Here is a 111,961-nt window from a genome sequence, read left to right on the forward strand (position 1 = left end):
GGTCGAGCACGAGATCCCTGATCGCGGTACGGACGTCGTCAGAGGTCATGTCATGACGCGGCCCCGGTGAGCTGGGCGTGAAGGCGCCTGCACTCGTGGACGAAGCGGATCGTCCGGCGGCTGCCCGCGAACTCGGCGACGACCGGAATCTCCCCGCGCGCGCCGGTCCAGCGGGCAACGTCGGCGGCGAAGGCGACGAGTTCGGTGTGGGTCACGGTGATCCGCCGCCCCTCGCCCGGCAGCATCCCGGGCAGCAGGGCGCGCAGGATGCGCCACACCTCGGTGGGCGAGCCGTACAGGTGGATCCGGCCCTTGACGAAGGGGATCCGCTGGTCGCCCTCGTGGGCCACCGCCCCGCCGGGGCCGTCGTCGCTGTTCCAGGTGATGAAGAAGGCGCGCAGCGGGGCGTCGTCGTCGAGGTAGCGGCCAGGCCGGTAGAAGCCGCCCACCATGATCCGCCGGGGCCCCGGCTCAGGGTCGGGGTCCCCGCCACGGGTGAGGGCGCGTACTCCCACGGAGTGGTTCGCGCTGTCCCAGAACTTCTCCGGTTCGATCGGCGGCACCTCCGACACGCTCCCGGGGGTGACGAGCTCGGCGGACAGCGCCGACTGCCAGTCGTCGGGGTCGAGGCGCACGTCCCTGGACCGCCAGTGACCCCGGTCCCGTTCGACGTGGGGCTTGAGCCTGCGGCGCAGTCCCGCCCGGTCGTCGGCGATCCCGGCGACGAAGGCCGCCAGCCAGCGCTCCTGGCCGATCCACCGCTCATGGTGGTCAGGGAAGATCGACGGTTCGGGGAACCGCCGTGCCTCCGGCGGCTCGGGCAGCGGCGGGAACTCCTTCCGCTCCAGCAGTTCCTCAACCGGGGTCTCCCCGCCGAAGCGCTCGGCCAGCTTCGCGCCCAGGTCGGCGGGGAGGTGGCGGACGGCGTCGAGGATCGCCTCGGTGTGGTCGGCGAACAGGCCGGCGTATTTCAGGGTCAGCTCGGTCGCGCGGTTGCGCACGTCGAAGGACTTGTGCGCGTACGCCGTGGTCAGCGCGGTCACGAAATCGACGGCCGTCTCGGGCGTGGCCCGGATCGCCTGGTCGAGCCAGCGCAGGCCGGTGGCGGCGAGCTTGGCCTCGTCCCGGAAGGTGAGCGCGTCGACCGCCTCGACCAGGTCGGCGTGGTCGAGCGGCATCGCCCCGCGCACCTGCCCGGCGGCCAGCTCGGCGACCGTGCCCGGAGCCGACGGCAACAGCCGCAGGTAGTCGCGCAGGCGGGGCGCGGACTCCGCGGGCGTGGGATCGAGGAGCATGTGCAACCGGACGAAGAACCGCAGGTCCTGCGCCTCGCCACCGCGCAGGAAACGGCTCACGCAACCGTCGAGCACCCGCTCCCTGGGCAGCTCGCGGGCGGCGGCGGCCAGCCAGCGGGTCGGCCGGGGCTCCAGCCGCTCGTCACGGAGGGCGCGGCCCGCGCCGTCGGCGTCGAAGACACGAGGCAGCAGCACGGGGGTCAGCGGGTCGTCGGCCACGCTCGGCGCGGCCAGCCAGGCGGCCACCAGCGGGTCGTGGTCGGGCGGCGCGGCGCCGGACTCACGCAGCAGCGCCACGGCCAGCGGCGCGATGCGGTCGGCGGGACGGCGCACCCGCCGGGCCAGCCGGACCGCGACGTCACGACGCCACTCCCGGGGGCGGGCGGCCGCCACCCGGCACACCTGGGCGACGTCGGGGTCCTCGGCCCAGCGGCGGTTGACGTCGCGGCCGGTCATCCACGTCACGGCGGCCGCCGGACCGGTGATGACGCCGACACCGGTCAGCAGCAGCGCGCCGGCCAACTCGTCGAGCAGGTCACCGACCTCCCAGGAGGCCATCTCCTCGAAGTCGTCGGGATGACGGGCGCGCACCCGCTCGGTGCGGGCACGGCGCAGCTCCTTGACGAGGCCGGGCAGCCGCCCGCTCAGCTCGGCGCGCTCCTCCTCGGTGAGCGTGACCAGCCGATCGGCCAGGCGGTGGACCTGGTTGCGAGCGACCAGGTCGCAGATCTCCGTCCAGAGGGTCATCGGGAGGTCTCCACGGCGGCGCGGGCGACGATCCGGGCGGCCAGCACGTGTTTGCACGGCCCCCGGGAGCCGCGATGGTCCCACCACCACTCGCAGGTGCAGGATCCGTCGGCCAGCGAGACCCGGCGCGCGCCGCCCGAGGTGTGGACGGTGGCCGACTCGCCTTCGAGGCGTACGGCGCCCGCGTCGACGAGTTTGCGCGCCTTGGCCAGCCGCGGGTTGAGCAGGATCACGTTGTCCTTGTCATAGGGCAGCTCACGGTGGAAGTGGGCGGCCTCCGACAGGTCGTAGCCGACCCGGCCGGCGACGCCGAGCTGTGTCAGCGCGGCCCGCACCCGGGCGGCGGGCATGCCCGCGCGGTCGGCCAGCAGGCCGATCTCGACCTCGGGCTCGAAGTTGAGCAGCATGCCCACCACGTCGGCGTCGTTCTCGGCCTCGTCGGTGGCCAGGTCGTCGAGCACCGCGCCCTCGCCGGAGAAACCGCGCCAGCGCTCGGGCGAGAGGGTGAGCGTGTAGCGCATGCCCGGCAGCTCCAGCTCCCAGGCGCTGGATGAGGCGTCGGCCGGGCCGTACACCCGGAGGGACTTCGCGAAGCGCAGCAGCGGCAGGAGGGTGCCGAGCCGGTTGGGGCCGGCGAGCTGGACCGAGTCCGGAACCTGGCGGTCGAAGACCTTCAGCTCCCGCCCCGCCTGCGCCACCCACACCGTGCCCTTTCTGGGCAGCCCGCGCAGGAACCGTACCGCCGCCATTCCGGCCAGCTCACCGCGCTGGTCCATGCCCGAGGCGATGACCTGTACCTCGGCGAAGCCGCGTAGCCAGCGCTCGGGCAACGGCACCTTCTTCTCCACCACCGCGCCGTCCATCGTGGTCACGACCAGCTCGTCGAGGCCCACTCCCAGGTGCAACGGGTCACGCGCGCCGATGCGCGCCAGCGCCTCCCGGAGCGGCGCGTTCACGTCGACGTTGGTGGTGCCCCGGTCGAACACCTCGCCGTCGAGCGCGCCGTTCAGCAGATCAAGCCGGGCGTACACGCCGCCGCAGGCCGAGAACGACTCGAACCGCAACCGGTCTCCGTTGCACGTCACCACCGGGTCGCGCACCCAGCCGGGCCGCGCCTGCGGCTGATGGTAGCGGGCCAGCGCCACATCGGCGACGCCGAGCAGGGCCGCCGCGGCGGGGGCCGCCTGGGTCACCACGCCGCTGAAGAACCGGGGGGCCACGGCCGGGCCGGACAGGGCCCGCCCACCGGAGGTCGCCAATCCGAGACGGCCGTCGACGAGGGAGGAGGGCGCGGCGTACGTGTACGCCTGCGTCGCTGAAGTCATGGCCGGGACGTTAGATCGACCCACCGACAAATCGGCGCCGTCTTCTGCATTCCCCGTGTGGGTGCGAGATGTTCTGCGACGAACACCGACCGCACCGGACTCGGCCGCTCATGCGCCGGGCCGCGCCGGAAAGACTCAACGGCCGGCCCGAACGGCGGCGGGCCGAATCATGCGCCGGGCCGCGCCGGAAAGACTCAACGGCCGGCCCGAAGGGCGGCGGGCCGAACCGGGCCGGACCGCCGCTTCCAGCGGCCGGCTAGCGCTGCTTGAGGCGCTGCGCCTCCTTGCGCACCTCGGCCTGAACCGACCGTTCGCGCTGCAGCCACTCGGGGTTCTCCGCCTTGATGGCGTCGATCTCGGCGGTGGTGAGCGGCCCGGTGATGCCGCCCCTGGCCAGGCCCGAGTTGGAGACGCCCAGCTTCACGGCGACGACCTGCCTGGGGTGCGGCCCGTTGCGCCGCAGATCGGCCAGCCACGCCGGCGGATCGGCCTGCAGCGCGTTCAGCTCATCCCTGGAGACGACCCCCTCCTGGAACTCGGCGGGAGTGGCCGAGAGGAGCACACCCAGCTTCTTGGCCGCGGTCGCGGGCTTCATCGTCTGAGTGGTCTTGAGCTTGGTCATGATGTCAAGGGTATGGCGTGAAGCCGCTTCCCCTGACACCGGTACCGTGAGGAGGTGACTGACAGGGAGTTCCGGCTGGCTTACGTGCCCGGGGTGACGCCCGCCAAATGGGCGGGTGTCTGGGCCGAGCGTGTGCCCGACGTGCCACTCACCCTGGTCCCCGTCGCCGCCGCCGAGGCGGTGACGTCCCTGCGCGACGGCGGCGCCGACGCCGGGCTCGTGCGGCTGCCCGTGGACCGCGAAGGGCTCAGCGTGATTCCTCTCTACGTCGAGACCACGGTGGTCGTGGTTCCGAAGGATCACCTGGTGACCGCCGCCGACGAGGTGACCGTCGCCGATCTCGCCGACGAAGAGGTGCTCCATCCGATGGACGACACCCTTGGGTGGGCGGCCCTGCCCGGACTGCCGGCTTTCACGCGCCCGGACACGACGGCGGAGGCGATCGAGCTGGTGGCGGCGGGGGCCGGGCTGCTGCTGGTCCCGCAGTCGCTGGCGCGCCTGTACCACCGCAAAGATCTGACCTACCGGCCGGTCGTGGAGACGCCGCAGTCGCAGATCGCGCTGGCCTGGCCCACGGAGGCGACGACCGAGCTGGTGGAGGACTTCATCGGCATCGTCCGCGGGCGTACGGTGAACAGCTCGCGGGGCCGTACCCCCGCGTCCGCCCCGGAGAAGGCGCGGAAGCAGCCGCGGAGTCCCGCTCCGGACCGGTCGGGCCGCCGGGGCGCGCAAACCGGCCGGGGCAGGAAAGGCCACCGTCCCCGCTGAACCGTGTACCGCTTCACAAGCGAACCGCGGCTCTGGGACGGATCATCGGTGGCGTCCGCGGAGCTCGGCGCGAGTGCGGCGATCAGCAGCGTGGTCAGGGCATGGAGGCGTTCGACGGCGGCAGATAGGGGAGGAAGTGGTCGGCCACGATGTCCGCCACGGCCTCCGCGTCGTCGAGCCCGTCAACCTCAAGGACGCGTATGCCCAGGTGACGAGCGGAGCGGACGGCCTCGTCGGCGACGAGGCGGTCTCGGGCGAGTCGGTTGCGCCGTGCTCGGTCAGGGTCGCTGACCGCGTGATCGACGGCGGCGGCACGGGGCAGTTCGCGGAGCTGGCGCTCACGGAACTCCTCGGTCGGCACCATCACGATCATTCGACGGGGTGAGTCGATGATGGGGGCGACCAGTTCGGGACGCAGCCCCCAGCCTTCGGCGATGACGGGTCGCCCCGACACCAGGCCGCGCAGGTCGTCCAAGGCCCACTCGAACCGCGTGGGGAAGCCGGCCAGGGTCTCGTGGGCCATCTCCTGAGGGCTGGTGTTCACCCAGACGCTGTCCGGGTCGGGGTCCGCGGTGGGCTCGCCGAGTCGCACTCGGCGTGCGATCCGACGGTCATTGTGCGCACGCGCGTCGTGATGGTCGTAGTGGTACGCGGTCAGCCCGTATCGGGTGGCCAGCAGCCTGGCGACGGTGGATTTGCCGGCCCACTGACCACCTCCGATCCACAGGGCGCCGTGCAAGGTGCCGAACGGATCCCAGATCTCACCACCTGTGGTGTTCACGGTCACAGCCTGACAGTTGTACAAGCCGAAGAACCAGTCTTGTTCCGCCTGCCCGGCCGGAAGATGATCGTAGAGAGGGGAGGCGGCACATCCTCCGCTCGTAACCCGTCGAACACCTCCGGCACCGTGGCATCTCCTGCCCCTCAAGGGCCCACCTGCGATCCGCCGGTTTCTCTCCAGGCGCAGGTCAGAGAGGATGACAAGATCCTCGGCACCCACACCACCCCGGCCGTCCCCTTGAGCGAACGCCCGCGCGCTGACCCGGTTACGACCTCGACCGGCGCGTACGGATGAACGTCACCAGGAACAGCACCTGGATGCCGCCCTCGACCAGGACGAGCAGCGCGGCGTCGAGCGCGGCGAGGACGGGGCCGCCGTGGAATCCGTCCCAGACGGCTGTGAGCGCGTGGGCCAGTCCGGTGATGACGATCGGGGCGCCGTAGAGGGCGAAGACCGTCAACGTGACGGAACTGCCCAGCGCGAGGGCGACGGCGTAGATCCTGACGGCGCGCCGCTCGTGCGGGTCCAGGTCGCCGGTGGGGTCGGTCACCGGTGAGCCCGGCTTCCTGAACAGAGCGACCGCCCTGTCGAACAGATACCGGACGTAGCGGAGCCCGTCGCCGAACAGATCCTTGCACCGGAGCAGGTCGCGGAGCACGAAGTAGAGGTCGGTCCGCATGTAGATCTGAGCCTGGAGGGGCAGGCACAGCAGCGTGGTCAGCATGAAGGCCCGGAGCAGCGCCTGGGCCGGGCCGGGCAGCGGCAGGTACGCGACGGCCAGCACCATCGTCGCGATGAGGAAGACGTCGGAGGCCATTCCGGCCAGGTACACGCGGTACCGGCGCCGCCGGGGAACCCCCCAGATGGCGGTGACGTCGGTCTGCACGACGAGGTAGTGCAGCCTGGTGCCGAACGCGATCCTCGCGGGCGCGCCCAGCGAACGCGCCGCCAGCAGGTGCATCATCTCGTGCACGCTCGCGACGACGGAGAAGAAGGCCGTGTTGACCAGCACCGAGAGCCCGGTGTACCCGCTCCAGAAGAAGTCCTGGTGCCGGGGGAACAGGCCGGGCCTGGTGAGGACGGTCAGCGCCGCGGCCGCGACGACGGCGAGCCAGAAGAGCTTCATGGGCCTGGCGAAGAGCCAGCGGACGTGCCGCTCGGTGATGCCCATGAAGTGGCCGTTCACCGGCTCGGACGCCGGGCCGGGCAGCGGGATCCCGTCGATCTCGGTCACGAAGGCGAGGTCGGCGAGGGATTCCACGAAGTCGGCCACGTCCAGCTCGACGTCGTGCTCGGCGGCGACGGCGGCTTCGACGTCGGCGACCGGACGCCCCTCGCCGAGCAGCCGGATCACGTCTCCGCACACCGCGGGCAGCTCGACGAACTCGCCGAGGTCCGGGCGGCCGACGATGATCGCGTCCGGGTCGTCGTCGTCGGGACGGACGACGAGCTGGTGGAAGCGTACGACGCTGTCCGTGCCGACCTCGATCGCCGGGGCGCTCACCGAGCCGTCGGCCCGCAGAGCGGGCAGTCGTCGTCACGCGGGACGTCGATGTAGTACTGGTGGTCCCAGACGGCCAGATTCCAGTGAAAGACCCTGCCGCGGGTCTGCGCCGGCAGGCCGCCGAGCTGGTACAGCACCTCCAGCGCGCACAGGTGGCCGCTGATGTTCGCGCTGGCCGCGACCACCGCGTTCGGCCGCGGCTCGGCGAGCAGCCGCCCGAGCTCCTTCTCCTTGCGCGCCTCCTCCCGCCGGTCCAGGCAGGCCCAGCAGCCGGTCTCACCCGGTACGAACGAGCCCACGACGACCATCGGCCCGGTGTACAGGCTCATGAACCACGGGGTGCCGGTTCGCAGGGCCGCCTCGTTGGTCCACTGGACTATCTCCGGATGCGGTTCGTCGGCGCACAGGACGAACAGGTCGCAGCCGGTCATCAGCTCCACGACGTCATCGGGGCCGGTCACCTTGGTGTTGCTCCCGGTCACCAGGACCGCGCCGTTCATCGCCCGGAGCCGCTCGATCGCCTGGTCGACCTTGGGCTTGCCCACGTCTGACTCGGCGTACAGGAGCTGGCGGGTCAGGTTCGACTCTTCGACACTGTCGAAATCGGCGATCCGCAGTGCCCCGATGCCGCTCGACACCAGCCCCGCCGCGACGGCCGATCCGGTACCGCCCACGCCGAGCAGGCTCACCCTGGCGTCCTTGATCTTGGACTGGACCTCGTGCGGTGACGTACGCGGCGACGTGTCGATCCAGCTGAAGAAGTGGCGTGCCGATTCGTGCCGGGCGACCTCCCGCTCGGTGAGGTTCGCCGGCACGGGCGCTTCGGCGTCCTCGACGAAGCCGCTCTCGACCAGGTCGGCGATGACGCCGCGCACACTCTCGTCGTCCACGCCGGGATGGGTCTTCGCGAAGTCGGCGCAGATCTCGTCGACGGTGCGGGTGCCGTCCATCAGGGCCACGATCGTGGCGATGCTGCCGTCCTCGTCGTCGGCTATCTCCGAGGCCACCCCGAACTGGGACAGTCCGATGACGATGCGATTTCCCGGCAACACGAACGGCTGGTGAACGCGTTTCACCCTGGGCAGAGGCACTCGGCCGCCCTCCCCTTCACACGGTAAAAAGCAGAACCGGTCGGACGACAGCCGACCGGTTCTGTGTGTCGGTGGATCAGCCGCTCTGTCCGCCGCGGTTGATGGTGGTCTCGATCTTCTCGAGCTTCCTGATCTTGACTTCGAGCTTCTTCTTCATCGACATCTCCTCGCTCCCGATCTCAAGCCGGGGAGACTCCCCGAGAATGGCCGGCGAAGGGCACCCGAACCAACGTGAGTTCCGCTCACCGCCTCTGCCAGCCAAGATCATTGCATTTGTGAAGCGCGGCGGTCAATGCCCGGCTCCGGCACGAGAGCTGCTCGCCTGAGCAGCCACTGCTCGACAGCCGCGCTCATCTTCCCGCCCGCCTCCAGCGCCGCCGCCTTGGCGGCGACCGGGTTGGTGCCCGCCGCCTGGCCGAGGATCACCCCGAGCACCAGGCGGCCCCGCACGCGGGAGGCCCACATCAGGTTGCCGCCCGCGGCGGTGCCGGAGCCGGTCTTGATGCCGATGACGTCGTGCCTGTTCAGCAGCGTGTTGGTGTTGGGCAGCTTTCTCGCGTCGCCGGGGACGGCGGTGTCCGCCTGCGCCACCACCTCGCGGAAGACCGGGTCGCGCATCGCCTCCTCGGCCAGCTTGAGCTGGTCGGCCGCGGTGCTGACGGTGCTGTCCTCGTTGCCGCTGGCACCCGTGTACCTGGTGTCGGACATGCCCAGACGGCGGGCGGTGGCGTTCATCCGCTCGACGAAGCGCTCCTGCGAACCCGCGTCCCAGCGGGCCAGGAGGCGGGCCACGTTGTTCCCCGACGGGACCATCATCAGCTCCAGCATGCGGCGCAGCGGTATTCGCCGGCCCTCCCTGACCGGGACGGTGGACTCCTGCGGCATGTAGGACTCGTCGGCGGCTGTGCGGTCCACCTTGATCAGCGGGCCGTCGTCGCCCGGCCGGAGCGGGTGGCGGCGCAGGATCACGTAGGCGGTCATGACCTTCGTCACGCTGGCGATGGGCACCGGGTTCGGCTCGCCGCTGACGCCCAGGCCGCCCATGCCCTCCACCTCGACCGCCGCCTGGCCCTCGGACGGCCACGGCAGGGGCATGCCGGAAACGGCGCCGGAGACGGGCGGTACCGCTCCACAGCCGAACAGGGCGCTCGCCAGCAGGAGGAACACCAAAGAACGTCGCATATCGGACACAGTGGGCCACCCATGTGTCCGTCCGGCCGTGGCCGTGTCTCCACCCGCGCTTGGTTGAGCATCACCTGCGTATCAGCCCGATGGCTGACGGGGGAGGCGGAGGGCGGCGACGGCTCCGTCGGGGGCGTTGGCCAGGGTCAGATCGGCGCCTATGACATGGGCCTGCCCCAGCGCGATCGTCAGCCCGAGGCCATGGCCGCGGCCACGTTCGGCGGCACCCGTGCGGAAGCGTTTCGGGCCGTCGGCGAGGAGCTCCGGAGGGAAGCCCGGCCCTCGGTCGCGGACCTCGATCACGTGGTCCCGGACCGTGATCTCCACGGGGGGCGCACCGTGGCGGTGGGCGTTGAGCACGAGGTTGGCGAGGATCCGGTCCAGACGGCGCGGGTCCGTCTCGGCCACCGGATTCCCCGAAGCCAGCACCCGCACCTCGACCCCCACCCGGGCCGCGGACTCCTCGGCCAACTCGGCCAGCGGCACCCGTACCCGTTCGGCGACCTCGGCGCCCGCGTCGAGCCTGGAGACCTCCAGCAGGTCCTCCACCAGCGAGCGCAGCACCCGCACCTGGCCGCGTACCAGATCGGTCGTCTCGCCCTCCTCCAGCAGTTCGACCACGGCGACCAGGCCCATCAGCGGGGTGCGCAGGTCATGGGCGACATCGGCGGTGAACCGCTGTTCGGCCAGCAGCCGGTGCTGCAGGCTCGCCGCCATGGAGTCCACGGCGGCGGAGATGTCGGCGATCTCGTCACGCCCGCCCCAGCGCGCCAGGCTGCCGCCCCGACGCGGGGGAGCCGGGGCGACGCGGGCGTCCAGGTCGCCGTTCGCGATCCTGCGGGCGGTGCGGGCGACCCGCCGCAGCCGCCGGTTGGCCGGCTCGGCCAGGAACACCGAGATCGGCACCACCACGACGAGCGCGGTCAGCGCGGCCCGGACCATGGCCCGGTCGAGGGCACGCAGCCGGATCATGTCGGACCCCACCTCCATCGTGGAGGTGGCCACGAGTCCTCCGTCCACCCGTTGCGCCGCCCACATCCACGGCTGGTCGGGCCTCCGGTCGTCGTACCAGGTGGCGGGCGACTCCACGGCCAGCCGTTCGCGTAGGGGCGAGGGCAGCTCATCCGGTCTCTTGATCGATTCGGTCCACGGGGCAGGCCCCTCGGGGGGAGTGCCCGCGCGGTACTCCTTGGCGACCATCGCGGCCCACTCCAGCGCCCGGTCTTCACCCTGCCGTATCGTGCGCTCAAGCGTCGTGCGGTGGACCAGGACCCCGACCACGGCCGCGACCGCGCAGCAGGCCAGTGTGATCAGCGCCGCCACCTTCCACCGCAGCGAGCCCACCATCATGACGTGCGCAACTTGTAGCCGAACCCGCGCACCGTCTCGATCCGGTCCGTGCCGATCTTCTTGCGCAGCCGCTGCACGCAGAGGTCGACGACGCGGCTGTCGCCGTCCCAGCCGTAGTCCCAGACGGTGCGCAGCAGCGTGGCACGTTCCAGCACGATGCCGGGGTGGGCGGCGAACTCCAGCAGCAGCCGCAGCTCGGTCGGGGTCAGCTCGACGCGTTGCCCGGCCCGCCGTACCTCCAGCGCGCCGGTGTCGATGCTCAGCTCGCCGAAGTCCAGTACGGCGAACGCGACGGCCTGCCCCGCCGTGGGTTCGGCGGGCACCGGCCGGGCGAAGGCGGCCCTGCGCAGCAGTGACCGGATCCTGGCCACCAGCACCGACAGGTCGACCGGTTTGACCACGTAGTCGTCGGCGCCGCCCTCCAGTCCTGCGACGACGTCCAGTCCGTCACCGCGGGCCGACATCATGAGGATCGGCACCTGACTGGTCTCCCGGATCCTGCGGCACAGGCTGATGCCGTCCAGGCCGGGCAGCATCACATCCAGCAGCAGGAGGTCGTGGCCGCCCGCCTGGGCCGCCTCCAGGCCGCTCAGCCCGTCAGCGGCGGTGGCGGTTCGGAAGCCGTAGCGTTCCAGGGCCAGGCTGACCGACGCGCGAATCACCGCGTCGTCCTCGACGAGCAGCAGAGATGTCATGAAAATGCACCATATCTACCGAAGTGCGTTGACAGGTTCCATGCGAGCGGCACGCAGGGCCGGGTACAGACCCGCGAGCAGCCCGACGACGGCACCGGCGGCAGGCGCCATGACGGCCAGCCGTACATCCAGGACCGGGGTCCACTGCTTGGCGGCGCAGACCGCGACGACCACGACGATCCCCACGGAAGCGCCGACGATGCCGCCGGTCAGCCCGGTGAGGGTGGACTCCAGCAGGAACTGTGCGGCGATGTGGCGGCGGGCGGCGCCCAGGGCGCGGCGCAGGCCGATCTCGGCGATGCGCTCCATCACGGTCACCAGGGTGACATTGGCGATGCCGACCGCGCCGACGACCAGGGAGACCAGCCCGAGGATCAGGAAGAGGGCGTTGACGTCGCCCTCCACCGCATCGCGCGCCCTGGTGGGGCTGGACGGCGAGATGACCTGGAGGAGGGCCTCGTTGCCGGGGCTGAGCGCGGCCGGCGCCTGCTCGGCGATCAGTTCGGCGGCGCCGAGGCCGGTGTTGACCAGGACCCGGGTCACGGTGCTCAGGCCGTAGCGCCTGCCGACGGCCGGCGGCAGCATGACGGCGCTCGCAAGGCTCTTTTCGCGTTTCAGGTCATCGAGCACACCGATGACGGTGTACGCCTGGGTCCCGATGAAGACGGCCGGAGCCCGTTCCAGCCGGGTGATGCCCAGCATGTCGGCCGCGTGCCGGCCCAGCACGACGACCTTGTCCCCGCGGGCGATGTGCCCGGCGTCGAAGTAACGGCCCTCGACCATCCTGCCTTTGACCGCGGCCGGCAGACCGGGGCCGCTGGCGACCACCGTGAGAGTCTGGTCGGTGACCCGGGTGGGGTCCACCATGTCGTTGGAACGGACGCTGAGGTTGGCGCTCTGGTCCGACTCGGCGAGGGCGGCGGCGGAGACCACCCCGCGCAGCCGGGTCACCCGGCCGACATCGGCCCAGTCGACCAAGGGGAACGGGTTCTCCGGGACTTCGACCGTGACGGAGGTGGCGGTCAGCTCGTCGAAACGGCCGACGATCTGGTTGCCCGCCGTCGCGGCGACGCCCAGGGTGACCACGAGGGTGGTGATGCCCAGCACGGTGCCCAGCGTGGTCAGCACCGAGCGCACCGGACGGGCCAGCAGGCCCGCCATGGCCTCGTTCAGCAGGTCGCGCGGGTGCACATCTACTCCTCGGCCAAGGTGCCGTCGGTGATGCGCACTCGGCGCGCGGCGCGCTCGCTCACCTCGTTCTCGTGGGTGATGACCACGATGGTCATGCCCTGGGCGCGCAGTTCGCCGAACAGGTCGAGCACGGCGTGGGTGTTCCTGCTGTCGAGGTTGCCGGTGGGCTCGTCGCACAGCAGCAGCGCGGGCTCGCCCATCAGGGCGCGGGCGATGGCGGCGCGCTGCCGCTCGCCGCCGGACATCCTGCCGGGCAGGAACTCCACCCGGTGTGACAGCCGTACCCGCTCCAGGGCCCGCAGCGCTCGCTCGCGCCGCCCCTTGCGCGACCCCCTGCCGTAGACCTCGGCCAGCATCACGTTCTCCAGCACGCTGCGGTGGGGCAGCAGGTGGAAGGACTGGAAGACGAAGCCGATACGGCTGCCGCGCACCGTGGTCCGCGCGCTGTCCTTCAGCATGGTGGTCTCGATGCCGTCGAGCCGGTAGCTGCCGCTGGTCGGCCGGTCGAGCAGGCCGAGCATGTTGAGCAGGGTGGACTTGCCGGACCCTGAGGGGCCGACTATGGCGACATAGTCCGATCTCTCGACTCTCAGGTTGACGGCGGAGAGCGCTCTGACGGGGGGATCGGTGGGGAACTCCTTGGTCAGGTCGTCGAGGAGGATGACCGGCTCAGGCACTGTTGATCACCACCATGTCGCCCGGCTTGAGGTCGCCGGTCACCTCCACGGCTCCGTCGGCGGACAGGCCGGTGCGTACCTCGACCTCCTTCGTCTGGTCGGGCGCGGTCTCCACCTGCACCCGCGCTTTGCCGTCCGCGGCGGTGACGACCGCCGCGGCGGGGACCACGAGCACCTCCTGGTCGGTGGCTCCGATGGTGACGCGAACCGTGACGGGCGCGCCGGCGAGCTTCTTGAGGCCCTTCATCGAGGCAGGAGTGATCGTCACCGGCACGGCGCCCTTCGCGTCGCGCCCGCCGAGGGAGGTCACCGTGCCGGTGACGATCTTTCCGGCCTCGGTTTCGATGCTCGCGTTCAGACCCGGTTTCAGCCGCTCGGCCTCAGCCACGTCCACCGAACCCGAGACCACGAAGGTGGAGCTGGTCACCGTGGCGATCGACGTGTCCACCAGCTCGCCCGCCCTGACGGTCGACCTGTGCAGCCGGGCGGGCAGCCTGGGCAGGAAGACGACCTCTCCCGGCGGGACGATGGTGCCGTAGGTACGGGAGAACTCGGCCAGCAGCGCCCGCGCCGCGGCCAGGTCACTTTGGGCGTTGGCCACCTTCAGCTTGACGGGCGAGAGCTGCCTGGCCTGCCTGAGCGCCTGCTCGGCGGTGACGACGGCCTCGCGAGCCACCCGGACGTTCTTCGTCAGCTCGGTCAGCCGCCCGGCCCGCGCGGTCTCGGCCTCTTCCAGTACGCGCTCCAGGGCCGACCTGGCGGCGGCCAGATCGGCTCTGGCGTTGATGACCCGGAGTTCGAGCAGACGGGTGTCGGCAGGCGGCCCGGCCGTGGCACCCGCGGTGGGCTCTGTGGTGGGGCCGGGGCCGAGGGTGTGCGCGGGGGCCGGCGTCGCGGTGGGCGTCACGGTGGGCGTCACGGTGGCCTGGGCGAGCTCCTGCCGAGCCGCCAGCAGCTTCTCCTCGGCCGCCCGTACGGCGCTCTCGGCGGCCTCGACCTCGGCCTCGTCCTCGGTGGTGTGGTCCTGTGCCCGCGCGCTCCTCAGCGCCTGTTCGGCCTCCCTCAGATCCTGCCGGGCGTTGGCGAGCCTGACTTTCAGCGGGAGCACGTCCTTGCCCTGGTCGAGGGCCTTACGCTCGGTCGCGAGCACTTCCTGCGCGGTCCGCACGGCCCGGCGCAGGTCGTCGTGCCTCTGCCGCAGTTCCAAGGTGGGTTGCTGCGCCTCATAGCCCTTCTCGGCGTAGAAGCGGGAAACCGCGGCGGCGGTCGCCTGGTCGAACACGCCGGTCACGGGTGCGCGGTGGCCGAGCCTGCGCAGCGCCTTCTGCAACTGCCGGACATCGGCCCCCTTGGCGCCGAAGACGATGCTGCGGTGCATCGGCACCGTGCCGGAGAAGACGAACACCGGGCGCCCGTTCACCTCCATCATCACCGCGCCCTCCGCGAGGGTGCCCCGCCGGGGAGCACGGGTGGCGCGCTGAGCGGTTTCGCTGCCGCCCACCACCCCGGCCAGCGACACCGGATACGGCGAGCCGTACTCCAGCGTGCCGCTGACCACGACGGTGGCGACCAGTTCGCGCCGCTCGACCGCGACGGTGACCAGCGACGGTTCGGGCGGCTTGCGCGCCGCCGCCTCGTCGGCCGGGGAGCGCAGCAGGGTGCCCACCCCCCAGCCGGTTCCCGCGACCACCAGGATCACGGCCAGCACGAGCAGCAGCTTGCCACGAGGGGTACGCATCACTGCTCTTGGAACCCGTACTTCACCCTGGCCTCGTTGGTGAGCCGCTTTTGCAGGGGGATGAAGGCGGCGTAGAAGTCCTTGCCGCACTCCAGGTCGACCAGCGCCGACCTGATCTCCTTGGCGAGGTACGGCCGGGCCGCCTCCGCCGTGACGGTGCCCGCCTTGCCGAGCCGGTCGGCCTGCCGGCCCCACACATCCATGCCGCGGGCGCTCAGCGCGAGCGGCTTCGCGGAGGTCACCCGCTCGCCTTCGGACTTCAGGCACTCGGCGAAGGGCGCGGCGAGCTCCAGGAGTTCGGAGTCGCCGTCGAGCTCCTTGTCGATGTTCTCGATCTCCGTGCTCATCTGGTCCTGATAGTCGGCGACCGAGGTGACCTTCAGGCCGTTCACCTGCCGGAGGGCGGTCACCCGGCACTCGTTCAGGGTCTTGAGGTAGGCGTCCCGTTCGGCGCCGGAGAGGCTGTCGATCGTCGCCTGGTTGGCGTCCGGCGCCCGCGTCCCCGGCGGCTTCGGATAGACGATGGCGGAGAAGACGCCGAAGCCGTTCTTGCTGCGGTCCGCCTTCATCGCCGCGTAGTCGGCGGGGTTCGCATCGGACTGCTTGGGCCGGCTGACCGAGGGGGTGTAGGAGAAACCCTTCTGCTTCATGCAGGTGGCGATGACGTTCTCCCGCTCGCGGGCCTTGTCCATCGAGGCGTTCCCACCGCCGGCCACGGGAACGGCGTTCGCACCGCACCCGGTCAGCACCGCGAGACCGAGCAGACAGCGCACCAGCACACGCATGGAGTACTCCTTCACCGTGACATGGGGAACCACGCCGCCCCTCGCGGCGCCGTGGCCACCTTGGCGGCCGTTTTCCTCCACTCGGTGTTGGCCGGGTATCCATACGCGCTCACCCGTGTATCCGCCGGGTATCAACGCCCGTTGCCGCGATCTCCGAGAAGACGTGCGCTCACCTGTCCGGCCCCGGTGGCCGATTCGATCAGGCGGCTGTTTCGATCAGGCGGCGAGTTCGAGTCGAGCGGGGTGGCCGGCGCGGGTCCGGTCCAGCGCGGTCGTGCGCCTGCCGTCTCAGGCCGGCCGGAGACGCCGCTTCGGCCGTCGCCGTGTGAGGCCGGTGCGCTGATGCGGCTCGGTTTCTCCGGTGATGCTCATGCGGGTTCTTCCAGCTTGCGGGCGATGTTCTCCAGGGCGGACAGGTCTGCGGGCGAGAGCCGGTCGATGACGTGGCGGCGGACCGATTCCAGGTGGATCGGGGCGGCGTCCTCGAGCGTTTCCAGGCCGTCCTCGGTGAGGACGAGATAACAGCCCCGGCCGTCGTCCGGGTCGGGTTCGCGCCGCACGAGACCGCGGGCCTCCATGCGGCTGGCGTGCCGCGACAGGCGGCTGCGCGACCAACCCATCTTGGCGGCCTGCTCGCGCAGCGTGCTGGCGCGGCCCGGGCGCTCGGAGAGCGTGCTGAGCACCTCGTAGTCGGGGTCGGACAGGCCGATCGCGGCCAGGTCGTGCGCGGTGCGCGACTGGATCGCGATCATCATCCGGCGCAGGGCGCGCCAGGCGCGTTCCTCGTCCGCGTCGAGCCAGCGCACCGCCTCAGAGGACCATTTCTTTGACATGTAAACAAGTTACCAGTTATGTTCGTTTCCATGTCAACGAAATCTGTGCGAGTCCTTGTCCTCGTGTGCAGCACCCGTCCCGGCGCTCTCGGCCCGGCGGTGGGCCGGTGGCTGATCGACGCGATCGCGCCACGGGCCGCGGAACTGGGCGTGGATCTCCTGCCGGTGACCCTCGGTGACCTCGCCCTGCCGTTCCTCGACGAGGAGGACGAGCCGGCCTCCGGCGTTCACCGGCACGAGCACACCAAGCGGTGGAGCGCGATGGTGGACGCGGCGGACGGCTTCATCGCGGTCACCCCCGAGTACAACTACGGCATGCCGGCGACGTTCAAGAACGCCCTCGACTACCTGGGCCGGGAATGGGCGTGGAAGCCGATGGGGTTCGTCAGCTACGGCAACACCTCGGCGGGCACCCGGTCGGTCCAGCACGCCAAGCAGGTGGTGACCACGCTGCGGCTGGTGCCGCTGGGTGCCACGGTCGCCCTGCGCATCGCCGACACGGTGGACAACGGGCGGCTCCGCCCGGACGCCGGCCGTGACAAGACCGCCATCGGGGTCCTGGACGAACTCGTCCGCCTCGCCCACGCCCTGCGGCCGATGCGCGAGCGAACCCGTTCGGGTTCGGGGGCGGTACCGCTGCCGGGGTCGTACGTGAGAGCGCTGACCCCGGACGACGCTCCAGAGGTTCTGGTGCTCCAGCGTTGCTGCTGGGTGGAGGAGGCACTGGCCAACGACACCCTGGCCATCCCCGCCCTGGAGGAGTCGCTGGAGCAGGTGCGCGCATGGCTGGCCACCTGGCAGGCCACGGGCCTGTGGCGGGACGGCCGGCTCCTGGGCATGGTGCGCACGCGCCGCGTGGAGGACGACTGGCACGTGGGCCGCCTCGGCGTCGTTCCCGATCTGCGCGGCCGGGGCGTGGGGCGCTGGCTGCTGCGCGAGGCCGAAGCCGCGGCCGACGCCGGCTGCCGCCGCATCGTGCTGTCCACCGGCGCCCGGAGCCGGCGCAACATCAGCCTTTACCGCGCCCAGGGTTACCGCGCGGAGTCGTCCGACGACGCGACGGCCTTCCTCACCAAGCCCGTGTCCGCGAATGCCGCCGTCGGGATTCCCGACGGAGAGCCGGCAGGGGCGGAATGACGGGACCGCTGCCCCCAGGCGAACCCCGCCAGGGCCGCGTTCGGCCACGTCGTCGCTGAGCCGACGTGGAACGTCCGGTGCCGCGGCCCTCGGCTCAGGCGCGTGGACCGGCGCCGTGCAGCAGGGTGTCGATGATGCGGGCGGCGAGGGCGTCCGGGTCGGCGCCGTCCGCGTCGCCGTGCAGGGACTCCCGGATGAGCGCGTAGTAGACCCGGCGCACCCAGTCGAGGTCGGCTGCTTCGTCGATGAGCTTGTCGGCTTGGGCCCGCTTCAGCACGGTGATGCAGCGGCCGGCGATGTCCCGCTGGAGGACGGCGGCCTCGCTGTCCGGGTCTGCCGGCAGCTCCAAGGCGAACGCCCAGGCGCTTTTGACCTGGAGCACGTTGGCTGTGATCCGGTGCATCGCCACCAGCGGCGGCGCGGTGTCCGGCCTGCCGTCCTCGACCGCCTGGGCGAGCTGGCGGGCCGCGGACGACGCCAGTGCCTCGATCAGCGCCTGCCGATTGGCGAACCGCCGGTGAATCGTCGTGCGGGCCACTCCCGCGGCTGCGGCGATCTGCTCCATGGAGGCACCGGGCTCTTCGACGAGCAGCCGCTCGGCCGCCTCCAGGATCGCGCGCACGCTGCGCTCCGCGTCCGCCCGCAACGATCGTGCCGCCGTCTCACCCATCACGCCTCCCCGCCAGACCACTCATCCAGAAACACAGTACATCCTTGATGCGCCCTAATCCTTATCTGAATCATACCTGTTGCAATTCGAGGAGTTGCTGATACATTCTCCCCTCAGTTGCTGTCGACCGAAGGAGAAACCCGTGCACAGCACCGCCCTCATCACCGGAGCGTCGTCCGGCCTCGGCGCGGAGTTCGCCGCCCAGCTCGCCGCCCACGGACACGATGTGATCCTGGTGGCGCGCTCCGGCGACCGGCTCGCCGCCCTCGCCGAGCGTCTGATCGCCGAGCACGGCGTGCGCGCTCACGTGCTGGTCCAGGACCTCGCCGAACCGGACGCGGCCCGCCGTATCGCCGACCAACTGACCGCCCGCGGTCTGAACGTCGACCTGCTGGTCAACAACGCCGGCTTCGGTACCTGCGGCCGCTTCGAGGAGATACCCGGGGCCCGCGACCACGACCAGCTGATGGTCAATGTCGTCGCACTCGTCGACCTCACCCATGAGCTGCTGCCCGGCATGCTGGAGCGCGGCCGCGGCTCGGTCGTCAACGTCGCTTCCAACGCCGCCTTCCAGCCTTCCCCGTACTTCGCCGTCTACGGCGCGGCCAAGACCTTCGTGCTCAACTTCGGCCTCGCCCTGCGTCAGGAGTACCGCCGGCGCGGCATCCGCGTGCTCACCCTGTGCCCTGGCCCGGTCGAGACCGCCTTCTTCGACACCATCGGCACCCGCCGGGCGGCTGTCACCGGCTCCATGACCACCCCGGAGCCCGTCGTACGCGCCGCGCTGCGCGCGCTGGAGCGCGACCGCGGCTATGTCGCCCCCGGACTCGGCAACGCCCTGGCCGCACATCTGACGCCCCGCCGCCCCAGAACCCTGGTCGCCGCCATCGCCGAACGCATCACCCGCAAGGTCCTGGCCGCCCCGGCTGCCACCTCGGCGTTGCCGGAGCACGCCGCATGAGGCCCTTCGCCGCCCCCGTCGGCGCGGCCTCGGCGATGCTGCTCGTCGGCACCTCGACCGCGGTCTCCGCCACCATCGCCGACTACCCGGTCTTCACCGGGCAGGCCCTGCGTTACGCGCTCGCCGCGGCGATCCTGCTCGCCGTCGTAGGCCGCCGGCGCCTGCCCCGCGTCCGCCTGACCTCACGTGACATCCTGCTTCTGATCGCGCTGGCCGCCACCGGCCTGGCCGGGTTCAACCTCTTCCTCGTCGAAGCCACCCGGCATGCCGGCCCCGCCATGATCGGTACCGTGGTCGGAGCCGTCCCCCTCGTGCTCGCCCTCGTCGGGCCGCTGATGGAACGCCGACGCCCCGCCCCCCGCGCCGTCGGCGCCGCGATCGTGGTGGCGCTCGGCGCGGCCGTCGCCGCCGGCCTCGGCTCGGGCAGCCTGACGGGCCTTCTGCTGTCCCTGGGTGCACTCGCCGGCGAGGTGGCCTTCTCCCTGCTCGCCATCCCGCTCCTGCCCAAACTCGGCCCCCTGAGGGTCGCCGCCTATCCCGCCGCTCTGTCCGTACCCATGCTGCTGGCCGCGGGCCTCGCCCTGGACGGTACGACCTCTCTGCGACTGCCCACACTCAGCCAGGCGGCCGCCTTCGGCTACCTCGGCGCGATCGTCACCGCGGCCGCCTTCTTCCTCTGGTACGACGCGCTGCGCCGCCTCGGCGCCGACCGCGCGGGCCTCTTCGCCGGTCTCGTACCGGTAGGCGCGCTGCTCACCACCGTCGCACTCGGTCTCGGTCAGGCAGGCCCCGCCGACGTCACCGGCGCCCTGCTCGTCGCGGCGGGCGTCGTCATCGGCCTGCGACAGCCCAGCCGCGACAGCCTGGGAGCACACCATCTCCAAGCGGGTGTCCCCGAGCCGGCCTGACCAGTGTTCTACCGCACCCGCCCCCAGGCCCTGGCCCGCCTCCAGCCTCATCATCAACCGGAGCAGTACCTGCTTAACGAGGGATCTACGGCTTTCGGCCGACTGAGCGGATGCGGGCCGGTTCGAGGCTTCGGGTATGGAGCCGGATGGCGAGGCATTCGCGGTGGGCGACGATGGCGGTGCTGCCGGGGCCGTCGGCGCTGCGGACGTCCAGGGTCACGCCGTCGCCTCCCGGGCTCAGAACGACTGGCGTGTCGCAGAAGTCGCACCCCCATTGGAAGCATTCCAGGTCTTGGCTGCGCAGGCTCAACCGCGCCCAGGCGGGCGAGGTGTAGCGGCGGAGCTGCTGGACGACGGCGTCGACCTCGGCACCGACCGGGGGGTACTCCTCGGGAAGGGCGCGGGGGTTTCCCGATGGGCTGTCGATCACGGCGGCGTCCACGGACGCGCCGATGCCCTCATGACCAGGGATCACCACGCTGACGCCCCACGGTTGATGGGCGGTCACCCGGGCCCGGACCGTTTGCCCGGGGACAAGGCCGGCCCCCGCGGCATCGAATCGACGCATCCGGTCATTCTCCTGCGTGGAACGGCCTTGGCCGGACCGTCGATCGCCCCGAGCCTCTTACGGAGATCAGCCATCGCCAGGCGATCGTCAGGGCGGGATGAGTGCGCCACCACCACGAAGGCATGGCAGTCGGGCGCCTGATCTCTCCGGGTCGTTCAGGTGAGTCGGAGGTTCTCGGCTGTTTAGAGTCCTCCCATGGAAGTCGATCAGTACGTGTACTTCGCTCTCAAGAGCGAACGCATGTCTGCGGAGGAGATGGCCACGCGACTGGGACTTGAGGCGGATGAGGTCACGATTCGAGCCGGTAAGAGGCTTGAGCCCCCTCGCCCGGCGGTGCACATCTGGCAGATCAACGTTCCCGGATCGAGCCTGCCCGTTGACGACATGATCGCAGCTTTGGTTGACCGATTGGAGCCGTACGCCCCAGCGATCGGAGCGCTCGCCGACGAACTGGATCGGCATGAGCCTGGACACACCGCCGTCCTACAGGTGGTTCGCTTCTTCGGTGACGATGACGAGAACTCCGAGGAAGAGCGAACAACAGAAGCTTCACCTCGACCTCGGCCACTGGGCTGGCACCTTGACCGCCGTGTCCTCGACTTCTTGCAGACCACTCGGGCGGAACTCGACGTTGACGAATACGGGGACACTCTCTGATCGTCGATCAGTGCCGCTCTGGCCATGTGCCTGCCCATGGCCTGGCCGAATGGTTTCACCGGCGGCGCGTCGCCGGTGGCGGCGAGTCTCGCTGGGTACGGCGGGTGCATGGTGCGGCCACGGCCCGGGGCGCCGCCGGCCGGGACCGGCCCTCAGGCCGCACGCCCGGCCGGCAGGCGGACGATGAAGGTCGCCCCTAGACCCGGACCCCGCGAGGCGGCCGTGATGTTGCCGCCATGGGCGCGGACGATGCCGCGGGCGATGGTCAGGCCGATGCCGCTGCCACCCGCGGGGGCCGGGCGTTCCGGGTGCTGGACGCGTTCGAAACGGGTGAAGATCCGGGTGAGGTCGTGGGCGGCGATGCCGATGCCGGTGTCCTGGACGCGGATCTCGACCTGCGGCTCCGGGTCGTGGGTGGCGTTCACGCTCACCGCCACCCGGCCGCCGGGATCGCAGGCGGCCAGGGCGTTGCCCAGGAGGTTGACCAGCACCTGGGTGATGCGGCCCGCGTCGAGCAGAGCCATGACCGGTGGACCCGGGATCGTGCCGAGCGTGATCCCGCCGTCGTCGAACTGGGGCCGCAGCCGTTCGGCGGTGCTCACCGCCAGCGCGGTCACGTCGGTGGGCGTGTGGTGCAGGACGAACGCGCCCTCCTCGGCGCGGGAGAGGTTGGACAGGTCGTCCGCGAGGCGCCGCAGCCGGTTGAGGTCGTCGGCGAGGGAGGCGAACATGAGGTCGTCGGGGGCGAAGATGCCGTCGGCCATTCCCTCGATCTGACCGCTGAGGATGGTGAGGGGGGTGCGCATCTCGTGGGCGATCTCCGAGACGAGGCGGGCGCGGCGGCGCTCCATGTCGGCGAGCGCCGCCGCCAGCCGGTTGACGTCCTCGACCAGGGCGGCCAGCCCCGGCTCGCGGGGGACGTCGAGGACGTCGTCGTAGTGCCCTTCCGTGAGGCGGTGGGTCGCGGTGCTGACCTGGCGCAGCGGCCGCAGCAGGAACCGGGAGAACCCCAAGGACAACACGAGCGCCGTGACCAGGCCGACGGTCAGCGCGGGCCAGACCAGTTCGATGCCGACCTTCTCCTGGATGCCCCGGGCGAGCAGCTCGACCACCGCCGATTCGAGGCTGGAGAATCTCCTGCGGAGTTCGCCGTAGTCGTCGAAGCCGGCCAAGGCGTCGGCGGCGATGTTCACCGCCATGAGCGTCACGGCCAGCACCGCCACATGGGACAACGCCAGGCGGACGGTCAACGGCAGCGGCGGCGGCAATCGCCACAACGCCACGACCGGCTTCGCCGCGCGGGACGACACCCGGCGGACGAGCGGTGGCAGCCGCCACCACAGTGCCGTGACCGCCATCGCCGCGCGGGACCGCACCACGCGCACGGCCGACGTCAGCGTCCGTGCCGCGCCGCCGACCGGGACACGCGTCGCCACGGTCCGCACGGCTCCCCGGCGGTTCATCCGGCGGGCCGGGCGAGGAAACGGTAGCCGATGGCCCGCACCGTGCCCACGAAGCGGGGCGCGTTCGCGTCGTCGCCGAGCGCGCGCCGCAGCGTGCGGATGTGGACGTCCACCACGCGTTCGTCGCCGAAGAAGTCGCGGCCCCATACGTGATCGATCAGCCCCCGGCGGGTGAACACCCGGCCCGGCGCGCGGGCCAGGACCACCAGCAGGTCGAAGTCGAGCGCGGACAACTCCACCGTACGGCCGGCCTCGGCGACGACGGTCCGCGCGTCGGGATCGATGACCAGCCCCTCGAAACGCAGGGTGCGGTCCTCCGGCGCCGGGTCCGGGCCGTCCGCCCGGCGCAGGATGGCCCGCGCCCGCAGGGCGAGCTCCCGGGCGCTGAACGGCTTGGTGACGTAGTCGTCACTGCCCGCCGTGAAGCCGATGACCCGGTCCACCTCCTCCGTTCGCGCCGTCAGCAGGATCACCGGCACCTGACTCGTGACACGGATCCGGCGCAGCACCTCGAACCCGTCGAGCCCGGGCAGCATCACGTCGAGTACCACCAGATCGGGCTGTTCGCGGGCGACCGAGGCGAGGCCCGACGGCCCGTCCGGGGCCTCCAGGACCTCGAAGCCGTCCGCCTCCAGATAGCCGCGTACCGTCATACGAATCTTGGGCTCGTCGTCAACGACCAGAATGCGCTGGGTGCTCATGCCTGCCCCCGTCCCGGGCGATCCGGAAGTGCCGGGGCGTTTCGGCCGCTTCCTGGTAGAGGGTCTCGAAGGTGTCCAGGGTGTCCGCGATGTCATGCCGGGCGACGGTCTCGCGGCCGGCGTCGCCCATGCGCGTCCGGGTCACGGGGTCGCCCAGCACCGAGCCGAGGGCCGCGGCCAGCGCCGGAACGTCGCCGGGCGGGAAGAGCAGTCCGTTGACTCCCGGGCGCACCAGGTGGGGCAGGGCCATGGCGTCGGCGGCGACGACGGGCTTTCCGGCGGCCATGGCCTCCATGGTGGCGAGGCTCTGCAGCTCAGCCGTACCGGGCATGCAGAACACGTCGCAGCGGGCGTAGGCGTCCAAGACCTCCTGGTCGTCGACGAGGCCGTGGAAGACGACGCTGTCGGCGACGCCGAGCGCGCGGGCGAGATCCTCCAGTTCGCCGCGGCGGGAGCCGTCGCCCACGATCTCGGCCGTGACCGGAAGCCGCTCGGGGAGCAGCGGCAGGGCGCGCAGGAGGACGTCCACGTTCTTCTCCGCGTCCAACCGGCCCACGAACAGCACGCGCGGTCCGTCGTCCGCTCTCCTCGCCGGAGACTGCGCGAAGCGGCGCAGATCCAGCCCGCAGGACACCGGCAGGATCGTACCGTCCAGGCCCTGCTCGCACAGCAGCCGTACGGCGCGGGGGGTGGGCGCGGTGACGATCCGGGCGCGGCGGAAGACCCGGAGGAGGTCACGCCAGGCCAGCCGGCCGATCGCGGTGGCGAGCCGGCCGGGCAGCGGGGCGTAGCCGATGAGGTTCTCCGGCATGAAGTGGTTGGTCGCCAGCACTGGCACGCCCGTGCGCCGCGCGATGGCGGTCAGCGTCCTGCCTACGCCGAAATGGGACTGTACGTGAACCACGTCGGGTGCGATGCGGTCCAGCAACCGGGCGGCCGCTCCGCGGATCCGCCAGGGCACGCAGACGCGGAAGCTGGGATGGAACGGGGTGCCGTAAGAGGCGAGACGGTGGACCGTCGGACCGCCGCGCATGACGCGCTCGGATACGGCGTCCTGGGCGGCGGGGCAGATGACGTGGACATCGTGACCACGCTCGGTGAGCCCGACGGCCAGGCGGTGCGCGAAGTTCGCCGCGCCGTTGACGTCGGGAGGATAGGTGTCCGCGCCGATGACGATGCGCTGGGTGTGGCCGCCGGGCATGTGATGCTCCTGTCGTGAAAGGCGCCGCAGGAAGGAGGTTTTTGGGTGGAGTCGGGGCCGGTGGGGATGTCGCGGGAGAGGCGGACGACCCCGCCGATCGCAAGGGCGGCGAAGACCAGTCCCAGACCGGCGATCGGCCAGGTCAGGCCGGGTGCCTCACCGAGTACGCCGATGCCGATGGAGACGGCGACCAGCGGGTCCGTGACGGTGAGGTTCGCCACCGTGCCCTCGGGCGGCCCGTCGGCGTGGGCGCGCTGCACGAGCCAGAAGCCCGCGAGGACCGCCGCCGCGAGACCGATGAGGATGCCGAGCAGTTCCACGTCGGCGCCGTGCGCCGCGTACCGCTCCGTGGCGGCCCGCACGAGCGTGGAGGTGCAGCCGTAGGCGGCGCCCCCGCCCACGCCCAGTACCAGGAACCTCGCCCGGCCGTTGAGCAGGCGGGTGGCGAACCGGCAGCCGGCCACCACGGCGGAGACCGCCGCACCGACCGTGAGCAGCGCTCCCGTGGTGATCGGGACGGGCACGGTGTTCAGCGCGGCGAGCACCGCGAACGCCACCGTCCCGACGAGGATCGCCGCCAGCGCCCACCCGGTACTCCGGCGCAGCCGGTCGCTGCGCGCCCGCAGCCCCAGCAGCACGCCCACCACGATCCCGATCACGCCCGCCGGTTCGACCACAGTCACCGGGGCCAGCCGCAGCGCGATGACCTGGAACACCGCCCCGGTCGCCAGCAGCGCCAGACCGGCCAGCCAGCGGGGCCGCCGCGCCGCCGCCACCAGGGACGGCGCGTCCCCCGAGACACTGTGCTGCAGCCAGGTCCCGGCCGTGAAGCAGCACGCGTTCAGCAGCGCCAGGCCGATGGCGATCCAGGTCACCGTTCCTCCCGGCTCGCCTGCACCGCCTCGGCCAGTTGGAACAGCAGGCTCAGCTCCAGGGTCAGGGCCGCCCGCTCGGCCAGGCCCAGCCAGCCGCCGATCGCCCGCACGGCTGGGGTGGGCCGGGCGGCCGTGGCGGACACGTGCGTGGCCAGGAAGGCAAGGCCGCCGGCGGCGCTCGCCCAGGAGATGCGGCGCAGGGGCCGCGCCTTCCTCTCCCAGCCGGGCATGCCCTGCAGCCGCCGGGCGATCAGGAGCCCGACGGCCGGGAGCGTCGCGATCGCGCCGCCCGCCGCGTATCGGTGCGTCAGCCCGCGGGCCGTGGGGACGCCGCCCTGCGGATCGGTCCGGAAGATCCCGGTGAGCGCCATGCCGCCGCACCACACGCCCAGCAGCGCGGTCGCCGGCGCTCCGATCGGCAGCCGGGACCGCACGAGCCCGGCGAGCAGCGCCGCCGAACCCGCCGAGAGGCTGGCCACGGTCCCGGCGAAGACCGCGGCGGCGTTCTTGCTCAGCGCGTAGTCGCTGACCGTGTGCCGCACGGTGTCCACCTGCTTCGCCCATCCGATGTGCAGGGCGGTGGCGCCGACCAGCGACCCGGCCAGCCCGGCATGGGCCGCGACCACGAGTTTTCGCGTGAGGTGAGAGCTGTCCATGACCGGTAGGAAACCGGTGTGCCGTGTGGCCCGTACGAGCGAGATCGTGAAGCTTCCGTGAAGCACCCGGGTCGTTCCGGCGCCGGGATCCGCGACCACCGCTCGGTGTCCGCGTCGCCCGAACCGGCGACCCCGCCGTCTGGGCGCGGACCTGTCGTGCTCGAATGGAGACGCGTCACCGCACGGGACGGACGCCGACGCCGTCGAGGTAGGACTCGATCGCGCCGAGTTCGGCGGTGCCGACCACGGCCGCGACGTATCCGTCCGGCCGGATGAGCGCCCACTGCCCGGGCGACAGCCCGTACGCGCTCTGGACGTGGCCTCCGGTGTCGAGGATGTCGCCGCCGATGACGTGGATGCGCAGGCCTCTGCGCGGTTCCGGGACCGGGGCGTCGCCGGGCTCGTAGCCGAGCAGGGTCCAGTGCGGTCCCTGGAACAGGCTGAACAACCGCGTGGCGAGCCCGCCCGCGCCGGTGACGGGAGCGTCGGGCGCGCGGTCGCCGGACGCCACGCCCTTGTAGGGCTCCAGGCCGGTCAGCGACAGGGACGAGTCCGGGTAGCCGACATCGAGCTGGGTCACCTCGCGGCCCCGGCGCATGTCGCGGTTCTTGGCCGCTTCGAGCAGCTTCTTGGACAGGCCGAGGACCGCCTCGGCGACCGGTCGGCGCTCCTCCTCGTAGGTCGCCAGCAGCGACTCCGGCGCGCCGTCGAGCACGGCGGCGAGCTTCCAGCCAAGGTTGTAGGCGTCCTGGATACTCGTGTTCAGGCCCTGCCCGCCGGTCGGCGGATGGCAGTGCGCGGCGTCCCCGGCCAGGAGCACGCGCCCACGCCGGTAGGCGTCGGCCAGCCTGGCCTGCATCGTGAACACCGATGCCCAGGACACCTCGCGGATCACGATGTCGTCCTGGCCGCCGCGCTCATGGAGCAGGGCGGTGAGCCCTTCGGCCGAGAGGTCGACGTCCACGTCGAGGGGGACCGGGGCCATGTACTGGAACATGTCGGTGCCGTGGAGCGGGCACAGCGAGACGCTCCGCTCGGGCTTCTCGTTGCCCCAGCGGTGCCAGACGCGCGACGAGGCGCCGTCGACCCGCACGTCGGCCACGAGCGCCCGCACGTTGAGGGACTTCCCGGGGAACTCGATGCCGAGGGCCTTGCGGACGAAGCTCGATCCGCCGTCGGCGCCGACCAGGTAGGCGGCTCGCACGGTCCGCTCCCCGTCGGGGGCGGCGATCCGCGCGGTCACGCCGTCGTCGTCCTGATCGAAGCCGACGAGTTCGCAGCCGTACTCCGGGGCGTGGCCGAGTTCGGTCAGCCGCTCCCGCAGCCGACGCTCGGTGAGGAACTGCGGAACGAGCAGCGGGATCTGGTACGGCTCGGCAGGCGTCGGCTCCGGCAGGATCCCGGCGTGCTTGTCGACCGGTCCGTCGTGGGTGTAGGTGCGCATGGGAGGGTACTCGCCCCCCGAGGCGACGATCCGGTCGACCACGCCGAGGTCCTCGAACACCTCCTCGGTGCGCGGCTGGATGCCCTTGCCGCGTGAGCCGATGAACGGGTGCGGCGCCTTGTCGATCAACCGGAACGCGACGTTCCCGCGGGCGAGATCGATGGCGAGGGTCAATCCCGCCGCGCCGGAACCACAGATGATCACATCAAGCTCTTCGTTGCGTGCCACGGTTCACCTCTCCGTCGGTGACGGTCGGCCGGGCAGCCCATCCCGCCCGGTCCGACGTTATGTGTATTTAGCACGGAGTATGTTCCGCATTCGAAGCGGCCGTCAAGTCTTCTCCATGGCCGACACATCGCCCCGACGGCTTCCCGGCTATCGAGCAGAGCAGTTTGAACTGGCCTTTTATGGCCCTCCTCGCGTGGGAGAAATTCTGATCCAGGTGTCGCGACCGCACTGTCCCAGTGGTGGAAAATTATGTGTACTATGAGCGCATGTCCACGGATGTGATCGTCGTGACCATCCGTTCCCACGCCGGGCATGAGGAGACCGATCACCCATCACGGGAACGGCCCGGCCTCCGCCACGCCTCGCCACCCGCATCCGCGTCCCCGCCATGCGAAGGCGGCGTCTCCGCCGGGCACCGCAGGCCTACCGGAGGCTGCCGGTATCCTCGCCTTGGCACCTCCCCGTCCGTCCGCAAGGGCACGTAAGGCATCGGTGGCGAGCATGGTTTCCCAACACCGCCGGCACATCGCGTTCCGGCGCCTGCATGAATCGCTCGTCGACCTGATCGCGCTCATGAACCTGCCGCAACGCGACGAGACCCTCATGGCCGAAGCGGGCATCGATCTCGACCGCGCGTTGTTCAAACTGATCGTCGGAATCCGGCGGTTCGGGCCGATCGGCGTGGTCGAACTCGCCGAACGGGCAGGACGCGACCACACCACCGTCAGCCGGCAGGTGGCCAAACTCGCCGAGCTCGGCTTGATCGAGCGGCGTCCGAACCCGGCGGACCGACGGGTCAAGGAAGCCGTGATCACCAGTGCGGGCCGTCGCATCACGGACGCGCTCGAGGCGGCCCGGCAGAGGCTCGTCGACTCCGCGTTCGCCGAATGGAGCGACCGGGACCTCGTTCAGTTCGAGCAACTGATGCGCAGGTGCGTCGACGACATGCTCGCCATGTCCGCGGCCGACAAAGAAGAGGGCGGCCAGTAGTGCCGCTCAGCGCTGAACAGCATCACCTGGCAGGCCTCTGATCAGCTCCTTCGCCCGGACACCGTCTTGCGCTGGCACCGTGACCTGATGAGACGGCGTCATACCCGTACCTGCCGGCCGAAGCGGCCGGGGTGCCCGCCCACGGTCCGCTCTCGGCCGTGCGCTCGATGATCCGCGCCACCTGCAATCCCCGCGTCTCGGTGGCCGCAGCGTGGCGCGGCTCGCTCGCACGGCTCATGGAGATGATCGGGAATCGACCGCGGCGTGGTGGAACGCGGGAACACCGGGGAGCATGATGTAGGAAAAAGTCCGGCCCGATCACGATGGCGTCATCGAGAATCGGGCCGTTGACCTGCTGAAACACCGGGTAGGGCGCCTGGGACTCGAACCCAGAACCTACGGATTAAAAGTGGATCGCCCTTGCATGGGCCGAGGACGCGTTGACCCGCATGTGATCGCTAAATCTCCTTCGACTGCGGTGAAGTCATTCCGTGTATGTTCCGGATCTTGCTCTGTATGACGACCAAGAGGGGGCCGGTCTGTGGCGGGTTCTGATTCAGTAGCGGTAGCCGGGCCAGTGAGGGTCCTCCCAGCGGGCGGGGCCGGTAAGTCCGAGCAGTCGTATCCGGTGGAGCAACTCCACGGGAGCGTTCGCGGCACGGAGTCGGGCAGGGGCATGACGGATCAGCCAGGCCGTCAACTCGGTACACATCTCTTCCTCGTTGTCCCAGCTCTCCCACGGGAGTTGGTCTCCCAGCAAGTCGTATTCCCAGCGCGTCACCGCTTCGACCAGGTGGCGGTCGGCCACGGCGCACGTCTGCGCCTCCCAGACGTGCAGCCATGGGCTGATTGTGGCGGAGGCTTCGGCGCACAGAGCGAGGATCTCGTGTGCAGGCACTGCGGGATCCGAGTCGAGGAGAGTGTGGGCCCACCAGGCGTTCAGGAATTCCCGCACCGCTGCGGCCTGCTCGGCAGGCCACTGCTGCCACTGTCCGCGAGCGAATGAACGTCCGACCTCCTCCATGCCGAAGAGAGGCTCGACGAGGCCGCCGACGAGGGCTCCCGACAACTGAGGCAGAATGCGGCGTAGCACCGACGCGTGATCGTCCCAGTCGCCGGCCCGCCAAGTGCGATGCAGGAGATCAAGGTCCAGCTCCGCGTCCGGCTCCTTCAATCGTGCGAGCTCCTCCGCGCTGCCCCAGTGGCACTCACAGTTGCGCTCGTCGGGGTGGGCGGTCATACCACGAAAGGTGACGGCCATATGGTTCAACGCGGCGTCGAGACGGAATCGTGCGGGCGTCTGGTCGAAGTTCATCGTGGGCGTTCGCCTTCAAAGACTCCGGAAGGTCGCGCCGTCCGAAGGTTGTCACCTTAGTGGAATCCATGAGAGACGGAAACGGCGTTGTCAGCTTGGGAATTGCATGGATCACGGCTCGCACGGGCACTGACCTGGGCGTGGAACCGGTCATGAGTAACCGCGGTTGCCCCCTCGCCACCCTGCTTAATGGCCCGCTAATGGCCCGGCGGCCAGGCGCAGGACCTGCGGTGTATGCGATGCGCGCACTCCCACTTTGTTCTGCAGGGAAGGGCTAGTCGATTCTGTCCCAATGCAGAGACCTTCTGGTTTGATCACTGTCATGGAACATAAGGCGACACCCCACGAGCCGATGACTCCGGCACATTTCGCGGTGGAGCACGGCGACCTGAGGGAACTGATCCGATTGCTCGACGCCGGTGCCGACCCGAATGAGGTGTGGTCCGACATGACCCTGCTCGTGCATGCGATCGATGTGGAGGCGGACGGAGCAAACCAGACCGGAGAGCCACTGGACGCTGCATGCACCGCTGTGCTCTTGGCCTACGGGGCCGATCCCGAACGCCCGGGCCCCGATGGAACAATCCCGCGACTCTTCGCCTTCCACTACGGTCATGGGCTGGCGGTCCGGTTGCTTGAGGCCCACATCGCTCGCCGTCACGGCGGCACCATGCCGAACCCCTGCCCGGAGCTTCCTCCAGCAGAACCCCGTATGTGAAGGGCGGCAGGATGCGCGTGGTCGTTGATGGCCGGCAGGTCAGGTCGGAAGCTGATTTCCACCGGATACTGGCGGGGCCGCTGGACTTTGGTCCCTACTACGGGCACAACCTCGCCGCGCTTTGGGACAGGTTGAGCACCGACGTAGAACGGCCGGTGGAGCTGGTGTGGACCCATTGGGAGGAAAGCAGGGCGAACCTGGGGACCGAGGTCTTCGACAAGATCTGCAGGATTCTGACGTGCGTTCAGGAACAGGACGCGGAATGGAACTGGCGCGAGCGCTTCACCTTCGAATTGCGCGGCGCGCACACTCCGCCTGCCTGATCACCCCGTTTGCCGTCGACCCGCCCGAAGGGGAAGCGGGCCAAGGCCGCCGGGTCCAGGTGGAGCGCCCAACTGGACGAACGACCTGGACCCGGCGGCCTTGGTCTGCTCGGCTTGCCCCGGGTCGATGGCGGGCGGGGTGATCAGGCCCCTACCTCAGCCACTTACGGTTAGAGACGATGCGCGGGCCTTGGCGATCACCCCGGAGCCGGAGCGCCCCCGCCGGAGGCGTCGCTTGTTTCGCGCTAAGGCATGTGGAGGAACGGGGCCGACCAGTGCCATCATCATGCCTATGACGTTGATCAGAAAGGGCTATGCCTCGTAGGCGCCCCTCTCGGGTTCGTGCGCGTGGGTCGGTGTGCGGAACTCACAGAGCTTCGATCCATCAGGTCCCTGGTCTTGGCCGTCGTCCCATGGTCGCGGTGATCACGCTTGAGCACACCAGAATGCGGCCAGGCGAGGTAGCGGAGGCGTTGCTCGCTTGGGCACAGGCAGTGGTCCCCGGAACCGTTGACCGGATCGCACCGACATGCATGTGCCCTGAATGCTGCGGAGTGGCCCCACGCTGGCGGCTGGAACAGGCGCTCATGGCTTTGCCGCCATGGGCCAGGCCCTACCTGTACTCCTTGGTTCTCCCGCTGGACAGGCGGTTTCTCGCCCGGACGTCGCTGGATCCGCATGCGTCGCCTGAATGGCCTTGGTGGCAGCGACGGCGCTGACTCCCGCGGCTTGAGCATGACCGAGTGGTCCGGCTCCTGGTTGTGCGGCGGAGTGGAGGTGCGGCCCGAGCTGCCGGCGGCCGGGACCGGCCCCCAGGCCGCACGCCCGGTCGCCGAGCGGGCGCAGGGCCGCGAGGCGGCGCGCAGCGCCGCCCTTGACTCCTTCACTGAAGGCTCTGCGGGTGGTGCGGTGGCTGGAGGCGGCCTCGTTGCCCCTGAGCGCGTTGGAGGACCCGAAGCACACACGGGCGGCGCTGGAGGCCATCTCCCTGCGTCTGGACGGTACGGCCGCGGCGGCCTCGACCTACCGGCGCAAGCGAGCCGTCTTCCACCAGGCCCTGGAGTACGCCGTGGAACTGGGAGAGCTTTCGGCGAACCCCATCCACAAGGTCAAGTTCCGCAAGGTCAAGACGACGGGTGAGATCGACCGGCGCGCGGTGGTGAGCCCGGAGCAGGCGCGTCGGCTGCTGGTCGCCGTGACCTACGCGGGCCGTACCCGTGGGCCGATGATGGCGGCCATGTTCGCCTGCATGTACTTCGGGGGTCTGCGACCGGCGGAGGCGGCCGGCCTGCGTGAGGCGAACTGCGATCTCCCGGCGACCGGTTGGGGAACCCTGACTCTGGAGACGACCCGGCCGGAGAGCAACAAGCGCTACACCGACTCGGGGGAGGCCAACGACGAACGCGGCCTCAAGCATCGGGGCAGCAAGGCGACCCGGCGCGTGCCGATCCCGCTGGAACTGGTGGCCATCCTGCGTGAGCACATCACCCGGTACGGCGTCGCCGAGGACGGCCGGCTGTTCCGGACCCGGAGCGGCAAGAGCTTCCCCGGCTTGACGGTCTCGATGGTCTGGAGGCAGGCACGCATGTACGCCTTCACGCCCGATCAGGTCGCCTCACCGCTGGCGCGTCGGCCGTACGACCTGCGACACGCGGCGGTGTCCCTGTGGCTGAACGCCGGGGTCCACGCCCCGGAGGTCGCCGAGCGGGCCGGCCACGGGGTCGATGTGCTTCTTCGGGTCTACGCCAAGTGCATCGACGGGCAACACGAGATGGCCAACAAGCGGATCACGGAAGCGCTCACCACGTGACCACCGTGACGGCAGGAGACTGTGAAGGACCCCGGGAAACCCCTCGGGGTCCTTCGTCGTGTCGGCTCACGTTCCCCCGGAAGCGTTCCGGAGGCTTCCGGAAACCGGACGCTGACCTGGGCGTACGGGCGCGATCCCATTCCGCGTATGTTCCGGGAACAGTGGCAGGCGGTGGCATCGGACTGCATCCGACTGTATGTGCCGGGAAAGATCGACAAGGACAAAGGCCCTGGTCAGGGCCTGAATCCCTGCTTGGGAGTGGTAGGGCGCCTGGGACTCGAACCCAGAACCTACGGATTAAAAGAGCATTGGGGGACGTGCCGGGCGGTGATGAGTGATGCCGTCCCCGAACGTTTTGCCTGGTAGATGGCGCTTCCGCATGCCGTTCCGTGCTGCCGTGAACGCCCGGAACCGGGGTCGTGTGTTCCTGCCGGTCTCCCAACGGTCTCCCTCGGTCTCCCATCCGGCGCCCGCCGCGGCGGGCGCCGCCCACCCTCCCGCCGCTCGCTCGGCACCGGCGGGCATCGGCGGGGTGACGTCAGCGCTCCCCGGCGGCGGCCGGACGGGCAGATGGTGGTGCGGGGCGGCGGGGTGCCTGAGGGCCGGTACTGCTCGCCAGTTCGGAGAGGACCGCGCGGAGACCCGATAGGTCCGGCGGCCCGGCGGAGGGTGACGGGGTGGGCTGCGTCGGGAGCGCTGAGGCGGCGCGGCGGCACTGTGGGCAGGGTGGTGTACCGATCCCGGGCCGCGGCTGGTCACCTCCGGGGGTGCCGTGGGGGCACGGCCGCTGGCCGAGCAGCTCGGCCAGCGGCGGCGGGGCCGGTGTCGTCTGAGGAACGGCCGCGCGGCTTCCGGCGCGAACTCGTTCCAGCAGCGGGACCAGGTCGCCATTCTCGGCGAGGCGAGTGGCGTAGGCCGTCAGGTTCCGGGGTTGGTTCTCGGTTGTGATGATGCGGATGATCTCTCTCGTCTCTTCTGCTGTTGCTCCGACGGCGCTCATGATGCGGCGTTCGGTGCTCGAGAGAGATGAGGGGTCTTGAGGGGACTGAGGGGAAGGGGTCCGGGTTTCCCGGACCCTGAGACCGGAAAACCCGGACCCTGAGAGGGCAGAACCCGGACCCTGAGAGTTTTTATCCACAGGCTCAGCAGCCGGATTTCCCGGCTGCTGAGCACCCTCGCGCCCTCGCTCAGGGTCCGGGTTTCCCGGACCCTGAGCAGGGGTGAGCGGCAGAATCCGGAACTCGGCGTGCTGATGCTTCTGGCCGCGCTTCGTTCGCTCGATCGCACCCTTGTCGATGAGCGCCTTGAGGATCGCCGCGCGTTCGCTCCGTCCCGCCCGGAAGCGCTGCATGACCTTCTCGTTGCTCTCGACACCCTTCGAGCACAACCGGGTTTCGTCCCGCGCGTCTTCTGCGAGCACGAGCAGGGCGTAGCGCTCCCGAGGCGTGAGCGTCGCGGGGGCGTGGTCCATGACTTCGACGATCAGGCGGATGCCCACGCTGGCTCCGCGTCGTTCGTCTGCTCCGGGGCGTTCCCGGCCGCTTCGGCGAGCGCGACGCCCAAGCTCCGCAGGAGGTCCGCGCGAGTCACCCGATAGGCGTTGCCGAGTCGCAGCACCGGGCAGGGGAACTCGCCCCGGCGCGCGAGTTCGTGCGCCTTGGTGCGGCCGATGCCCCACGCCCGGCCGGCCGTCACCAGGTCGACGGCGACGGGCAGCGCGAGCAGCTCATCCAGCGTCATGCCGTTCGGGGTGCCCGGCGTTTCCGCACGCCGGGCACGGTCCTTCGATTCGGCCTGTACGTGGGCAGGCTGTATTTTGACCATGGGTCTCCTCCTGATGCTGCAGGTGGGGATCAAGGGCCTGTTCGGTGTTGGTAGCACCGGGCAGGCCCGTTCTTCTTTTTGCTGGGTCAGCCGTTCGGGCGAACCTTCTTGAGGCGGCCAGTCCGCTCAGCCCACCCGAGGATGTCGGCGAGCCACCACCAGACACGGCCTGAAATCTTGCCCTCAGGCTCAGGGAACTTCTCGACGGTGACCCACTCCTTCTCGGAGCGACGTCGCCACGCGATCACAGTGTTCTCGGAAACGCCGAGGTGCTCGGCGACGCCGTCGATGCCGACGGGAATCCAGGGCGGTTCAGGACGGGGCATGGCCGGAGTGTACCCCCAATAGAGGCGCATGTCTTTACCGCCTAGATGTGTTGACGGGGCGCATGTATTAGCCATACAGTCAGGGGGTCCAACGAAGACGGCTCAGCCGGTGCTACCAACACCAGCCGAGACCTGATACCACCTGCAGCATCAGGAGGAGACTCATGGACCAGGCTTCGGCCTTGGCTTCCGCGACCCCTGCCACCCGGGTCACGACGCGCGAGATCGCCGCCGCTCATGGCGTCTCGCTCCGCACCGCCCAGCGTTGGGCCAAGGCGGGCAAGCTCGCCGCGCAGAAGGTGGCCGGCCGCTGGGTCATCACCCTGACCGCCCCCGGCCTGGACGGCTTCAAGCCGTTCCAGCTCGACAAGGCGCGCGAGGTCATCGAGCAGGGCGCGATCCTGGCGACCAGCCGCCCGCACGTCTACCGGGCGATCAGCTCGGACGGCACCACCGTCTACCTCGCTTCGCCGGACGGGTGCTCATGCCCGGCCGGCCTCAAGGCCCGCCGCTGCTACCACATCGCCGCCGTTCGGATCCTGCTCGCCGCCCGCACCGGCCGCCGCGCCGCCTGACCGGAAGGACCTCCGCATGAACAGCGCCGCCCCGATCGAGCTCCGCTCCCTGTGGCAGCCGATCGCCGACCCGGTCGAGCGGATGGAGTGGCAGTCCGAGCAGGACGACTACCGCTTCGACGACTGACCAGCACCACCGCAAACGCAATGCGGGCCCGCCCCGGTGGTCGAGACCGGACGGGCCCTGGATCGGAACCCCCTCTCGGAAAGGTCCCTCACCATGGACAAGCGTACGACCCTCAACAGCGCCCCCGCCGCCGCGGCCGCGAACCTGCGGACCCGCACCTCTGGAGTCGTCCACGCCGCCGTCAACGGCCTGCCCGCCTGCCCCGCCCGCTCCCGAACCACCAGCCTCGCCGGTGCCTACGCCGAGACCCGGCAGCCGGTCACGTGCAAGAACTGCTTGAAGCTGGCCAGCGCCGCCCTCGCCGAGCCCGTCGAGGCCAGCGCCGCGCCGTACGGCGAGGGCCGCGAGTACGGCGTGTGCGGCACCGTCGACGGCGCCCAGATGCGCATCTACACCGGCCCGACCCTCGAGCAGGCCACCGCGAACATGCTCAACGCCCTGCCGACCGTCCGGCAGCGCGAGGCCTTCGCCGTCACCGCGGTCGTCGTCTTCCGCACCCCGGGCGGCGAGTGGACGCCGCTCGGCGCTGACCAGCCAGCCGCCGGGGGAAGCGGTGCCGTCAAGCCGCGGCCGTACTGGCAGACCGCGCCGTGCCCGGCCTGGTGCGAACTCACCCACGACGACCGCGACCAGCCCGCCGACCGGTTCCACCTTGGCCCGGACCGGGTCACCCCGCTCACGAGGGAAGCCCCGGTTCAGGTAGCGCCCGGACGGTGGGCGCCCGAGGAGCTTGGCCTGTGCCTGCGCCAGGGCGACCGCGACGACGAGCCGGTGGCGGAACTGCGCCGCGGTGACGCCCCCGCCGTACGGCTGACGCTGGCCGAGGCCGAGCAGCTGCACAAGCGGCTTGGCTTGCTGCTGGCCGAGGCCCGTACGGCGGCCGCCGCGAGCTCGGCGCCGGGCTGCGCGCCGTGGTGCGTCCGGCACGACGACTGCACCCGCGGCGGCCGCCACCTGCCCGACCCCGAAGGCGGCATGTGCTGGGCGCCCCCGGTGCCCCTGCCGGGCGGCCGGTACGGCTCCGCCGGAACGGTCGAGCTGTCCCACGATGCCGAGGACGGCGCGCTGATCCAGGTGGCCAACGACAGCGACGCCGTGCTGACGGTGGATGAGGCGGAGGAGTTCGCCCACGCGGTCCTCGCTCAGGTCGCGCTGGCACGCACCACGGTTCCCGGCACGCCGGAGCCGCTCGAGCTGGCGGCCGGCGAGGACAGCTGCTCGGACTCGGCGTGCCGCATCTGCCGACCCGCCTGACCCTTCAACCAAGCGGCCCCGGCCCGGTGACTACACCACCGGCCGGGGCCTCGACCCCAACACCCCTGACCGAACCAGGAGATGAGATCGTGGCTGAGAACCTACCCGCCCACCGCCCGTGCCCGCCATGGTGCCGAGCCGAGCACACCGAGACCGGCCCGAAGCGCGTTCACACCTCTACGTTCGGCCCGTTCAGCGGCGCCGGACAGATCGTGATCCGGTACGTGCAGGTCGACGAGGGCGCCGTACGGCGGCCGCCGCTCGCCCGCCTGGCCTACCGGGACGCCGGCCAGCCGCGGCTCATGGACGTCGAGCCGGACGACGCGGCTGACTGGGCGGCGATCATCAGCGGCCTGGACATCCGATCGTTCACCGAGTTCGCCGAGGCGCTCGGCAACGTCGTGCGCGACCTGGGCGGTGAAGCATGATCCGCATCTGCACGACCGTCGTGGTCGTCCTCCTGGCGGCCGTCGCCGCGGTGGTGTCCTACCGGCACGCCTTCGAGGTCGTCGTCGCCAACGGCGAGTCCGGCCTGACGGCACGCCTGGTGCCGCTCACCATCGACGGCGCGATCTTCGCATCCTCCATGGTGCTGCTCGACGCGGCCCGCCGCCGCCTTCCCGTGCCCGCGCTGGCGCGCTGGACGCTCGCCCTGGGCATCCTCGCGACGCTGGCGGCGAACGTCGCGCACGGGTGGGCTCACGGTCCGGTCGGCGCGATCGTCGCCGCGTGGCCGGCCGTCGCCCTGGTGCTCTCCTACGAGCTGCTGATGGGCATGATCCGACGTGGCGCCGTCCCGGTGTCTGGAACTCCAGACACCGAGGGTGTCACCGCTGACACCCTCAACCGGGTCGACGGGACAGTGGCCGAACAGGTGCCGGTCGAGCCGGTCGGCCCGGGTACGGCTGAGCCCGCAGGCGGCGAGGTCGAGCAGCCCGCCATACCCGCCGTACCTGAGCCGTCACCTGCACCGATGCCGGTCCTCACACCCGCGCCCGATGAGCTGTTCCCGGTCGCCGCGACCAGGTACGCCGATGAGGTCGCCACGGGTGTGGTGCCGACGATGACCCGCATCAAGCGCGAGATGAAGGTCGGCCAGCCGCGCGCTGTGCTGATCCGCTCCTACCTCGCCCAGCTCGCCAAAGCGAGCCTGTCCTGACCCCCATGCCCGCCCCGGGCCGCATCGTCCAAGAGCACCCGGGGCGGGCCCTCCCCATGTGAAGGAGAGAACCCCATGATTCACCATGCCCCCCGCCCCAGCGTGTGGGCGGGGCTGTACGCCGTGCTGTGCCTGCTGCTGTCGGCGCTCGATGACCTGGTGGCCGCGCTCGCCGGCGCCCGCCCCCTCCGCCGGGACGCCGCGGACTTCGCCCGGGTGGTCGGCGACGCCTACCGCACCGGCAAGCACCACGTCGCCGAGGGCGACGTGCTCGACGACGACGACATCGAGGAGGACGGCCAGTGAGCACCGACAGGCCGGGCCGGGCCCGCATCCCGGAGTTGTCCAACATCCCGTGGCAGGGGCCGGTGGCCATCACCAACTACGCCCAGATCGGGCGGGCCCTGTGCCGGGACCTCGGCGGCGAGTTCGAGATGGCCAGCGAAGAGCTGTACGCCGTGCTGATCCGCAGCTTCAAGGGACACCCGGTGCTCGCCCTGCTCGGCGGCCCGGACGTGCGGCTGCGTGCCCGCCGTGTGGTGCGGCGCCTCAAGCGCGCCGCGGAACTGCAGAAGGGATCCGCGGTCGAGATGGTGAAGTTTCACCAGCAGTTCCGCAAGGAGTTCATCGAGCAGCTACCCGCCATCAAGGACAAGAAGAAGCCGACGTTCAACTGGGATGACGTGTGATGGCCACCCGGAGCAAGGAACTCGCGACCGTCGATGTCGAGTCGAGCCTGCAGAAGGTGGCCGCGCAGGGCGTGTCCAAGCTGGTCACCCTCGCATCGCCGTGGGTGGTGGGGCTGCTGCTGTTCGGCGTCGGTGCGGCCTTCCACGTCATCCTCGACACCGACGATCCCGCCGTGGCGTCCTGGACGGCGTTCCTGATGAGCGTCGCGGTGATCGTGTTGACCGGCGTGACCTACGGCCAGTCGCACGCTCGCGGCCCGTGGGGCAAGGCGCACACCACCGCCACGACGCTGCTGACCGGTCTGTGGGTGACGGCCGCCACGATCAACGGCCCCACCACCGTCGTCACGGGCCGTATCGCGCTGATCGGCGGGTTCACCCTGTGCGCCACCTGGAACATCCGCACCGTGATCCGGCTCAAGGGCTGGGACGCGCCGGGCGCCCTGGCCGATCCGCTGGCGATGCTGTTCGGCCAGGGCGCCGGGCGGGCCGGCCTGGCGGTCGAGGCGCGCACCACCGCGGCGACCGAGCACAAGGTCCAGGGCGACGTGCAGCTGGAGGCCGGGCGGCAGACCGCCGAGGACCTGCAGAAGAAGGTCCCGTACATCGAGAGCGGGATCGGCCTGCCCCCGGGCAGCATCACGACGTCGATCGACCCCGACGACGCGAGTCGGGCGAAGGTCACCATCAGCGACCCGCGGGTGATGAAGCACCCGATCCCGTGGCCAGGCCCGTCGAGGCCGGGCGGGTCGATCGCCGACCCGATCCGGCATGGGCTGTGGCAGGACCTCGACGAAGTCGCGTACGTCATCGTGGGTCACCACCTGCAGATCATGGGGCAGACCGGGTCCGGCAAGTCGATCGGCGGGGCATGGAACCTGCTCGGCGAGATCGTCACCCGCTACGACGCCGCGGTGTTCGCCATCGACATCACCAAGGGCGAGCAGACGTTGGGCCCGCTCGCCGAGGCGCTGCACCGCTTCGAGACGACGAAGGCCGGCGCGAAGGCACTCCTGGCGGACGTGCAGGCCCGGGTGAAGGAACGCACCGACCAGCTCGCCGCCAAGCAGCTGCAGAAGTGGAAGCCCGGGTGCGGCCTCACGTACTGGGTCGTGTGGATCGAGGAGTTCCCCGACGTCTACGACGCCTTGAGCGACAAGGAGCAGGAGGCGTTCTTGTCGATGCTCAAGGCGATCCGCTCGGCGGGCGGGTCGGTGGTCATGAGCCTGCAGCGGTCGGACTACACGCAGATGCCGACCCTGGCGCGCGGCCAGCTCGCCAAGGCGTGCTTCGGGGTCGAGTCCGGGCATGACGCCGGGTTCGGCCTGAGTGAGGCTCAGCAGGACGCCGGCGCCCGCCCCGAGCTGTGGAGCAACAAGCAGCCCGGCATGACGTACTGGGACGCGCCGTCCATCCCGGATGAGCGGATCGCGATGCCGATGCGGACCTTCGCGTGGGGCCTCGACTCCGCCGGCGGGTTCGATGACGAGCGGGCGAACGCCGCGATGCGTGAGCATGCCGCCTTCTGGCCGGCCTTCGCGAAGCCCGTCGACGAGGGCACCGCGGCGATCTCCCGCCTTCCGGGTGGCGGCCAGGCGCTCGCCGCCCCGGCCGAAGCGCTGGAACACGCCATCGACCCCGGAGACGACGAAGATGAGGAGGTGCGCAACGTAGCGAGCGAGTATCTGACCGAGGACGACCCGGACCCCGAGGTTCAGGCCGGCCTCGATGACCCGATCGTCGACCAGCTCGACGACCCCGAATGGGAGTTCGCGCCACCCGAGGTCACCATGACGCCTCAGCAGCGCGGAGAGGCCCTCATCGCGCATCTCCAAGGGCTGTGGGATGCCGGGGCCCGGGACTTCGCCACGCGCGATCTGCGGCCGTTGTGGGAGTCGACGGACATGAGCCGGGCGTGGGCGCAGAAGCAACTCAAGAAGCTGGTCGAGGCGGACGTGCTCGGCTACGACGACGACGCCCAGCGCTACCTGATGCCCGAGCGGCCCGAGGTCGGCTGAGCTGGCGGTGAGCCCGTCACCCTGACGGGCTCACCGCCAACACCTGCGACTCCAGCAAAAAGGTTTTACCGTTTTGCTGACGCGCTCACCCTCACGGCTGCCCGATGAGATCTTCCTGCTCTCGCCAGGAAGATCTGAGAGCAGGTGTAGATTCTTCACCTTCGCGGGCCCCGGGCGGCCCTCGCGTGTCAGGGGTTCGTAAGGAAGTGCAAGGCCCGGCCCGCGCGTGCGGCTGCGCGAGGGGCCGAAGGAAACCCGTCTGATTCAGACGGGTTTCCTCGCGTACGGCTGCGCGTGGGCTGCGCGCCACGAAGTGTTGATCTTGCTGCCACGGCTACGCGACGGCAGGACGCTTCGTCAACAGATACCGCTGCTGCTCACCGCTGTAGCCCAAAGCTTCAGCCTCGATGAGCCTCTTGAGGTGCTTCTGGGCCCACTGCCGGGACAACCCATTGGATTCCCATAGGGCCTTCATGTCCCGGGTGGCAAAGTCACGCACCCCGGCGTCATAGAGCGCCTGCAAGCGCTCTATGAGCGCACTCGGGGAAACTGACACACCCCTGCTCCGGGCCGCGCGTAAGGCGTTCTCAGACGCTGTAATGACTTCCATATGCGCAGGATTGACGCATGACGGTACACGGCACAGGTGGTCAATCGTCATGCCCTCGGGAATCTCATCAACCAGGAGTTCGTAGGCGAACCGGTGCGCGTAGCCGTGGCCGTTCGCCTCGACGCGGAATCGACCGTAGCCCTTCTGTCTCCTGGCGCCCATCCACAACCAGCACTCTTCCTTTGTCTTTCGCTCGACCTTGCTCCAAAACCTTTCAGATGCCTTCGCCAGATGGTGAGCGCGGTCAGACATGACGGTCCTTTCTAGGTGCCACGATCTTGCTTTTGATGGTGCCACACGGACGCGAAAGGGGGTGCCACACCCCGCCACGATCTTGCTGCCACGGTCCGTGGCACCCCTTCTGACCTGTAACCCCCTCCCGCGTAGCACCCCCAGCCCCTCGCGAGGTGCCACGCCCCGCCGGTGTTGGTGTGCAGGGTGAGCATGACCGGTCCGGGCTTGGACGGCACGGGGTCGGGCTTGGGCATGGCGGCGACCCGCTGCTTGCGCTGCCGGTCCGCGGCGTCGAGGGCGACCTGCCCGGCGCGGACCTTCTCGGCGAGGTCGGGCGCGTCCCGCTGGAGCGCCTTGGCCTGCTGGACGGCGCGGCCGGAGGCACCAACGACCTTCGCAGCACGCTCACGAGACTTGGCCTCGAACGGCTTAGGCGGGGAGACCTGCGATGGAAAAGGTGGCAGATCTGCCACAGTTTTTTCACTCAGGGTGGCCTGCGGCTTCGGAGCGTCACCGATTGGTCGGCCGACCTTCGTAGCCGCGGCGATCGCCTTCTCGTACTCCAGCGCGATCAGCGCCTTCTGACCCGCGTTCAGGTGCCCACCCGAGGTGGAGCTGTCTCCCACCCCTCGACCAGCCTTTTTCCCAGATCCGGGAAAAAGGCAGACCGGGCGTCAGCCGGTCGGCCAGTTCTCCCGCTCGGCGACGAACGTCCCCCGGCCCTGGATCGTCACCACCCAGCCCTGTTCACCGAGCACCTTGACCGCGCGGCGCACGGTGCCGCGGGCGACGCCGTGTTCCTGCTGCAGGTGGCTTTCGCTCGGCAAGACCTGGCGGGGCTTGAGCTCGCCGGCGCGGATCCGCTCACGCAGGATCCCGGCGAGCTGCTCCCACAGCGGTGTCGGGTTCAGGTGGTCGACCGTCATAGGCATGACGTTACGGACAGGCTGAATGACCTGCGCATACGGTCCGTATTGAACGTGCTGTACGTGCTGTACGAGTTAGACGTACAGTTGGCCGGAGCCCACACAACGTGACGGGCCCGCCGCGACGCTGAGAACGTCGAGACGGGCCCTTGATCGGACGCAGGAGGTCCGAACCATGGCCAACGATACGGCTCCCGAACACGCCTCGCCGATCGAGTTCACCGCCCAGCGGCGCGCTGACCTCATCCGCGCCATCAGCCGCGCGTACCCGCCCTACCGCGTGTGGTGGTCCGCGGGCATCTACTACGCGCCCGGACCCACCCCCGACGGCGGATCCCACACTCTCACCGCCCCCACCGCCGGCGACCTGTGCAAGCAGCTCGCCGCCGCCCTGGGCCGCGAGGGGGTCGAGCTGTGAGCCCCGACGAGGTGAAGCGCTGGCACGCCCTCGCCCGCCGCAAGAGCGCCGACCCCGAGCGGATCGACCAGCTGTACAAGGCCGCGGTGAAGGAGTGCGGCGGCACGGTCGAGAAGCTCGCGGAGGCGATCACCCGGGAGCTCGCCATCGAGGAAGGTCTGGCGAAGCTCATGGCGGAGATCCGCCGGACGTAGACCTCCCGGCCGGCCTTCGCGCGCCGAGGGCCGGCCGGAGGAGTCCGCGGTGCGTCGAGGTCCGCCGCGGACCTTCCCCCGCGCTTCTTCTCGGAGGGGTGTCGAGGCACGGGGAACCCTGGTGGCCCCGTCTCGCCCATGTGGGTGCGAGACGGGGCCACTGCCATGCTCGGCGTGATCACAGCTCCCACGGCAGTCCGCCGCCTCGAGCAACCGCATCGCCAACTACGCGCCGGCGACGAGCCTGCCCCGCTCGGCGAGCACCCGGTTCAACGCCGCCCACTCCTCCGGGTACTCTTCGGCGACCGCCGCCAGCAGGCCGGCGAACACCCGCTGCGGCAACGTCGGCTCAGCCCATAGATGGCCCCATGGGCACTCCACGTAGGTCGGCGTTTCGCCGATCTCGTCGGGGACGACTCTGACCGTCAGGAGATGCTGTTCTCCGCATTTGGGACAGGCGGCTGGCGAGCCGTTGGTTCCGAGGACTCCGCCGTTCAGCTTGAAGGTGACGGCCCTCACGGTGCTGTCTTCGGGGACGCTCATGTCCCGTACACCTCCCGCTCCAGACCGATCAGCCCGTCACGGATCTCGACCAGCAGCTCGCGGGCGACTCCCTGCGGGTCGCGGAAGTTGAGGTCGGCGCCGTTGACGGTGAGGTTCAGATTGATCGTTGCCGCCTTGCCCCGCCCTCCCGCGGTTCCGGTGCCTGCGGCGCCGTACGCGCCGGAGAACGCCGGAGCCGACGTCGCAGCAGCGGGCATGCTGATGGACGCGGCGGCATCCGCCATCCGCTGGGCGGCGGCCTCGACCATCGGCTCACCCGCCTGCATGCCGACGACCATGCCGGCGGGCAGCTGGCGGCCGATCGCGGCCATGACCCGGCTGGGCGAGCGAATGCCCAAGGCGTCCTTGACCCACTGCGGCATGATCGACGAGAAGAAATTCCTGATGTAGTCGCTGAACCACTGGAACTGGGCGACCATGCCGTTCCAGATGCCCAGGATGATGTCGTGGCCGAAATTCGCCATGCGGCCGCCGATGTCGCCGAGCGCGCCGAGGATCATGTCGGGCAGCCCGCGGACCCAGTTGATCAGGTCGTTCAGCCGGTCGACAGCGCGGTCCTTCATGCCGCCGAACCAGTCGGCGAACCGGCCGGGCAGCTCCCCGATCCGGCTGACCGCGTCGAAGATCTTCCCGGGCATGTCCCTGACCCAGTCGACCAGGTCCCCGGCCAAGCGGATCGCTCGGTCCTTCATGTCGCCGAACCACGCGCCGACCTTGCCGGGGATCTCTTTGAGGGTGTCGATGGCGCCCTTGATCCAGTCGACGCCCTTGTTGAACCAGTCGCGCAGGGAGTTGATCAAGTCGGGGATGATCGAGTGGCCGACCAGCACGTCGTACAGCCAGCGGAAGAACTCGACGATCTTGTCGGCGACCCACTTGACCTTGTCAGCCAGCCACTGCACCCACGGCGTCACCGCCGAGGTCACCTTCGCGACGAGGTCGAGGAACCACTTGATCGCCTCACCGACCGCGGGAACGACCTTCTCCAAGATCGCGCCCACCAGCCGGACCAGCCACTCCACCAGCGGCATCAGCTGCACGATCAGATCCGCGACGATCTTGATGATCGGCATCACCGCAGGTAGCAGCGCGACGAACGCGCCGATGATCTGCACGAGGATCGGCACGAGCGTCTGGATCAGCTGCACCAGCACCGGCAAGATCGCGGCGATCAGCGGCGCGAACGCCGTGATCAACTGGGCGACGATCGGAATGATCGGCGTCAGCGCAGGCAGCAGGCTGACGAACGCCTGGACGATCGCGACGATCGACGGCATCAACGCGGTCAGCGCCTGCATCAGCGCGGTGCCGATCTGCTGCGCCGCCTGAGTGATCACCGGCAGCAGCGGCTGCATGGCCTGCAGCAGCATCGTCAGCGCCTGCACCAGGATCTGCCCAACCTGCGAGGCGACCTGCGCCACCATGCCGATCAGCGGCGTCAGGACCGGCAGCAGGCTGGCCAGCAGCGTCGCCGCCTGGGTCAGGAACGGCGCCACTGCGGCAAGGGCCTGCACCAGGGCCGCGCCGACCGTCTGCACGAGCTGCGCGATGATCGGCAGGATCGGCGTCAACGCCTGGATCAGAGCGGCCAGGGCCTGCACGAGGATCTGCCCGAGCTGCCCGGCCACCTGGGCGACCAGGGTGATCAACGGGGTGAGAACCGGCAGTAGACCCGCGATCATCTGCACGATCTGCAGGAAGAACGGCGCCAACGTGGTCAGGGCCTGCACCAGCACCGTGCCGAGAACCTGCACCAGCTGACCAAGGGGCGGCAGCAGCGGAAGCAGCGCCATCCCCAGGTCAGCGAGGATCCTCAGCAGCGAGCCGCCGATCGAGGCCACCAACTGTGCAATGCTGCCGATCAGCGGGGTGATCGCCGGCAGTAGGGCGCCCAGGATCGCCTGTACGACCTGGCCGAACACCGCGATCAGCGGAGAGGCCGCTGTGATGATCTGAGCCAGCGCCGGGAGCAGCGCGGCGGCCAGGACCTGCACCAGCTGCGCTACGACTGGAAGTAGCGGGCTGATCGCCTTGACCACCTGAATGAAGACCTTCAGCAGCTCACCGCCGAGAACGGCGATGATCTCCCCGGCCACCGGCAGCAGGTCCGCCAGGGCCTTCAGCAGCTCGGTGTTCCACAGCACCAGCAGGTCACCGATCGCTGGGATCAGAGGCCGGATGGCGGCAATGATCTGCGTGAACGCCTGCGCCAACGCCACCGCGACCGGGCCCAGCAGCGGCGTCAGCTGGCGGATCGCCTCTCCCAGCGTCTGAGCGATCAGTGCGGCCAGGGAGGCGATGACCGGCAGCACCGGCGCCAGCGCGGTGACGATCTGGCTGAACGCCGACACCAGCGCGCCGCCGACCGTCGCGGCCAGCTGCCCCACCACCGGCACCAGCGGCGTCAGGGCGGGCAGGACCCCAGAGACGAGCGTGACGGCCAGCTGAGCGATCTGCGGGATCAGGGGAGAAACCGCCGTGACGAGCTGCCCGAACGCCCCGACGACGGGCGTCAGCAGCGGCGTGATTTGCTGCACCGCCCCGGCCAAGCTGGTCGCGATCAGCTGCACCAGCTGCCCCACGACGGGCAGCAGCGGCGCCAGCACGGCCAGGACGCCGCCGACGGCCTGGCCGACCGGGGCGAGCGCCGGCGCCAGCGCCCCGACCGCCTGCCCGATCGCGCCGACCGCCGCCATGACGCCCGGCATCAGGTTCGCCGCGGCGACACCGATCTGGGTGAACACCGGGGCCAGGGAGGAGAACAGGCCGGAGATCACTCCAGCGAGCGGCTGCAGCGTCGGAACGATCGCCGCGACGGCGCCGCCGATGCCGTTGATGACCGCGACCAGGCCGGGCGCCAACGCTCCCAGCGCCGGGATCAGGCCGGAGATCGCGGTCATCAGGACCGGGCCGAACGCCGTCGCCAACGCAGCAACGCTGGGCGCCAGGGCGCCGATGCCTGAGGCGAGGGTGGTGATGACCGGCGTCAGGGCCCGGCCCGCCTGCGACAGCGCTTGGAAAGTACTGACCAGGGCGGTTTGCCCCTGAGCGGAGTCGACCCAGGCGTGGGTGGCGTCGAGGATCTGCCCCAGCACACCCAGTGCGCCGGCCCCGGCAGCCGACATCGCCCGGAACACCCCGGCGACGGTGCCGCCCAGGTCGCCCAGGACCGCGCCCAGCTGCTTGATGACCGCCAGGCCGGAGTTCATCCACTCCAGCGCCTTGCCGGACGCGGACGCGTTGCTGAGGAACTCCCCGAACCGGGTGGCCGCGGCGGCGATGCCGGGCGCGAACCCCGACAGCCAGGACGCGCCCACCACGCCGAGGTCCCGAAAGCCCGCCAGCAGCGGCGTCAGCGCGGGCAGCAGCCCGGCCATCGCGTCCCGCAGTGACGCGAAGACCGACCGAATGGCCTGCAGCGTCTCGGCGGAGCGGGCGAATTCCAGGACCTTCAGCGCGGCCTGGCCGAACACCGCCGCCACCGACTCCATGCCCTCGCCGAGGGCGTTCAGGATGGGGAAGAGGCTCTCCATCTGGCCGACCAGCGGCGCAAACAGTGCGTTCTGGACGCGGTCCTTGAGGTAGCCGAACGCGCCCGAAATCTGAAACAGCTCATAGGCGACGTCGCTGGCACTGCCGGACAGGTCCTTGGTGCCCGCCATGAACTTCTCGACGTCGCCGCTGAGGGCGGCCTTGAAGCCGTCGGCGACGCCCATCAGGCCGACCTTGAGGACGCTCATCGCTCCCGCGCCGAGCAGCACCGCACCCGGCAACGCGGCCAGCAGCCCGCTCGCCGGCGCCAGCGCCGAGACCAGAGCGGAGACCTGCACGGCCGCTGCAGCAGCCCCGGCGGCGAGCGTGGAGAACGCCCCGGCCGCCAAGCCCAGCTTGCCGACGCCGGCCAGTAGCGCCCGCGTCGCCGTACCGGCCCGGTCGATGTCGACGTGGATGTCGCGGAACCCGCCGAACAGCCGCCCCAGGTTGGGGGTGATGGACGACAGGGCGCGGCCGATGACGGAACCCAGCCGGTCAACCGCACTGCTGAAGCCGTCGTTGAAACCCTCACCGGCGGCGTTGCCCAGGCGGCGGCCCTGCAGGTTGGCTTCGGCCTTGTCGTCGGCGAGGTTGCCCACATCGGGGTCAGCAGCTTCTTTGAAGCCGTCAGCGAAGCCCTCCCCGGCGGCATCCCCCAGGTTTTTGCCCTGGCGGACGAAGATCTCGCGCTGGTCGCGCAGGTTGCCGCCGGCGTCGCGGGAGACGCGCCGCCCGAACTCGTCGGCGAACTCCTCCCCTGCCGCCTCGCCGAGCTTGCCGCCCTCCCGGACGAACTGGCCCCGCTCGTTGCGCAGCCGCCCGGCCGCATCGCGGGAGAAGCTGCGGCCGAACTCGTCACCCGCGCGGCCTCCCGCGCTACTGAACTCCTGGCGAACGTCGTCCTGCACGGATGACGTGTCGGCGCGGACCCGGACGAACGCCTCGGCGAGGGCAGCCATGATCGCCCCCGATCAGACGTCAGCGACGTACGCGCCCACCACCGCGTACAGCGGGCCGCTCATCGCTTCCCCAGCCCGCGAACCGTGCTGCTGAACACCGCGTCGAACAGCTCGTCCTCGGTCATCTCGTTGACCGGCTTCGCGGCTGCCGCGGCTCGCTGCTTGTGGTGGGAGTACTCCCGCTCCCACTCCGCGAGGCCGACAGCTTGAGCCGCGGCCATCTGCCACTGCTCGACCCGTAGCCGGTAGTCGTAGTTGGCTTCGTGGTTCACGACCCGGTTGTCGACCCGCGCCGCAACGTCCCCGTCCGGCCCTGAGAACGCCTCCAACATCTCCGCGGCCTTCTCCGGGGACTTCTCCGCGGCGACCGCGTGCCGGGCGAACCACGGCACGCTCAGCAGCGCCGACGGGGCCATACCGGATGCGGTGAACGGCGGTAGGTCCCCCGTCGAAAACAGAGTCGGCGGCGTCGTCGAGGCGTATGCCGCCAGCTGCTTACCGCCCGGCCCGGCCAACGCCGCGGCGACCAGAGGATTCCGGGACGCATCCACATGCAGAAGCGGCCGCACCGCCGCCGCCGGGGCCGGTGTCGGAGTGGGGGGCGGGGCTGCCTTCGGCGCCGCGGCCGGCGGCTTCTGCGCCTGGCGGGCGGCGGCCTTGGCCCGGTAGACGTCCCGGCAGAGGATCTCGCCGCCGGCGCCGGACCCGCGCACTCCCGCCAGGTCCACGCCGAGATGGGCAGCAACCTGCCGTACCGCCTCAGACACCGGCGGCGGTTCTGCCGGCAACGTCTGCGGCAGCTGCGCGGACGCCGGCGCCCTCAGCACATCCACGTACCGGACCTCACCGTCCGGGCCGCTCCCGCGAACCTTCGCCATGTCCACGTTGAGATTCGCGGCCACCTGCCGGACCATCTCCGCCGACATCTGCGGCCGCGGCTGGCCTTCACCTACACCGGCCGAGGGCTGCCTATCCGAGCCGTGTCCTGACATCTGCCCTGCCTGCCTCTCGAGCGCTGCTCCGCATACGCCCCGAGGTCAGCCAGGTCGATCAACCAACGGCCGGCGATTCGCTCAGCTGGCAGAGCACCTCGAGCACACAGATCCCGGACGCCCCGATCCGTGATCCCGAGGTGCTCTGCCGCTGTTCCCGTCCCCACGGGGCCACTTCCAACGAGAAGCAACCCTGACGAATCGGCCTCATCAGACACTTCCGCTCTACCGCACACGGAAGTCCCAACCGCAATGACCAGCAGCTGCGTCAACGCCCGCACTTCCGGCGGCGCCTGGATCCCATCCCGCGCCGCGGCCCGCGCCGCCGCCCGCAACGCCCGCTCGCAGTAGCCGGCGCCCACCGGCCCCAACAGCACCCACCCGCCCGGCAACACGGTCGCCAACCGATCCGGCTCGCTCACCGCGGCGCCCCCGACCCGCCCGAACCCGCCGGGAAGTCCAACATCATCTGATGCTCAAGGGCCAACACCTCCAGCTGTGCCGCCACCGCGGCCGGCGGCCGGCCCCGAACCGCCTGCAACGCCAGACAGGCAGCAACCCGGGCGACATCGTCAGCGGCCAACCCCTGCAACGCGCGCCGGATCGCCGACAACGCCAGATCCGGCACGCACGAACGCGCCGCCACCTCGAGCGCGAACAGCGCGTGGTCAGCCACCTCCGCGCTCGACAGCCGCCCCTCAGCCATGCTCGAGCTCACCCCGGCCAATCGACAGCAGCACCTCCGGAGCGATCCGCTCAACCCACCGCGGCCACTCCCGCCTCACCAGCTCCGCGTCCCGCGTCCCCAGCACCGCAAGCACCTCAGCGCACATGGCATCCAAGATCCGGCGAACAGCCAACGCGATCAGCTGCCCATCCCGCTCGGCGAGCGCGGCCCGCTGCTTGTCCGCCCCCGAATCCAGCACCGCCTTCGACAAGCGGCTCACCCGATCCAGCCACGCCCCGAACGCCTCGAGCGACGCAGAATCCAAGGTGCCCCGATCCGCGATAGCGAACTTGAGCCGCTGCACCACCTCATCAGCATCCCGAGCAGCACTCATCAGCGCCGACGCAGGATCCCGAACCTCAGTCGGAGTCGCCGACGCCGCAGCCTGCAAAGCCACGATCCGCGCCTCCCGGGCCGCCGCCACCTGAGGCGCCGCACCACCATGCACGAAGCACACCCCGCCGCCGACCACCAGCCGCTGACACCGCTGCCGAGTCGCCTTACTCGTCGCCGTGCACTGCTCAGCACGGGGGGAAGGACCAAGATTCATCAGTTCTCCAAGGGGTCTGTGACGTGCGCGGACGTCGGGCGGGATGGGGACCTCATGGTGTCGGCGACCTCATGGTTCGGCCTGCACGGGAAGCTCGTCGACGGGGGCGAGGTGTGAGCCATACGGCGGCCGGTCGGCGATCGTCTGGGCGTGCTCGACCCGGCCGGGGTGGTGTTCACGCGGTGGCCGGCGTGGTGGGCCAGTACCGGCACGGTTCGCAGACGCCGTACTGGTAGACGAACCCGCCGTGGGAGGCGGCCGCCGACCAGATGGCGCCGTGGTCGGGGACGACCTGGCCGCACCCGTCGCAGGTGCGGTCCTTGGCGGATCCCTTGGGCAGGCGGAGCAGGTGGGCGCACGCCGAGCAGACCACGAGGCGCGGCCGCCAGGCGGCGGAGATGACGGGCTGAGGGCGTGCGGGGTGCGGCTGGTGGAGGCAGGTGGTGGCCTGCTCGGTGATCCAGGCGGCGAGGGCGTCGAGGAGGCCAAGCCGTACCCAGTCGGGGTGCTGGTCGAGGGGGAGGCTGAGGGGGGTGCTGCCGGTGGCGGCGGCCGCGGTGGTGAGGGTGTTGCAGGTGTCGCGGGCGGCGGCGTCGGCCTGGTCGAGGATCCAGCTGTAGCCGGCGGCGCGGATGGCTGTGCGGGTGGTGTTGAGGATCTCGGCGAGGTCGGGGTGGTGGGCGAGGTCGTCGAGGGCGATGGCGAGGTTCACGGGGGTGCCTCCTGGGCGGGGGTGTCAGCGGGAAGAGTTCGGCACGCAGCCGGAGTGCCGGGTCATTCCGGGCTTGAGGACCATCGTGCGGCAGCACACGTCACAGAGACCTGTCGGTCCGTCCTTGGTCCCATCAGCCCCACCTCCCCCCTCTCTAAGAGAGGGAGAGGGGGGAGGGAGGTCTGTCGATGGCTCCCCCGACCTCCCCCGCAGAGTCCGGGGGGAGGTCTGTTCAGCGGAAACGTTGCTTTCTCCCCCGAAGACTGGGGGATGTAGCGTTTCAAGATCGTGGGGGAGGTCTGGGGGGAGGTTCTGAGCTCTCCGCTTCCGGATCCTGACAGCCTCCTCGATCTTCTCTTTCCGGGCCTTGATGCCAAGCTCGGCGCACGCCTGGATCGTTCGCGGACCTCCGAAGGTGGCGGGGACCCCTGCCCTGTCGAGCTGCAGGGCGATCCACTCCGGGCTGCCCTGCTCGAGCTGACTCGGATGCGGAGCTTCCGGAACCAGGACGACAGATGTGACAGGGCTGCCGTCTTCCTTGGCTTCCCCCTCCAACGTGATCAGCTTGGGGGTGAATACTTGAGGAGGTCCCTCGTCGTCGTCCTTCTGCTTGCCAACCTTGAAAGTGATCTTGGAATCGAGGCGCTTCCCCGTCCGAGTGACACTGATCTCGGTTTGCATGGCGCCGAGCACCGCAGAAGCACCCCGGCCGCGCTCGGTCTGTTCATGGCCGGTGTGATGCACAACGAGGATGCAGGCACCGGAGGCCAGGCGGAGCGCTTCCATCCGGTCGACGACGACACCCATCTCGGTGTTGTCGTTCTCCTTGACGCCCACCGTTACCCGGGCCTGCGTGTCGATGATGATGAGGACGGGTTCCAGGCGTCGACACATTTCGATGAGGACGTCCCACTCCGTGCTCATGGCTTGCACAGGGCGCGGCAGGAACTTGACGCCGGTCATCTTCCGGCCGTGGTGCTGTTCCCATGCCCGCTTGCGTTTGCCCATGCCGCGAGCACCTTCGGCGACGAGATAGATCACGAGCCCTTGACGGACCTGCTTACCGTGCCAGTCGATGCCGCTTCCGACGGCGCCGGCGAGGCTGAGCACGATGAAGGACTTCATGCTTCCGGACGCGCCGTACAGGCGGGTGACGGTGTCGAGGAACAGCACGTCCGCGACGAGTGGCTCGAGGTCGGGCATGTTGTCGAGGTCGTGGGAGTCGAGCAGTTCGGCGATGAGGGCGTTGACGCGGTCCTCAATGCCACCAGGCACGTCCTCTGACCATTCGCGCTGTTCGCTGTCGTCCATCTCCAAGGTCGCCGCGGACAGTTCTTCGGTGGTCTTGTCGGCGGCGTCCACTCGGATGAGGTCGGCGATCGTGAGCCGCGCGGCCAGATGGTCGGACACGTCCTTGCCGACCGCGGGCAGGTAGATCCGGTACGGGACGCCTGCTCGTGCCAGGGAGGCGGCGACATTCCGCGCGTGCTTGAGGCCGGCCTCATCGGCGTCGTTGTCGGCGATGATGCGGACCTCGGACACGCCCACGAGCATCTGCGTGTAGCGCTCCTGCCAGCCCATGCCAGCACCGCCGGGCATAGTCGTGGCGACGTACCCGGTAGCGGCGGTAACGCTGTCGACGTCGCTTTCGCCTTCGCACAGGACGACCATGCCGCCGGCCGCGGCCTGCGCGCGGACTTCGGGAAGGTTGAACAGGACACGCTCCCCCTTCGGGGGGTGCTTGTGCCGGTCGCCGGGAAGTCGCGAGCGGAACGCCTTCGGCATGAACTTGTCGACGTACTGAACCACGCGGCCGTCGAGGTCGCGGTATGTCCAGGTCTTGATCAGCTGGCGACCCGGGCTTTTGCTCTTGGGCTCGCTGAACAGGTCTGCCTCGGTCAGACCGAGGGCGGCGAGGAAATCGGTGTTGCCCTGGCACTTGTGGCACCAGACCACCACGTTCTTGTCCTTGCCGATCCCGATGGACACGGTGTCCGGGGCGTCGCCGTCGTGGCAGATGCCCCGTGTCCGGGCCTCACCCCCACGGGAGATGACACGCTCTCCAGCCTCGTGGAGAACGCTCATCAGGTTCTCGAAGGCGCTCACCGGTTGTACGCCTCCGAGCGGGTGAGGTGCTGAGGGAACAGGCCGAGGCCGGCGGTTCGTCGGTGGTCGGCCTCGAGGGTGTTGGAGCTCATCGGCTGGTCTCGTCTCGGGGCAGGGGGGTCAGGTTCAGGAGCGGCCCGCGCCGGTCGGCTTCGGCGTCGAGCAGCTGGTCGACCTCACGGCGGAGGGTGACGCGCAGCAGCTCGAGCATCTCGAGCGCCGCGACGGGGTCGGCGGCGAGGTCGGCGGCGGCGCGGGCCCGTTCGGTGATGCTGGTCTGCGTCGCGGTGTACGCCTTCGAGTACCGGCTGAGGCGGCCGTTCCGGCGGGTGTCGGCGGTCATGTCGTGCCCTCCTTCGTCGAGGGCCGGAGCATCGCCGCCGCGGCGGGTTACCGTCAGTCCTCGCCGAGCGGAGGGGGCGCCGCGGCGGGGTCGCCGGTCGGCGCTCATCGCGCCACCGCCGGCCGGGCCGTGGGGATGACGAGGTAGTGGCCGCGGCCGCACCCGGCGGCGCGTACGTCGCCGGCGGGTTCTTCCGGTGTGCCGCGGTGCAGGTGCGAGCCGTGGCAGTGGGGGCAGTGCTCGACGACGGACAGCCAGCGGGTTCGGCGGCCGGCGGGGGCGTAGGCGATGGCGGTGACAGGGATGCCGCGGTGTCCTACGCTGTGGGTGATGGTGGCGTTGATGGGGACATCAGCGTTCGGGCGGCGCTCGGGGGTGATGGCCCCGGCGCCGTTCGTCATTTCAGGCGGCGGCATCGGGACCGCCTTCGAGCGCGGGGCTTCTCGAGGTGTCGACCTGCAGCGGGTCGATTCCGAGGCTGCGCAGGAGATCGGCGCGGGTGACTCGGTAGGCGTTGCCGAGCCGCAGCACGGGGCAGGGGAACTCGCCGGCGCGGGCGAGGTCATGGCTCTTCGTCCGGCCGAGTCCCCAGGCGCGGCCCGCGGTGACGAGGTCGACGGCGGCCGGGAGCGCGAGCAGCTCGGCGAGGGACATGCCCTTGGTCCCGGGGGTCGTGCTCTCCGAGCGGGTCAAGGAACTGACGGTTGCCCTTGTCATGCGGCAACACCGCCTGAAACGGAGGCGCGGGTCTCAAGCCAGGCGTAGACGTCCTGCGGGGCGTACTTGCGGTGCTTCCCGAGCTTGTACGACTTCGGGCCAGTGCCCGCCGAGTTCCACTTGTGGAGCGTCCAAGGGGATACGTCGAGGAAGGTCGCTGTCTCCTCATGGCTCCAGAGCCGCTCGGATCCCATGGTTCTTGCCATTCAGGTCACCTCGAGGACTGTGAGTTTGCCGTGTCATAACTCTCTCAATGGCAAGTGATAGCACGTGCGGGAGAACATTGACAAGCCTCTCTCATCGCGAAACGATGCCTGGCGTGGCGACATTGAGAAGCGACGACAAGCGACAGCGCAGGCCGCACAAGATTGCTCCGGGATTCTTTGTGCTGGTTCCTGCCGAAATGACCGTGTCACCTGGTGATGGAGTGGGGCCGTACCAAGTTCGGCTTGTTATCGACGTTGCAGGTGGTCGGCTGGGATGCACAGAGCTCACGGTTACGGCTCAGGACGGTACGACGATCAGCAGTGCGGCTCTGCGTGGGGTGCCTGTCGCTTCGATCGTGAGGAGTTGTGCACGCAACCTGGTGATGGAAGGTCATGAGGGTGAGGGCGTGATCACTCTTGAACCACATGACGTGGATGTGGATGTGAGCGCTGGCCCGACGGATGAGGCGTTGCGCGCCGTGGCTGCTTCGTACTCGCTTGCGTACGCACTCGGGGAGCCGCCGGCGAAAGGGGTTGAGCGAGAACTTGGCCTGGCGACCTCGACCGCAGGGCGTTGGATCAAGCTCGCACGAGAGCGCGGCTTTCTCGAGATCCCAGCGGAGAAGGGAAGGAGGGCGTAACCATGAAGGGCTCGACGTTCAAGCGGTGCAAGTGCCGCGGCGACGACGGCCGCGAGCTCGGCGCCAAGTGCCCCGAGCTCCGCCGGAAGAACGGTTCGTGGAACCCCTCGCACGGCAGCTGGTACGGCAAAGCCGAACTGCCGGCCGCGCCGGACGGCAAGCGCGTCGACCTCCGAGTGGGCGGCTTCCGGACAGAGGCCGAGCTGGCGAACTTCTTCGAGGACGCGTTGCGGCTGATCTCCATCCCCGACAGCGGCCCGGACGGGCACACCGCGCGCATGGAGATCCGGCAGCTGATCCTCGACGCCCGCCGGAACCGCGGCCCGATGCCGCTGTTCGACGAGATCCGACGCAAGTACCAGGCCGGACAGGCGTTCCGCCCCGAGACGTTCGGCGAGTTCTGGGCGCGATGGATCGCGCGCCGCCGGCGCACCGGGGACATCCGCAAGTCAACGCTCATAGCCTACGAGTCACACCACCGGATCCACCTGCACGTCCTCGACGACGTCCGGATGGACCGGCTGAGGGTCACCCACCTCGACGCGCTGTTCGCCGGCATCGACGACAAGAACGCCGAGCTGCTGGCGGCCAAGGCGTCGGAGGATCCCGCGGTCCGCGCCGCGGTGCGCGGCCAGCGCGTCACCGGCCCGGCGACCAAGCAGCGCATCCGGGCGACCCTGCGTTCGGCGTTGAGCGACGCCCAGCGCGAGGGCCTGGTGTCGGAGAACGTGGCCAAGCTGGTCAAGCTCGAGGCGGCCAAGCGGCCCAAGGGCCTGGTGTGGACGATGGAACGCGTGACCGCCTGGACGGCCGAGTACGAACGCGCCTTGGAGCAGGCCCGGGAAGAGGCCGGCGGGAAGACCGTCAACGCGCTGAAGGTCTGGGCGGCCATGCCCCGGCCGAGCAAGGTCATGGTGTGGACGCCCGCCCAGCTCGGCGTCTTCCTCGACCACGCGGCGCGGCACCGGCTGTACGGCCTGTTCCACCTGGTCGGCTTCCGGGGCCTGCGCCGCGGCGAGGCGTGCGGGCTGCGGTGGGAGGACACCGACCTCGACGCCGGACAGGTGATCGTGCGGACGCAGCTCGTTCAGGTCGGGTGGGACGTCGAGGAGGGCGACCCGAAGACCGATTCCAGCGAAGCGCCGATCGCCCTCGACCAGGCCACGGTGAAGGTCCTGCGCGCGCACCGCGGCCGACAGAACGCCGAGCGGCTCGCCTGGGGTGAGGCGTGGCAGGAGACGGGCCGGGTGTTCACCCGGGAGGACGGCTCCGAGCTTCACCCGGCGTGGGTGAGCGAGCAGTTCGAGCGCCTGGCCTTCGAGGCCGGCCTGCCGCCGATCCGGATGCACGACCTTCGGCACGGTGCGGCGACCATGGGCCTGTCGGCTGGGGTGGACATGGCGACCGTTCAGGCGATGCTGCGTCACTCGTCGATCACGATCACGTCGGACACCTACACCTCGATCATGCCGGAGGTGGCACGGGAGGCGGCCGAAGCGATCGCCGCTCTGGTGCCCCGGCGGGCCGTGGTGGGGGAGGCGTCCGAAACCACCGGTCTCCCTTCGGTCTCCCCTGGGGGTGTTCCGGGACCTACGGATTTCCGGGCAAGAAGAAACCCCCTGGTCAACAGGGGGTTGAAGAGTAGGGCGCCTGGGACTCGAACCCAGAACCTACGGATTAAAAGTCCGCAGCTCTAACCATTGAGCTAACGCCCCGCTGGAGACAGCGTACCGAGGATAGTGTCCACTATCGCCCGTCGCCAGGCCTGCCGGGCCTCCCGGTTCGCCGAACGCCGCGTGACGACGATCGCCCTCCCCATAGGCTGGCCTTCATGACAAGTTGGGGGTTGGAGTCGCTTCCGGGGCACCGGGTGTCCGCTCGGCAGGGATATGTCGTGGTCGACGTGGAGACCACCGGGTTCTCCCCGGCGAGGGGCGACCGCATCTGCGAGATCGCGCTCGTCTCCCTGGACACCGGCGGCGAGACCGTCGACGAGTGGCACTCGTTGATCAACCCCCTGCGGGACACCGGGCCCGCGCACGTCCACGGCATCACCAAGCAGATGGTCGCCGACGCGCCGGTGATCGAGGAGGTGCTGGACGAGGTGTGGTCGCGGATCGCCGGGCGCGTCCTGGTGGCCCACAACGCCTCGTTCGACCTGCGTTTCCTGCGGGACCTGCCCGGGAGCCAGTGGCTGACCGAGACCCTGTGCACCCAGAAGCTCGCCCCCGAGTTCATCCCGCACGGCAAGTGGACGCTCTCCGCCTGCTGCGAGCGGGCGGGGATCCCGCTCTCTGACGCCCACCACGCGCTGGTCGACGCCCGCGCCGCCGCCGAGCTGCTCCGCTTCTACCTGCGCCGAGGGGTCTCCTGGGCGGAGAAGCTGGAGCTGGCGGCGACCCGGGCGCCCGAGTGGCATCCGCTGGGCCTGCCGCAGCGCCGGGCGCTCCAGCGGTAGCGCCGGACGGGTCCCTACGGCCAGGCGGTCTCTACGACCGACCGGTCCGGTGGAAACCGCCGGGCCCGGCGAGGAACCCGGACGCCCGGACACCTGAGCGCCCGGACGTCTGAACGGCCGGGCGGACGGAGGCGCCCACCCGGTGCCCGTCTCCGGTGCAGACCCGGCCGGATCAGTGGAAGGCGTCCAGCCCGGTGAGCGCCCGGCCCAGGGTGAGCAGGTGCACCTCCTCGGTGCCCTCGTAGGTCAGCACGGTCTCCAGGTTGTTCATGTGCCGGATCACCGGATACTCCAGCGTGATGCCGTTGCCGCCGAGGATCGAGCGGGCCTCGCGGGCGATGTCGAGGGCGGCGCGGACGTTGGCGAGCTTGCCGAAGCTGACCTGCTGCGGGGTGATGGCGCCCGCGTCCTTCAGCCGCCCCAGGTGCAGGGCGGTGAGCTGGGCCTGCCCCAGGCCGACGTACATCCAGCCGAGCTTGCGCTGGGTGAGCTGGAAGGCCCCGATGGGGCGGTCGAACTGCACCCGGCTGGTGGCGTAGTCGAGGGCCGTCTCCAGGCAGGCCCGGGCGGCGCCCACCACGCCCCACAGGATGCCGTACCGCGCCTCTGAGAGGCACGACAGCGGGCCCTTCAGGCCCCGCACCCCCGGCAGTACGGCGGAGGCGGGCAGACGGACGTCGTCGAAGTACAGCGACGAGGTGACCGAGGCGCGCAGGGACATCTTCCGGTGGATCTCCGGGGCGGAGAAGCCGGGCGTGCCGGTGGGGACCACGAAGCCGCGGATGCCGTCCTCGGTCTGTGCCCAGACCACCGCGACGTCCGCGATGGAGCCGTTGGTGATCCACATCTTGGAGCCGTTGAGGATCCAGTCACCGGAGGGGTCCTGCTTGGCGTGGGTGCGCATGCCGCCCGGGTCGGAGCCGTGGTCCGGCTCGGTCAGGCCGAAGCAGCCGATCGCCTCGCCGGCCGCCATCCGGGGCAGCCACTCCTCCTTCTGCTCCGCCGAGCCGTACTTCCAGATGGGGAACATGGCGAGCGAGCCCTGCACGGAGACGAACGACCGCAGGCCGGAGTCGCCGGCCTCCAGCTCGCGACAGGCGATGCCGTAGGAGACGGCGTCCATGCCGGCGCAGCCGTAGCCGTCCAGGTGCATCCCCAGGAGGCCGAGGGAACCGAGCGCCGGGCCGAGTTCGCGCGCCGGGAAGACGCCCTCCTCGAACCAGTCGCCGACGTGGGGCAGTACCCGCTCGGCCACGAACCGCCGCACCGTGTCGCGGATCAGGCGTTGTTCCTCGGAGAACGTGTCGTCGATGCGCAGCAGGTCGTCCATGGACTGTTCCCTTCTCCCTGGGGCACCCTGGGCCCGGTGTCAGGGTAATCCGGATGCCGCCGGATGGAAGGTCAGGGTCGTGCCAGGGCGAATCCCGATGGGATCGGGACTCCTCGCGGGGCAGTCTGGAGACATGGAAGAAAACGACTTCTCGGGTGTCAAGCGGCTCTACAGGACCAGGGACGGCCGCATGGTCGCGGGTGTGGCGTCCGGCATCGGGCGGTACGCCGGGATCGACGCGAACGTCGTCCGCGCGATCATCGCCGTCAGCACGTTCTTCGGCGGCCTCGGGGCCGGCGTCTACCTCGTCGGGTGGCTGCTCATGCCCTCGGAGACCACCGGCACGTCGGTCCTGGAGCGCCTGATCGACAAGCACAAGGACGACCCGGTCTGGCAGGACGCCAAGGTCAAGGCCAGGGAGGGCTGGGCCAAGGCCGAGCACTGGGCCAGGACCAACGGCCAGAACCGCCCCCAGGGTCACCCCGGCCAGGGCCACCCCGGCTACGCCGACCCCACCCCCTACTACTCCGGCCCGGCCGCTCCGCAGGACGCCTACTCCGCGCCGACCGCTCCGCCGCGGCGGGACGACGAGCCGCGGGCGTGACTCAGGCGGCCGCCTCGGCGCGGACCCTCTCGATGATCTCCTTGCGGGATCCCGACCACAGTACGGCCAGCGCGGCGGCGACGACGAGACCCGCCGCGCCGGCCAGCCCCACCACGGTCTCCGGGCCGAGCTCGGCGGCGGCGGCGCCGCCGATGAGGATGCCGATCCCCTGGACGGCGAGCAGGCCCGACTGTACGAGCCCGAAGGCCATGGCCCGGCGCTCGGCGGGCACGCACTGCACGAACGCGGCGTTCGCCGCGAGCTGGTAGGCGCCGCCCACGCCGGAGGCGAACCACAGGGCCAGCACCGCGGCGAGCGGTGGCCGCGCCGCGCACAGGATCAGCGGCGCGCAGGTCAGCATCGCCATCCACCCCATGGACCGCAGACGCCGGGACGGGGTGACGTACCGGCTGAAGAAGAACGCGCCGACGACCGTACCGGTCGGCATCGACCCCATCAGCAGGCCCGCGACGAAGGAGATCCGCTCCGGATCGGCGGTCAGCGTGGCGGCGTACGGCGTCGCGATCCCCTCGGGCAGCACGTAGAAGCCGCACAGCCAGGCGAAGAGGACCAGCGTCCGCAGCCGCGGATCGCCGAAGACCAGTCGCGCTCCGGCACGGGTCGTCGTCCACATGGAGGGGCGGCCGGTCTCGCCGTTCTCGGGCAGGGGGCGCCGGCGTACCCCGGAGGCGAGGATGAGCGCCGAGGCGAGGTAGGTGGCGGCGTCCAGGGCCAGCGCGCGGTACGGGCCCATCCCCATGATCAGCGCTCCGCCGAGCGCGAACCCCAGCATCTGGGCGCCCTGGTTGGTCATGTTCTGCAGGGCGGAACCCATGACGTAGCGGTCGCCGGCGAGCAGCTCGGGCAGCAGCGCGGCCCGGGCGGCGGAGAACGGGGCGCTGAGCAGCACCACACAGAAGACCAGCCCGCACAGCGCCGGGAACGGCACGCCGGGGACGGCCATGAGCGACACCATGACGGCCCGGAGCAGATCACAGATGATCATCACCCGCCGCCGGGCGTAGCGGTCGGCCAGCCCCGCGAGGAGGGGACCGCCGATGATCGGCGGGAGGTAGGTCAGCGCGTAGACCGACGCGGTGGCCAGCGCCGACTCCGTACCCTGGAAGACCAGCACGGACAGCGCCACCCGGGAGAGCTGGTCGCCCAGGAGCGAAAGACCCTGGCCGAGCCAGAGGGCGCGGAACTCGCCGATGGCGATGACCTCGCCGTACGTTGCCCGGCGTTCGGCCGGACGGCGGTGCCGCCCGGGCAGCCGGCCGGGCGTGGTGGCCGCCATAGGACTCCGGTGGGCTCGCAGGCGCATTGACTGTGGGTGTTCAGTGTGTAACCTACGGTGCCTGCTGAAGCGCTCTGGCGCAACTGAAAGCGTCCAACCGCGCGCAAGACGTAATCAGAAACCGGGGAAAAGCCGCCGTCCTCCGCGAGGTTCGGGGATGATGGGCGTGGTCACCGACCGTCGCCGGCGGTCACCAGCCGAGTTCGTGGAGCCGGTCATCGTCGATGCCGAAATGGTGGGCGATCTCGTGAACCACGGTGATCCGCACCTCTTCCACCACCTCACTCTCAGAAGCGCACATTGCGCAGATGGGGTGGCGGTAGATCTCTATCCGGTCGGGTAACACTCCGGCATACCAGTCGCCGCGTTCGGTAAGGGGGACGCCCGTGTAGAGACCCAGCAGACCGGGCTCGGGAGGATCGTCCACGACCACCACGACCACGTTGTCCATGACCCTGGTCAGCTCGGGAGGGATCGTGTCCAGTGCCTCGGCCACGAGCTCTTCGAACTTCTCTCTCGAGACCTCGATCACAACAGCCATTGTGCCCGCGTTTCCGGGTGTGAGGGAGCCGCATGGGTTTCATGAGCCGGACAAGAAGTCTCGTCCCCTTCATCAGGGGGCCGTTAGCGCGCGGGGTGGCGGTCGTCGTGATCGCGATCGCCGGCGCCTGGCTGGGCATCTCGCTCGGCGGTCCGGTGCGTACCAGCGTCGGCCCGGTCGACATCGGCATGTCGGCGGCGCCGTCGTGGTCCGGGGAGACCGTCGTGGACGTCCACCCGCTGGGCACCCTCACCTTCGACACGCACGACGCGCCGGTCGCTCTGCGCGTCACCCTGGACAACATCAACCCCGCCCGCGCCGGCGCGCTGCTGGAGGACCCGCAGCTGTCCAGTCAGCTCCCCACCCTCCTGGAGAAGGAGCTGCGCGAGGGGGTGAAGACGCTCGCGCTGCGCGCCCTGCTGTGCGGCCTCCTCGGCGGGCTGCTCGTCTCCCTGATCGTCTTCCGCCGGCCGGGAGCGGCCCTGGCCGGGCTGCTGAGCGTCGTCGTCGCGATGGCCGCCACCGGGGCCGGCGCCGCCCTGACCTTCCGGCCGAACTCGGTGGTGGAGCCCAAGTACACCGGCCTCCTCGCCGGCGCGCCGTCCCTGGTCGGCAGTGCCGAGTCGATCGTGACGAGGTTCGAGTCCTACCGGTCCCAGCTCGCCAAGCTGGTCAACAACGTCTCCCAGCTCTACGACACGGTCTCCTCCCTGCCGATCTACGACTCCGACCCCACCTCGATCCGGGTCCTGCACGTCTCCGACATCCACCTCAACCCGGTCGCGTGGAACCTCATCCGCTCGGTCGTCGGCCAGTTCAAGATCGACGCGATCGTGGACACCGGGGACCTGACCGACCACGGCACCGGCCCCGAGGACAAGTTCGTCGAGGAGATCCCCACCTTCGGCGTGCCGTACGTCTTCGTCCGGGGCAACCACGATTCCAAGGCCACCCAGCGGGCCGTGGCCAAGCAGAAGCACGCCGTCGTCCTCGACGACACGGTCAAGGAGGTCGCGGGACTGCGCATATACGGCGTCGGCGACCCCCGGTTCACCCCCGACAAGTCGGTGGAGGTCGACTCCGCCCCGGAGACCCTGACGACCCTGGGGCACGCCTACGCCACCCGGCTGGGCCAGGCGTTCAAGCAGCCGGTCGACCTGGTGGCGGTGCACGACCCCACGATCGCCAGGGCCTTCTCCGGCGCCGTGCCGATGGTCCTCACCGGGCACGCCCACGAGCGGTCCACCGAGCTGCTGCCGTCCGGCACCCGCGTCCTCGTCCAGGGCTCCACCGGAGGGGCCGGTCTGCGCGCCCTGGAACACGACGAGCCCACGCCGGTCGCGGCCTCCGTGCTGTATTTCGACCGCAAGACCCACAGGCTCCGGGCCTGGGACGACATCACCCTGGGCGGGCTGGGTGAGCAGTCGGTACAGATCGAACGTCACGTCGAGACCGACCCTGGCCGTACAATTTCTCCTGGGCCGACGGTCACCCCCTCTCCGACGGGGGAGGCCGCCGACACCAAGGCTCCGTAAGGCTCCGTAGGCCGCCGGAACGCCGCTTTGGCATCGAGGGCAAAAGTCCCCTATGCTTCAGAGGTCTCCAGCGGAAGACGGCACGGAACGGGATGAGAGTCCCGAGCCCCCATCGTCTAGTGGCCTAGGACACCGCCCTTTCAAGGCGGCGACACGGGTTCGAATCCCGTTGGGGGCACGGCCGAGCGTAAGCTCACCGGGAAAGCGGCAGGTCGAAGACCTCCGAAGAACTGGTAAGCTAGGCAAGCCGAGAAAAACGGAAACGAAAGTTTCCGACAAAGCAAGGTCCTGTAGAGCAGTTTGGAGTGCTCGCCACCCTGTCAAGGTGGAGGTCGCGGGTTCAAGTCCCGTCAGGACCGCTCTGGTAGGTGTCGCACCACCATCCAGGTCAGGTAGCTCAGTTGGTACGAGCGTCCGCCTGAAAAGCGGAAGGTCGGCAGTTCGACCCTGCCCCTGACCACCACACTTGAGCAGCAGAGAAGCCCCGAGCGATGACCGCTCGGGGCTTTTTTGATCTTCGGTGACAGCAACGCGATCGCTGAGGTCGCGCTGCCACTGAGGGCGTGATGCGGATGACGTGAGGACCACGCTCACGTCGGGCCACGCCGTACGCCGGGCCTTGCGGGTCGGAACGGGGCCGAGACCGACAGCGGGACCGCGATCGGTCTGGTGAACCGACCTGACTCGGTGATGAGCCGAGTCGGACCAGTTGCCACGGGATGGTTCGTCCTGATCCGGCCAGGCTCCAGCGGCCCTTACGGCCGGCGTCGGCCAGTGGTCCGCGCACGTACGCGGCGGCGGAGCGGCGCGGTTCGACGCGGATCGCTCACCGGTTCGACGCGGCCGAGCCGGTGAGCGATCCGGGTCATCGGTCCGTAGAAGAGACCACCCGGCCGCCAGGGTTCACGTTATGGCCCGCGGCCACCGCATGGTCTTCAAGCGTCTTCGCGAACTTCGAGTGATCACGCGGTGGCCGCGGGCCATGTGACGCCGACTCATCAAGATCGCGGAGTGTCACTGGAGTGCTGGGTTCCGCCGCGGGTTTCCACGGGCTGTGGAAACCCGCGGCATCTCAACGTCTGCCGGACGTCGTCCGGGCCGTCGTCAGCCGAGAAGAGACTCAGCCCGTGTAGTCGGTGGTATGGCTCTCAGCGCCGGTCGGCCATAGGTACTTGCCGTTGTCGCGGGTCGAATAGGTCCGGTTGCCGTCTCCCGCACGGGCCTGGATGAGGTTGCGGCGCCAGGTGGAGCCGCGGGCCGATCCGCCCCAGATGTTGCCGTACAGGAAACCCCACAACTGCTCGAGCTCGGCCGAGAAGACGTTGTCGGTGACGGTGATGTTGGTGGCATTGTTGGTGACGCCGAAGCTCAGGGCATAGCCCCAGCCGGAGACATAGTTGTCCGTGAAAGAGATGTGATCGTAGACGCCGCTGCCCTGCAGGGCCAGGGCATTGGTGTTGCCCAAGGAGGCCAGGGTGTTGTGGTGGACGATCATTGGGCCGCCATCGCCTTCACTCTGCGGGCCTATGCCGTCATGGTGATAGACGTCATGGGACGTATCGGCCATGTCGTGGATGTAGTTGTTCGTCCAGGTCGACGGGCGGCCGGGGAAGCCGGTCACCATCTCCAGACCCGCGTTGCCCCAGATGTCGTTGTGGTCCATGACGGCGACGGCTTCCTTCATCGTCGTCGCGAGCTGCCAGGACTTGTCGAAGGGCGTGCCAGGCTTGGAATGGGATGACGAGACGGTGCCGTCGTTCCCGGGAGGCATCGAGTAGGAACTGGGCTTGAACGTCGAGTACAGGAACTTGATGTTGTTGTCCGAGTAGATCTGGACGAGATTGTCGTTGGGATCGGTGCCCTCGAACAAACAGCCGACGAACGTGAGGTTGTCGCCGTAGATGTCGACTTTCAGAGCCAGGAAGCGCTTGAAGGAGATGACGCTGTTGTCCGGAAACTCGAGTCTCAACGGCTTGTCGGCACTCATATTCGGTGCATAGTCGGTGAGTCGGCCCGGGTACGCACCCAGGCCTAGACCGCCGGCATTGGCCGGGGTATTGGCATAGCCGGTGTTCGAGAAGTCCGGCCAATATCCGGAGCCGTCGTTGGGCCGTGCCTCGATGGCTGAGACGCTGCCGGCCGACGCGCGTACACGGGACTCGGCGCTGGCGGCGACGCCCGTGGTGAGGACGGACCCGAGGAGCACCAGAGCGGCGGCTGCGGAGACGCAACTCTGGATGATCATACGGTCGGCTGGAAAGCGAAGGCGCTTGTACAGGTTTCTGCCAAGTGATTTTTTGATGTCATTCTCCGGTGTCGCTGAAATGTAATTCCAGGGTGGCGGACAAATGGAACCGGCTAATCATCGTCCCGATCGGGCCTCGCAATGTGGGGGAGGCTGTGCGTGGGCGGGACGCTACCAATCGCCGCCTGGGCCGTCAATATTCATGTTCGGCGATTAGTCGATCACGGATGGTGACGGCAGGTGTAAAGGGTGGGTGGCTTACGGTGACATTCGCGGCCTTTGGTGAATTCCGAATGGCCCGTCGAATCGTGTGCTGCTCTCGTGATTTCCTCGGCCGTCTGGACGGTTCGGGTGAGGGCCTGGTCCATCCGGCCCGCTGGACGGCTTCACGGTCAGCTCTCGAACACGCTGTCGGACCGGGGTGCACCGATCGCATGGACAGGCGGTTGTCTCGGCTCGTGGTCGAGGTGGTGATCTCAGCTGTTCGGTGAACGGCCGGCCCGCCGCGTGGTGGTCGGGACGGTGATCACCACTTGTCCCAGCCCTGCCAGCCGTACCAGCTTCCACCGAGGTGCCGGTAGCTGTCGTCAGAGGTTTCCTCGGGCCGGCCTTCGGGCAGCCAGACGAAGCCGGTGTTGCTGTAGATGGCCCATTCCTCGGAGGAGAACGCGGCGCTGCCGGGAACCTCCCCGTCCTTCTCGTACGAGAAGTAGCGATCTGCCCAGCACACCCGGTACAGGCCCAGCCATCGACAGGAGTCATCGGGTGATGTCCCTGCTGCCACCGTCCTGCTGAAAGCCTCCATGCTCGGTTCGGAGACCGCGAACCGCATCCGGAAGGGAAGATCGGCGACAAGTGCGACCACGACTCCCGCGGCGATGAGCCAGGGAAGGAACCAGCGCCACAGGCGGCCGGAGACCGCGCTTTCATCCTTGAGCGCCGCCGTGCCGATGCGGACGCCCCAGATCAGGACCAGCGGGCCTCCGGCGAAGACCGCGGTCAGGAACATCTCGATGGTGTACCAGTGAGGGACGCTGGCCCAATACAGAAGCATGATGCCCACAGCCGAGATCGCGGTCAGAAACGGCCACCCGGGCGGCTTGGTGATCACGGTGTCACCCTAGCGATCACACCTTTGTCCCGATAGTCATCGCTGACAGCTGCGATCAGGTCACGAAGGCGGCCAGGCGGTCTCACGCTGAGTAGCCTCACCGGCATGTCCCTTGCCTCGATTCCCAGCCCTTCCCAGGGGGTCTGGTATTTCGGAGTCGTCCCGATCCGGGCATACGCGTTGTGCTTCATCCTCGGGATCGGCTTCGGCGTCTGGCTCGGTGATCGCCGCTGGCGCGCCCGCGGCGGCGAGAAGGGCGTGATCGGCGACATCGCGGTCCCCGGGGTGATCTTCGGCCTGATCGGCGCTCGCCTCTACCACGTCATCACGGACTGGCAGACCTACTTCGGCCCACGCGCGATCAAGGAGCCCTACCGGGCGCTGTTCATCTGGGAAGGCGGGCTCAGCATCTGGGGCGCGGTCGTCCTGGGGGGCGTGGGCGTGTGGCTGGCCTGCCGGCGCCGCGGGCTGTCTCTGGGCGCCGTGGCCGACACGGTCGCGCCCGGCATCGCGTTCGGGCAGGCGATCGCCCGCTGGGGCAACTGGTTCAACCAGGAGCTGTACGGCGGTCCGACCCCGTTGCCGTGGGGTCTGGAGATCGACCAGGCGCACGACGGCGAGCCGGGCGTGCTCTACCACCCGACGTTCCTGTACGAGTCGCTGTGGGACGCGGCGCTCGGTTTCGGGCTGATCCTGGCCGGCAGGAGGTTCACGCTGCGCCACGGTCGCCTGTTCGCCCTCTACGTCGCCGGTTACACGTTGGGGCGGTTCTGGATCGAGGGGCTGCGGATCGACCCGGTGGGCGGAGTGGACCACGCGGTCACGCTCCTGGGGCTGCGGATCAACCAGTGGACCTCGATCGTGCTGCTCATCGGCGCGCTGGTCCATCTCTGGGTGACTCGCGACAAGGGCGCCGAACAGACCGTGGCACCGGCCTCGCAACACGAGGCCCCGCCCGGAGAGAACGGCGGGCAGGCATCCGACCCGATCGAGAACACATGAGGTTGCGTCCACGGTGGCAATCCCGCGCGGCCGGATATCAGATAATCTGATTTCATGAAGGTGATGACCGCCACCGAGGCGTCCCGGAGTTTCGCGGCAGTCCTGGACGAGGTGGAGCGAGGGGAGACGATCGTGGTCACCAGGGGAGGCAGGCGGATCGCGGTGATCGGCCCCGCGCCTGTGGCACCCGGGCGTATGGTCAAGGCGTTCCTGGCGAGAAGCGCCGAGACGCTGGACGCCGAGTTCGAGTCCGATGTCGCAGCGGCCCGTGAGTCGGTCGACGATGAGATGAGAAGCATGTGGCGCGACGTCTGATCCTGGACACCGGTGTGCTCATCGCCGCCGAGCGCGGCAAGGCCCCCGTGGAGACGGTGATCGGCGACGCCGACGATGTGGCGATCGCCGCGATCACGGTGGCCGAGTTGCTCGTCGGAGTGGAATTGGCCGACGCGACCCGCCGCCCCGCGCGGCAGGCCTTCGTGGAAGAACTCCTGGCGCTGATCCCGGTAGAGGAGTACACCACGGACGTCGCAAGGGCCCATGCCCGCCTGATGGCGCACGTCAGGCGGGAGGGGAAGACGCGAGGGGCTTACGATCTGCTGATCGCCGCGACTGCCGCCGCCACCGCGAGAACAGTGATCACAATGGACTCGTCCGCCGCGTTCGATGATCTGCCGGGCGTACGCGCGCAGGTCGTTCCCCGCTGACGCCGACGTCTCTCGCCGGCGTCAGCCTGATCATGTGGAAACGAACGAGAGCACCTGCGAGGACGGGACAGGGCTCTGGCGGTCCGCACCCGGTTTCCGGCCGGTCGGCGTGGCGGGCCGGAGCGTCAGGGACGCGATGACGGCGCCGGGGAGACGGCGGCCGGTGAGCTCGCCGAACCGGATGGCGACGGCGTGCCACCGCCCTGGCCCGCCGATCCGCAGAACGTCCTGACGGCGATCCCCATGACCTCCTCCGTGGTCGGGTTGCGGGTCGAGGGGTTGATCGACAGGGTCATCGACGTGCCGGAGTCCGAGCGGAACGTGAACGTGAGGTAGCCGATCAGCTCGCCGCTGTGCCCCCACACCGTGCCGCACGGCAGCGGGTACGCCTGCAGCCCGAGCCCGTAGCGGAACCCGGCTCCCGTCTCGACGGTCGTGCGCATCGCCCGCAGGGACGCCTTGCTGATCAGCTTGCCGCCGAGCAGCGCGGACATGAACCGCTCCAGGTCCGCGGCGGTCGAGATCATCTCCCCCGCGGCCCAGTCCAGTGAGGGGTTCATCCGCGTCGCGTCCACCAGGTCGGGAAGTGGCTCGTACCCCTTGGCGTGCGGTGACGGCAGCCCTGCCCGGTCGCCCGGCACCACCGTGTGGCGCAGCCCGAGCGGACGCAGGATGCGGCGGGTGACCTCCTCACCGTACGGATGGCCGGTCAGCTTCTCCACCAGCAGTCCGAGGACCACGTAGTTGGTGTTGGAGTAGTGCCACTTCCCGTCGTCGGGGAGCTTCTTGGCGAAGGCCACCTTGAGCAGCTCGCGCGGCTGGTGGGAGCGGAACCGGGCGTCGCCGCGCCAGCGGTTGGTGGAGTATCCGGGCTCGCTCATGTAGTCGTACAGGTGGCTGGTGTGGTTGAGGAGCCGGCGGACGGTGATCTGCTCGCCGTCCGGCACCAGGCCGGGCAGGTACTCGTCGACGGGGGCGTCGAGCCGTACCTTGCCCTCGTCCACGAGCTGGAGCACCACCGTCGCGACGAAGGTCTTGGTGACGCTGCCGATCCGGAAGTAGCCGCCGGGCGACGGCCGTCCCCCGCGCTCGATGTCGCGCACGCCCGCGGCGCCGGTCCAGGTGCGGTGGCCGTCGGAGACCCGTGCCAGGGCGGCCGTCGCCCCGCCGCCCGACACGATCCTCTCCAGGTCGGAACGTACGTCCACGGCCTGGCCGCCCACCGCCACAGCCGCCGCCACCAGCACGTTCATCATCGTCTGCATCATGTGCTCAACGCTATGGAGATCGACTTCGCGGAGGAATGCGGTGCGCCGCCCACCTCGGCTGCGGAAAACCACAGCCACCCATCGTCTCTGCGGAGAACCAAAGCCACCCGTTCTCTGCGGAGAACCGCAGCCGTTCACTGCGTCTGCGGAGAACCGGGGCCGCTCAGGTGCCGAGGTAACGCAGCACGGCCAGGACGCGGCGGCTGTACCCGGTGGTGTGCGACAGCGCGAGCTTGTCGAACAGGGCGTTGACGTGCTTCTCCACCGCGCTCTGCGACACGTGCAGGGACTGGGCGATCGAGGCGTTGGTCATGCCCTGCGCCATGAGTTCCAGCACCTGGCGTTCGCGGGCGGTGAGCCGGGCCAGCGGGTCGGCGTGGGTGGTGCGCGCGAGCAACTGGCGCACCACCTCCGGGTCGAACGCCGTCCCGCCCGCGCCCACCCGCTCCAGCGCGTCCAGGAAGTCGCCGACCTGGGCCACGCGGTCCTTGAGCAGGTAACCGATGCCGTCGATGCTGCCGCTCATCAGCTCGGCGGCGTACTTCTTCTCGACGTACTGCGACAGCACCAGCACCCTGACCTCCGGCCGGCGCCGCCGGATCTCCAGCGCGGCGCGCAGGCCCTCGTCGGTGTGGGTGGGCGGCATCCGCACGTCGACCACCACCGCGTCGGGTGGCTCGCCGTCCACCGCCTCCAGGAGCGCGTCGGCGTCGCCCACCGCGGCCAGGACGTCGTGGCCTTCCTCCTTCAGTAGCCGCACCAGGCCCTCACGCAGCAGGGCCGAGTCCTCGGCCAGCATCACGCGCACGGCGGCCCCACTTCGATCCGGTCACCGGCGGCTCCGGCGGCCGGCAGCGCCCGCTCATCCGCACCCTCGTTGATCTGCACAACCGTGACCCTAACGGCAGCGGGTCCGGGCCGGGTCCGCCGCGGCGGTCCAGGCGCAGCCGGACGGTGGTCCGGGACGTGCCGTCAGGAGAAGTAGACGCCGATGCGGTGGCCGCCGATCTCGTGGACGTCGATGTCGAGGTCGTACACCGCGTTGAGCACCTCCGGCGTCATCATCTCCGCGGTCGTCCCCTGCGCGACCACCGAGCCGTCTTTCATGGCCACGATGGTGTCGGAGTGGCAGGAGGCGAAGTTGACGTCGTGCACGACCATGACCACGGTCTTGCCGTAGTCGTCGGCCATGCGCCGCAGCCGGCGCATCATCTGCACCGAGTGCCGCATGTCGAGGTTGTTCAGCGGTTCGTCGAGCAGGACGTAGTCGGTGTCCTGGCAGAGCACCATGGCCACGTGGGCGCGCTGCCGCTGGCCGCCCGACAGCTGGTCCAGGTGCCGGTCGGCGAGGTCGCCGAGCTCGAAGTAGTCGATGGCCTCCTCGACGAGGTCCCGGTCGGCGGCGGTGAGGCGGCCGCCCGAGTGGGGGAAGCGGCCGAAGGCGACCAGTTCGCGCACGGTGAGCCGGACCGACAGGTGGTTGTCCTGCCGGAGTACGGCCAGGCGCCGGGCCAGCCGGTCACCGGGCGTGGTGGCGACGTCCATGCCGTCCACGGTGACGGTGCCGCCGTCGGCGGGGACGAGCCGGCTGACGACGGACAGCAGCGTCGACTTGCCCGCGCCGTTGGCGCCGATGACGGAGGTCACGCCGCCCGGAGCGATGGTCAGCGAGACCCCGTCCAGGACGACGGTCTCGCCGTACCGTTTTGTGACGTCCTTGATCTCGATCACCGTCGTGACTCCCGGATGAGCAGGGCGATGAAGTAGACACCGCCGACGAAGTTGATGATCACGCTGAGCGCGGTGTCCATGGTGAACATCCGCTCCAGCACCAGTTGCCCGCCCACCAGCACGGTCACCGCGAGCAGCGCGGCGGCGGGCAGTACGGTGCCGTGGCGGAACGTGCCGGTCAGCTGCCTGGCGAGGCTGGCGACCAGCAGGCCGAGGAAGGTGACGGGACCCACCAGCGCCGTGGACACCGACACCAGCACCGCGACGACGACCAGGACCCGGTTGACCACCCGGGCGTGGTGCACGCCCAGGTTGAGCGCGTGGTCGCGGCCGAGGGCGACGACGTCGAGCCGGGGCGCGAGTCTCGCGGTCCACGCCGCCGCCGCGGCGACGAGCAGCGCGGAGAGGGCGAGCAGGTCCGGGTCGACCTGGTTGAAACTGGCGAACAGGCTGTCCTGCAGCACCACGAAGTCGTTCGGGTTGATCAACCGGGAGGCGAGTGAGGACAGGCTGCCGAACAGGGTGCCGAAGACGACGCCGGCGAGGACCAGGACGTACAGGTCGCGCCCGCCGTGGCCGAACAGCCGGCGGTACAGGGCGCCGGCGAACAGCACCATCGCCGCGACCTGGCCGGCGAACAGCAGCCGGGGGTCGGCCGAGCTGAGCGCCAGCGCGCCGAACAGGAACACGATCAGTGTCTGGATCAGGACGAACAGCTGGTCGAAGCCCATGACGCCGGGCGTGAGGACGCGGTTGCCCGTCACGGTCTGGAACAGGACGCTGGAGCAGGCCACCGCGGTTCCCACCACGATCATCGTCGCGATCTTCCGGGCTCTGAGGCCCAGGGCGTACTCCCAGTTGCCGGCGAGCCCGATCAGGCAGAATCCCGCGACCGCGGCGACGGCGAGCAGCGTGAGGACGGCGAGCACGCGGCGTTCGCGGCGGCGCGCGGCCGCCTGCGCGGGGGAGGGTCCCCTCGGGGCCGCCGGCGGTGAGGTCCGCGCCGCGGCAGGGGAAGCCGGGGAAGCCGGGGATGGAGCCGGAGACACCGGGGCCGGGACCGGGGACGGAGGTGAGGGCGTCATCGCAGCCCCATCCGCCTGCCGCCGCGCAGCAGCAGCGCCAGGAACAGGACGCTGCCGACGACGCCGACGACGGTGGAGACCGGGATCTCGTAGGGGAACCTGACGAGCCGGCCCGCGACGTCGCACAGCAGTACGAGCAGCGCCCCGGCGAGCGCGGTCGCGGGCAGCGCGTGACGCAGGTTGTCGCCGAGCGCCAGGGTCACGAGGTTGGGCACGACCAGGCTGACGAACGGGATCTGCCCGACGGTGACCACGACGACGGCGGTGATGACCGCGACGAGCACGAGACCGGTGTTGACCACCCTGTCGTAGCGCACGCCGAGGTTGACGGCGAAGCCGCGGCCCATGCCGGCGACGGTGAACCGGTCGGCGTACAGGTAGCCGAGCGCGGTCACCGCGCCGGCGATCCACAGCAGCTCGTAGCGCCCGCGCAGCACGCCGGAGAAGTCGCCCGCCGTCCACGCGCCGAGGCTCTGCAGCAGGTCGGCCCGGTAGGCGAAGAACGTGGTGGCGGCACCGATGACCCCGCCGAACATGATGCCGACGAGCGGCACGAGGATCATGTCGCGGAAGGTCAGCCGGCGCAGGATCCACACGAAGAAGAACGTCCCGAGCAGCGCGCACCCGACGGCCATGACCATCTTGACGAGGACGGCCTCGCCGCCGGCGAACAGCGTGGCCAGCAGCACGCCGAAGGCGGCCGACTCACCGGTGCCGGTGGTGGACGGCGAGACGAAGCGGTTGCCGGTGATGTGCATCATCACCAGGCCGGCCACGCTCGTCGCGGTGCCGGCGAGCAGTACGGCGAGCAGCCGCGGCAGCCGGGACTCCACCAGGAGGCGCATGTCCCCGGGTCGTCCGCCGAGCAGGCCGGCCGGGGTGAGGTCGCCGACGCCGACGAAGAGGGACCCGGCGGCCAGGACGGCGAGCAGCACCGCCCCGGCCGCCAGGTGCCACGCGCGCAGCCGCCCGGGTGACGGGTGGCGGTTCACGACAGGCTGTCGCCGACGGCCTTGATCATCGCCTCGACCGAGCTGAGCGCGGTGGGGGCGACGTACCAGGTGAAGGAGTCGAGGTAGACGATCTTCCCGTTCCTGGCGGCCCTGGTCCCGTTGACCAGCTCGTTGTCCAGCACCTGCTTGGCGGCGGCGCCGTCCTGGCCGATGGCGGAGTCGCGGTCGACGACGTACAGCAGGTCGGGGTCGGCCTTGGCGATGAACTCGGCCGAGACGGCGTTGCCGTGCACGTCGGTGGACAGGCCGCCGGCGGCCGGCTTCACGCCGAGGGCGTCGTGGACGAGGCCGAACCGGGAGCCGGGGCCGTAGGCGCTGATCTTCCCACCGGTGGTGAGCACGACCAGGCCGGTACGGTCGCCCGCCGCGGCCTTCACCCGGGCGACGGAGGCGTCGATGGCGTCGAGGCGCCGCGTGATCTCCGACTGCTTGCCGAAGATCGTGCCGAGGGTCTCGACGCGCTGGCGGAGGCTGGTCAGGAAGTGGGCGTTGTCCACCGTCAGGTCCACGGTGGGGGCGATCTCGGCGAGCTTGGGGTAGGCGGCCGAGGAGCGTCCGGCCACCACGATCAGGTCCGGCTCCAGCGCGTTGACCTTCTCGTAGTCGGGTTCGAACAGCGATCCGACCTTGGGGTAGGCGTCGGTGGCGTACTCGGCCAGGCCGTCCGGAAGGTTCTCCACGACCGGCACCCCGCTCACCCGGACGCCGAGCTCGTCGAGGGTGGCCAGCACGCCGACGTCGAAGACCACCACCTTCTTCGGGGAGGCCGGGACCTTGGTCGTTCCCCTGGCGTGCGTCACGGTCACATCACCGGCGCCGCCGGCCCCTCCGGCCGCGGCCGAGGCGTCCGTCCCGGTGGTTCCCCCGCACGCGGCGAGCGTGAGCAGGAGGGGCAGGAGGAGCGCGCCGAGTAGGCGCCCCCGAATAGGACGGCGATGCATGAAACCTCCAAAAGACGCACAAGCTTTGGTTAGCCTAACCTAAGAAAAATGGACGCAGAGCGCACCCCTCGCGTCAGGGCGTCAGCGGAGGTGATCTCCCGTGCAGGAGGGGGCGGAGCCGATCGCCGCGTCAGGCCGGCGGTCGCCGCGCCCGTGGTCCGACTACGCCCGGCGGGCGATCCGTGCGGACCAGCGGTGTGCCGGGCCGTACGGCCTTACCGAAGGTTTCCCCCGAAACGGATCTTCCTCACTATTGTGATCTCCATCCGGTCGATGGAGGGGAGGGCGGGCGATGGCGGCGGACGGGTCCGGGGCGTCTCTGGGAAGCCGGTACGTGCTCCTGGACGAGATCGGCGCCGGCGGGATGGGGAGCGTCTGGCGGGCGCGGCACCGGGACACCGGTGAGATCGTCGCGGTGAAGCTGCTGCGCGACGGCCTCGCCGGCGACGAGGACCTGGTCCTGCGGTTCGTGCAGGAACGCAACGTGATGCGGAGCCTGCACCACCCCAACATCGTCACGTTGCGCGACTTCGTCATCGAGGGTGAGCGGCTCGCGCTGGTGATGGACCTCGTCGAGGGCGGGGACCTCCGCGCCCTGCTCCGGCGGCGCGGCACGCTGCCCCCGGCGGAGGCGGCAGGGCTGATGGCCCAGGTCGCCGAGGCGCTGGCGGCGGCGCACGCGCTGGGCATCGTGCACCGCGACGTCAAGCCGGGGAACGTCCTGCTCGACGGGGCCACCGGGCGGACGCGGCTGACGGACTTCGGCGTGGCCCGCATCGTCCACGGCCCCGGGCTCACGCAGACCACCTCGATCATCGGCACGCCCTCCTACCTGTCGCCCGAGGTGGCCGACGGCGGGGCCGCCACCCCGGCGGTGGACGTGTACGCCGCCGGGCTGATCCTGTACGAGCTGCTCGCCGGCCGCCCGCCGTTCGTCGGCGAGCACCCGATGGCCCTGCTCCGGCTGCACGCGACGGCCGCGCCCCGGAGGCTGCCCGGGATGCCGGACCCGCTGTGGCGGATCATCTCGGACTGCGCCGCGAAGGACCCGGCGGGACGTCCACACGCGGGGGAGGTGGCCGCGGCGCTGCGCGGGGCCGCGCCGTCGCTGGCGGGGCTGCCCGCCCTGCCCCCGGTGGCCAGGGAGGACGCCCCGGCCGTCACCTCCGAGCCCCTCCCCTCGCACGCCGGTCGTCCGGACCCGGCCGTCCAGGGGACGCCTCACGCGTGGCACGTCGCCGGCCCGGGTCCATCCGTCCACGGGATGTCCACCCCGCCGCACGTCGCCGGCCAGGATCCGGCCGCGCGCGGCGCCGCGACTCCCCCCGGGAACGCGGTCCGCCCGGGGCCGGATGCCGGCGGGGCCGTGCCCCCTCCGGCGAACGGCGCTCACCCGAGTGCCCGGGAGGCCGCGGCGCCCGGGGCGGGAACGATCACCTCCGGGGACGGGGGAGCCGGGACGCCGGCGCGGCGCGGGCCGTTCCGGAGACCGGCCGTCCTCGCGGCCGTCGGCGCGGCGCTGACGCTCACCGCCGCGGCGGTGGCCTTCGCGGCGCCGTGGCGGGCCTCGGACGCCGAGGCGGTGGGGGACCGGATCGCCGCGGAGGTGAAACCGACCGGCGGACCAGCCGGTGAGCCGACCGGCGAACCGGCCGACAGCACGGTGACCGACACCCTGGAGGGCTCGAAGGAGAAGTCGCCCAGCCCCTCCTCGAAGGATCCGAAGGATCCGAAGGACCCAGAGGACTCGAAGGAACGGTCGGCGCGCAGCCGCACCACGGAGACGGCCGCCCCCACGCGGCCCGCGAGGCCGAGCCCGGAGAAGCCCGCCGCGCGCCGTACCCCGAGTTCGGAGTCCCGCACCGCCGAGCCGGAGCGGTCGAAGACCGCGACCGAACCGGAACCGGCCGGCAAGCGTACGGCGGAGCCCCCGCGCCAGGTCACGGAGCCGGCCTGGCGCTGCCGCTCGTGGATCTCCACCGGTGCGGGCACCGGCACGGAGATGTCGCCCTGCATCGCCATGGTGGGTGACGTCTTCCACCTCATGGGACGGATCAGGGGGTCGAGCTCGGTCCGCTCGGACGTGCACGTCCAGCTGTACGACACCGACAACGACACCAACATCTCCCAGCCCTTCGTCTGCTCGGGCGTCGCCCCGCCGGGCGACGGCGCGATCTCCACGTGCGGCCCGTTCACCGTGACGGTCCCGCGCATCGGCACCAAGCACGACGTCCGCCAGCGGTGGAAGCGGACGGGTACGGCCTCCTATGGCGGCGGCGTGGAGAGCCCCTGGACCCTCTGGTGATCAGGAGAGCCCTCGCCGGTCCCGCGTCCGCCGGGACGCCGCGCGCCTCCCGCGTCCGCCCGGACGCCGCGCGCCTCCCGCGTCCGCCCGGACGCCGCGCGCCGCCGGGCGGAGCCCCATGCTCCGGGTCCGGGTCCGGGTCCGGGAGCGGGCCGGTACGACGGGGCAGGGCGTGCGGGTCAGCGCGACGGGGTCAGGGCGCGGAGCCGTTCGTCCAGTTCGTTCCGGTAGAAGTCGATGAAGCCGTCGGGGTCGGGCCCGGCGTTCTGCATCACCAGATGGTCGAAGCCGGCGTCGACGAACCCCTGCGCCTTCTCGACGTACCGCGCCGGGTCCGGTCCGCAGGCGAACTGCGCGCGGATGTCGTCCTCGCGGACGGTGGCGCTCGCGGCCTCGAAGTTGACCGGGTTGGGCAGCTCGCTCATGACCTTCCAGCCGGTCACCGCCCACCGGGACGTCTCCAGGGCGGCCCGTACCGCCTCCCCCTCGTCCGGCGCCCACGCCATCGGCACCTCGGCGTAGCGGGGACCGTCGCCGCCGGCCTCGCGGTAGTGCCGGACGAGGTCGGGCTTGTCCTCGGTGGCGAACAGTCCGTCCCCCAGCTCGGCGGCGATCCGGGAGGCGTGCGGGCCGCCGGACGCCACGATGATCAGCGGGGCCTCCTCGGGCAGGTCGAACACCCGGGCGTCCTCCAGCCGGAGGTACTCACCCTCGTAGGACCGGTATCCGCCCTGCCACAGCAGCCGGATGATCTCCAGCGCCTCGCGGAGCATCTCGTGGCGCACCCGCACGGTGTCGGGGAACCCGAGGCCGACGACGTGCTCGTTGAGCCGTTCCCCGGACCCGATGCCCAGGGTGAAGCGCCCGCCGGACACCAGGGCCGTCGTCGCGGCGGCCTGGGCGATGATCGCCGGGTGGTAGCGGATGGTCGGGCAGGTCACGCCGGTCGCCAGCCCGATGCGCTCGGTCTTCGCCGCGATGGCGCCCAGCACCGTCCAGGTGAACGACGAGTGCCCCTGGGCGTCCAGCCAGGGGTGGAAGTGGTCGCTCATCTCCACGAAGTCGAACCCGGCATCCTCGGCGCGTACGGCCTGCCGGATGAGGTCGTTCGGGCCGAACGCCTCGGACGCGAGCTTGTAACCGATCTTCATTGGTGCCCCCACCCCGGGGCTCGCCCGCGTCCGGCGGAGAGGCGGAGAGCTTGCGAGCCGGCTGTTGCCTGATCCTGTTTTCGCAGGTTAAGCGGTGGAAAACGGCGAAGCGCGGTTCTCGGGCGGTGTGTCGCGCCGGTGTCTTCCTCCCGGCAGGCGGGCCGGACGAGGCATGGGAGTTCCGGCTCGGGCCGGAACTCCCGTGACGCGCGGGTCAGGACTCCCGGTAGTAGGGGTCGCTCACCTCGCCCTCGCCCCGCTCCGCCGAGAAGGAGTAGACCTCGCGGCCCTGGACGAACACCCGCAGCGCGCGGCTCATGACGTCGAGCGGGTCACCCGACCAGATGACCACGTCGCCGTCCAGCCCCGGCCGGAGCGAACCGACCCGGTCGTCCAGGCCCATGATCCGCGCCGGGTTCACCGTGATCGAGCGCAGCGCGATCTCGCGGTCCAGGCCCTCCTTGACCGCCAGCGTCGCCTGGTGCACGAGGAAGTGGATCGGCACCACCGGGTGGTCGGTGGTGATCGCCAGCTCGACGCCGGCCCTGGCCAGGATGCCGGGGTTGCGCAGCGACCGCTGCCGCAGCTCCACCTTCGACCTGCTGGTGAACAGCGGGCCGATGATCACCGGCACCTCCCGCTCCGCGATCAGGTCGGCGAGCAGGTGCCCCTCGGTGCCGTGGTTGAGGATCACGCGGTAGCCGAACTCGTCGGCCAGCCGCAGGGCGGTGGCGATGTCGTCGGCCCGGTGGGTGTGCTGACACCACGGCAGCTCGCCGTCGAGCACCCGGACGAGGACCTCCAGCGTGCCGTCCCGGTCGAACGGCTTGCCCTCGGCTGCGGCGTGCTCCCGCCTGGCCCGGTAGTCCTGCGCCCTGGTGAACGCGTCGCGGATGACCGCGGCCACGCCCTGCCGGGTGGAGGGCAGCTTCTTCTGGTCACCGTAGACGCGCTTGGGGTTCTCACCGAGGGCGCTCTTCACGCTCACCGGCTGGCGGACGAGCATCTCGTCGACCGTACGGCCCCAGCACTTGACCGCGACCGTCTGCCCGCCGATGGGGTTGCCGGAGCCGGGCTTGACGACGGCGGTGGTGACGCCGCCGGACAGGGCGTCGGCGAAGCCCAGGTCGGCCGGGTTGATCGCGTCGAGGGCGCGCATCCGGGCGCCGACGGGGTCGGTCATCTCGTTGGTGTCCTGGCCGGCCCAGCCCTCGGCCTCCTCGTGGACGCCGAGGTGGGCGTGCGCCTCGACGAAGCCGGGCAGCACCCACGAGCCGCCCGCGTCGACGGTCGTGACGCCCTCGGGAACGGCGACCTCGGCCGCGGGCCCGACCGCCGTGATCTTGCCATCTTGGATCAGTACGGTTCCGCCGTCGATCGGCTCACCGTCAACAGGTACGACATATCCACCGGTAATGGCGACGTTCATGCTTGGCAAACTATCGGTATCCGGTTATATGTCCGCAAGCCTGCCATATGTCCCGTACGGCCGGCCGGGAGGCGGGCCGCCCGCCGCCGGATCCGGATGTTCTCCGCCGCGAACTTCGTAGCCGCGGACTTCGTAGCCGCGAACTTCGTAATTGCGGAAAGAATCTTTCCGCATCGGCTCGTAGTTTCCTTCTCGTAGCAGAAGACGAGCGCAGGAGACCGCAATGACCTTTCTCGTGACCGGGGCCACCGGGACCGTCGGCCGCCACATCGTGGACGAGCTCGTCCGGGACGGCCGGCGGGTGCGCGCCCTGACCCGCGACCCGGGCCGGGCCGCCATGCCCGCCGGGGTGGAGGTCGTGGCCGGAGACCTCACCATGACGGACAGCCTGGCGTCCGCGTTCGACGGGGTCACCGCGGTCCACCTCATCAACTTCGGCGGGGACGACTACGGGCTGCTGCGCAACGGGAGGGAGATCGTGGACCTGGCGGCCAAGGCCGGCGTGCGCCGGGTCACCGTCCTGGGCGGCTGGGACGAGGGCACGCTGGAGCCCGCCGTGCGGGACGGTGGCCTGGAGTGGACCTTCGTGCACCCGACCGAGTTCATGTCCAACGCGTTGAAGTGGGCCGAGCCGATCCGCATCGAGGGGGTGGTGCGCGAGCCGTTCGGCGACGCGACCACCGCCATGGTCCACGAGGCCGACATCGCGGCCGTAGCCGCCAGGGCGCTGGTGGAGGACGGTCACGCGGGCAGGACGTACGGCCTGACCGGCCCGGAGCGGCTGTCCACCCGGGACAAGGTCCGCGTCATCGGCGAGACGATCGGCCGCCCCGTCGAGTTCGTCGAGTTGACCGAGGGGCAGGCGCGGGAGCGGATGGCCGCCGAGGGGCAGCAGCAGGAGCTGATCGACTTCCTCATCGGCGTTTTCGGCAACGTGCCGGAGGAGCCCAACATCGTCAACGACACCGTGGAGCGGGTCACCGGCCGTCCGGCGCGTACGTTCGCCCGGTGGGTCGCCGAGCACGCCGACGCCTTCCGCCCCTGACGGGCGTCCGGGCGGGAACCGCCGCCCGGACGCGACTCGCCATCCGGCCTGGGAACCGTACGGGTGAGCCCCGCCGTCCTGGCGGGGCTCACCGCTCAGGCGAAAACCACCGCCCGGACGGGAGTCACCGCCCGGACGGGAGTCACCGCCCGGACGGCTCCCAGGCCGGGGAACGGCCGAGCATGCCGAGGATCACCTCGAAGCGGGAGGCGGCCGCGGGGACGGCCAGGCCCGGCCGGAACGCCGAGCCCGGGGCGAGGCGCCGCTCGTCGTCCGGGACCGCCAGGGCGATCGGCCGGGCGGCCTCCACCAGGTCCGCGTCCGGGGTGAAGGGGACGCCGAGCGAGCGGGCGACGTCCCAGCCGTGCACGAGGTAGTCGATGAAGTGGAAGCCGATGGCCTGGGGCGCGGGGAACACCGCTCCCTCCCCGAACTCGGCCAGGGCGAAGGCGCGGTCCGGCACGCCGTCCGCGGCGAACGCCGCCGTCACCCGCTCGGCGGCCTCGACGTAGGCGGAGACGGCGTCGGCGCCGAGCGGACGGACCCGCCACACCTCCGGGTCGGCCCCGCGGCCCTCGGCCGCGGCGGCGAAACCGTGGTGCTGGGCGGTCATGTGGGCGAGCAGGTCCGCCAGCGTCCACCCCTCGCACGGCGTCGGCCGCCCGAGGTCGGCGGCCGACGCCCCGGCGACCAGGTCCACGCTCGCCCGGACCGCGCGCCTGTCCAGCTCGCGGATGTCCACGGCTTCTCTGATGTCCACGGTTACCCCCAAAAGATAATAAGCAGATGCTTATCATCTACAGGGGCTTATCGTCTGTCAAACGTATAGTGGGATGCCGTGACGGACCGCCCCGACCTGGCCGCGATGTTCCTCCCGCTGACCCGGGCGCTGATCGACGCCGAGCGGCCCGTGCTGGCCGAGCACGACCTGTCGATGTGGGCGTACGGCGTCCTGCTGGCGCTGGAGGAGGGGCCGCTGCGCACCCAGGCCGCGCTCGCGCAGTCCATCGGCGCGGACAAGACGCGCATCATCGGGGTGCTCGACGACCTCCAGCGCAGGGGGCTCATCGAGCGGGTCCCCGACCCCGCCGACCGGCGCGCCCGCCTCCTGTCGCTGACCGCCGAGGGCCGCCGGCTGCGCGACTCCGCGCAGGCGGGCATCCGCCGCCGGGAGGAGCGCCTGCTGGCGCGCCTGCCCGAGGGTGACCGCGAGGGCTTCCTACGATCCCTACGCGCGCTCGCCGCCCTGCCCCCCCACGAGATCACGGACCCCCCTCCTGAGGTCACGGACCCCTGAAACGGGACGGCGAGCGCGCCGGCGCCCTGAGCGCCCGTGGCCGACGCGTCAGACGCGCTGCCACAGAGCAGGGACGTTCGGGGGCTCCCACCCGGCGTAGGCCGTGTGCGCCTGGATGCACCGGTAGGTGACGCCGCCGTAGGTGACCTGGTCGCCGGCCCGGTAGTTCGTCCCGGCCTGCCAGGTCCCGCCCCCGTTCGGCGGCGGGGTGATCGTCGAGGTCGGGGTCGGGGTCGGGCTCGGGTTGGGCGCGTTGACGTTGAGCACGAAGTCGAACGTCGCCTCCCTGCCCGACCCGACCGTGCGCACGGTCATGAGCAGCGCCGGGTTGTAGATCGTGTCGGTGTTGTTGCGGGGCTCGCCGGGGAAGTAGAGCTGGGTGGTGAGCACCGGTCCGTTCGGCGCCTGGACCTTGACGTGGATGTGCCTGGTCCGGCCGGGGTACAGGCCCGGCACGATCGTGGTGAGCCGGAAGGCGCCCTGCGCGTCGCTGAACTGGTGACCGCGGAAGGTGTATCCCGTGTTGTCGTAGGCGCCGTTGTTGTCGGCCTGCCAGAAGTCCAGCAGCGCCCCGGCGATCGGGCGGCACGAGCGGCCGAACACGTACCCGCTGACGGTCAGCGGGACACCCGGCGTGCCGGGCCCGGCCAGTGAGGTCCGCAGCGGCGAGCCGGGCTTGAAGTAGGGGCCCTCGATCTGCTCGATCGTCGGGGCGTCGCCGTCGTCGCAGGCCGGTGTGAGGGGGAGCGGACCGTCCGTCACGGCGCTCGCCGGCGCCGTGGCCCGGCCGACCAGCAGCGGGGCGGCCGGTACGGCCACGAGGGCGGCCTTCAGCAGCGTCTTGCGGCTGATGCCCCCGCCTCCGTTCTCCTCGGCGTTCTCGGGTCGGGTGTTCTCGGCGTCCACGGTGGCCTCCTCGGGGGGTCGGGGAAACATGCCTCGCGTCCGGGTGGGCCCGCCTGCCCTGGCGGCACGCCGTACGGCCTGCCGGACGCGCCCGGCGCCGGAGGCGGGTCCGGACCGGCCCGGGTGTGACGGGTCCGTGCGGTGGCCGCGGGCCGGTCCGGACCCGGCGCTCCGGGTCGCCCCCAAGCTGTCATCGACTCCCGGGCCGGAGAACCCCACGATTTTGTATAACGTCGCCATATGCAGCCCCCGGCGGCGCCCGTCAGTGCCGCATGACGTCGCCATGCGCGGCGCCGTGAGCGGTCTCCGGCAGCCCCCGGCGGCGTCCGTCTCGCCCGCCCGCGGCACGGCCGGCCGTTCCTACGCCGGGTTTCGCATCTTGCGAGTTCTTTCGTGCTCGGTGTTCGTTTTCGGAGCGGCCGGGAACGCTAGCCGGACGACGAGAGGAGACCGAAGTGGAGTACAAGGAGTTCGTCCAGGCGGTCGCCGGCCGCACGGTCCTGACGCGTGAGGAGGCGGCGGACCTCACCCGCGCGGTGATGCGGACGCTCGGCACCCGGCTGAGCTCCGGCGAGGCGCGCTACCTCGCCGAACGGCTGCCGGACTCCCTCGGGGAGCTCATCCCGGCAGAGGGCAGGAGCGAGCAGTTCGGGCTCGACGACTTCATCACGCGGGTGGCCCGGCACGCCGGCCTGAACACCGAGGCGGCCACCGAGGGCGTCCGGGCCGTCCTGAAGGTCCTCCGCGAGACCGTCAGCGACGAGGTCTTCGGCCACGTCGCCTCGCAGCTCCCCGGTGGCTTCGAGCGGATGGCCGGTTCCGCGACCTGACGGCCCGCGCCGGATGGCCGGTTCCGCGACCTGACGGCCCGCGCCGGGTGACCGCCCCACCTTCCCTACCTGCGGTTTCATGCCTAAAGTAGTGATATTGGCGTCCGTGATCAGCCGCCTCGGCCCGGCCGGCCGTACCGGCTGATCCCGGTCACGCCGTACGGGCGGTGCCGTACGGGCGGCGCCACTCCGGTCCGCGCCGTACGGGCGGGCCGCCGGGGTCCGCCCGGCCGGTGGGCCCGCCCGAACGAGTCCCCGGGGAACGAGCGAGTCTCCGGGGAGAGCGGGGGCATCCATGACGACCGACCCGCCACTGGGCGCCGGGCTCTACGAGTTCTCCCCCTTCCCGCACATCGCGGACTACGCGTTCCTGTCCGACTGCGAGTCCACCGCGCTCGTGGCGCCGAGCGGGAACGTCGAATGGCTGTGCCTGCCGAGGATGGACTCGCCCAGCGTGTTCGCCGCCGTGCTGGACCGGGACGCCGGGGGGTTCCGGATCGGCCCGACCGACCTCAGGGTGCCCTCCGCGCGCCGGTACCTGCCCGGCACCATGGTGCTGGAGACGAGCTGGGGCTCGCCGACCGGCTGGATCGTGGTGCGCGACGCGCTGCTCATGGGCCCGTGGCACCACGAGGACGAGCTGTCGCACACCCACCGCAGGGCCCCGACCGACTACGACGCCGCCCACGTGCTGCTGCGCACGGTGCGCTGCGTCAGCGGGGAGATGCAGGTCACCCTCGACTGCGAGCCGGTGTTCGACTACGGCCGCAGGCCGGTCCGGTGGGACTACACCGGCCAGAACTACCACCAGGGCGTCGCCCACGCTGACGGGACCGATCTGGAGCTCACGCTGACCACGGACATGCGCCTGGGGTTCGAGAAGGCGCGGGCCAAGGCGCGGACCCTGCTCCGGGAGGGTGAGACGCGGTTCTGCGCGCTCTCCTGGACCGCCCACGAGCCGCCCCGCACCTTCGACGACGCGTACGGCAGGCTCGTGTGGACGGCCCACCACTGGCAGCACTGGCTCGCCAGGGGCGACTTCCCCGACCACCCGTGGCGCGGGTTCCTGGAACGCAGCGCCCTCACTCTCAAGGGCCTGACCTTCGCCCCGTCCGGCGCGCTGGTCGCGGCGGCGACGACGTCCCTGCCCGAGACCCCGGGCGGGGAGCGCAACTGGGACTACCGCTACACCTGGATCCGCGACTCCACCTTCGCGCTCTGGGGCCTGTACACCCTCGGATTCGACTGGGAGGCCGAGGACTTCTTCGCCTTCATCGCCGACGTCGCCGAGCGCGACAAGGAACTCCAGGTGATGTACGGCGTCGACGGGGAGCGCGACCTGGAGGAGCACGTCATCGAGCGGCTGGGCGGCTACGAGGGGGCCAGGCCGGTCCGGGTGGGCAACGCCGCCTACAAGCACCGCCAGAACGACGTCTGGGGCGCCGTCCTGGAGTCCTTCTACATCCACACCCGGTCCCGGGACCACCTCGACGAGCGGATCTGGCCGGTCCTGAAACGTCAGGTGCAGTCGGCCATCAAGTACTGGCGGGAGCCCGACCGCGGCATCTGGGAGGTGCGCGGCGAGTGCCGGCACTTCACCTCCTCCAAGGTCATGTGCTGGGTGGCGGTCGACCGGGGCGCGCGGCTCGCCCGGCTCCGCGACGACCTGAAGCTGGCCGAGAAGTGGCGGGCGGTGGCCGACGAGATCCACGAGGACGTGTGCGCCCACGGCGTCAGCGAGCGGGGGACCTTCCGGCAGCACTACGGCACCGACGCGCTGGACGCGTCGCTGCTGCTCATCCCGCTCCTGCGGTTCCTGCCGCCGACCGATCCCCGGGTGCGCGCCACGGTGCTGGCCATCGCCGACGACCTGACCGTCGACGACCTCGTGCTGCGCTACGACCCCAAGGAGACCGACGACGGCATGGCCGCGGAGGAGGGGGCCTTCACGATCTGCTCGTTCTGGCTGGTGTCGGCGCTGGTGGAGATCGGGGAGCGCATCCGGGCCCGCAAGCTCTGCGAGAAGGTGCTGTCCTTCGCCAGCCCGCTGGGCCTCTACGCCGAGGAGATCGACCCCTACAGCGGGCGTCACCTGGGGAACTATCCCCAGGCGTTCACCCACCTCGCGCTGATCAACGCGGTCATCCACATCATCCGGGCGGAGCGGCGGCACGTCACCGAGAGAATGTGGCAGACCTCCGAGACGGAACCACTGTGACCGTGCACGGCGCCTCACGCAGCAGCGCCTGGCAGACCACGCCGAGGGGCAGCTCCACCGGGTCGTCGTCCCCGCAGTCGCCGATCACCACCAGACCGGCGTCCTCGGCCGCCCGGTGCAGCAGCCGCGTGTAGGGACGGGCGTCCACGATGGTCTCGACCTCCACCCCGGGATACTTCTCCTCCCACACCGAGATGTCGCAGTAGAAGCGCTTGGCGAACGGCTTGGGGTCGTCGGTGCCCGCCGGGCACAGGCAGAACGCGGACAGCGGCACGCGCCTGATCCGTGCCGCCTCGAACGCGACCCTCAGCTCGCCCCGCTCCATGCGGGTGCCCTCCACGCCCACCACGACGCGGCCACCGCGCGACCGGGGGAGGTTCTTGACGATCGCCACCGGGCAGTAGGCGTGCGCGGCGAGCTGCGAGGCGGTCGAGCCGATGCGCAGCTCCTCGAAACCGCCCGCTCCGCGCTGGCCGACCACCACCAGATCGGCGCCCGCCGACTCGGCCAGCAGGGTGGCGGCGGGCGAGCCCATGTCGAGACGTCCCCTGACGTCCAGCCGTGGCGCCAGCCCCCGGGCGAGGTCGACCCCCCGGTCGAGGACGTACCGGCCCATGTGCGCCAGGACGTCCATCGTCGCGGGATCGACGAAGTTCACGGGGTACGGCTGCCGCCAGACGTGGCAGACGGACAGCGGGGCGAACCGCATCCGTGCTTCCTCGACGGCCCAGCGCACCGCCTGCTCGCTCGCCTCCGAGCCGTCGTATCCGACGACGATCAGACCTTCGTCACGTGCCCGCATGACATCCCCCGCCCCGCTGTATGTCCCCTCACCTCTATGTTTGCCCCGTTTGCCGGTTATGGCGAGCATCGGGTCGGGAGACGTTCCTGGCGCAGTCGGCGCCGGGCATGAAGGCGCGCCGACCGCGGCGGATGCCGGGCGCGGAGGCGCGGGGGATCAGGGGAAGGGGCCGGCCGCGGCCGGGAGGGGGACCGGCCGGAAGGGGGGGGCCGGGTCAGGCGCGCACCATCGTCACCTGCTCCGCGGGCGAACGCTCCTCCTGGGGACGGCCCTGCGGGCCGGACTCCGGCGCGGCGTCACCCTCGGCGGAACCGGGCCGCTGCGGCCGGGCCTGCGTGGAACCCGCCTGCTCGGGACGGCCCTGATCCGGGCGGGCGGCCTCGGCGGGGACCGCCGTCGCACGGGCGGCGTCCGCGGCGGATCGGCAGGTGCAGTATCCGTTCGCCACGATCAGCCGGGCTCGCTGCGTCGTGTAGGCACGCGCGTCCGCGGCGGGCGGGACGCCATTGCAGGTGGCGCAGACAACGGGCTGACGATCCATGGGCGGGATTCCTTCCTGAGGGGGCCGCCGGACGATGAAGACCCGGTCGGCTGACTGCTCCTGCCCAGAGGAGAAGGAGTGAATCTCCCTGTCGGGACTTCCATCGTACTTCGTGTCATAGAGCGATCATGCGGATACGGAAAGCGATCTTGGGGTGTTCGTCGCGCCTCCCGGAGGAGAACTCCCGTCACTATAGAGTTTTCCCGCAACGGCGGGCGAACTGATGTTCGATTATGTCGAAGATCCCGCTCCTCGGCGAGGCCGCTATGTCGTGACCCTGTTCCCTGAGGTCCTCCCGGCGCCGTTCTTCGCGGTGTCCCGCGTGATGACGGGCCTCTCCCCGGCCACCGGGCGCCTCCGCAGCAGCGCGTTGGCGGCCACCGCGACGCACACCAGGCCGAGCAGGAAACCCCAGCTCACGTCGGTCAGGTGGTGCATGCCCCGGTACATCCGCGAGTAGGCGATCATCAGGGGGATCCCCAGCCCGACCGCCCACCACAGCACGTTGAGGATCTTGTAGCGGTGGGTGTGCAGGGTCAGGATCAGCGCGAGGCCGCAGTAGAAGGCGACGGCCGCGCTGGTGTGGCCGGAGGGGAAGCTGGAGGTGGGGGGCGCGGGGTCCAGGTGCTGCACCTCGGGCCGCTTGCGCTGGGCGAAGACCGTGGCCAGCAGGAAGATGGCCGACTGGGAGAAGACGGCCAGCGTCAGGAAGGCCGACTCGTTCCAGCGCTTGAACGCCAACCGGAAGACGATGATGAGCACCGCGGTGCCGGCGATGATCGTCGGCATGTCGGAGAAGGCGGTGAAGGTGTCCGTCAGCGAGTTCCAGAAGGCGTTGCGGTCCTTGGTCATCGCCGCGTTGACCCCCTCGTCGTTCGCGATGAGGGTCGTGGTCTGCAGGACCTTGGTGATGAGGAGCCCGACGCCGATCGTCAGGGCGGCCATGAGGACGAGCGGCAGGAGGATGAGGCGCGCCGCGTTCTTGAAGTCGATCGACGTTTTCGACATGGCGCGCGAACTACCCTAAATCATCTCCTCAGAACGTTCCGGCTCGACACCTTCCTTGTGCGGTTCGACCGGTCTGCGGCCCTCCTCGCGCCGCCAGCTCTCGAACCCGGCGACGGTCCCGGCGACCACCACCACGCCGAGGGTGATCCCGGCGGTCACGTCGCTGAGCCAGTGGACGCCGAGCGCCACCCGCGTGTAGGCGACGAAGATCGCGATGGCCGCCGCGACGATCCACGCGGCCACGCGCGCGGCCGCGCTCCTCAGGTACGGCAGCAGGATGAGCACGAGGACGCACACCCCCGTCGCGGCCGCCATCGCGTGCCCGGAGGGGAAGGATGCGCCCGGCGCCGTCGCCACCGGATCGGGCAGGACGGGCCGCGCCCGGTCCACGATCTCCTTGACCGCGAGGTTCAGCAGCCCGCTGACGGTGATCGTGACCACCGCCCACACCGCCAGCCGCCGGGCTCCGCGGTACCAGAGCCACAGGGCCGCCGCCACCACCAGCGCCCGCCACACGTTCGGCCCCAGCACCTCGGTCGCCACGCTCAGGAAGTGCGTATATCGGGGCTCCGCGAGGGCGCGGGTGTGCAGGCTCCGCGCCACGCTCTCGTCGAGGTCGTTCAGCGGGGTGAAGGAGGAGACGACGAACACCAGGAGCAGGACGAACGGCACGGCGAACAGCGCCACCAGGGCCACCGCGAGGGTGAGCCGCGTACCCAGACGGCGGTCCGACGACTTCCTGTCATGGTGGCTGGGCAACTTGAGCATTCCATACGGGTACCCGAGGACGCCCGGATATGCGTACGTGACCGTAAAAGGGCGGCCGCCGGTTTCCGGTGTCCCGGTCGCGGTGACCGGGAGGCCGCCGTCAGGCGGCGCGCCGGGCCTCGCGCCGGGTGGTCCAGCGCAGAACGTCGCAGTGCCGCCGCTCGGCCTCGGCGAGGGCGGCCTCTCCGGCGTAGGAGTCGAGTACGGCACGCAGCCACGGCATCCGCTCGGTGACGTCCCGCCACGCCTGGGCCGGGTCACCCGCGCCGAGTTCGAGCAGCGCGTCCAGGTGCGCCGCGTAGGCGGTCCACCACTGGCGGCTCAGCTCGGCGAGGAACCCGCCCAGGCCGCCGAACTCCTGCTCGATCTCCGGCTCCCACCACGGCGGCACGATGGTGGCGCCGGTCTCCTCCAGGTCGCGGAGGACGACACGGGCCAGGGTGCGCCGGCGGCGGACTGCTGCGGAACGTGACAGAGTGCTCATATGCCTCACTCTGCCGTCTTCCACTTGCCGATCACTTAAAACCCTGTTGACGGCGGTTGCGGAGGTGTGCCGGGACGGTGCCCGGGGTGTTCCGGACGGCGCCCAGGGATGCTCCGGACCGTTCTCCGGGACGCGCCGGACGGCGGCCCGTGGGGGGCGGCGGACCGGCCGCGCCGGGCGCCGGACGGCGGCCCGCCGGGAGCGATTGGCCCAAGGCACCGGACGGCACTAGTCTTTGCCGCAGATCATTCCGCCTTGCGTCCGCGGAGCTACCTCGGCTCGGAGGAAGCTTTTCCCATGGCTCAAGGTGATGGACCGTCCCGGCCCGTCGGCTACGACCCGGACCCCTCGCGCGGTGTTCCCCGCGCCGGCGCGCGCCGGCGCGGACAGGATGCCGGACCCCGCCTCGGTCATCGTGTTCCCCGCGCCGGCGCGCGCGGGCGGCACGTCGACCGGCCGCCCGGAACCCGGCGGCCGGACCGGCCGTGACCGGACTCCAGGCCCCGGACCGGCCCGGTTCGCGAATCCGGGCGATCCGGTTCCCCCCGCCCGGACCGGCCCGGTCCGTGGGATCCGGTCGGTCCGGCTCCGGGCCCGGATCAGCCGTGAACGGCGGCCCGTGAAACCCCGGCGGGAGGGCGTCCCATTGGACTCGCGGTGGCCACCCCAAAGGTAATAACCGTTATTTCGCCTATTTCTGGGCAGTCGTAACGCTCACGTCAAGTAGGTAGGCCGACGCTGAAAGGCGCCACACATATGACCCATGTCGATCCGGACTCACTGGTCGCGAGTCTCAGACGTCTCCAGACGGCCTCGTCCGCCCAGGGGAAGGGCATCGTCCACCAGCTGGAGCGGGCCGTGGACGTCGTGGACACCCTCTTCGGCTACTCAGGCGCCGGCCTGATGTTCGCCGAGGAGGGCGGCAAACTGCGCTACCTGGTCGCCACCGACGACCGGGGACGCAGCCTCGAAGGCGCGCAGCTCCACCTCGGCCAGGGCCCGTGCGTGTCGGCCTACGCGGAGAACACCGCGGTCACCTCGACCGACGTGTGCTCGGACCCGCGCTGGCCGAAGCTCGCCGACCTGCTCCACCCCGGGGTGCGGGCGGTCGCCGGGGTTCCGGTACGGCTCGGCGGCGACCCCGTGGGCACCCTGAACGTCTACCAGTCGGAGCCGTACGAGTGGGACGAGTCGGACGTCCAGGCCCTCTACGCCTACGCGGACGTGATCGAGCAGCTTCTCTGTGCCGCGATGGCCGCCGAGGAGAAGAGCGCCCTGGCCGAGCAGCTCCAGTACGCCCTGGACTACCGGGTCGTCATCGAGCGGGCCATCGGCTACCTGATGGGCAAGCACGACCTCACCGCGGCCCAGGCGTTCACCGGGCTGCGCAAGCGGGCCAGGGACAGCCGCCGCCGGGTGGCCGATCTCGCGGCCGAAGTGCTGGGCGAGGAGGCGGGCGAGCCGAGGTGAGCGTGCGCTCCGCGACGACCGGCCGGGGCGAGCGGGCGCCCCACGGCCTGCCGGGCCGGGCGGACACCCCGCGGCGGACGGCGGACGCCCCACGGCCGGCCTGAGCGGGCGTCCACCGGCGAGCCGTACCGCTCGCCGGGGGCACTAACCTGATCGGTGATGTATCGATTCGTGTTCACGCAGGTCCTCAGCCGCTTCGACCCGGAGGATGTGCACCATCTGACGGTCCGCGCGCTCCGCCTCCTGTCGGTGACGCCCGCGGTCAAGCGGCTCGTCCACCGGCGGCTCGCCCCCCGCGACCCCGCCCTGCGCGTGCGGGCGTTCGGCGTCCACTTCCCCGGCCCGTTCGGGCTGGCGGCGGGCTTCGACAAGGACGCCGGGTGCGTGGAGGCCATGTCCGCGCTCGGCTTCGGCCACGTCGAGGTGGGCACGATCACCGCGCACGCCCAGCCGGGCAACGCCAGGCCCCGCCTGTTCCGCGTCCCCCGCGCCCGCGGCATCGTCAACCGGATGGGCTTCAACAACGCCGGGGCGGGCGCGGCGGCCCGGGTGCTGAGCCGGCCGCGCGGGGTCCCGGCCGTCGTGGGCGTCAACATCGGCAAGACCAAGGTCGTGCCCGAGTCCGAGGCCGTCCAGGACTACGTCACGAGCGCCAGGGCGCTCGCCCCGCTGGCCGACTACCTCGTCGTCAACGTCAGCTCCCCGAACACCCCCGGCCTGCGCGACCTGCAGGCCGTCGGGCTCCTGCGGCCGCTGCTCGCGGCGGTCAAGGAGGTCGCCGACGCCACCCCCCGCCGCACCCCGCTGCTGGTCAAGATCGCCCCGGACCTGGCCGACGACGACGTCGACGCGATCGCCGACCTGGCCCTCGACCTCGGCCTCGACGGCATCATCGCCACCAACACCACGATCCGCCGCGACCTGGGCGCCGCCGGACGGGGCGGCCGGCCCGACGAGCACTGGGACGAGACCGGCGGGCTGTCCGGCCGTCCGCTGAAGGACCGCTCGCTGGAGGTGCTGCGCAGGCTGCGCGCCCGGGTGGGCGACCGCCTGACGCTCGTCTCGGTGGGCGGCGTGGAGGACGCCGACGACGTCTGGGAGCGCCTGCTCGCCGGGGCCACCCTCGTCCAGGGCTACAGCGCGATGATCTACGAGGGGCCGCTGTGGGCCCATCGGATCCACCGCGAGCTGTCCCGCCGGCTGCGCCGCCGCGGCGTCACCGACCTGCGAGAGGTCATCGGTCTCACGGCCGGCTGAGGCCGTACGGCGAGTCAGGGCCGCGTGACGTAGCCGGGCGCTACACCACCTGGACCGCGGCGCGCCGGCCCGGATGGATACCCTCACCGGAGGAAACGAGGGTTGGAGGCGCTGATGAGCGTGATCACGTATACCGTCACCGGGATGACCTGCGGCCACTGCGTCAGCTCGGTCAAGGAGGAGGTCGGCGAGGTCCCCGGGGTCACCGGGGTCGAGGTCGACCTGGGAAGCGGCCGGGTCGAGGTCTCCGGCGACTCCCCCGATGACACGGCGATCCGCGCTGCGATCAAGGAGGCCGGTTACGAGGTCGCCGGCTGACCCGTGCCCCGGCCGGCGCGGGCCGTACGGCGCGGCGGCCCGGACCCGACGCCGTACGGACGACCCGCGCCCGGTCGGGCCCCGCCCCGTACGGTCGTCGGCGACCGGCCCGCGCGGCCGGTCAGGCCCCGTCTCCGGAGATGCTGGGCCGCGTGGAGTCGGCGAGGTGGGTCATCTCCTCCAGCCGCCGCATGACCTCCTCCACCCTGACGGCCCGCGGCCGGTGGCGGCGGTGGCCCGCGCCGCCGAGCTGCCAGGGGCGCGGCCCGGACGGCGGGCGGTACTCGACGCCCAGCGCGTCCAGGCGGTCCAGATGGCGGGTCAGCCGTTCCGGGAAGTCGGTGCCGGCCGAGCCGGACCAGGCGACCTCGGCCAGCGCGCAGCCGCGGGGCCAGGCGCGGTAGTCCACCGCCCGTCCGTCGGGCAGCCGCTCGCTCCACAACTGGAACTGCGCCCCCAGCACGCGCCCGCGCTGCCCGGCCGTCCACGAGGACGGCGCAGGGTCGAAGGCCGCCACGTCCGCCACGGTGATCGCGTCGCCGATGGCGATCGGCTCGTCCTCCGAGGCGGACTCGGCGTAGTCGAAGTACAGCGGGAAGACCGGCGTCTGCACCACGTCGTGGCCCGCCTCGGCGGCGCGCCGGGCCACCCCCGTCCCGCGCCAGGGCATCACGATCGTGTCGGGCCGCAGCGCGCCGCTGACGAACGCCTCGTCCCAGACGACCGCCCGGCTGCCCCGCCCGGCCAGCTCGTCCGCCAGCCGCCGCAGGAACCAGGCGTGCAGGTCGCTCGGCCCGGCGAGCCCCAGCTTCTCGCGGAACGCGGTGATGGCCGGTGAGGCGGCCCAGTCGTCGAGCACGCACTCGTCGCCGCCGATGTGCACGTAGGGCGTCTCACCCAACGCGCCGAGCAGCTCGTCGAACACGGCGGTCAGGAACTCGATCGTCTCCGGCAGCGGGGACAGGATCGCGGGGGAGATGCCCCAGCGGTCCAGCACGGTGAAGGGCGTGGGCTCCCGGCCGTCCGCGGCCCGCGCGCCGAGCGAGGGGTAGGCGGCGAGGATCGCCGAGGCGTGGCCGGGCACGTCGATCTCCGGCACGACCGTCACGGCCCTGGCCCTGGCGTAGGCGGCGATCTCCGTGAGGTCGCCGAGCGTGTAGTGGCCGCCGTGCGGCACCTCGTCGAAGGCGTCCTCCTCGCCGCGGAGGCTGGTGATCGTACGCGGCCGGTGCGAGCCGATCTCGTGCAGCCGGGGCGCGACACGGCTCTCGATCCGCCAGCCCTGGTCGTCGACCAGATGCAGGTGGAGCCGGTTCAGCTTGTGCGCCGCCATGAGGTCGACCATCCGCAGCACCTCGCGCTTGGGCAGAAAGTGCCGCGCCACGTCCAGGTGGACCCCGCGCCAGGAGAACGCGGGCGCGTCCTCGACCCGGCCGCACGGCACCGTCCACGAGTCGCGGGCCGTCGCGGCGCGGAACGCCTCGGCGCCGAGCGCCTGCCGCAGCGTCTGGCCCGCGTAGAACGCGCCGGCCCGGCCGCCGGCCGTGACCCGGACACCCTCGGGCGTCACCTCCAGCGTGTAGGCCTCCTCGCCCAGCGCCGGATCCTCCGTCACCGTGACCGGTCCGTGCCCGGCGGGACGCAGGTCCAGCACGGGCAGCGCCCGGCGCAGGGAGTCCACCGGTCCGGCGGGACCCGTGACGCCCGCCCCGGAGGGAAGGTCGAAGGACCCGCCGGTCCGGTCGAAGAGGACGGGACGCGGCAGAAGATCGGTCATGCCTTCAGATCATGCCAACCCCGACCGGACCGCGCACCCCCCCGGACGGTCCGGCGGCGGGGCCGCGCGTCACCTCAGGTAGGTCTGCAGCCCGTTGGCCAGGGCGGTGGCGATCCGCTGCCGGAACTCCGGGCTCTCCAGCTTGGCGGCGTCACCGGCGTTGCGCATGTTGCCGGTCTCGATGAAGATCTTCGGGACCGTGGAGAGGTTCAGCCCGCCCAGGTCGCTGCGGAAGCTCAGCGCCTTGGCGCCGATGTAGGTGGAGTACGGGATGCCGGTGCCCGAGCGGTAGGCGTTCCTGACGTCGATGCCGAGCCGCCGGGAGTCGGCCACCACCGGGTCGACCGGGCCGCCGATCTTCTTCGGGATGATCACATGGAAGCCGTGGTCGGCCGGGCCCGCGCCGTCGGCGTGGATGGAGATCGACGCGTCCGCCTTCGCCTTGTTGCCGATGGCGGCCCGCTCGGTGATGCATGGGCCCACGCCGTTGTTGCCGTGCCTGGTGAGCTTCACCGTCGCACCCCGGCTTTCGAGGATCTTCTCCAGCCGCCGGGAGACGTCCCAGGTGAAGGCCGCCTCGCTGTAACCGCTGTTGGTGGCGGTGCCGGTGGTGTCGCACGCCTTGCGCTGGGTCAGGACGTCGACCTGCTTGTTGATCTTCGCTGGGTACTTGTAGTTGGCCCCGTTGTGGCCCGGGTCAATGACCACGGTCTTGCCGCTCAGCGGCTTCGCCGAGGTGGTCCCGGCCGCCGGCGGGGTGGTCCGCGCCGGGGTCGCCGGGGCGGTCTCCGCCGCGGGACCGTTCGGGGCCGTCACCGGATTCGCCGCGCGGGGCGCGGGCTCCGCGTCGCGTGCCGGACCCGCGGCGGCGGCGCCGCCACCGCACGCGGCGGCGCTCAGGCCGCAGGCGACGAGAACCGTCGCCAGTGCTTTAGTGGTCACGCTCATCCCCCTCGAAGGAGTCGTCAACCACCCAACTTACGCGGCTCGGAGCGTGACCGGCGCCACCGTCACCAGACGTGGTCGCCCATCTCCTGCTTGGTGAGGAGCGAGGCGAGCTCGCGGGCGTCCTCGGCGTCCAGCCCCAGGACCACGCGCGGACGCCCCCACGGATGGTCGATCGAATGGGCCACGTAACTCGCCACGGATTCGGCGCCGACGTCTCCGGCGCGGCCTCGGGCGGCCCTCCAGTGTGCCCACGCCCGCTCCAACTCGGCGGCCGCGCGCTGGGCGCATGAAACCAGTTCTGGATCACGCATCGTCAACCCCCTCCTGTCACACAGGAGTGAACACCGGTGGCTTCCCGCCACTTCGGGGGTTGACCAGGTCTTGACGGGAATCTGGGGCCCGCCTGGGCGCGGTGCGACGCATCCAGGCGGGCGCCTCAGTCCGGAGCCGGGCCGGTGGTACGCCGTACGACCAGCCGCGGCGTCACCTGGCGCAGCCGCGAGGCCTTGCCGGGGTCGCCGATCCGGTCACTGAGCAGCGCCGCGGCCGAGCGGCCCATGCTCCGGCGCGGCTGCTCGACGGTGGTCAGCGAGATCGGCGCGGTCCCCGCGAGGTGGGTGTTGTCGTACCCGATCACCGACAGGTCCTCGGGCACCCGCAGGCCGAGCTCGGCCGCCGCCGCGAGCACGCCCATGGCGACCGTGTCGTTGGCGGCGAAGATCGCAGTCGGCCGGGGGGTGCGGGTGAGCAGGACGCGTGCCGCCGCAGCGCCGCCCTCCTCGGTGCAGTCGCCCTGCTCGACCATGATGTACGGCGCCAGCGCGCGGCGGCGCATCGCGACCAGGTAGCCCTCGCAGCGGAACCACCCCGAGGAGAACCGGGAACCCTCGACGTGGGCGATCCGGCGGTGGCCGAGCTCCACCAGGTGGTCGATCGCCAGGCGGGCGCCGAGCTGGTCGTCGTCGACGACGATGTCCACGCCGCCGAGGTCGGTCTCGCGCTCGCCCACCACGACCGTGGGCGTGTAGGAGGTGGCCTCGATCAGCGTCTCGCTGGTGGGCGCGATGCCGAGGAGCACCAGGCCGTCCACCCGCAGCTCCAGGAACGCTCCCACGGCCTCGTCCTCGAAGGCGGGGTCCCACTGGCTGTTGCCGATGAGCAGCCGGAGCCCGTCGCCGTGCAGGCTCTCCTGCAGGCCGTCCAGGAACTCGGCGTAGAAAGGGTTGTGCAGGTCGGCGACGAGTGCGCCGACCAGATGGGTGCGGCCCTCGACGAGGCTGCGGGCGACCGCGTTGGGCCGGTAGCCGAGCTCCCTGGCCGCCTGCAGCACGGCCTGCCTGCGGTGCTCGCTGACGTGCGGCGACCCGCGCAGCACGAGTGACACCAGCGACTTGGAGACGCCGGCGCGTTCGGCGACGTTACGGATCGTCGGCCGCGGGCGCGGTCCGTAGCCGTCGGGTGCGACGGGTTCGGTGAGCCCGCGGGCTCGGGTGGCTGTGACGTTGATCGGCGGACCTGACATGGCTCTCCCCCGTGATGGTGGATGGGCACCTGTCACTCAAAACGATCGAGAACCCGAAGGGGTACGGCCTGTGTTCAGGAAGTCCGATCTTGCGATGGCCGCGGGTGCCGGGCCGTACGGGCGGGCTCCGGGCGGTGTGCCGCGCGCGGGGCGCCTCCGACCAGGCGGGACGTCGCCGGCGAGGATCGCCGGGGGTATCGTCGGCGCGATGCGGCGCGCGGGAAAAACGGCGGCGGCCCGCCGGACGGATCCGGGCGGGTCCGCCCGTCCGGTTACGGAGCGGATACGGAACGATTCACCGGACGGGCCCGGCCGGGCCGGCACGCGGCACGCGCGGACGCCCCCGGACGAGGCGGCCCGTACGGGACGGAAGACGATCGGCGCGCGAGGCGCGGACGGCCTCGGGTCCCGGACGGTCCCGGGCGTGCGCGGGCGTGTGGTGCGGCCCGTACGCGGGCCGTACGTCGGAGGTGACGGCCCCGGGCGTGCGCGGGCGTGTGGTCGACGCCGACGACGTAACGCTCGCCGTTATCGACGGCCCCGGGCGTGTGACCCGGCGCGGACGGCACGGTACGACCGGCGTGGCCGGCGCCGTGCCGGGGCGGCGCCGGGCGGGCGGCGCCGCTCCCCACACAACCGGTGTGGTCTGCGCGCCCACGACGTGAGCGCGCGGTTGGTCCCCCTAGTTTCTGAAGCGATCGATCCCCGTCTTACTCGGAACGCTGTTGCGGAATCCCCGCGAGCAGCGCCCGGACCTCGGTCTCCCGGTAGCGGCGGTGACCACCCAGGGTGCGGATGGACGTCAACTTGCCCGCCTTCGCCCACCGGGTCACGGTCTTGGGATCGACGCGGAACATGGTTGCGACCTCCGCCGGGGTGAGCAGCGGCTCTGCCTCGGGTGTACGAGCTGACATTTGTGCGGCCTCTCCTCCATGTGGACCGGCGACAGCGATCCTGCGACTTGACGCTTGTCACGGATGTCCGCTTATGGCCCCTTGCGTGCGGCTGTTCGGACCATATGCGGCATCACCCGATGTGACCATACAGCCACGTAGAGCGATTGGCGAGCCTTTGCGGGGCTCATCTCTCTTGTGCACCTGTTGTTGTCACGCTCGGTGATTCTAGCGACACGTTTCGTGGTATCGCAGTGAAAACGGCAAACTACTCAGTTCGTAGATGTGTCACCGGTCATCGACTGAACTACTTATGCAGGTCAGAGGGATGATTTGCGACTCAGTTTGCTGATTCGAGAAGTTGTATTGATCTCCAGCGGAGAATCACCCGCCGGTACATGGTGAAGGCCAACTCTTCCTCGCCGGTTTCCAGACCCGTCAGGGCCGCCGAGACCTCCGCGACCGAGTGGTCGGCCTGCAGCGTGTCGTCGTCCATGAGGTGGACGATGCCGCCGTAGTCGAGCTCCACCAGCGAGTGGGGATGGAACTCCTCCAGCCAGCGCGCCACCTCCTCGATCCCGGAGATCAGCGTGTCGTCGCCCACGTGCCTGCGGACGATCTGCAGCGCGCGGGCGCTGCGGCGCCTGGCGTGGGCCATGGACGTCACGTAGATCAGGTTGCGCGTGGTGGTCGCGCCGCTCCGGGGCCGGCCGCCGTCCAGGACGAGCCACCGCTCGTTGTGGTCGAAGGGGACGAACCACTCCGTGGGAACGTGCCACGTCGAGGTCTGGATGTTGGTCCGCAGCGCGGCCGAGCCGCCGCGCCGCTTGAACCTGTCGAAGTCGTCGGCCGTCTGCTGGGCGACGGTGAGCGGCACGAACCGCTCCGCGAGGCGGGCCGGCGTCGCCCCCCGGAAGCGGGAGAAGGCCAGCCACGACCTCAGCCGGCTCTGCCAGGGGCAGACGTACAGCACCTCCTCCACGCGCCTGAGATAGGCGTTGGGACTCTCGTGGGGAGGGACCGGGGTCGGAGGGACGCCGAGCAGGCGCCGTACCGCCTCACCGTGCTCGGCGCGCAGGGCGCCCGCGCGGCGGGGCCGGTCGGCGGCCTCGGCGTAGGCGGCCCAGGAGGCGCGTTCCTGCGGGGCGAACGCGGCCAGCGGTTCGTAGACGCGGAGGTAGGCGGCATAGGGCAGCACGACCGTAATCGTGTCATGAAGAACCGCTTCCTGTCCGGTATCGACCCCGTGCCCGCCGGGCGGGCACGGGGCCGCCCGGCGCCGTCAGGGCGTCCCACCTGGTGGGAAGGCGGGGTTTCCTCCTCCGCTGTCCCGGAAGTTGTGGTTACTCTGAGACTGATCTCCGCCGCGACGGAGCGGCGGACCTGAACGACCGGGAGTCACCACAGTGACCGACGTCTTCGGGCTGTCCCACCAGGACATCAGCCCCTCGAACGGCCAGACGAAGCACGAGCAGGTGGTCTTCTGCTCCGACGAGCGCAGCGGTCTGTACGCGATCATCGCGATCTACAACACGGCCCTCGGGCCGGCGCTCGGCGGCACCAGGTTCTACCCCTACGAGAGCGAGCAGGCGGCGCTGGCCGACGTGCTCAACCTCTCGCGGGCCATGGCCTACAAGAACGCCCTGGCCGGGCTCGACCTCGGCGGCGGCAAGGCCGTCATCATCGGAGACCCGGCGGCGGACAAGAGCGAGGCGCTGCTGCGCGCCTACGGCCGTTTCGTGCAGTCACTGGGCGGCCGCTACTACACCGCCTGCGACGTCGGCACCTACAGCGAGGACATGGACGTCGTGGCCCGCGAGTGCTCCTTCGTGACCGGCCGCACGCCGGCACAGGGCGGGGCGGGCGACTCCTCGATCCTGACCGCCTTCGGCGTGTTCCAGGGCATGCGCGCCGCGGCCGAGCACGCCTACGGCTCGCCGACCCTGCGCGGCAGGCGCGTCGGCGTCGAGGGCGTGGGCAAGGTCGGGCACCGCCTGGTCGAGCACCTCCTCGCGGACGGCGCCGAGGTCGTGATCTGCGACGTCAGCGAGCAGGCCGTCGAGCGGGTCAGGGCGCGGCACCCCGAGGTGGACGTCGTCACCGACAAGACCGAGCTCACCGGGGCCGACCTCGACGTCTACGCGCCGTGCGCGCTGGGCGGGGCGCTGGACGACGAGACGGTCGCCCGCCTGCGCGCCAGGATCGTCTGCGGCGGGGCCAACAACCAGCTCGCCCACCCCGGGGTGGAGAAGGAGCTCGCCGGGCGCGGCATCCTCTACGCGCCCGACTACCTGGTCAACTCCGGCGGGGTCATCCAGGTCGCCGATGAGATCGGCGGTTTCGACATGGACCGGGCGAAGGCAAAGGCCACCCAGATCTACGACACGACTCTCAAGATCTTCGCCATGGCCGCTGAGGACGGGGTCCCCCCGGCGGTCGCAGCCGATAGGCTGGCGGAACGCAGAATGTCGGAAGTCGGGCGAATTAGGGGCATTTGGCTGGGCCACTAGCGCCTCGCGCCCATACGGCGTACCGAGCCGGGCGTAAAACAGGTACGGTTGTAGTCGAACGAGAGCTGACGCCTCAAGTCAGGTGGCGTCAGTGCGTGGTGCGTTAGCGACGAGGGGTCGGGCACGACCCCACACGAGGGGGTCGAGCCAATGGGGCGCGGCCGAGCAAAGGCCAAGCAGGTCAAGGTTGCTCGCCAGCTGAAGTACAACAGCGGTGGCACTGATCTTGAGCGTCTTCGCAACGAGCTCGGAGTCAGGGACGACTCCAACCACGGTGACGACGCCAACGACTCCTACGACGAGCTGGCGGATCGCTATGCCGATTACGCCGACGACTTCGACGACCGCGACAGCGGCCCGCCCGGTCGCCGTTAGGCCCAATTTCAGACGGAGCGTGAGCTGGACACCCGGTGGCCTCGGGCCACCGGGTGTTTTCTCCGTGTCCTGACCGAAGAGCGCCCCGGATCCCCGGGGCGCTCTTCGTCGTATCGGGCCGCCCGGGGACCGGCGCCGGCCGTACGGCGAGGCGGAGCCGTACGGCCGGGCGGACGGGACGACGCGGCGGGTCCCCCTGATCTAGCGGTAGCGGGCCAGGCCGGTGCCGGGGACGACCTCGCCGAGCACCCAGGCCGGGAGGTTCCGCTCCGCGAGCAGGGCCAGGGCGGCGTCGACGGCGTCCGGCGCGACCACCGCCGCCATGCCCACACCCAGGTTGAAGGTGCGGTCCATGTCGGCCTGCGCCACCTTGCCGTGCCCGGCGAGCACCTCGAAGACCGCCGGAGGGGTCCAGGAGGACCGGTCGAGCAGGGCGTCCAGGGTCGGCGGCAGGGACCGCGACAGGTTGCCCTCCAGGCCGCCGCCGGTGATGTGGGCGTAGGCGTGGACGTCAACGGCGCGGGCCAGCTCCAGGCAGTCGCGGGAGTAGATCCTGGTCGGCTCCAGCAGTTCCTCGCCCAGCGTCCGGCCCAGCTCGGGGATCTCCGCCGAAAGGGAGAGGCCGGCCAGCTTGATGACGTGCCGGACCAGCGAGTAGCCGTTGGAGTGCACGCCCGAGGAGGCCAGGGCCAGCACCACGTCGCCCTCGCGGACGCGGTCCGGGCCCAGCATCGCGTCGGCCTCCACCACGCCGGTGGCGGCGCCCGCGAGGTCGTACTCGTCGGCGCCCATGGCCCCGGGGTGCTCGGCCGTCTCGCCGCCGATCAGCGCGCAGCCCGCGAGGCGGCAGCCCTCGGCGACGCCGCCCACGATCTCGGCGATCCGCTCGGGGACCACCTTCCCGCAGGCGATGTAGTCCGTCATGAACAGCGGCTCGGCGCCGCAGACCACCAGGTCGTCCACGACCATGCCGACCAGGTCGACGCCGATCGTGTCGTGCTTGCCGAGCGCCTGCGCCAGCATCACCTTGGTGCCGACGCCGTCGGTGGAGGCGGTCAGCAGCGGCCGCCGGTAGGACAGCAGCGCGGAGGCGTCGAACAGGCCGGCGAAGCCGCTGGGGTCGTCGACCACCTCGGGCCGCCGGGACCGCGCGACCTTCGACTTCATCAGCTCGACGGCGCGCTCGCCGGCGTCGATGTCGACGCCGGCCGCGGCGTAGCTGGTCACAGCTTGGCCTCCAGGACGTACTTGCCCACGTTGTCGCGGTCGATGGGAATCGGGTACACGCCGTCGAAGCAGGCCCGGCAGAGCCGCTCGGCGGGAAGCGTGGTGGCCTGGGTCAGGCCCTCCATCGAGATGTAGCCGAGCGAGTCGGCCCCGAGGGAGGCGCGGATCTCCTCCACGCTGAGCGAGCCGGCGATCAGCTCGGCCCGGGTGGCGAAGTCGATGCCGTAGAAGCACGGCCAGGAGACCGGCGGGGAGGAGATCCGGACGTGGACCTCGCGCGCGCCCGCCTCGCGCAGCATCTTGACGATCGCCCGCTGGGTGTTGCCGCGCACGATCGAGTCGTCCACGACGATCAGGCGCTTGCCCGCCACGACCTCCCTCAGCGGGTTCAGCTTGAGCCGGATGCCGAGCTGGCGGATCGTCTGGGACGGCTGGATGAAGGTCCGGCCGACGTAGGAGTTCTTGACCAGGCCCTGGCCGTATGGGATGCCGCTCTCCTCGGCGTAGCCGACCGCGGCGGGGGTGCCCGACTCGGGGGTCGGGATGACCAGGTCGGCCTCGACCGGGTGCTCGCGGGCCAGCACGCGCCCGACCTCGACGCGGGTGGACTGCACGCTGCGGCCGGCGATCGTGGTGTCGGGGCGGGCGAGGTAGACGTACTCGAACAGGCAGCCCTTGGGGTCGGCCGCGGCGAAGACGCGCGAGCGCACGCCGCGCTCGTCGATGGTGAGCAGCTCGCCCGGCTCGACCTCGCGGACGAACGTGGCGCCCACGATGTCCAGCGCCGCGGTCTCGGAGGCGACCACCCAGCCGCGCTCCAGGCGGCCGAGCACCAGCGGGCGGATGCCCTGCGGGTCGCGGGCGGCGTAAAGGGTCTTCTCGTCCATGAAGACGAGGGAGTAGGCACCCCTGACCTGCGGGAGGAGCTCGGCCGCGGCGTCCTCGATGGGCTGGCCGCGGTCCTGCGCCAGCAGCGCCGCGAGCACCTCGGTGTCGGTGGTCGCCCTGGTCGAGCCGGGGGCCAGGCGCCGCGCCAGCTCGGGGGTGTTGATCAGGTTTCCGTTGTGGGCGAGCGCGAGCCCGCCGTCCTCGGTGGAGCTCAGCGTCGGCTGGGCGTTCTCCCAGACGCTCGACCCGGTCGTCGAGTAGCGGCAGTGGCCGACGGCGATGTGGCCGCGCAGCGTGCCGAGCACCGACTCGTCGAAGACCTGGGCGACGAGGCCCATGTCCTTGTAGACGAGGATGCGGTTGCCCTCGCTGACCGCGATGCCCGCGGACTCCTGCCCGCGGTGCTGCAACGCGTACAGCCCGTAGTAGGTGAGTTTGGAAACTTCTTCCCCGGGCGCCCAGACACCGAAGACGCCGCAGGCGTCCTTCGGAGGACGGTCTTGGGGATCAAGGTCATGGCTCAGCCGGCCGTCGCCCTTCAGCACATGCCTCAGTCTAGGTCGGCCGAATCGCTGCTCGTGCTCCGGGGGGTCGCCCGGCCTTGGCCGAACTATGATCCGCCGTTTGCCGTGTTGGACTGTTTTGGGGCAAAGACCGGGGGGAGTGTGAGGTATCCGGCATATCTAGCGTCGGGAGAAGAGACGTGACAACACCTGAGGATCCGCGCCAGCCCGACCCCCGGCGGGAGCCGGGAGAGGAGGGCCCGGAGGAGACCCGGCCACGTTCCCCGGAGCCGCGCGTCCCCGGTGAGGACACCGAGCAGCCGCCGGTCTCCACCCCCTCGGAGCCCACGCCGCCCCGCCACCCGGACGTGCCCGCCGCACCGGAGGTCCCCGAGCCGGTCCGGTCGGAGCCGGAGACCCCCTACGTCGTGCCGGGTTCCACCCCGCCCGCCTACCCCGGGTGGGAGGGCGCGCCCGAGGAGGCGGCCCACGAGCCGCTCGGTGAACCGGGCGTGCCGCCGATCGCCGCGCAGCCTTCCCGCTTCGACCCCCCGCCGGGCGGGGAGGAACGACACGGCGAACCGGGTGAGCCGGAGCGGCCGGGCGAGCGTGCCGAGGCGGGTGGAACGGGAGGGCCGGGCGGAGTGAACGAACCGGGCGGAACCGGCGGACAGGGCGGAGCCGGTGAGCCGGACCGGGCCGTGCCGCCCGGCGGGGAGCCGGGCCGGGGCGCGGCGCCGCCGCCGGGCGGTGGGCCGTACGAGGGCGCTCCGCCGTACCAGGGAGCCCCGCCGTACCAGGGCGGCGGTCCGTACCAGGGAGCCCCGCCGTACCAGGGGGGAGGCACGGGGGAGACGTCGGCCTACCCGCCCGCGGGCGGTGGCGAGCCGTACGGGACGGGCGGCGCCTACCCGGGGCCGGCGCCCTACCCGGGGTATCCGGGGGGCCAGTGGGCGCCGGAGAAGCCGAGGACGGGGATCGGCACCGCCGCGCTCGTGCTCGGCATCGTGAGCATCTTCCTGCTCCTGGTGTGCGGCCTGGGCGTGCTGACGGCGGTGGCCGGGCTGATCGTCGGCATCGTCGCGGTGGCGAAGAACTCCGGCCGCGGGCGCGGCTGGGCGGGCATCATCCTGAGCGCGCTGACCCTGGTCATCGCTGTGATCTTCCTGAGCTGGCTCTACAGCAAGGTCGGCGACTGCGCCAACCTGCCGCCGGAGCTCCAGCGGCGCTGCATCGAGGACCGGCTCGGCATCCAGGTGGGCACGCCGTGATCACCGGACGGTGACCGCGCGCCTCTCCCGGCGAGATCCGGCCCACCGTCCGGCGGCCCGCCCGCCGGACGGGCCGCCGGGACGGGTGCGACCGGGCCGGGCTGATCGGGCCGGGTGTCCGGACGCGGGTGTCAGGACCCGGATGCCGGACGCGGAAGGCCGGACCTGATGCCGGACGCGGAAGGCCGGACCGGGGCCCGAGGGCGCCCTCAGGGCACCGGGAGGTACGCCGACAGGTCCGCCCTGGCCCCGCTCGCGGAGACCTTCCCGGCGGCCATCGCCTCGGCCCACGTCACCCGCCCGGTGGCGAGCTCCAGCCAGGTCCGCGCGTCGGTCTCGATCACGTTCGGCGGGGTGCCGCGGGTGTGCCGGGGGCCTTCCACGCACTGCACGGCGGCGTACGGCGGGACCCGCACCTCGACGGTCCGCCCGGGAGCCGCCGTCGCCAGCCGGTCCAGCAGGTGCCGTACGGCCAGCCGTGCGATGTCCCGCTCGGGCCGCAGATCGCGGTCGTAGGCCCGCAGCACCACCGGCACGCACGCGGCCAGCAACGCCGCGGGGCTTCCCGGCCCGTCGTAGGGCGGCTCGTCGAGCGCGGTGAGCTGGGCGTCCAGCGCGGCGCGGACCTTGGCGGGATCGGGCTTGTGAGGCGGCACGCCCTCCATCATGCCCGCCCCGGGGAGCGGCGCGGCCGGTGAGCCGTCGGCCGTCGTCCCGTCCGGAGCCGCGGCGGGCCGCTCTCGCCCGACGCGCGGAAGCGGGGCGGCGCGGCCGGTCAGGCGCCGGCGCGGGGGGTCACGAGCCCGTGGTCGTAGGCGGCGATGACGAGGTGGACCCGGTCCCGCGCGCCGAGCTTGGCGAGCAGGTGGGAGATGTGGGTCTTGACGGTCTTGACGGAGATCGTGAGGTGGTCCGCGATCTCCCCGTTGGAGAGCCCGGCGCCGACGAGCGCGAGTATCTCGACCTCCCTGGCGGTGAGCCCGCCGACCGGCGCGGGCTCGCGGACGGCCGGCGTCCTCAGGTAGTGCTCGACGAGCCTGGTGAGGATCGAGGGGGCGAAGAGCGCCTCCCCGGAGTGGGCGCGCCGGATCGCGGCGATGAGCTCGCCGGGCTGGATGTCCTTGAGGAGGAACCCGGACGCCCCGGCGCGGAGGGCCTCGTGGACGTACTCGTCGAGTTCGAACATGCTGAGCACGAGGACCCGGGTCGCCGCCAGGTGCGGGTCGGCGCATATCCGGCGGGTGGCCTGGATGCCGTCGAGCACGGGCATCCGCACGTCCATCAGCACGACGTCGGGGCGGGCGGCCCGGACGGCGGCGAGCGCGCCGGCTCCGTCGCCGGCCTGACCCACGACCGTGAGGCCAGGATCGTGGTCGATGACCATGGCGAGGCTGCGCCGGAGAAGCGGCTGGTCGTCGACGAGCAGCACCCGGATCGGGCACTCACCGCCGTCCGCGGCGGCCTCCGGAACGGCTCCCGCGGAGCCGTCCGGGGTCACGACCCCCGCGGTGTCCGGCGTCGTCCCGCCGGGGCGTCCCGTACGGCCGGGCGCGGTCACGCCGCCTCCCCGTTCAGGGTCACTCGGTCTCCCCGTCCGGTGTCACGTCGCCTCCCCGTTCAGGGTCATTCGGTCTCTCCATCCGGGATGCGGGCGGTGACGCGGAAGCCGCGCCCGGCGCGCTCCGCGTCGAGGACGCCGCCGAGCGCGGTCACCCGCTCGTTCAGCCCGAGCAGGCCGTGACCGGCGCCGGGCCTGGCCGTCCAGTGGCCCGCGGGTCCGTCGTCGTCGACGGTGACGACGACGGCGTCCGCGTCGCGGCGGAGACGGACCCGGACGCCGGTGGGGCCGGCGTGCCGCGCGGCGTTGTCGAGGGCCTCGCGGATCACCTTGCACACCGCCACCTGGACGCCCGGCGAGACCTCCCCGACCGGCCCGAGGTCGAGCCGGACGCGCAGCCCGGCGAGCCGCGCGGCCCGTACGATCCCGGGGACCCGGCCGAGGTCCTCCACGGGGTCCAGGGCCTCGGGCCCGTCGGTACGGCGGAGCACGGTGAGCATGCGGCGCAGCTCGGTGGTGGCGTGCCGGCTCGCCTCCTCGATGTCCGCCAGCGCCTCCCGCGCCTCGCGGACGGCGGCGTCACAGGCGGCGTCACAGGCGGTGTCAGAGGCGGCGTCACGGGCGGTGTCAGAGGCGGCGTCACGGGCGGCGTCACAGGCCGTGCCACCGGTGGTGTCACGGACCGCGCCGCGGGCGGCGTCACCGGCGTCGATGACGTGCCGGGCCGCGGCGGCGCGGACGGTGACGAGGCCGAGGCCGTGGGAGACGATGTCGTGCAGGTCTCGGGCGACGCGCAGCCGTTCGACCAGTACCGCCTCGGACGCCGCCCACTCCGTGAGCCTGGCCTCGTGGGCGGCGCGCTCGGCGCGGCCCCGGCGGACGGCCCAGACCGCGACGCCGAACGCCGCCACCGTGATCATCGGGGGCACGACGACCGCGAGGGGGCCGTTCGCCCCGACGCCGAGAAGAGTCGCGGCCAGTACGGCGAAGGCCGTTCCGGCGAGATATCGCACGCGTGACCGCCACACCGGCCGTCCCGGGGTGTTCATCGCCCCGATCCTACGGTCCGCCCGCCCCGGCGTCGTCGGACCGGGGGCTGACATCCCGCGGGCCGAGCCCGCCCCGGCGGACCCGCTCCGGGACCGATGCGCCAACCCCGGTGACGGCCGTTGGCTGGGGTCCTGCTTTACGGATCGTCCCGCCCGCCGCGGTCGCCGAGGGGCCGCCCGACCGGGCCCCGACACGGCGGAGATCCGCGGAACGGAATCCGGGGGACGGCGGCGATCCGGTGACGACGGGAGACACATGATCACGATCGACCAGGTCAGCAAACGGCGGGGGAGCAAGCAGATCCTCACCGAGGTCGGCTTCGAGGCGCGCCCGGGGCGGGTGACCGGGTTCCTCGGCCCGAACGGGGCCGGGAAGTCCTCCACCCTGCGCATCCTCCTCGGCCTGGACCGCCCCGACGGCGGCGTCGCCCTCGTGGCGGGGCGGCCGTTCGCCCGGTTGCGCCGGCCCCTGACGACGGTGGGCGCGGTGCTCGACGGCGGCGGCGCGCACCGCTCCCGCACCGGCCGCGGGCACCTGCGCTGGATCGCCGCCTCCAACGGGCTGCCCCGCGCCCGGGTGGACGAGGTCCTCGACCTCGTCGGCCTCACCGAGGCCGCGGGCCGGCGCGTGGGCGGCTACTCGCTCGGGATGGGCAGACGCCTCGCCCTCGCGGCGGCCCTGCTGGGCGACCCGCCGGTGCTGGTGCTCGACGAGCCGGTCAACGGGCTCGACCCCGAGGGCATCCGCCGGCTCCGCGTGCTCCTCCGGGACCGCGCCGCGGCCGGCGGGACCGTGCTGCTGTCCAGCCACCTCATCGGCGAACTGGCCGAGACCGTCGACGACGTCGTGGTCATCGACCGCGGGCGTGTCGTGGCACTGGGCACCCTCGCCGAGGTCACCGGCGCCCACCGCGGCCTTGAGGACGCGTTCTTCGCCCTCACCTCGGGCACGGGCCCCGGCACCGGGCACGGGGGCCGGCCGTGAGGGCGCTCCGCGCGGAACTCCTCAAGCTCTCCGGGATCCCGTCGGCGTGGGTGGCGGTCGTGGTCGGCCTGGTCGTGCCCTTCGCCGTCGCGGCCCTCAACGCCGGCGCCCGGAGCGCCGGCCGGGCCGCGGGCGGCTCCGACCCGACCGGCGTCGACGCCGGGTTCCAGGAACTGGCCTTCGGGGTCATCGGCGTGGTCGTCCTCGGCGTCGCCGCGGCGAGCAGCGAGTACTTCGCCGAGGGCGGGGACTCGGCGGGCGGCCGGCAGATCACGGCGAGCCTGACCGCGGTGCCGTCCCGCGTCCGGTTCCTCGCCGCGAAGGCCGGCGCGCTGGTCCTGGCCGCAGCCGCCCTCGCCGTCCTCTCCACGGCGGCCACGCTCACCGTCAGCCGGGTCGTGCCCGGGGAGTTCGCGGCGCCGCTCACCTCCGCCGACGCGCCGCGTGTCCTCGGAGTGGTCGCCTACTGGGTGCTGACCGCGCTGCTCGCCCACGGGCTCACCCTCCTCACCCGCGGCGGCGTGGTGCCGCTCGTCGTGCTCATCCTGAACACCTCCGTCGTCAGCGTCACCTACCTGCTGACCCGGGTCACGCCCCTGGCTAACTACCTGCCCGACCTGGCCGGGGCGCGGATGTTCGTCCGGACGTTCCGGTCCTCCGTGGAGATCCCGCCCCTCGCCGGGGGCGTCGTCATGGCCGCCTGGACGCTCGCGCTGTTCGGCGTCGCCGCCGCCGTCTTCCTCCGGAGGGACGCGTGACCGCCGCCGCCCGCCTCCCGAGGCCCGGCGCGTCCGGCGCGTCCGGCTTCTCCAGTCATTCCGGTACGTCCGGACCACGCGTCGTGGCCGGCACGTTCCGCGCGGAGGTCCTGAAGCTCCTCACCCTCCCGGCGCTGTACCTGACGGCCGCGATCACCTGGGCGGTCGCCCCGCTCCTGGCGGTCGCGTCCGTCTCGGCCGCCGCCGGGGAGGGGAACGGACCCGGCCCGGGGACGGACCCGGGTCTGGCGCCGGTCGGGTACGCGCAGGCCGGGTTCGTCGTCCTCGGCGTCCTCGCCGCCGCCTCCGAGTACCGGGGAGGGCAGATCAGGACGACGCTGACGTGCGTGCCACGCCGGGTCGAGGTGCAGCTCGCGAAGGCGGCGGCGCTCGCCGTGACGGCCCTTCCCGTCGCCGTGGCGACCGCCGGGTCCGGCGTCCTCGCCGCCCGCGCGGCGCTCGCCGCGCACGCTCCGCCGTACGGCGCCGCCGGGCCGGTGGACGCGCCGGGGGAGGTCCGGGCCGTGGCGGGGGCGGCCGCGTACCTCGTCCTCACCGCGCTGCTCTCCTCCGCCGTCGCGACGTTGACGCGCGGGACGATTCCGGCCGTCACGGTGCTCCTCGGCCACCACTTCGTCGTCGGCCCCTACCTGGCCGGCAGGACCGCGCTCACCGCGTACCTGCCCGGCACCGCGGGTCTGTGGCCCGGCGGCGGTACGGGCGCCGGCGAGGTGCTCGGCGCAGGGGGGAGGTGGGCCGTCGTCACCGGCTGGACCGTCGCCGCGCTCGGCGTCGCGATCGTCTCGTTCCGGCGCCGGGACGCGTAGGGTCCGTCCGCGCCGCCGTACGGGCGCGCGGCCGCGTCCCGTCCGCGCGGTGCGGCCCGCCCGGTCGACGGCTCCCGGGTTCACCGCTTCGGGGAACGCCGCGCGAGCCGGCCCGCCCGGGTACCGGGGCGTACGGCGGTCCCGGCGGTGTACGGCGTTCCGGTGGGGGCGCTCGGCGGCCTCAGAAGAACTGCCAGATGCTGAACCTGCGGACGACGAGGGGGACCGAGGCCCGGCCGACCACCCGGATGTGCCTGATGCGGGTCCTGAGGTTCATCGTGACCTTCACGCATTTCAGGCAGACCTCGTGGAAACCCGGCAGAGCGTAGTAGGAGATCGAGGTGGCGCGGTGTCCCAGGCCCCGTTTGGACAGGCTCAGCCCGACCTCCCGGTAGATCCGCCGCGATCCCTTCAGGGTGAAGGCGGTCGAGCCGATGAGCGCGTGGTTCGCCGTCTTGGGGCAGTGCGCGAATACCCGGACGTGGCTGGCCTGGCGGGGGTCGAAGGGCAGGACCCGGAGCGACGGGACCTTCTTCAGCAGCCGGGGGATGTGGTTGCGCCCCCCGGTGAACGGCGTGAACACCGTCTGGTCGGTCCGGGACCTGACGTAGGCCGTGCTCGTGGCACTGGCACTGGCGCTCGCGGTGGCGGTGGCCGTGGCGCTCGCGCTGGGGCCGGCGCTCGGACTCGCACTGGGGCTGGGGCCGGCGCTCGGACTCACGCTGGCACTGGGGCTGAGGCTGGCGCTCGCGCTGGGGCTGGGACTGGGGCTCGTGCTGGGACCGGGGGCGGGGCCGGCGCCTGCATTCGGGCTCGCGCCGGGATCGGGGGCGGGAACGGCCGCGGTGCCGGGCACGGGGGCGCCCGCGACCGGAGTGGCGCCGGGCCAGGCCACGACGGCCGGACCCGCCAGGAAGGCCGCGGCCACCCCGGCGCCGATGACGAGACGCATGCGATCCTCCTGCCCGGACGGGTGCCCGCGCCGGCCGAGTGCTTCCGCCGGGCGCGGCACGGGTGACGGTGGAGGGGCGCTCGTCCGAAGCCCACTCCGCGGGTCTCCACCGTGGCGGGGGCCCACGGCCCGGGCCCGGGGCGATCCGGGCGAGGATTCCCGGATCGCCGTCCTGACCAGGCTGTTCGTCTTAATTATGTGTGCAGTGTCGCGAAAAAAGGGGAGCCACGCTGGTCCGGCGTACCGCGCCCTACGCGATCGGCGCCGTGGCGGCCGCCGCCCCGGCGGGCTCGGCCCCGGCCACCGTCCAGGCTTCGGCCCGGGTCCCGGCGGGTTCGGCGGTTCCGGCCGCTCGCGGTCTCGCGGGGCTCCCCGTGACACCGGCCGGCTCGGACGCGGTCGCGGCGCCGGCGGGTTCGGCCCCGGGGCCGGCGGTCCGGGCCGTCCGCAGCGCGAACAGGCTGATCGGCACGCCGGCCAGCACGATCGCCGCCGACACCACCAGCGCGTACCGGTAGGCGTCCAGGAAGGCCGCCGCCGGCGCGGTGCCGTCCGTCAGGAGGGATGCCTGCCGGGTGCTGAGGATCGCACCGAGGACGGTGACGCCGAGCAGCCCGAACACCTGTCGTGAGACGTTCAGCGCCCCCGAGGCGACCCCGGCGCGGCCGGCGGGCAGCGCGGTCAGGATGGCGGTGGTCAGCGGCACCAGCAATCCGCCGCCGAGCCCGTAGAGCAGGAACCACGGCAGCAGGTCGGCGAACGAGCCGCCCTCTCCGACGAAGGAGATCCCGAAGATCGCGACGGCCATCAGCAGCATCCCGGCGGCCACGGTGCGGGCGGTCCCGAGCCGGGCGGTGACCCGGGGCGCGACCGCCGCGACCACGGACATGACCAGTGCCATCGGCACGAACGACGCCCCGGCCTCGGTGGGCGAGAAGCCCAGCGCGTTCTGCAGGTAGAGAGCGGTGAAGAAGTAGATCCCGAACACCGCGAACGACCACAGCCCCGTCACCAGGGTTCCGCCGCTGAACACCCGCGACCGGAACAGCGACAGGTCGATCATCGGCTCGGACGTGCGGAGCTCGACCGCGACGAAGACCAGTGCCGAGACCAGCGCGAGGCCGAACGCGCCGAGGATCTCCGGTGAGGTCCAGCCGGCCTTCCCGCCCTCGATGAGGGCGTACGTCAGGGAGACCATCGTCAGGCTCGACGTGACGATGCCGGGCAGATCGAGGCGGCGCCGTACCGGGTCGCGGGGGGCGGCCGCGATGGCCCACAGGCCGAGCCCGAACGCCACGATCCCGATCGGGACGTTGATCAGGAAGATCCAGCCCCAGTGCCACCGCTCGCTGATCACCCCACCGGTCAGCGGCCCCAGCGCCATGGCCAGCGCGCCGATCGCGCTCCACAGGCCGACCGCGGTCGCGCGCTCCCTGGGATCGGGGAAGACCGTGGTCAGCAGCGCGAGGGCGGTGGGCGCCAGGAGGGCGGCGCCGACGCCCTGGAACACCCGGGTGGCGGTCAGCACGCCGCCGTCCGCGGCCAGGCCGGCGGCGAGGGAGGACAGGGTGAAGGCGGCGAGGCCGGCCAGGAAGATCCGCCGCCTT

General features: G+C 71.1%; 112 protein-coding genes, 4 tRNA genes and 1 pseudogene (1 of these 117 cut by a window edge). 42 read left to right on the forward strand and 75 right to left on the reverse strand.

The features are described from left to right. Positions 1-50: 50 nt before the first annotated feature. The 3 genes from IEZ10_RS30470 to IEZ10_RS30480 all read right to left on the reverse strand — a co-directional run bounded on the left by IEZ10_RS30470 (position 51) and on the right by IEZ10_RS30480 (position 3,989). On the reverse strand, positions 51-2,042 hold the full coding sequence (locus IEZ10_RS30470) for an amino acid adenylation domain-containing protein (protein ID WP_189249976.1): 1,992 nt from the start codon (positions 2,040-2,042) through the stop codon (positions 51-53). Then, positions 2,039-3,367, reverse strand: coding sequence for an SWIM zinc finger family protein (locus tag IEZ10_RS30475; RefSeq protein WP_189249977.1), 1,329 nt, complete (start codon positions 3,365-3,367; stop codon positions 2,039-2,041). The genes IEZ10_RS30470 and IEZ10_RS30475 overlap by 4 nt, the downstream gene beginning before the upstream one ends. Positions 3,368-3,623: 256 nt before the next feature. After that, entirely contained in the window at positions 3,624-3,989 is a 366-nt protein-coding gene (locus IEZ10_RS30480) for a DUF5997 family protein (RefSeq protein WP_179822306.1), read from the reverse strand. A 54-nt stretch (positions 3,990-4,043) separates the two neighbouring features. Between IEZ10_RS30480 and IEZ10_RS30485 the strand changes: the two genes are divergently transcribed. Next, positions 4,044-4,757: a LysR family substrate-binding domain-containing protein gene (locus IEZ10_RS30485; RefSeq protein WP_229811804.1), complete on the forward strand. Its 714-nt coding sequence runs from the start codon at positions 4,044-4,046 to the stop codon at positions 4,755-4,757. Positions 4,758-4,851: 94 nt separating this feature from the next. Here IEZ10_RS30485 and IEZ10_RS30490 read toward each other — a convergent pair whose 3' ends face one another. The 12 genes from IEZ10_RS30490 to IEZ10_RS30545 all read right to left on the reverse strand — a co-directional run bounded on the left by IEZ10_RS30490 (position 4,852) and on the right by IEZ10_RS30545 (position 16,584). Next, positions 4,852-5,538, reverse strand: coding sequence for a hypothetical protein (locus tag IEZ10_RS30490; protein ID WP_189249978.1), 687 nt, complete (start codon positions 5,536-5,538; stop codon positions 4,852-4,854). A 265-nt stretch (positions 5,539-5,803) separates the two neighbouring features. Next, positions 5,804-7,042 (reverse strand): hypothetical protein, encoded by a 1,239-nt coding sequence (locus IEZ10_RS30495; protein WP_189249979.1) that lies wholly within the window; start codon positions 7,040-7,042, stop codon positions 5,804-5,806. After that, positions 7,039-8,094, reverse strand: a complete 1,056-nt coding sequence (locus IEZ10_RS30500; RefSeq protein WP_189249980.1) for a TOMM precursor leader peptide-binding protein — start codon at positions 8,092-8,094, stop codon at positions 7,039-7,041. Before IEZ10_RS30500 ends, IEZ10_RS30495 begins: the two co-directional genes overlap by 4 nt. A gap of 115 nt (positions 8,095-8,209) precedes the next feature. Continuing rightward, positions 8,210-8,401: a hypothetical protein gene (locus tag IEZ10_RS30505; RefSeq protein WP_189249981.1), complete on the reverse strand. Its 192-nt coding sequence runs from the start codon at positions 8,399-8,401 to the stop codon at positions 8,210-8,212. Next, positions 8,398-9,315: a D-alanyl-D-alanine carboxypeptidase family protein gene (locus IEZ10_RS40120; protein ID WP_189249982.1), complete on the reverse strand. Its 918-nt coding sequence runs from the start codon at positions 9,313-9,315 to the stop codon at positions 8,398-8,400. The genes IEZ10_RS30505 and IEZ10_RS40120 overlap by 4 nt, the downstream gene beginning before the upstream one ends. A gap of 81 nt (positions 9,316-9,396) precedes the next feature. Beyond that, positions 9,397-10,665, reverse strand: a complete 1,269-nt coding sequence (locus IEZ10_RS30515; RefSeq protein WP_189249983.1) for a sensor histidine kinase — start codon at positions 10,663-10,665, stop codon at positions 9,397-9,399. Further along, complete coding sequence (gene cseB / locus IEZ10_RS30520; protein WP_189249984.1) at positions 10,662-11,360, reverse strand: two-component system response regulator CseB; 699 nt, start codon at positions 11,358-11,360, stop codon at positions 10,662-10,664. Before cseB ends, IEZ10_RS30515 begins: the two co-directional genes overlap by 4 nt. A gap of 15 nt (positions 11,361-11,375) precedes the next feature. Further along, positions 11,376-12,551 (reverse strand): ABC transporter permease, encoded by a 1,176-nt coding sequence (locus tag IEZ10_RS30525; RefSeq protein ID WP_189249985.1) that lies wholly within the window; start codon positions 12,549-12,551, stop codon positions 11,376-11,378. A gap of 2 nt (positions 12,552-12,553) precedes the next feature. Beyond that, positions 12,554-13,228: an ABC transporter ATP-binding protein gene (locus tag IEZ10_RS30530; RefSeq protein WP_189249986.1), complete on the reverse strand. Its 675-nt coding sequence runs from the start codon at positions 13,226-13,228 to the stop codon at positions 12,554-12,556. Beyond that, on the reverse strand, positions 13,221-14,966 hold the full coding sequence (locus tag IEZ10_RS30535) for a peptidoglycan-binding protein (protein ID WP_229811805.1): 1,746 nt from the start codon (positions 14,964-14,966) through the stop codon (positions 13,221-13,223). Before IEZ10_RS30535 ends, IEZ10_RS30530 begins: the two co-directional genes overlap by 8 nt. Then, positions 14,966-15,751, reverse strand: a complete 786-nt coding sequence (locus tag IEZ10_RS30540) for a hypothetical protein (RefSeq protein WP_189249988.1) — start codon at positions 15,749-15,751, stop codon at positions 14,966-14,968. Before IEZ10_RS30540 ends, IEZ10_RS30535 begins: the two co-directional genes overlap by 1 nt. Before the next feature lie 368 nt (positions 15,752-16,119). After that, positions 16,120-16,584 (reverse strand): MarR family winged helix-turn-helix transcriptional regulator, encoded by a 465-nt coding sequence (locus IEZ10_RS30545; RefSeq protein WP_189249989.1) that lies wholly within the window; start codon positions 16,582-16,584, stop codon positions 16,120-16,122. Between the two features lie 30 nt (positions 16,585-16,614). Here IEZ10_RS30545 and IEZ10_RS30550 point away from each other — a divergent pair, with 30 nt between their 5' ends. Further along, positions 16,615-17,721 carry a bifunctional NAD(P)H-dependent oxidoreductase/GNAT family N-acetyltransferase gene (locus IEZ10_RS30550; RefSeq protein ID WP_229811806.1) on the forward strand — a complete coding sequence of 369 codons (1,107 nt, stop codon included), beginning with the start codon at positions 16,615-16,617 and terminating at the stop codon, positions 17,719-17,721. 94 nt (positions 17,722-17,815) lie between these two features. On the opposite strand, the gene IEZ10_RS30555 is transcribed toward IEZ10_RS30550, so the two are convergent. Continuing rightward, complete coding sequence (locus tag IEZ10_RS30555) at positions 17,816-18,391, reverse strand: TetR/AcrR family transcriptional regulator (RefSeq protein WP_189249990.1); 576 nt, start codon at positions 18,389-18,391, stop codon at positions 17,816-17,818. Between the two features lie 142 nt (positions 18,392-18,533). Here IEZ10_RS30555 and IEZ10_RS30560 point away from each other — a divergent pair, with 142 nt between their 5' ends. Beyond that, positions 18,534-19,352: an SDR family NAD(P)-dependent oxidoreductase gene (locus tag IEZ10_RS30560; protein WP_189249991.1), complete on the forward strand. Its 819-nt coding sequence runs from the start codon at positions 18,534-18,536 to the stop codon at positions 19,350-19,352. Further along, positions 19,349-20,260, forward strand: a complete 912-nt coding sequence (locus IEZ10_RS30565) for a DMT family transporter (RefSeq protein WP_229811807.1) — start codon at positions 19,349-19,351, stop codon at positions 20,258-20,260. Before IEZ10_RS30560 ends, IEZ10_RS30565 begins: the two co-directional genes overlap by 4 nt. A gap of 85 nt (positions 20,261-20,345) precedes the next feature. Here IEZ10_RS30565 and IEZ10_RS30570 read toward each other — a convergent pair whose 3' ends face one another. Then, the gene (locus tag IEZ10_RS30570) at positions 20,346-20,768 is read right to left on the reverse strand and encodes a hypothetical protein (protein WP_229811808.1); all 423 of its coding nucleotides are present in this window, start codon (positions 20,766-20,768) and stop codon (positions 20,346-20,348) included. Between the two features lie 255 nt (positions 20,769-21,023). Here IEZ10_RS30570 and IEZ10_RS30575 point away from each other — a divergent pair, with 255 nt between their 5' ends. Then, a complete protein-coding gene (locus IEZ10_RS30575) occupies positions 21,024-21,485 on the forward strand; it encodes a DUF4279 domain-containing protein (RefSeq protein ID WP_189249993.1) in 462 nt (153 codons plus the stop codon). A 152-nt stretch (positions 21,486-21,637) separates the two neighbouring features. On the opposite strand, the gene IEZ10_RS30580 is transcribed toward IEZ10_RS30575, so the two are convergent. From IEZ10_RS30580 to IEZ10_RS30600, 5 genes are all read right to left on the reverse strand, one after another. Continuing rightward, positions 21,638-22,921: a sensor histidine kinase gene (locus IEZ10_RS30580; protein ID WP_229811809.1), complete on the reverse strand. Its 1,284-nt coding sequence runs from the start codon at positions 22,919-22,921 to the stop codon at positions 21,638-21,640. 23 nt (positions 22,922-22,944) lie between these two features. Beyond that, complete coding sequence (locus tag IEZ10_RS30585; protein WP_189249994.1) at positions 22,945-23,649, reverse strand: response regulator; 705 nt, start codon at positions 23,647-23,649, stop codon at positions 22,945-22,947. Next, positions 23,621-24,850: a glycosyltransferase gene (locus IEZ10_RS30590; RefSeq protein WP_189249995.1), complete on the reverse strand. Its 1,230-nt coding sequence runs from the start codon at positions 24,848-24,850 to the stop codon at positions 23,621-23,623. Before IEZ10_RS30590 ends, IEZ10_RS30585 begins: the two co-directional genes overlap by 29 nt. A gap of 871 nt (positions 24,851-25,721) precedes the next feature. Then, positions 25,722-26,381 carry a DUF998 domain-containing protein gene (locus IEZ10_RS30595; RefSeq protein WP_189249996.1) on the reverse strand — a complete coding sequence of 220 codons (660 nt, stop codon included), beginning with the start codon at positions 26,379-26,381 and terminating at the stop codon, positions 25,722-25,724. A gap of 175 nt (positions 26,382-26,556) precedes the next feature. Next, positions 26,557-28,053, reverse strand: a complete 1,497-nt coding sequence (locus IEZ10_RS30600; RefSeq protein WP_189249997.1) for an FAD-dependent oxidoreductase — start codon at positions 28,051-28,053, stop codon at positions 26,557-26,559. Positions 28,054-28,554: 501 nt separating this feature from the next. On the opposite strand from IEZ10_RS30600, the gene IEZ10_RS30605 reads away from it, so the two are divergent. Next, the gene (locus IEZ10_RS30605; protein WP_189249998.1) at positions 28,555-29,043 is read left to right on the forward strand and encodes a MarR family winged helix-turn-helix transcriptional regulator; all 489 of its coding nucleotides are present in this window, start codon (positions 28,555-28,557) and stop codon (positions 29,041-29,043) included. Between the two features lie 556 nt (positions 29,044-29,599). Here IEZ10_RS30605 and IEZ10_RS30610 read toward each other — a convergent pair. Continuing rightward, positions 29,600-30,358, reverse strand: a complete 759-nt coding sequence (locus IEZ10_RS30610; RefSeq protein ID WP_189249999.1) for a hypothetical protein — start codon at positions 30,356-30,358, stop codon at positions 29,600-29,602. A 322-nt stretch (positions 30,359-30,680) separates the two neighbouring features. Between IEZ10_RS30610 and IEZ10_RS30615 the strand changes: the two genes are divergently transcribed. The 3 genes from IEZ10_RS30615 to IEZ10_RS30625 all read left to right on the forward strand — a co-directional run bounded on the left by IEZ10_RS30615 (position 30,681) and on the right by IEZ10_RS30625 (position 33,209). Next, entirely contained in the window at positions 30,681-31,076 is a 396-nt protein-coding gene (locus IEZ10_RS30615; protein WP_229811810.1) for an ankyrin repeat domain-containing protein, read from the forward strand. An 11-nt stretch (positions 31,077-31,087) separates the two neighbouring features. Next, a complete protein-coding gene (locus IEZ10_RS30620; protein ID WP_189250000.1) occupies positions 31,088-31,399 on the forward strand; it encodes a barstar family protein in 312 nt (103 codons plus the stop codon). An 874-nt stretch (positions 31,400-32,273) separates the two neighbouring features. Next, positions 32,274-33,209, forward strand: coding sequence for a site-specific integrase (locus IEZ10_RS30625; protein ID WP_229811811.1), 936 nt, complete (start codon positions 32,274-32,276; stop codon positions 33,207-33,209). 538 nt (positions 33,210-33,747) lie between these two features. Here the strand turns inward: IEZ10_RS30625 and IEZ10_RS30630 are convergent. The 3 genes from IEZ10_RS30630 to IEZ10_RS30640 all read right to left on the reverse strand — a co-directional run bounded on the left by IEZ10_RS30630 (position 33,748) and on the right by IEZ10_RS30640 (position 35,359). Next, a complete protein-coding gene (locus tag IEZ10_RS30630) occupies positions 33,748-34,707 on the reverse strand; it encodes a hypothetical protein (protein ID WP_189250001.1) in 960 nt (319 codons plus the stop codon). Beyond that, a complete protein-coding gene (locus IEZ10_RS39400; protein WP_229811812.1) occupies positions 34,692-35,033 on the reverse strand; it encodes a hypothetical protein in 342 nt (113 codons plus the stop codon). The genes IEZ10_RS30630 and IEZ10_RS39400 overlap by 16 nt, the downstream gene beginning before the upstream one ends. An 86-nt stretch (positions 35,034-35,119) precedes the next feature. Then, positions 35,120-35,359, reverse strand: coding sequence for a hypothetical protein (locus tag IEZ10_RS30640; protein WP_189250002.1), 240 nt, complete (start codon positions 35,357-35,359; stop codon positions 35,120-35,122). A gap of 164 nt (positions 35,360-35,523) precedes the next feature. Here IEZ10_RS30640 and IEZ10_RS30645 point away from each other — a divergent pair, with 164 nt between their 5' ends. The 7 genes from IEZ10_RS30645 to IEZ10_RS30675 all read left to right on the forward strand — a co-directional run bounded on the left by IEZ10_RS30645 (position 35,524) and on the right by IEZ10_RS30675 (position 41,181). Continuing rightward, on the forward strand, positions 35,524-35,934 hold the full coding sequence (locus IEZ10_RS30645) for a helix-turn-helix domain-containing protein (protein ID WP_189250003.1): 411 nt from the start codon (positions 35,524-35,526) through the stop codon (positions 35,932-35,934). Positions 35,935-36,154: 220 nt separating this feature from the next. After that, on the forward strand, positions 36,155-37,315 hold the full coding sequence (locus IEZ10_RS30650) for a DUF6907 domain-containing protein (protein WP_189250004.1): 1,161 nt from the start codon (positions 36,155-36,157) through the stop codon (positions 37,313-37,315). 89 nt (positions 37,316-37,404) lie between these two features. Further along, a complete protein-coding gene (locus tag IEZ10_RS30655; RefSeq protein ID WP_189250005.1) occupies positions 37,405-37,743 on the forward strand; it encodes a hypothetical protein in 339 nt (112 codons plus the stop codon). Further along, positions 37,740-38,474 (forward strand): DUF2637 domain-containing protein, encoded by a 735-nt coding sequence (locus tag IEZ10_RS30660; protein ID WP_229811813.1) that lies wholly within the window; start codon positions 37,740-37,742, stop codon positions 38,472-38,474. The genes IEZ10_RS30655 and IEZ10_RS30660 overlap by 4 nt, the downstream gene beginning before the upstream one ends. Positions 38,475-38,549: 75 nt before the next feature. Next, positions 38,550-38,780, forward strand: coding sequence for a hypothetical protein (locus IEZ10_RS30665; protein WP_189250006.1), 231 nt, complete (start codon positions 38,550-38,552; stop codon positions 38,778-38,780). Beyond that, on the forward strand, positions 38,777-39,163 hold the full coding sequence (locus IEZ10_RS30670; RefSeq protein ID WP_189250007.1) for a TraA-like protein: 387 nt from the start codon (positions 38,777-38,779) through the stop codon (positions 39,161-39,163). The genes IEZ10_RS30665 and IEZ10_RS30670 overlap by 4 nt, the downstream gene beginning before the upstream one ends. Beyond that, positions 39,163-41,181 (forward strand): hypothetical protein, encoded by a 2,019-nt coding sequence (locus IEZ10_RS30675; protein WP_189250008.1) that lies wholly within the window; start codon positions 39,163-39,165, stop codon positions 41,179-41,181. Before IEZ10_RS30670 ends, IEZ10_RS30675 begins: the two co-directional genes overlap by 1 nt. A gap of 334 nt (positions 41,182-41,515) precedes the next feature. On the opposite strand, the gene IEZ10_RS30680 is transcribed toward IEZ10_RS30675, so the two are convergent. Genes IEZ10_RS30680 through IEZ10_RS30690 form a run of 3 tightly spaced genes read right to left on the reverse strand, consistent with a single transcriptional unit; the run spans position 41,516 to position 42,951 of the window. Further along, on the reverse strand, positions 41,516-42,043 hold the full coding sequence (locus IEZ10_RS30680; protein WP_189250009.1) for an HNH endonuclease signature motif containing protein: 528 nt from the start codon (positions 42,041-42,043) through the stop codon (positions 41,516-41,518). An 11-nt stretch (positions 42,044-42,054) separates the two neighbouring features. Beyond that, a complete protein-coding gene (locus tag IEZ10_RS30685) occupies positions 42,055-42,651 on the reverse strand; it encodes a hypothetical protein (RefSeq protein ID WP_189250010.1) in 597 nt (198 codons plus the stop codon). 48 nt (positions 42,652-42,699) lie between these two features. Then, complete coding sequence (locus tag IEZ10_RS30690; protein ID WP_189250011.1) at positions 42,700-42,951, reverse strand: GntR family transcriptional regulator; 252 nt, start codon at positions 42,949-42,951, stop codon at positions 42,700-42,702. 175 nt (positions 42,952-43,126) lie between these two features. Between IEZ10_RS30690 and IEZ10_RS30695 the strand changes: the two genes are divergently transcribed. Beyond that, positions 43,127-43,369, forward strand: coding sequence for a hypothetical protein (locus IEZ10_RS30695; RefSeq protein ID WP_189250012.1), 243 nt, complete (start codon positions 43,127-43,129; stop codon positions 43,367-43,369). After that, positions 43,366-43,563 (forward strand): hypothetical protein, encoded by a 198-nt coding sequence (locus IEZ10_RS30700; protein ID WP_189250013.1) that lies wholly within the window; start codon positions 43,366-43,368, stop codon positions 43,561-43,563. The genes IEZ10_RS30695 and IEZ10_RS30700 overlap by 4 nt, the downstream gene beginning before the upstream one ends. A gap of 225 nt (positions 43,564-43,788) precedes the next feature. Here IEZ10_RS30700 and IEZ10_RS30705 read toward each other — a convergent pair whose 3' ends face one another. From IEZ10_RS30705 to IEZ10_RS40480, 12 genes are all read right to left on the reverse strand, one after another. Further along, positions 43,789-44,106 (reverse strand): hypothetical protein, encoded by a 318-nt coding sequence (locus IEZ10_RS30705; RefSeq protein WP_189250014.1) that lies wholly within the window; start codon positions 44,104-44,106, stop codon positions 43,789-43,791. After that, positions 44,103-48,620 (reverse strand): phage tail protein, encoded by a 4,518-nt coding sequence (locus IEZ10_RS30710; protein ID WP_189250015.1) that lies wholly within the window; start codon positions 48,618-48,620, stop codon positions 44,103-44,105. Before IEZ10_RS30710 ends, IEZ10_RS30705 begins: the two co-directional genes overlap by 4 nt. A 59-nt stretch (positions 48,621-48,679) precedes the next feature. Further along, complete coding sequence (locus tag IEZ10_RS30715) at positions 48,680-49,522, reverse strand: E3 binding domain-containing protein (RefSeq protein WP_229811814.1); 843 nt, start codon at positions 49,520-49,522, stop codon at positions 48,680-48,682. A 47-nt stretch (positions 49,523-49,569) separates the two neighbouring features. Beyond that, positions 49,570-49,893: a helix-turn-helix domain-containing protein gene (locus tag IEZ10_RS40475; RefSeq protein ID WP_373287437.1), complete on the reverse strand. Its 324-nt coding sequence runs from the start codon at positions 49,891-49,893 to the stop codon at positions 49,570-49,572. A 137-nt stretch (positions 49,894-50,030) separates the two neighbouring features. Continuing rightward, complete coding sequence (locus tag IEZ10_RS30725; protein WP_189250018.1) at positions 50,031-50,318, reverse strand: hypothetical protein; 288 nt, start codon at positions 50,316-50,318, stop codon at positions 50,031-50,033. Next, a complete protein-coding gene (locus IEZ10_RS30730) occupies positions 50,311-50,646 on the reverse strand; it encodes a hypothetical protein (RefSeq protein ID WP_189250019.1) in 336 nt (111 codons plus the stop codon). Before IEZ10_RS30730 ends, IEZ10_RS30725 begins: the two co-directional genes overlap by 8 nt. Before the next feature lie 418 nt (positions 50,647-51,064). Beyond that, complete coding sequence (locus IEZ10_RS30735) at positions 51,065-51,601, reverse strand: hypothetical protein (protein WP_189250020.1); 537 nt, start codon at positions 51,599-51,601, stop codon at positions 51,065-51,067. A 24-nt stretch (positions 51,602-51,625) separates the two neighbouring features. Next, positions 51,626-53,707 carry an AAA family ATPase gene (locus IEZ10_RS30740; RefSeq protein WP_189250021.1) on the reverse strand — a complete coding sequence of 694 codons (2,082 nt, stop codon included), beginning with the start codon at positions 53,705-53,707 and terminating at the stop codon, positions 51,626-51,628. An 88-nt stretch (positions 53,708-53,795) separates the two neighbouring features. Beyond that, complete coding sequence (locus IEZ10_RS30745) at positions 53,796-54,050, reverse strand: hypothetical protein (RefSeq protein ID WP_189250022.1); 255 nt, start codon at positions 54,048-54,050, stop codon at positions 53,796-53,798. Between the two features lie 104 nt (positions 54,051-54,154). Next, the gene (locus IEZ10_RS30750) at positions 54,155-54,466 is read right to left on the reverse strand and encodes a hypothetical protein (protein WP_189250023.1); all 312 of its coding nucleotides are present in this window, start codon (positions 54,464-54,466) and stop codon (positions 54,155-54,157) included. Continuing rightward, positions 54,453-54,743, reverse strand: coding sequence for a DNA-binding protein (locus IEZ10_RS30755; protein ID WP_229811815.1), 291 nt, complete (start codon positions 54,741-54,743; stop codon positions 54,453-54,455). The genes IEZ10_RS30750 and IEZ10_RS30755 overlap by 14 nt, the downstream gene beginning before the upstream one ends. 20 nt (positions 54,744-54,763) lie before the next feature. Next, positions 54,764-54,973, reverse strand: a complete 210-nt coding sequence (locus IEZ10_RS40480; RefSeq protein WP_373287434.1) for a helix-turn-helix transcriptional regulator — start codon at positions 54,971-54,973, stop codon at positions 54,764-54,766. 1,552 nt (positions 54,974-56,525) lie between these two features. Here IEZ10_RS40480 and IEZ10_RS40485 point away from each other — a divergent pair. After that, positions 56,526-57,017 (forward strand): annotated as a pseudogene (locus IEZ10_RS40485) (site-specific integrase); the annotation flags it as partial. Positions 57,018-57,256: 239 nt separating this feature from the next. On the opposite strand, the gene IEZ10_RS30765 reads toward IEZ10_RS40485, so the two are convergent. Next, positions 57,257-57,329: transfer RNA gene (locus IEZ10_RS30765), tRNA-Lys, on the reverse strand. Between the two features lie 116 nt (positions 57,330-57,445). Here IEZ10_RS30765 and IEZ10_RS30770 point away from each other — a divergent pair. After that, positions 57,446-58,072, forward strand: coding sequence for a 3'-5' exonuclease (locus IEZ10_RS30770; RefSeq protein WP_189250025.1), 627 nt, complete (start codon positions 57,446-57,448; stop codon positions 58,070-58,072). 172 nt (positions 58,073-58,244) lie between these two features. Here IEZ10_RS30770 and IEZ10_RS30775 read toward each other — a convergent pair whose 3' ends face one another. Then, on the reverse strand, positions 58,245-59,402 hold the full coding sequence (locus IEZ10_RS30775; protein WP_189250026.1) for an acyl-CoA dehydrogenase family protein: 1,158 nt from the start codon (positions 59,400-59,402) through the stop codon (positions 58,245-58,247). 133 nt (positions 59,403-59,535) lie between these two features. Here IEZ10_RS30775 and IEZ10_RS30780 point away from each other — a divergent pair, with 133 nt between their 5' ends. After that, entirely contained in the window at positions 59,536-60,006 is a 471-nt protein-coding gene (locus IEZ10_RS30780) for a PspC domain-containing protein (protein ID WP_189250027.1), read from the forward strand. Between the two features lies 1 nt (position 60,007). Here the strand turns inward: IEZ10_RS30780 and IEZ10_RS30785 are convergent, their stop codons facing one another. Further along, entirely contained in the window at positions 60,008-61,303 is a 1,296-nt protein-coding gene (locus IEZ10_RS30785) for an MFS transporter (RefSeq protein ID WP_189250028.1), read from the reverse strand. 190 nt (positions 61,304-61,493) lie between these two features. After that, complete coding sequence (locus IEZ10_RS30790) at positions 61,494-61,844, reverse strand: metallopeptidase family protein (RefSeq protein ID WP_373287435.1); 351 nt, start codon at positions 61,842-61,844, stop codon at positions 61,494-61,496. A gap of 41 nt (positions 61,845-61,885) precedes the next feature. On the opposite strand from IEZ10_RS30790, the gene IEZ10_RS30795 reads away from it, so the two are divergent. The 4 genes from IEZ10_RS30795 to IEZ10_RS30810 all read left to right on the forward strand — a co-directional run bounded on the left by IEZ10_RS30795 (position 61,886) and on the right by IEZ10_RS30810 (position 63,842). Beyond that, positions 61,886-63,379 (forward strand): metallophosphoesterase family protein, encoded by a 1,494-nt coding sequence (locus IEZ10_RS30795; RefSeq protein WP_189250030.1) that lies wholly within the window; start codon positions 61,886-61,888, stop codon positions 63,377-63,379. A gap of 105 nt (positions 63,380-63,484) precedes the next feature. Next, positions 63,485-63,557: transfer RNA gene (locus IEZ10_RS30800), tRNA-Glu, on the forward strand. A gap of 106 nt (positions 63,558-63,663) precedes the next feature. Further along, positions 63,664-63,738: transfer RNA gene (locus IEZ10_RS30805), tRNA-Asp, on the forward strand. Between the two features lie 27 nt (positions 63,739-63,765). Then, positions 63,766-63,842: transfer RNA gene (locus tag IEZ10_RS30810), tRNA-Phe, on the forward strand. A gap of 657 nt (positions 63,843-64,499) precedes the next feature. Here the strand turns inward: IEZ10_RS30810 and IEZ10_RS30815 are convergent. Both IEZ10_RS30815 and IEZ10_RS30820 read right to left on the reverse strand, forming a co-directional pair. After that, positions 64,500-65,624, reverse strand: coding sequence for a hypothetical protein (locus IEZ10_RS30815; protein ID WP_189250031.1), 1,125 nt, complete (start codon positions 65,622-65,624; stop codon positions 64,500-64,502). A 526-nt stretch (positions 65,625-66,150) separates the two neighbouring features. Next, positions 66,151-66,735: a hypothetical protein gene (locus IEZ10_RS30820; RefSeq protein WP_189250032.1), complete on the reverse strand. Its 585-nt coding sequence runs from the start codon at positions 66,733-66,735 to the stop codon at positions 66,151-66,153. Positions 66,736-66,840: 105 nt separating this feature from the next. Here IEZ10_RS30820 and lgt point away from each other — a divergent pair, with 105 nt between their 5' ends. From lgt to IEZ10_RS30835, 3 genes are read left to right on the forward strand one after another with little or no spacing between them, the layout of a single operon-like run. Then, a complete protein-coding gene (lgt, locus tag IEZ10_RS30825) occupies positions 66,841-67,737 on the forward strand; it encodes a prolipoprotein diacylglyceryl transferase (protein ID WP_189250033.1) in 897 nt (298 codons plus the stop codon). Positions 67,738-67,791: 54 nt separating this feature from the next. Next, positions 67,792-68,052 carry a type II toxin-antitoxin system Phd/YefM family antitoxin gene (locus tag IEZ10_RS30830; protein WP_189250034.1) on the forward strand — a complete coding sequence of 87 codons (261 nt, stop codon included), beginning with the start codon at positions 67,792-67,794 and terminating at the stop codon, positions 68,050-68,052. Further along, complete coding sequence (locus tag IEZ10_RS30835; RefSeq protein ID WP_189250035.1) at positions 68,037-68,444, forward strand: PIN domain-containing protein; 408 nt, start codon at positions 68,037-68,039, stop codon at positions 68,442-68,444. The genes IEZ10_RS30830 and IEZ10_RS30835 overlap by 16 nt, the downstream gene beginning before the upstream one ends. Positions 68,445-68,569: 125 nt before the next feature. On the opposite strand, the gene IEZ10_RS30840 is transcribed toward IEZ10_RS30835, so the two are convergent. The 6 genes from IEZ10_RS30840 to IEZ10_RS30865 all read right to left on the reverse strand — a co-directional run bounded on the left by IEZ10_RS30840 (position 68,570) and on the right by IEZ10_RS30865 (position 74,482). Then, positions 68,570-69,712, reverse strand: coding sequence for a serine hydrolase domain-containing protein (locus tag IEZ10_RS30840; RefSeq protein WP_189250036.1), 1,143 nt, complete (start codon positions 69,710-69,712; stop codon positions 68,570-68,572). A 163-nt stretch (positions 69,713-69,875) separates the two neighbouring features. Further along, positions 69,876-70,520 (reverse strand): response regulator, encoded by a 645-nt coding sequence (locus tag IEZ10_RS30845; protein ID WP_189250037.1) that lies wholly within the window; start codon positions 70,518-70,520, stop codon positions 69,876-69,878. 164 nt (positions 70,521-70,684) lie between these two features. Beyond that, a complete protein-coding gene (locus tag IEZ10_RS30850) occupies positions 70,685-71,443 on the reverse strand; it encodes an iron ABC transporter ATP-binding protein (protein WP_189250038.1) in 759 nt (252 codons plus the stop codon). Then, positions 71,440-72,372, reverse strand: coding sequence for an iron chelate uptake ABC transporter family permease subunit (locus IEZ10_RS30855; protein WP_229811817.1), 933 nt, complete (start codon positions 72,370-72,372; stop codon positions 71,440-71,442). Before IEZ10_RS30855 ends, IEZ10_RS30850 begins: the two co-directional genes overlap by 4 nt. Before the next feature lie 152 nt (positions 72,373-72,524). Next, the gene (locus IEZ10_RS30860) at positions 72,525-73,520 is read right to left on the reverse strand and encodes an ABC transporter permease (protein ID WP_189250040.1); all 996 of its coding nucleotides are present in this window, start codon (positions 73,518-73,520) and stop codon (positions 72,525-72,527) included. Further along, entirely contained in the window at positions 73,517-74,482 is a 966-nt protein-coding gene (locus IEZ10_RS30865; protein WP_189250041.1) for a siderophore ABC transporter substrate-binding protein, read from the reverse strand. Before IEZ10_RS30865 ends, IEZ10_RS30860 begins: the two co-directional genes overlap by 4 nt. A 334-nt stretch (positions 74,483-74,816) precedes the next feature. Here IEZ10_RS30865 and IEZ10_RS30870 point away from each other — a divergent pair, with 334 nt between their 5' ends. After that, a complete protein-coding gene (locus tag IEZ10_RS30870; protein WP_189250042.1) occupies positions 74,817-76,787 on the forward strand; it encodes a serine/threonine-protein kinase in 1,971 nt (656 codons plus the stop codon). A 179-nt stretch (positions 76,788-76,966) separates the two neighbouring features. On the opposite strand, the gene IEZ10_RS30875 is transcribed toward IEZ10_RS30870, so the two are convergent. Further along, positions 76,967-77,938 carry a TIGR03557 family F420-dependent LLM class oxidoreductase gene (locus IEZ10_RS30875; RefSeq protein WP_189250043.1) on the reverse strand — a complete coding sequence of 324 codons (972 nt, stop codon included), beginning with the start codon at positions 77,936-77,938 and terminating at the stop codon, positions 76,967-76,969. A 214-nt stretch (positions 77,939-78,152) separates the two neighbouring features. Then, a complete protein-coding gene (locus IEZ10_RS30880; protein WP_189250044.1) occupies positions 78,153-79,367 on the reverse strand; it encodes an amidohydrolase in 1,215 nt (404 codons plus the stop codon). A gap of 223 nt (positions 79,368-79,590) precedes the next feature. On the opposite strand from IEZ10_RS30880, the gene IEZ10_RS30885 reads away from it, so the two are divergent. After that, positions 79,591-80,412 (forward strand): NmrA family NAD(P)-binding protein, encoded by an 822-nt coding sequence (locus tag IEZ10_RS30885; RefSeq protein WP_189250045.1) that lies wholly within the window; start codon positions 79,591-79,593, stop codon positions 80,410-80,412. Between the two features lie 142 nt (positions 80,413-80,554). Here IEZ10_RS30885 and IEZ10_RS30890 read toward each other — a convergent pair whose 3' ends face one another. Beyond that, entirely contained in the window at positions 80,555-81,172 is a 618-nt protein-coding gene (locus tag IEZ10_RS30890; protein ID WP_229811818.1) for a TIGR03086 family metal-binding protein, read from the reverse strand. Positions 81,173-81,250: 78 nt separating this feature from the next. On the opposite strand from IEZ10_RS30890, the gene IEZ10_RS30895 reads away from it, so the two are divergent. Beyond that, on the forward strand, positions 81,251-81,709 hold the full coding sequence (locus tag IEZ10_RS30895; RefSeq protein WP_229811819.1) for a MarR family winged helix-turn-helix transcriptional regulator: 459 nt from the start codon (positions 81,251-81,253) through the stop codon (positions 81,707-81,709). Between the two features lie 48 nt (positions 81,710-81,757). On the opposite strand, the gene IEZ10_RS30900 is transcribed toward IEZ10_RS30895, so the two are convergent. Continuing rightward, positions 81,758-82,615: a dioxygenase family protein gene (locus IEZ10_RS30900; RefSeq protein WP_229811820.1), complete on the reverse strand. Its 858-nt coding sequence runs from the start codon at positions 82,613-82,615 to the stop codon at positions 81,758-81,760. Positions 82,616-83,070: 455 nt separating this feature from the next. Between IEZ10_RS30900 and IEZ10_RS30905 the strand changes: the two genes are divergently transcribed. Both IEZ10_RS30905 and IEZ10_RS30910 read left to right on the forward strand, forming a co-directional pair. Next, positions 83,071-83,445 carry a DUF2267 domain-containing protein gene (locus IEZ10_RS30905; RefSeq protein ID WP_189250047.1) on the forward strand — a complete coding sequence of 125 codons (375 nt, stop codon included), beginning with the start codon at positions 83,071-83,073 and terminating at the stop codon, positions 83,443-83,445. Positions 83,446-83,740: 295 nt separating this feature from the next. Next, positions 83,741-85,663 (forward strand): glycoside hydrolase family 15 protein, encoded by a 1,923-nt coding sequence (locus IEZ10_RS30910; protein ID WP_189250048.1) that lies wholly within the window; start codon positions 83,741-83,743, stop codon positions 85,661-85,663. Here the strand turns inward: IEZ10_RS30910 and IEZ10_RS30915 are convergent. The 5 genes from IEZ10_RS30915 to IEZ10_RS30935 form a co-directional block, all read right to left on the reverse strand. Then, complete coding sequence (locus IEZ10_RS30915; RefSeq protein ID WP_189250049.1) at positions 85,620-86,465, reverse strand: universal stress protein; 846 nt, start codon at positions 86,463-86,465, stop codon at positions 85,620-85,622. The two genes, IEZ10_RS30910 and IEZ10_RS30915, sit on opposite strands and share 44 nt — an antisense overlap. Before the next feature lie 214 nt (positions 86,466-86,679). Next, on the reverse strand, positions 86,680-87,006 hold the full coding sequence (locus IEZ10_RS30920) for a hypothetical protein (RefSeq protein ID WP_189250050.1): 327 nt from the start codon (positions 87,004-87,006) through the stop codon (positions 86,680-86,682). Positions 87,007-87,270: 264 nt separating this feature from the next. Next, positions 87,271-88,014, reverse strand: coding sequence for a phosphatase PAP2 family protein (locus IEZ10_RS30925; protein WP_189250051.1), 744 nt, complete (start codon positions 88,012-88,014; stop codon positions 87,271-87,273). Positions 88,015-88,029: 15 nt separating this feature from the next. After that, positions 88,030-88,782, reverse strand: coding sequence for a phosphatase PAP2 family protein (locus tag IEZ10_RS30930; protein ID WP_189250052.1), 753 nt, complete (start codon positions 88,780-88,782; stop codon positions 88,030-88,032). A 100-nt stretch (positions 88,783-88,882) separates the two neighbouring features. Next, positions 88,883-89,266, reverse strand: coding sequence for a hypothetical protein (locus tag IEZ10_RS30935; protein WP_189250053.1), 384 nt, complete (start codon positions 89,264-89,266; stop codon positions 88,883-88,885). A gap of 756 nt (positions 89,267-90,022) precedes the next feature. Here IEZ10_RS30935 and IEZ10_RS30940 point away from each other — a divergent pair. From IEZ10_RS30940 to IEZ10_RS30950, 3 genes are all read left to right on the forward strand, one after another. Next, positions 90,023-90,736, forward strand: coding sequence for a GAF and ANTAR domain-containing protein (locus tag IEZ10_RS30940; protein WP_189250054.1), 714 nt, complete (start codon positions 90,023-90,025; stop codon positions 90,734-90,736). Between the two features lie 159 nt (positions 90,737-90,895). Further along, positions 90,896-91,993 carry a quinone-dependent dihydroorotate dehydrogenase gene (locus IEZ10_RS30945; protein WP_189250055.1) on the forward strand — a complete coding sequence of 366 codons (1,098 nt, stop codon included), beginning with the start codon at positions 90,896-90,898 and terminating at the stop codon, positions 91,991-91,993. 114 nt (positions 91,994-92,107) lie between these two features. Beyond that, the gene (locus IEZ10_RS30950; RefSeq protein WP_189250056.1) at positions 92,108-92,311 is read left to right on the forward strand and encodes a heavy-metal-associated domain-containing protein; all 204 of its coding nucleotides are present in this window, start codon (positions 92,108-92,110) and stop codon (positions 92,309-92,311) included. A 121-nt stretch (positions 92,312-92,432) separates the two neighbouring features. On the opposite strand, the gene IEZ10_RS30955 is transcribed toward IEZ10_RS30950, so the two are convergent. From IEZ10_RS30955 to IEZ10_RS30980, 6 genes are all read right to left on the reverse strand, one after another. Continuing rightward, a complete protein-coding gene (locus IEZ10_RS30955; protein ID WP_189250057.1) occupies positions 92,433-94,088 on the reverse strand; it encodes a beta-N-acetylhexosaminidase in 1,656 nt (551 codons plus the stop codon). Positions 94,089-94,157: 69 nt separating this feature from the next. Continuing rightward, complete coding sequence (locus IEZ10_RS30960; protein ID WP_229811821.1) at positions 94,158-95,030, reverse strand: N-acetylmuramoyl-L-alanine amidase; 873 nt, start codon at positions 95,028-95,030, stop codon at positions 94,158-94,160. Between the two features lie 68 nt (positions 95,031-95,098). Then, complete coding sequence (locus IEZ10_RS30965; RefSeq protein WP_179822413.1) at positions 95,099-95,347, reverse strand: hypothetical protein; 249 nt, start codon at positions 95,345-95,347, stop codon at positions 95,099-95,101. A gap of 125 nt (positions 95,348-95,472) precedes the next feature. Continuing rightward, the gene (locus tag IEZ10_RS30970; RefSeq protein ID WP_229811822.1) at positions 95,473-96,558 is read right to left on the reverse strand and encodes a LacI family DNA-binding transcriptional regulator; all 1,086 of its coding nucleotides are present in this window, start codon (positions 96,556-96,558) and stop codon (positions 95,473-95,475) included. 710 nt (positions 96,559-97,268) lie between these two features. Then, entirely contained in the window at positions 97,269-97,472 is a 204-nt protein-coding gene (gene bldC, locus IEZ10_RS30975) for a developmental transcriptional regulator BldC (protein ID WP_013133571.1), read from the reverse strand. Between the two features lie 319 nt (positions 97,473-97,791). Beyond that, positions 97,792-98,649, reverse strand: a complete 858-nt coding sequence (locus IEZ10_RS30980; protein WP_189250059.1) for a DUF8083 family protein — start codon at positions 98,647-98,649, stop codon at positions 97,792-97,794. A 208-nt stretch (positions 98,650-98,857) separates the two neighbouring features. Here IEZ10_RS30980 and IEZ10_RS30985 point away from each other — a divergent pair, with 208 nt between their 5' ends. After that, positions 98,858-99,961: a Leu/Phe/Val dehydrogenase gene (locus IEZ10_RS30985; RefSeq protein ID WP_189250060.1), complete on the forward strand. Its 1,104-nt coding sequence runs from the start codon at positions 98,858-98,860 to the stop codon at positions 99,959-99,961. A gap of 150 nt (positions 99,962-100,111) precedes the next feature. Then, positions 100,112-100,336, forward strand: coding sequence for a DUF3073 domain-containing protein (locus IEZ10_RS30990; RefSeq protein ID WP_179822416.1), 225 nt, complete (start codon positions 100,112-100,114; stop codon positions 100,334-100,336). A 201-nt stretch (positions 100,337-100,537) separates the two neighbouring features. Here the strand turns inward: IEZ10_RS30990 and purM are convergent, their stop codons facing one another. Both purM and purF read right to left on the reverse strand, forming a co-directional pair. Beyond that, positions 100,538-101,563 (reverse strand): phosphoribosylformylglycinamidine cyclo-ligase, encoded by a 1,026-nt coding sequence (gene purM, locus IEZ10_RS30995; RefSeq protein ID WP_189250061.1) that lies wholly within the window; start codon positions 101,561-101,563, stop codon positions 100,538-100,540. Continuing rightward, positions 101,560-102,996 (reverse strand): amidophosphoribosyltransferase, encoded by a 1,437-nt coding sequence (gene purF, locus IEZ10_RS31000; RefSeq protein ID WP_189250062.1) that lies wholly within the window; start codon positions 102,994-102,996, stop codon positions 101,560-101,562. The genes purM and purF overlap by 4 nt, the downstream gene beginning before the upstream one ends. A gap of 158 nt (positions 102,997-103,154) precedes the next feature. Between purF and IEZ10_RS31005 the strand changes: the two genes are divergently transcribed. After that, positions 103,155-104,225, forward strand: a complete 1,071-nt coding sequence (locus IEZ10_RS31005) for a DUF4190 domain-containing protein (protein ID WP_189250063.1) — start codon at positions 103,155-103,157, stop codon at positions 104,223-104,225. A gap of 209 nt (positions 104,226-104,434) precedes the next feature. Here IEZ10_RS31005 and IEZ10_RS31010 read toward each other — a convergent pair whose 3' ends face one another. The 3 genes from IEZ10_RS31010 to IEZ10_RS39410 form a co-directional block, all read right to left on the reverse strand. Then, positions 104,435-104,881, reverse strand: a complete 447-nt coding sequence (locus IEZ10_RS31010; protein WP_229811823.1) for a sterol carrier family protein — start codon at positions 104,879-104,881, stop codon at positions 104,435-104,437. A 119-nt stretch (positions 104,882-105,000) separates the two neighbouring features. Next, a complete protein-coding gene (locus tag IEZ10_RS31015; protein WP_268246396.1) occupies positions 105,001-105,660 on the reverse strand; it encodes a response regulator in 660 nt (219 codons plus the stop codon). 188 nt (positions 105,661-105,848) lie between these two features. After that, positions 105,849-106,832: a sensor histidine kinase gene (locus IEZ10_RS39410; protein WP_229811824.1), complete on the reverse strand. Its 984-nt coding sequence runs from the start codon at positions 106,830-106,832 to the stop codon at positions 105,849-105,851. 256 nt (positions 106,833-107,088) lie between these two features. Between IEZ10_RS39410 and IEZ10_RS31025 the strand changes: the two genes are divergently transcribed. From IEZ10_RS31025 to IEZ10_RS31035, 3 genes are all read left to right on the forward strand, one after another. Beyond that, the gene (locus IEZ10_RS31025; RefSeq protein ID WP_189250065.1) at positions 107,089-107,817 is read left to right on the forward strand and encodes an ABC transporter ATP-binding protein; all 729 of its coding nucleotides are present in this window, start codon (positions 107,089-107,091) and stop codon (positions 107,815-107,817) included. Next, positions 107,814-108,575, forward strand: a complete 762-nt coding sequence (locus IEZ10_RS31030; protein ID WP_189250066.1) for an ABC transporter permease — start codon at positions 107,814-107,816, stop codon at positions 108,573-108,575. The genes IEZ10_RS31025 and IEZ10_RS31030 overlap by 4 nt, the downstream gene beginning before the upstream one ends. 83 nt (positions 108,576-108,658) lie before the next feature. Beyond that, the gene (locus IEZ10_RS31035) at positions 108,659-109,402 is read left to right on the forward strand and encodes a hypothetical protein (RefSeq protein ID WP_189250067.1); all 744 of its coding nucleotides are present in this window, start codon (positions 108,659-108,661) and stop codon (positions 109,400-109,402) included. Positions 109,403-109,583: 181 nt separating this feature from the next. On the opposite strand, the gene IEZ10_RS31040 is transcribed toward IEZ10_RS31035, so the two are convergent. Together IEZ10_RS31040 and IEZ10_RS31045 are read right to left on the reverse strand one after the other, a co-directional pair. Next, positions 109,584-110,354 carry a hypothetical protein gene (locus tag IEZ10_RS31040; protein WP_189250068.1) on the reverse strand — a complete coding sequence of 257 codons (771 nt, stop codon included), beginning with the start codon at positions 110,352-110,354 and terminating at the stop codon, positions 109,584-109,586. Positions 110,355-110,604: 250 nt separating this feature from the next. Next, positions 110,605-111,961, reverse strand: the 3' portion of a protein-coding gene (locus IEZ10_RS31045) for a DHA2 family efflux MFS transporter permease subunit (protein WP_189250069.1). The gene runs 212 nt beyond the window's last position; only the last 1,357 of its 1,569 coding nucleotides appear in the window; its start codon lies off the right edge, out of view — the gene reads right to left on this strand; it ends in the stop codon at positions 110,605-110,607.

The sequence above is a fragment of the Streptosporangium pseudovulgare genome (assembly GCF_014648055.1).
Classification (GTDB): domain Bacteria; phylum Actinomycetota; class Actinomycetes; order Streptosporangiales; family Streptosporangiaceae; genus Streptosporangium; species Streptosporangium pseudovulgare.

Bases quoted from the DNA above. Each gene is read 5' to 3' on its own strand.
- IEZ10_RS30470 (WP_189249976.1), bottom strand. From the start codon at position 2,042: ATGACCCTCTGGACGGAGATCTGCGACCTGGTCGCTCGCAACCAGGTC.
- IEZ10_RS30475 (WP_189249977.1), bottom strand. From the start codon at position 3,367: ATGACTTCAGCGACGCAGGCGTACACGTACGCCGCGCCCTCCTCCCTC.
- IEZ10_RS30480 (WP_179822306.1), bottom strand. From the start codon at position 3,989: ATGACCAAGCTCAAGACCACTCAGACGATGAAGCCCGCGACCGCGGCC.
- IEZ10_RS30505 (WP_189249981.1), bottom strand. From the start codon at position 8,401: ATGATCTTGGCTGGCAGAGGCGGTGAGCGGAACTCACGTTGGTTCGGG.
- IEZ10_RS40120 (WP_189249982.1), bottom strand. From the start codon at position 9,315: ATGCGACGTTCTTTGGTGTTCCTCCTGCTGGCGAGCGCCCTGTTCGGC.
- IEZ10_RS30515 (WP_189249983.1), bottom strand. From the start codon at position 10,665: ATGATGGTGGGCTCGCTGCGGTGGAAGGTGGCGGCGCTGATCACACTG.
- cseB (WP_189249984.1), bottom strand. From the start codon at position 11,360: ATGACATCTCTGCTGCTCGTCGAGGACGACGCGGTGATTCGCGCGTCG.
- IEZ10_RS30535 (WP_229811805.1), bottom strand. From the start codon at position 14,966: ATGCGTACCCCTCGTGGCAAGCTGCTGCTCGTGCTGGCCGTGATCCTG.
- IEZ10_RS30540 (WP_189249988.1), bottom strand. From the start codon at position 15,751: ATGCGTGTGCTGGTGCGCTGTCTGCTCGGTCTCGCGGTGCTGACCGGG.
- IEZ10_RS30545 (WP_189249989.1), bottom strand. From the start codon at position 16,584: ATGTCAAAGAAATGGTCCTCTGAGGCGGTGCGCTGGCTCGACGCGGAC.
- IEZ10_RS30550 (WP_229811806.1), top strand. From the start codon at position 16,615: ATGTCAACGAAATCTGTGCGAGTCCTTGTCCTCGTGTGCAGCACCCGT.
- IEZ10_RS30555 (WP_189249990.1), bottom strand. From the start codon at position 18,391: ATGGGTGAGACGGCGGCACGATCGTTGCGGGCGGACGCGGAGCGCAGC.
- IEZ10_RS30565 (WP_229811807.1), top strand. From the start codon at position 19,349: ATGAGGCCCTTCGCCGCCCCCGTCGGCGCGGCCTCGGCGATGCTGCTC.
- IEZ10_RS30575 (WP_189249993.1), top strand. From the start codon at position 21,024: ATGGAAGTCGATCAGTACGTGTACTTCGCTCTCAAGAGCGAACGCATG.
- IEZ10_RS30585 (WP_189249994.1), bottom strand. From the start codon at position 23,649: ATGAGCACCCAGCGCATTCTGGTCGTTGACGACGAGCCCAAGATTCGT.
- IEZ10_RS30590 (WP_189249995.1), bottom strand. From the start codon at position 24,850: ATGCCCGGCGGCCACACCCAGCGCATCGTCATCGGCGCGGACACCTAT.
- IEZ10_RS30595 (WP_189249996.1), bottom strand. From the start codon at position 26,381: ATGGACAGCTCTCACCTCACGCGAAAACTCGTGGTCGCGGCCCATGCC.
- IEZ10_RS30605 (WP_189249998.1), top strand. From the start codon at position 28,555: ATGGTTTCCCAACACCGCCGGCACATCGCGTTCCGGCGCCTGCATGAA.
- IEZ10_RS30610 (WP_189249999.1), bottom strand. From the start codon at position 30,358: ATGAACTTCGACCAGACGCCCGCACGATTCCGTCTCGACGCCGCGTTG.
- IEZ10_RS30615 (WP_229811810.1), top strand. From the start codon at position 30,681: ATGGAACATAAGGCGACACCCCACGAGCCGATGACTCCGGCACATTTC.
- IEZ10_RS30620 (WP_189250000.1), top strand. From the start codon at position 31,088: ATGCGCGTGGTCGTTGATGGCCGGCAGGTCAGGTCGGAAGCTGATTTC.
- IEZ10_RS39400 (WP_229811812.1), bottom strand. From the start codon at position 35,033: ATGGTCAAAATACAGCCTGCCCACGTACAGGCCGAATCGAAGGACCGT.
- IEZ10_RS30640 (WP_189250002.1), bottom strand. From the start codon at position 35,359: ATGCCCCGTCCTGAACCGCCCTGGATTCCCGTCGGCATCGACGGCGTC.
- IEZ10_RS30645 (WP_189250003.1), top strand. From the start codon at position 35,524: ATGGACCAGGCTTCGGCCTTGGCTTCCGCGACCCCTGCCACCCGGGTC.
- IEZ10_RS30650 (WP_189250004.1), top strand. From the start codon at position 36,155: ATGGACAAGCGTACGACCCTCAACAGCGCCCCCGCCGCCGCGGCCGCG.
- IEZ10_RS30660 (WP_229811813.1), top strand. From the start codon at position 37,740: ATGATCCGCATCTGCACGACCGTCGTGGTCGTCCTCCTGGCGGCCGTC.
- IEZ10_RS30665 (WP_189250006.1), top strand. From the start codon at position 38,550: ATGATTCACCATGCCCCCCGCCCCAGCGTGTGGGCGGGGCTGTACGCC.
- IEZ10_RS30675 (WP_189250008.1), top strand. From the start codon at position 39,163: ATGGCCACCCGGAGCAAGGAACTCGCGACCGTCGATGTCGAGTCGAGC.
- IEZ10_RS30680 (WP_189250009.1), bottom strand. From the start codon at position 42,043: ATGTCTGACCGCGCTCACCATCTGGCGAAGGCATCTGAAAGGTTTTGG.
- IEZ10_RS30690 (WP_189250011.1), bottom strand. From the start codon at position 42,951: ATGACGGTCGACCACCTGAACCCGACACCGCTGTGGGAGCAGCTCGCC.
- IEZ10_RS30695 (WP_189250012.1), top strand. From the start codon at position 43,127: ATGGCCAACGATACGGCTCCCGAACACGCCTCGCCGATCGAGTTCACC.
- IEZ10_RS30705 (WP_189250014.1), bottom strand. From the start codon at position 44,106: ATGAGCGTCCCCGAAGACAGCACCGTGAGGGCCGTCACCTTCAAGCTG.
- IEZ10_RS30710 (WP_189250015.1), bottom strand. From the start codon at position 48,620: ATGGCTGCCCTCGCCGAGGCGTTCGTCCGGGTCCGCGCCGACACGTCA.
- IEZ10_RS30725 (WP_189250018.1), bottom strand. From the start codon at position 50,318: ATGGCTGAGGGGCGGCTGTCGAGCGCGGAGGTGGCTGACCACGCGCTG.
- IEZ10_RS30745 (WP_189250022.1), bottom strand. From the start codon at position 54,050: ATGACCGCCGACACCCGCCGGAACGGCCGCCTCAGCCGGTACTCGAAG.
- IEZ10_RS30750 (WP_189250023.1), bottom strand. From the start codon at position 54,466: ATGCCGCCGCCTGAAATGACGAACGGCGCCGGGGCCATCACCCCCGAG.
- IEZ10_RS40480 (WP_373287434.1), bottom strand. From the start codon at position 54,973: ATGGCAAGAACCATGGGATCCGAGCGGCTCTGGAGCCATGAGGAGACA.
- IEZ10_RS30770 (WP_189250025.1), top strand. From the start codon at position 57,446: ATGACAAGTTGGGGGTTGGAGTCGCTTCCGGGGCACCGGGTGTCCGCT.
- IEZ10_RS30775 (WP_189250026.1), bottom strand. From the start codon at position 59,402: ATGGACGACCTGCTGCGCATCGACGACACGTTCTCCGAGGAACAACGC.
- IEZ10_RS30780 (WP_189250027.1), top strand. From the start codon at position 59,536: ATGGAAGAAAACGACTTCTCGGGTGTCAAGCGGCTCTACAGGACCAGG.
- IEZ10_RS30785 (WP_189250028.1), bottom strand. From the start codon at position 61,303: ATGGCGGCCACCACGCCCGGCCGGCTGCCCGGGCGGCACCGCCGTCCG.
- IEZ10_RS30790 (WP_373287435.1), bottom strand. From the start codon at position 61,844: ATGGCTGTTGTGATCGAGGTCTCGAGAGAGAAGTTCGAAGAGCTCGTG.
- IEZ10_RS30795 (WP_189250030.1), top strand. From the start codon at position 61,886: ATGAGCCGGACAAGAAGTCTCGTCCCCTTCATCAGGGGGCCGTTAGCG.
- IEZ10_RS30815 (WP_189250031.1), bottom strand. From the start codon at position 65,624: ATGATCATCCAGAGTTGCGTCTCCGCAGCCGCCGCTCTGGTGCTCCTC.
- lgt (WP_189250033.1), top strand. From the start codon at position 66,841: ATGTCCCTTGCCTCGATTCCCAGCCCTTCCCAGGGGGTCTGGTATTTC.
- IEZ10_RS30830 (WP_189250034.1), top strand. From the start codon at position 67,792: ATGAAGGTGATGACCGCCACCGAGGCGTCCCGGAGTTTCGCGGCAGTC.
- IEZ10_RS30840 (WP_189250036.1), bottom strand. From the start codon at position 69,712: ATGATGCAGACGATGATGAACGTGCTGGTGGCGGCGGCTGTGGCGGTG.
- IEZ10_RS30865 (WP_189250041.1), bottom strand. From the start codon at position 74,482: ATGCATCGCCGTCCTATTCGGGGGCGCCTACTCGGCGCGCTCCTCCTG.
- IEZ10_RS30875 (WP_189250043.1), bottom strand. From the start codon at position 77,938: ATGAAGATCGGTTACAAGCTCGCGTCCGAGGCGTTCGGCCCGAACGAC.
- IEZ10_RS30880 (WP_189250044.1), bottom strand. From the start codon at position 79,367: ATGAACGTCGCCATTACCGGTGGATATGTCGTACCTGTTGACGGTGAG.
- IEZ10_RS30885 (WP_189250045.1), top strand. From the start codon at position 79,591: ATGACCTTTCTCGTGACCGGGGCCACCGGGACCGTCGGCCGCCACATC.
- IEZ10_RS30910 (WP_189250048.1), top strand. From the start codon at position 83,741: ATGACGACCGACCCGCCACTGGGCGCCGGGCTCTACGAGTTCTCCCCC.
- IEZ10_RS30915 (WP_189250049.1), bottom strand. From the start codon at position 86,465: ATGCGGGCACGTGACGAAGGTCTGATCGTCGTCGGATACGACGGCTCG.
- IEZ10_RS30920 (WP_189250050.1), bottom strand. From the start codon at position 87,006: ATGGATCGTCAGCCCGTTGTCTGCGCCACCTGCAATGGCGTCCCGCCC.
- IEZ10_RS30925 (WP_189250051.1), bottom strand. From the start codon at position 88,014: ATGTCGAAAACGTCGATCGACTTCAAGAACGCGGCGCGCCTCATCCTC.
- IEZ10_RS30930 (WP_189250052.1), bottom strand. From the start codon at position 88,782: ATGCTCAAGTTGCCCAGCCACCATGACAGGAAGTCGTCGGACCGCCGT.
- IEZ10_RS30935 (WP_189250053.1), bottom strand. From the start codon at position 89,266: ATGAGCACTCTGTCACGTTCCGCAGCAGTCCGCCGCCGGCGCACCCTG.
- IEZ10_RS30940 (WP_189250054.1), top strand. From the start codon at position 90,023: ATGACCCATGTCGATCCGGACTCACTGGTCGCGAGTCTCAGACGTCTC.
- IEZ10_RS30945 (WP_189250055.1), top strand. From the start codon at position 90,896: ATGTATCGATTCGTGTTCACGCAGGTCCTCAGCCGCTTCGACCCGGAG.
- IEZ10_RS30950 (WP_189250056.1), top strand. From the start codon at position 92,108: ATGAGCGTGATCACGTATACCGTCACCGGGATGACCTGCGGCCACTGC.
- IEZ10_RS30955 (WP_189250057.1), bottom strand. From the start codon at position 94,088: ATGACCGATCTTCTGCCGCGTCCCGTCCTCTTCGACCGGACCGGCGGG.
- IEZ10_RS30965 (WP_179822413.1), bottom strand. From the start codon at position 95,347: ATGCGTGATCCAGAACTGGTTTCATGCGCCCAGCGCGCGGCCGCCGAG.
- IEZ10_RS30970 (WP_229811822.1), bottom strand. From the start codon at position 96,558: ATGTCAGGTCCGCCGATCAACGTCACAGCCACCCGAGCCCGCGGGCTC.
- bldC (WP_013133571.1), bottom strand. From the start codon at position 97,472: ATGTCAGCTCGTACACCCGAGGCAGAGCCGCTGCTCACCCCGGCGGAG.
- IEZ10_RS30990 (WP_179822416.1), top strand. From the start codon at position 100,112: ATGGGGCGCGGCCGAGCAAAGGCCAAGCAGGTCAAGGTTGCTCGCCAG.
- IEZ10_RS39410 (WP_229811824.1), bottom strand. From the start codon at position 106,832: ATGAACACCCCGGGACGGCCGGTGTGGCGGTCACGCGTGCGATATCTC.
- IEZ10_RS31025 (WP_189250065.1), top strand. From the start codon at position 107,089: ATGATCACGATCGACCAGGTCAGCAAACGGCGGGGGAGCAAGCAGATC.
- IEZ10_RS31040 (WP_189250068.1), bottom strand. From the start codon at position 110,354: ATGCGTCTCGTCATCGGCGCCGGGGTGGCCGCGGCCTTCCTGGCGGGT.